The sequence below is a fragment of the Streptomyces sp. NPDC101225 genome, assembly GCF_044767585.1.
Classification (GTDB): domain Bacteria; phylum Actinomycetota; class Actinomycetes; order Streptomycetales; family Streptomycetaceae; genus Streptomyces.
The window spans coordinates 1-110892 of record NZ_JBIWOE010000026.1 but is presented as its reverse complement, the minus strand read 5'-3'; the positions used below and the strand labels follow the sequence as shown (position 1 = coordinate 110892).

Here is a 110892-nt window from a genome sequence, read left to right as displayed (position 1 = left end):
CTCGATGGCCTTGAGGTCATCGGGGTGGAAGGGCTTCTCGACGTCGAAGTCGTAGTAGAAGCCGTCCTTGACCGGCGGGCCGATGCCCAGCTTGGCCTCGGGGAACAGCTCCTGCACGGCCTGTGCCATGACGTGCGCCGTGGAGTGGCGCAGGATGGCCAGACCGTCCTCGGAGGAGATCTCGACCGGCTCCACGACCTCGCCCTCGGCCGGCGCGTACGCCAGGTCCTTGAGGTCACCGCCCACGCGCGCGGCGACGATCGAGCGCTCGCCGGCGAAGAGCTCGGCGGCCGTAGTGCCCGTCGTCACCACGCGCTCTTCCCGCTCGGAATCGCGTTGGATGATCACACGGACGTCTGACACCGGTCTCTCCTGACTGCAGGTGGGGTGCGGCGCCATACCAGGAGCGCGCGCAATAGGGGATCGTACCGACCCCGGCCCGCCGACCGCGAAACGGCCGCCTTCCGGGAAGATCCGGAGCGGCCCGGGATCAGCCGCAGTCCTCCCCGCCGCGGGCCTCCTCGAAGAAGTCGAGATTCTCCTGCAGCGACTTCAGCAGCCGGTCCCGCTCCGCCTCCTCCACCTGCACCGGTACGACCCCCGAAGCGCCGGTCAGCCTGCGGAAGCCGCCCCGGGACTCCAGCCGCCCGTGCAACCGCACCGGCAGCCCTACGAGGTGGGCGTGCCCGGCGATGCGGTAGTCCTCCTCGTCGAGGGTGATCCGGACGTGCGGGACCTCGGCTCCCGCGATCACGCGCAGCCGCACACTGCCCTCGCCGCGCGGCCCCGGCCTGCGCATCCGCACCACCGTGCCGGTGATCCGGACGGGCACGGACGGCTCCTCGCGCAGATAGCGGGCGCCGGCCTCGCGCAGCACGGGCAGGTCGCCGGGCGAGAACTCCACCGGCTCGACCCCCGCCACACAGTCCTGCGGCACACCGGCCGCCGGTGCCCACTGCACTCCGATCCTGGCGCCCTCGGCGCCGCTGACCAAGGCGATCAGCGCCTCGGTCAGCTCCCGGCTCACGCCCGCCGCGACGGCGCCGTCGAAGGCGTCCATGCCGCCGGTCGCACGCCGGTAGTCGACGGCCTCCCGGGCGGCGTACAGCGCCTGGTGCAGCCGTACGGCGAGGGGCCGTCCGGTGCCCACGGGCACGAAGGCGGTGAGCCGGCCGTCACCGGCGGCGGGCCCCACGAGGACGCTCTCCAGCAGGGCGGCGGCGCCGCGCCGGTGCCGGGCTCCGTGGTAGCCGGCACGCGCGCGGGTGGCGAGCGCGGCGGCGAGCAGCATCCGGCGGGCGGCGGTGCGCAGCTGCTCCGCCACGCTCCAGGGCGTGGCGTCGGCGGGGCCGGCCGGCGCGTCCCGCCACCAGCGGATCTCGTCGCTGGGCACGGTGAGGCCGACCAGCACCTCGCGGGCGGACGGCATGCCGCTGCGGCTCAGCGCGAGCAGCGCCTCGCCGAGCAGGTCGTCGCTGTCGGGGAAGGCGCGGCTCTCCGGCACGAGCAGGCTCGTGCCGGAGCCACCGGGGCCGGGCGGGGTCCAGCGGCCGTAGCGCCCGGCGGCACCGCCGCGGCGCTGCCAGCCGTGCCGCTGCAGCAGGGCGCCGAGCACGGCGGGGTCGACCCGGCCGGGCTCGGGCGTCCGGTGCCAGGCCGCACCGGCGGTGTCGTCGGGGTGCGACCTCACCGGCCGGAGGGGCTCCTCCAGGGGGCGGTGCGTCATGGTCTGCCTCCCGTCCCGACCCGCGTCATGATCTCGCACAGCGCACGGTCGTCGAAGATGCGCGCGGTCGATATCCGCACGGTGGTCCGGGTCCGGCCGGTGACCGGGTGCCCGGCGAGGTTGACCCAGTAGCAGCAGTGCCTGAGGTCGAGCCGGTCGTGGCTCGCCCTGAGCCAGTCGTCCTGGGCGCGCGGGACGAGCATCACCACCAGGATCTTGTGCACCGACACGGGCGTGCGCGCGAGTTTGCGCAGATGGTCGTTGTCGAGCGTGAAGGAGAAGAAGCGGCCCATCACGCGGGGCGGGGGCGCGGCGCCCTCGGCCGAGGGCGCCGGCGGAAGGCGGGCCGGCGGGTTCGGTGGCACCTGGTACGTGCACTTGAGCTGTACCTTGATGGTGACCTCGTCGTCGACGGTGTGCCCGGGGGAGCCGTGACTGACGTGCCAGTCGATGCCGTTGTCCGGGAACGGTTGCGACAGCGAGCAGCCGGCCGCCGCGGCGACCGCGTGCAGATAGCCCACCTGCAGTGTCTCCATGCACGCGGTGGTGGCGAGTGTGCCGCGAAGGGGGCCCGTGCGTTCGGGCAGCAGCCCGCCCCGCTCGGGCTGCGCTATCGCCATGACCAAACAGCCTTCCAAGCCAAGTGTTTCCCTGCTGCGGGCCGCTGAACTGCAAAGACCCGCACTCCTGTTGTGTCCTTCCGGCGTACGCCGCAAACAGCCCGGGTATCACCAAACAGGCAGAAGACGGGACGTCAGCTGCCGTGGGTGAACGAGGAGTTGTGCGGACATGACGTGCTGGTACGAGGGGCCTCTGGCCGCCTTCGACACGGAGACCACGGGCGTCGACGTCGAGACCGACCGGATCGTGTCGGCCGCCGTCGTCGTCCAGGACGCCCCGGGGTCCCGGCCCCGGGTGACCCGATGGCTGGTCAACCCGGGCATGCCGGTGCCGGAGGCGGCGACGGCGGTGCACGGGCTGACGGACGAGCACCTGGCGCGCAACGGCCGCTGGCCGGCGCCGGTGATGTACGAGATAGCGGAGGAGCTGGCCGAGCAGGCGGCGATGGCGCGCCCGCTGGTCGTGATGAACGCGCCCTTCGATCTCACGCTGCTGGACCGCGAGTTGCGCCGACATCGCGCCTCGTCACTGGACCGCTGGTTCGAGGCGTCGGCGCTGCGCGTGCTCGACCCGCGGGTCCTGGACAAGCACCTCGACCGCTACCGCAAGGGCCGCCGCACGCTGACCGACCTGTGCGCGCACTACGGCGTCGAACTGGAGGGCGCGCACGACGCGGCCGCCGACGCCCTGGCCGCCCTGGACGTCGTACGGGCGCTGGGGCGCCGGTTCGCCGCCCGCCTCGAACGCCTCTCCCCCGCCGAGCTGCACACCCTGCAGACGACATGGCACGCGGCCCAGGCACGCGGTCTTCAGGCGTGGTTCGCCAGGAGCGGCACGGAGGAGTTCGTCAACCCGGAGTGGCCGCTGCGGCCGGACCTGCCGGCGGCGGCATGACCGCTGCCGCCGCGCCGACCGGCACCGCGGCCCGGGGCGTGGAGGCGGAGCCCCCGCTCGGCGCGGCGAAGCGGCGCACAACACGACGAGAGCGACGCGGTCCGCACGTTCTGCGGACACACGTCGCTCTCGCGAACGTGGGCGATACTGGGTTCGAACCAGTGACCTCTTCGGTGTGAACGAAGCGCTCTCCCACTGAGCTAATCGCCCGGGAACGGACTGAACAATACAGGTCCCGGCGGGCTTGCATCAAACCGCTTCCAGGTGGGCGGCCAGCCCCCGCCGTCCCGCCCGCATCATCAGCCGGTGGTTGGCGCGGAACAACGGCCGCCCCGGCACGGCGAACCTCCTGAGCAGCGGCTTGCGCACGTCGACGGCCTGCTCGTAGCGGGCGAGGGTGCCGGCGCCGGCCGCGGTGACCGTCCAGCGGGCCCAGCCCTCGACGTCGCCCGTCATGGCGATCTCCAGGACACCGGCGCCGGGGTCGCGCCGCGTCTCCCGGGCGGTGAAGCGCAGGTCGTAGGGGAGCAGTGAGCGGATCCGGATGACCCCGGTGGTGTCGTCCAGCCGGGTCACCTCCCGCACCTGGGGCCACCAGCGGGGGTAGTCCTCGGCCCGCTCCAGCGCCTGGTAGACGGTGGCGGGCGCGACGGGCAGCGACCAGATACTGCGGAAGCGGTAGTGCGTCCAGTCCATGCAGGGAGTGTGCCCGTGCGCAGGGCGTTCCGCCCGGATCTGAGTACGTTCTGAGTACGCGGACTCATGTCGCGTGACGTGACGCGGACCACACTCACTGCCATGACGCATGTTCCGCCCCCGGCCGAGGAGTTGCGCCTCCTCGACGCCGAGCTGCGGCAACTGGACGCCCGCCGGGCCCAGTTGCTGCACCGCCGCGGCCGGCTGGTCGCCGCGCTCCGGGCCGTACCGGCCGCCCCCGCGCGCCCGGTACGGCAGGCCCCCCTCGGCCCGCCGCGGCCGGAGGCCACGGCGCCCGGCGTGCAGAACCTCCTCCTGCTGCTCGGCGGCGTGCTGCTCACCCTCGCGGCGACGGTCTTCACCCTGGTCAGCTGGGGGCACATGGGGATCGCGGGGCGGGCGCTGGTGCTCGGCGCGGTGACGGCGGCCGCGCTCGCGGCGCCGCTGCCGCTGCTGAGGCGCGGGCTGAGCTCGACCGCCGAGGCGGTGGCGGGCCTGGGGCCGGCGCTGACGGTGCTGGACGCGTACGCGGTGCGGCAGGTCGCCTTCACCGGGGCGGACACCGCGGCGTACACCGCGCTCGCCTCGGCGCTGCTGGCCGCGCTCTGGACGGCGTACGGCCTGCTCCCGCGCGTGTCGGGGCTGCGTCTGCCGCTTCCGGCGGCCCTGGCCGCGGCCCAACTCCCCCTGCTGTGCTGGGCGATCTCGGTCTCGGCGGGTGCCTACGCGATCACGGCCGCGCTGGTGCTGACGGCCGGGATCGACACCGTTGTGGCGCTCCGGGTGCCCGCCCGGTCGGTACGCGTCCCCGCCGTCGTCGGCGCGTACGGCATGGGCGGCTGGGGCGCACTGGCGGCCGGCTGGCTCTCCTGGGGAGCAGCCGGCCCGAGCGCCGCCGCCCGTGCGGCGGCGCTCCTCCTCCTGGCGGCGGCGATCGCGCTGGTCGCGGCCCGGCGGCTGCCGGACCCGGCGCTGCCGACGCTCAACGCCGCGGCGGGCTGGCTGCTGCTGGTCGCGGCGGTGGGCGGCGTGCTGCGGGCGACGCTGCCCGGAGGATGGACCGTACCGGGTTATCTGGCCTGTGGCGTCGCCCTGCTGGCGGTGCGGACACGGCTCCCCGGGGTCGTGCGGCACGGCGCCGTGCAGGCGTCGGGCACCGTGCAGGCGGCCGCGCTCGTGTGTGCGCTGCCGCTCCTCGCGGTGGCGCTGCTGGGTCCGCTGGGCCAGGTCGCCGATCCGTGGTCCGGCGCACCGTCCGGCGCGCGGGCCGCGGTGACCGTCCACACGCCGTGGCCGCCGTACCCGTGGCAGCTGCTGCTGGGCCCGGTGGTGGTCGCGGCGGTGGCGGCCTGCCTGGTGCGTGACGAGGCCCGGCTGCCCTGGGCGCGGACCGGCGCGGTCTGCCTCGTCTGGGCGACCGCCATGGCGGCGCCGGCCACCTTCCAGCTCCCCTACACGGCGGCTCTGCTGCTGCAGGGCGCGGCGACCGCCGCGGTCCTCGCGGCGGCGGCCCTCCGCCTGCTGCCGGCGGCCACCACCGCGCTCGCTCTCGGCGGCTCGGTCCCGCTCGTCCTGCTCTCCCTGCCCTCCGAGACGGCCACGCTCACCGTGCTGTCCGTCCTGACGGCAGCATGCGCGGCGGCCTCGGCACGAGCGCACCTGGCACCCTTCACCGTCCCCGCCTCGCTCGTGCACGGCACCGCGCTCGCCTGCGCGACGGGTGCGGCGACGGGCCGGCCCGCAGCGCAGACGGCACTGCTGGTCCTGGCCGTCCCGCTGGCCGCGGCCCTGGTCGCCCCCCGCCTGGACGGCCCCCACGCGCGCGTGGGGGCCGAAGTGACCGGCGCCGTCGCGGGGCTGCTCGCCATCGGCCTCGCGATCACCACCCCGCCGATGCTCGCCCTGGTGCTCGCCCTGTGCGGCGTGATCGCGGCCGGTACGGCGGTGCGCCCCGACCGGCGCTCCCTCGGGCATCCGGCCGCCGTCCTGTTCGTGCTGGCCGGCTGGGTCCGGCTGGCGTCCTGGGAGGTCGGCACGGTCGAGGCGTACACGCTCCCGGTCACCGTCCTGGCGCTGTGCGTCGGTGCCTGGCGCCGGCACCGCGATCCGCGGGTGCCGTCCTGGACGGCGTACGGCCCGGGGCTCGCCGCCACCCTGCTGCCCAGCCTGGTCGCGGCCTGGCACGACCCGCACGGGGCGCGCCCCCTGCTGCTGGGCGCGGCGGCCCTGCTGCTCACCCTGCTCGGCGCCCGGCACCGCCTGCGGGCACCCCTCGTGCTCGGCGGTTCGGTGCTGGTCCTGGACACCCTGCACGAACTCGCCCCGTATCTGGTCCAGATGACCGGCACACTCCCCCGCTGGGTACCTCCCGCCCTCGCCGGACTCCTGCTGCTCGCCCTCGGCGCGACGTACGAGCAGCGCATCCGGGACGTCCGACGGGTGCGGGAGGTCCTGGGGCGGATGAGCTGACGCACCCTCAGGGTTGCTCCTCCGGAACGGTGTCACGGCATCCTGTCGCCCAGCAGAGCCAGGTTCTCGATGGCGGCGAGGCCGTACAGCGCGGTGTCGTTGGACGACACCCACGCGGCCTCGTCACCCGCGACCAGGGTGAGCGGGCCGCTCAGCTTCTCCGTCGTCCACGGTGAGGACTCCTTGTAGCCGTCGGAGTCGTAGAACTTGGCCCAGGCGCGCCGGGCGAGCGTCTCGTCGCCGGTCCGCACGGCGGCGTACGCGTCGAGGCGCGAGTGGCCCTGGAAGAGCAGCAGGGTGCCGAAGTCGGACCCGTAACGCGCCGCCTGCTCGGCCTTGGTGGCGTTGAAGTAGCGGCAGTAGTCGAAGTACGCCTCGTCGAAGCCGGGCACGTCGACCAGGTCGATCAACTCGGCGCACAGCTCGTTGAGGCCGAAGACGGCCGAGAGGTGGGACACGGAGACCACGGGCTCGGCGGCGACGGCGAACTCTCCGGTGTCCAGGTCGTACAGCCCGCTGCCCTGCACGAAGCCGTTGGGCTGCGCGGCGATGCCCTTCATCGTCGACAGCACCCGCGCCCTGGCCTTCTCCCACTTCGGGCCCCTGCGCTCCCACTCGGTCAGCCAGGCCGACACCAGGCCGCTCCAGTCGGTGCCGAAGCCGATCGACAGGGCGTGCCGGTCCGGCGTGTAGGGATCGGTGCGCACCTTGCGCAGCGGGTCGAGGACCAGGAACGTCTCGTCCGAGTCGACGTTGGCGTGCATGAGGTCGCCGACCCGTTCGTCCGCGGTGAGGAAGTAGTAGTGGCGCCGGTAGGTGGTGTTGGCGATGCGCTGCTGCTTGGCGCTGTCGGCGAAGTGCTGCACGCCGTGCCGGGTGCCCAGACCCGCCCACTCGCCCAGGTGGTAGACGTCGACCTCGCCCGTGTGCCGGGTGAGCGCCTCGGCGAAGCGGAAGATGTCCGCACGTCCGGAGCGGAGGTAGGCGAACCAGAGCCAGAGGTCGGGCGACAGCTCGGAGTTGTCCCAGGCGTAGCCGCCGATGTCGTAGCGCCACTGGTGGCGCACGGTGTCGTAGGTGTGCATGAAGTCGCCGTAGTCCCAGAAGCCGTACCAACGGCGTTGCTCCACCTGGTCCTTGTAGTAGGTGAAGAGGAAGTCGAGGTGGTCCTCGATCTTCGCCTTCGCCGCGGTGGACCGGTCGGGCTCCGCGTAGAGCCCGGGCCCGAAGACCTCGGCCCCGATGAGCTGCCGGGGCGGCGCCGCGAGCTGCGGCAGCACCCGTACGGCCGCGATCTGGCGGGCGAGTTCCTCCGGGTCCGGCGTGGACTCGTTGGCCCAGAAGAGGAGTTCGGAGGTGCGGGCGATGCCGTAGGGCGTGCCGAAGGCCGGCTCGTAGTCCTCGTAGGTGATCTGGAGGCCTTCGAGCTGCTTCGCGTACGTGTCCTGCCCCATGCCGTCGTGGTAGAAGCGCAGGTCCATGGGCCGGGCCTCGGGCGACCAGAGCCAGAGGGTGACCTCGGCGGCGTCGGTGTGGGCGTCGCGGACGTCCAGCTGGGCCGGGTACTTCTCCCAGAAGTCCCGCAGGCCGAAGGAGAGTCCGCCGCTCACGCCGCCGACGTAGCCGAAGCCGGAGGCCCGGCGGCCGCCGCCGGCGCCGATCCAGCCGTATCCCTTCCCGGTGCGCTTGCGCAGGGTGAAGCCGTCGGCCGAGAGCTGGGAGAGGGTGTAGTCGCCCCACTTCGGGATGTACGGGAGCCGGGTCGTCACCCGCTGGTCCCAGGTGGACGGGTCGGGCAGCCGCCGCCCCGCGTACTGCGCCGCCTGCACGGCCGCGCCCGGGTCGCGGCGCAGGCCGGTGATGCCCTGGACGGCCTCGCGCAGCAGGCCGGTGCCCTCGCCGCCGATCCTGATGTGCCGGTCGTAGGCGGCGTCCCGCATCGGCACGGTGAAGCGGACGCCCAGCCCGCCGATGAAGTCGCCGCTCGCCCTGCCGGGCTCCTGCGTGCCGTCGTAGGTGATGGTGTGCACCATGCGGAAGGAGTCGGCGCCGGCGTAGAAGTACAGCCGGATCGAGAACGGCAGCCAACTCCGGTCGCCCTTGCGGTGCTTGCCGTCGATGCGGACCACGGCCCGGACCGGTCCGTCCTGCTCGACGGTGACCTCGCCGATCACCCCGTCGAAGCGCTCGCTGCGCACCGTGCCCTGGTCCTCGTCCTCGATCTCGGGCCGGCGGATCAGGACGAGCCGGCCGTTCCTGGCGATCTCCGCCGGACCGCGGGTGACCGACCTGATGAGCGTGGAGCCCTGCCTGCCGATCCTCGCGGTGATGACGCCGGTCGACACGTCGATGGTGCCGCCGCGCCGGTCGACGGTGACCTCGTGTTCGGGGGCGGCCGCGTCGCCGGTGGTCAGGGTGAGCTTGCCGGAGCCCGAACTCACGGCGTGCGCCGTCCATTTGAGGGAGCCGTCCGGCCAGTACGCGATCGGCCACGACTGCACGGGCACGGCCGTGCCGTCCGCGTCCGTCAGCGCGAAGGACCGGCCGGGCCGGTGGGCGCCCTTCGGCCAGGGGACCCCGACCGTGGAGCCGGGTGCGGCGCCCAGGCCGCCGTCCTCCAGCCAGTCCAGGGTCACGGGCTCGGCGGCCGCGGCCTCGGCTCCGGGCGCGGCCTGCGCGTCCTTGGCGGCCAGCGCGGGGCCGAACTGCGCGGCGGCTCCGGCGACGACGGCCGCCTTCAGAAGGGATCTGCGGGGGATGCGAGACATGAGAGCTCAGCCTTTCCTTTTTCTGCCGGAAGCAGTTCCGGGTCGGAGGTCAGGTGCATGACAGATAGGTCAGGGACATGACAGGTAGAACGCGGCGCGGGAGCGCCGGCCTGGTGCGAGGGGCGCCGGTGGTACGAGGGGCGCCGGCGGTCAGCGGCGCCGGTGGCGCTCCTCCACGGCGACGGCCGCCGCCGCGACGGCTCCCAGGACGGGGACCGCCAGCGGTGCGACGAGCAGGGCCGAGCAGGCGACCAGGGCCACTCCGCCGACGAGCAGGAAGGAGCCGGCGGGATCGAGAACGGTACGGCGGCCCGCCGCGGCGAGCAGCGCCGGCCAGCCGGCCCCCGGCTCCCAGGCCGCGGACGCCCGCAGCCCGGCCACCGCGAGACCGATCAGCGCGACCAGGCCGGCCGCCGCGGCGAGCGGTCCCCCGGGCAGCCCGGCGCGCACGGCCCGGACGTCGCACCAGGCCAGGCCCACCGCCGCCCACCCGGCCAGCCCGACGGCCCAGCCGCCCCGCGCGGCCGCCCGGACGTCCCGCGCGAACTCCCGCCAGCCGCCGCCCTGATGGGCGGTACGACGGCGCAGATGACGCGCCCCCGCGGCGAAGGCCGCCGGGACGGTCACCACGCCGAGCGAGGCGAGCGCGATCCACACCCCGGTGAGCAGACACTCGGCGAAGACGCCGAACCGCTCCGCGAACACCGACTGCCTCGGTGCCTTCACGCGTGCTCCGGCCATGGTGACCGCCTAGCCCTTCAGTCCGGAGGTCGCCATGCCGTCGATCAGATAGCGCTGGAAGGTCAGGAAGAACAGCAGGACGGGCAGCAGCGCGACCAGCGACATCGCGATGAGGCCGCCGTAGTTGGACGCGACGCCGTCGGAGTCGCGGAACATCATCATGCCGAGGGAGACGGTGTACTTGCCGGGCTCGTTGAGGTAGATCAGCGGGCCCATGAAGTCGTTCCAGGCGTTGATGAAGGTGAAGATGGCGCTGGTGATGAGTGCGGGCCGGCACAGCGGCAGCACGATCGACCAGTAGATCCTCAGGTGCCCGCAGCCGTCGAGGCGCGCCGCCTCGTCCAGCTCCCTGGGCAGGTTCCGCATGAACTGCACCATGAGGAAGACGAAGAAGGCCTCGGTGGCCAGGTACTTGCCGAGCAGCAGCGGTACGTAGGTGTTGATCAGCTCCAGCTTCTGGAACAGCACGTACTGCGGGATCAGCAGCACGTGGTACGGCAGCAGGAGCGTGCCGATCATCAGCGAGAACAGCAGGTTGCGGCCCACGAAGCGGATCTTGGCGAAGGCGTACGCGGTCAGCGAGCAGGAGACGAGGATGCCGACGACGGCGCCGCCCGCGTAGAGCAGCGAGTTCTGGAAGAAGGTCCGGATGGGGATGTCGGCGATCCCGTCGGCCAGGCCCCTGAAGTTCTCCAGGATCGGATGTGCGGGAAACAGCTGCAGGCTGTTGATGATGTCCTTGCTCGGCTTGAACGACGCGCCGATCACCCACACCACGGGATACAGGACGACCGCGAGCACCAGCAGCGAGCCGAGGTGCCACACGAGCGAGCCGGTCCGCCCACGGCTACGGGACAGGGGCCTGGTGGTGGTCGCGCTCATCGGGCGTCCTCCGCGTCGTTCTCGTAGTGCACCCACTTCTTCTGCGACCAGAACAGGACGGCGGTCACCAGGGCGACGGCGATCAGCAGCATCCAGGCCATCGCGGAGGCGAAGCCCATCTGGGCGTTCTTGAAGCCCTGCTGGTAGAGGTAGCAGGTGTAGACGAGCGTGGCGTCGGCCGGACCGCAGTACGTGTTGGAGACGACGTAGGCGGAACCGAAGATCTGGAACGAATGGATGGTCTCCAGCAGGACGTTGAAGAACAGCACCGGCGAGATCATCGGCAGCGTGACGCTCCAGAACTTGCGCAACGCCCCGGCACCGTCCAGCTCGGCGGCCTCGTACAGCTCCTTCGGCACCTGTTTCAGGCCCGCGAGGAAGATGACCATGGGGGCGCCGAACTGCCAGACGGTGAGCGCGACCAGGCAGTAGAGGATCCAGTCGGGGTTGCCGACCCAGCCGCCGGCATGGACGCCGAGGAGCGACATCGCGCGGTCGACGACGGCGTGGTCGGAGAAGAGCGACCGCCAGACGAAGGCGACGGAGACGCTCGCGCCGATGAGCGAGGGGGCGTAGAACGCGGCCCGGTAGAAGGCCTGCCCGCGCCGGCTCTGGGCGAGCAGCAGGGCGACCCCGAGGGCGAGCAGCAGCTTCAGCGGGGTGCCGATGATGACGTACTTGGCCGTCACCTCGACCGACTTCTGCCACCGCGGGTCGTCGAACATCCTGGTGAAGTTGTCGAGCCCGATCCACTTCGGGGTGCTGAAGAGGTTGTAGTCGGTGAACGCGAAGTAGAGCGAGGCGACCATGGGGCCCGCGGTCAGGAGCAGGAAGCCCGCGATCCACGGGGACATGAAGAGATAGCCGGCGAGGTTCTCCCGGCGCCCCCGCCGCCGGGAGGCGGCGGGGGCGCCGGAGCCGACGGCGCGGGTGGCGGGCGGTGAGTCCTTGACGAGCGTCATGGTGCTTCCCCATCGGTTCCGTCAGGTCCGGTCAGGCCTGGAAGGCGGCCTGCGACTCGTCGAAGAACTGCTTGACCGCATCGGAGGTCCTGGTCTTGCCCAGGCCCAGGTCGCCGCCGATGCGCAGGAAGGCGGCCTCGATGGTGTCGGCGCCGGAGGGATGCGGGGTGATCGTGCCGAGCACGCCGGCCTTGGCGGTGTCGCTCTCGTACTGCGCGATCTCCTTGTTCACCGGGTCCGTCGGCCTGAAGGCGTCGTACTGGTCGGTGGAGGCGAGGATGCCGCGGTCGTAGCCCATGATCCTGCCGACCTCGGGGTCGTGGACCATGAAGTCGATGAACTGGGCGACCTCCTTGGGATGCGAGGTGCGCGCGGAGGCGCTCAGCATCAGGGAGGCCAGGTACTGGCCGGTGTGCTTGCCGTCCATGGTCGGGATGGGCGCGAGACCGTACTCGCTGTCCCCCTCGGCGGAGTAGCGGACGGTGAAGTTGTCCCAGGTGAATTCCGACGCCCCGTGCCCGGCGGAGAGCGAGGACTTGGGGGTGTCCTGCGCGACGATCTTGGGATCGGTGACGAGCCCGGCCTTCACGCGGTTGTAGCCGTCCTGCCACCACTCCGTCAGATCGGCCTTGTCGAAACCGAGCCCGTCCTTGGTGTAGAACGCCTTTCCGTTCTGCCGCAGGTACAGGTCGTACAGGTACATGATGCTGAAGTAGCCCGTGTCCCCCGCCACCTTGGTCCTGTCGTGGATGGTCTTGAGCGCTTTGAAGTAGTCGTCCCAGGTCCAGCCGGTCGCGGGCTCGACGCCGGCCTTCCGGTAGAGCTTCTTGTCGATGACCAGCGCCATGGTGTTGGAACCGACGGGGACGCCGAGCTGCTTGCCGTCGACCTGCCCGACCTTGGTGACACCCGCGCGGAAGTTGCCGAGGCTCAGATGGCCAGCGTCGATCTGCGACCCGAGATCGAGCAGAACGCTTCTCCGGTCGTACTTCCTAAGGAAAGTGACGGCGTTTTGGAAAACGTCCGGGGGATTTCCGCCCGAGGCCTGCGTCTGGAACTTCTCCCAGAATGACGCGTAGTCCTGGAAGTCCGTCTTCACCTTGATCTTCGGGTACTTCTTCTCGAAGAGCGCGACCGTCCGGTTGATCTTCTTGGCCCGCTCGTCGGCACCCCACCACGAGTAACGGATCGTCACCGTCCCGTCGGCCGACGTGCCGCTGTTGCCCCCGCACCCGGTCGTCGCGGCCAGCCCCGCCGTGGCCACCGAGGCCCCGGCCGCCTTGAGGATCGTGCGCCTGTCGACATTCCTTCTGGTTCCCACGGTCGGGCCCTCCCCGGCGTCGTCGCCCCTGCATGAATCGTTTCAAGTAAGCGCTTGCTGGCACAAGGTACGGAGGGCCCAGGAGTGCGTCAATGATTCGGACAGGAATTTCTCGCGGCCCGCGCCGGCGCAGCGGCGGCACACCGGAGGAACGCACCACCGCACGAGGGGTGTTGCCGCAGGTGACGCCCACCTGTCCGATGGGCCGAACGTCAACTGGCGCCCCGGCCGAGGAGGTTGCCCGGCCGGAACCCACCGGGGCGGCCGGCGCGGGAAACCCGGCCCGGAAGCCGTGGACGGCGCTCTCCCACGCCGACGGCCCGCCTGCTGAAGCAGACGGGCCGTCGGTCCGGGTGGGCGATACTGGGTTCGAACCAGTGACCTCTTCGGTGTGAACGAAGCGCTCTCCCACTGAGCTAATCGCCCGGGCGCAGGTAGAAGATTACCCCATGTCAGGGGGTGCCCGTGACCGGCGGGAAGCCGCACTGCACGGCGCGCCCCCGGCCCCGCCGCTCACTGGTTCTCGATGTTCCAGGGCATCGCGAAGCCGAACTTGTAGAGGTAGATACCGGCCAGGACCCCCACGATCACGAGGCCGATCACCGTGAGCGTGAGGTTGCGGCGGCGCACCTTGGGGTCGAGGGCACGCTGGGCCGCCTCGGTCACCTTGCGCTTCGTCCAGCGCAGCACGAGCTGGGCCCAGACGAACTCGGTCGCCCAGATGGCCATGCCGGCGAAGATCACGACCCAGCCGGGTCCGGGCAGCGGGAGCATGACGACGCCGGCGGCCACCACCGCGAGGCCGATGACGAAGACACCGACCTGCCAGCTCAGATGCAGTGCGCGGCGCCGCTTGACGAACGCGGGCGCCTTGGAGCCGAGCCCCTCGTCGCCCGGCGCCGCTTCGGCCTTCGCGCCGTCCGCGTCCGTCTCGCCCGCACCCGCTTCTTCCACCACGGCGACCTCGCCCGGCCGACCCTCGATCCCGTCACTCCCCGTATTCATGCGGCCAAACTTTACCTTACTTTAAGCAACGAGAACCAGTCACCAGAATGGTCGTACGGCGCGAACGGACCCTCGGCCGGAAGAGTTACGTAAAGACACGCAAAACACTCAGAGGGGTTTACAACGGCACCGTAGGTGGCATGTCGATTTCGCCGACGTGCGAATCCCCGAGCGCACACTGAGCGAAAGGCCCTGGCGCTTATGAACACCACGGTCAGCTGCGAGCTGCACCTGCGCCTCGTTGTGTCGAGCGAGTCCTCCCTGCCTGTCCCCGCAGGCCTGCGGTACGACACGGCCGACCCCTACGCCGTGCACGCCACCTTCCACACCGGAGCCGAGGAGACCGTCGAGTGGGTGTTCGCCCGCGACCTCCTCGCGGAAGGCCTCCACCGGCCGACGGGCACCGGCGACGTCCGAGTCTGGCCGTCGCGCAGTCACGGTCAGGGCGTCGTGTGCATCGCCCTGAGCTCTCCGGAGGGCGAGGCACTGCTGGAAGCCCCGGCGCGGGCACTGGAGTCCTTCCTGAAGCGAACAGACGCCGCCGTGCCTCCCGGCACGGAACATCGGCATTTCGATCTCGATCAGGAGCTGTCGCACATCCTGGCGGAGAGCTAGGGGCGAGGCACTCGAAGCCGCCCGGCGCCGTCGACTCGGGGTGACGGCTCGGGCCCAGGACAACTGCATACGGTACGCATCAGCGCCGCCACCGCGGATCGAGTCGCGGGGCGGCGCCGGTGTGTGTACGGGGCAAGGGCCTGGGGTGAAGGCCCCCAGGGGCAGGACCCCGGTGGCACGACCGCCCGCAGCCGGGCCGGAAGCCACTAACATCGGCCAGCAGGAGACGGGCGTCCGCCCCACCCCCAGGCCAGGGAGCTGAACGTGCTGATCACCCACGACACGCGGTGCGCGCTGGACACCGTGGTGGATCTGGTGAACACCGCGCCGGAGGACGGCGCGGCACCGGACGCACTGCCGGACGTCGCGGCTCTCGAGGACTTCGTGCGAAACCACGACATCAGCGACGTCGGGACACTCTCGGAGTTCGACCTCTCGGCCGTGCGGAAGATCCGCGGCCGGTTCGCCGCGGTCTTCGCCGCGCCGGAGGCCCGTACCGCGGCCGGACTGATCAACGAGCTCGTCGCCGCCGCGGGCACCACGCCCCGGCTGACGGACCACGACGGCTACGACTGGCATGTGCACTACTTCGCGCCCGGCGCCTCCGTCGCCGACCACCTCGCGGCGGACTGCGGGATGGCGCTGGCCTTCTTCGTCGTGGCCGGTGAGGAGGAGCGGCTGCGCCGGTGCGAGGCTCCCGACTGCCGGCGCGCCTTCGTCGATCTCTCCCGCAACCGCTCGCGGCGGTACTGCGACAGCCGCACCTGCGGAAACCGGCTGCATGTGGCCGCCTACCGGGCGCGGCGCAAGGAGGCGGCCGGCTGACGGCCGGACCGGACGGAGCGCGACGTGGCCCCGGCGGGTGACGCCGGGGACCACGGGTACGGCTCACAGCAACAGCAGGTCGTGCAGCGCAGCCATGAGGAGCAGACACCCGATCACCGCTAGGAAGATCATCAGCGGTGGCTGGGAAAGGGCGAAAAGGCATCCGCGCGGCTCATCCTTCGGCGGCGCGGCATCGCTCTGTGTCGTGTCCAGCATCTCGCGGCGATGATGACGCAGACGACGGGCTCTGCGCGATCAACACGCAGGGATTGAACGGCAGTTCTCCGGATTGGTTGAAGTCGGGTACAGGTCGTGACCGCTTCGTCGCACAGCCTTGATCCACTGTGTCGTTTCAGTCGTCATGCGCAGGTCATATGCCGTGCTTCTTCAGGATGGCCTCGATGTCGCTGAAGTCGTCCGCGGCCTGGCCGCGGGGTGCGCTCTCGGGCTTGCCCGCCGCACGGGTGCCGGGGCCGAGGGAGGGCGCCGACGCCGTCGGGGCGACCGCATCGCGCTGCTGCGCGGCCCTGGCCTCCTTGCGCTCCTTGCGGGTGCCGCCGCGGCGGCGCTCCACCGCACGCGTGGTGGAGAACAGCAGCCAGGCGCCGCCGAGCACGCCGAACCCCGCCCAGGCCGTCGGGCTGAAGGCGGTGTCCGCCAGCCACTGCACGACACCGGTCATGACCAGGCCGAGAGGCACCAGCGCGTAGGCGGCGATGCGGGCGGCCGAGAGGAAGCGCTTGCGGTACGCCGTGACGGCCGCGATCCCCAGGCCGGCCGCGGCGACGGCGGAACAGACGGTTTCGGCAATCATCCGGTCCTCCAGGCAGGGCTCGGTCGGGCGGCTCGTCCCTTCCATCCTGCACCGACCGGCCCCCGTGGGGCCATGCTCCGGGCGGACATCAGGGACATCTCCGGGTCGGATCATCCGCAGGTGCCGGTCACGGGCACGTGCCCGGGGGCGGAACGGGGGCGCGGAGCAGGCGGCGGGGCCGGTCCGATGGGGCCGGCCGGGGGCGGGGCTGGAAGACTGTGACCATGAGCGACTCCTCCCCCGTGCCTCCCGCCGCGCCCGTGCTCGAGGTCTGGTGCGAACTCCAGTGCCCCGACTGCCGCAGCGCCCTCGAGGACCTGCGGGCCCTGCGCGCCCGCTACGGCGACCGGCTGGAGCTGCGGCTGCGGCACTTCCCGCTGGAGAAGCACAAGCACGCCTTCGCCGCCGCGCAGGCCGCCGAGGAGGCCTTCGAGCAGGGCAGGGGCTGGGACTACGTCGAGGCGGTGCTGGAGCGGGTCGAGGAGCTGGACCGTCTGGGCGAGCCCTTCCTGGTCGCGGCGGCCGCCGAACTCGGCCTCGACGCCGACGAGTTCGACACGGCGCTGATCGACGGCCGGCACATCCTGATCGTCGACGCCGACCAGGCCGAGGGCAAGGCGATCGGCGTGACCGGTACGCCGACGTACGTCATCGGCGGCGAGCGCCTGGACGGCGGCAGGAACCGGGCGGGGCTGCGCGAGCGCGTCGAGGAGATCGCGGACCGGCTGCTCGCCGAGAGTGCCTGAGCCTCGGGGCGGCTCGCCGCGTCAAAGCAGGTTCCGCTCGGAGCAGGTTCTTGTATCAGAGCAGGTTCTTGTAGAGGACGTGGCGTGTCGTCCGGTAGCCGAGTGATGCGTAGAGCCGCTCGGCCGGGGTGTTGCCGGCGAACACGTTGAGGCCGAGGACGCGCCGGCCCGCCTCGATCGCCTGCGCCTCCGCCAGGAGCATCAGCGTACGGCCGTGGCCGTGGCCGCGATGGGCGGCGTCGGCCTCCACGTCGTAGACGTAGGCCCTCTCCTCGGTCAGTGCCACCCACAGGGTGCCCACGCGCGTGCCCTCGTGCTCGAGCACGGTGAACCGCATGCCCTCGGTGCGGAGTCCCCGCGGCAGGAGGGTCGCGTGGCCGCGCCGCGCCATCTCGTGCGCGACGGCCTCGGGCACGTCCCGCTCGATCCACACGCGCGCGTACGCCTCGGTCTCCCGGGCGATCCACGTCCCGTACTCGGCCTCGGTCATGGGGCGGCCCCGGCTGCCGGCCGGCAGGCCGGGCGGGGTGTCGCCGAGCCGCTTCTCCATGCCGCGGTTGCGGTGGACGTACCCGAGCGCGCCGGCGAGCCGCAGCGCCGCGTCGGCGTCGGCGGGCACCAGCGCCTCGATCTGCCGGCACCCCCAGCCGCGCGCCACCTCCTCCGCGGCGAGCGCGGCCACCGTGCCCCGGCCCCGGCGGCGGTCCGCATCCTCGATGCGCAGATCGAGGATGCGGGCCACGGAGTCGCCGAACTGGGGCACGGTGGCGAGGCGGACGGTGCCGACGGGGCGGCTGTTCACGCACACCTGGTAGCGGCGCGAACGCGTGCCGTCGGTGGCGCGCTGGAGCGGCTCGGTCGGCCGCAGGGTCGTGGTCATCAGGGGTGTTCTACCCACCGCGCCCGCTCGTGTCAGCCCGTTTTCCCGGCCGCTCAGGGATCTTGGTCGTGCCCGGACATCTCGGCGAAGATCCGCACGGCCTTGGCGGTCACCGGACCCGGCGCACCGGGCAGTTCGCGGCCGTCCACGCGGTGCACGGCCTGGACGTCGCGCAGCGAGGAGGTGAGGAAGACCTCGTCGGCGCGCTCCAGCACGTCCAGCGGCAGGTCGGTCTCCTTCGCGCCGGTCCACTCGGCCACCAGCGCGCGCGTGATGCCGGCGAGGCAGCCGGAGGAGACCGGCGGGGTGTGGATCTCGCCGTCGAGCACCACGAAGACGTTGGAGCCGGTGCCCTCGCAGAGCCGCCCGACCGTGTTCGCGAACAGAGCCTCGGACGCGCCGTGTTCGTGGGCCCGCGCGAGGGCGACGACGTTCTCGGCGTACGACGTCGTCTTCAGGCCGGCCAGCGCGCCGCGTTCGTTGCGCGTCCACGGGACCGTGATCACCGCGGTGGAGTCGGGGCGACGGGTGGCCTCACCGAGGGCCACGACCAGCGTCGGTCCGTGCTCACCGCGGTCGGAGCCGAGGGGACCGTGGCCGCCGGTGTAGGTGATCCGCAGCCGGCCGAAGGCCGTCGGGACCGCCTCCAGGACGGCCGCGCAGGCCCGCCGGATCTCCTCGTGATCGGGGTCGGGCAGGCCCAGGCCGCGCGCGGAACGGGTCAGCCGGTCGAGGTGCCGGGTCAGCGCGAACGGCCTGCCGTCCACCGCCTTCACGGTCTCGAAGATGCCGTCGCCCACGGTGAGCCCGTGGTCGAAGACGGAGACGCGGGCGGTCTCGATGTCCTGCAGCCCGCCGTCGAGCCAGATCTTCACGTCGTGATTCCCTCTCCACTCACCGCGTACGCCCCCGACGCTACCGCGAGCAGCCGGGCCGCCTTCAGCTCGGTCTCGCGCCACTCGGCCTCGGGGTCGGAACCCCAGGTGATGCCCGCTCCGGTGCCGAAGCGCAGCACGCCCTGCGCGCGGTCGATCCAGAAGGTACGGATGCCGACGGCCAGCTCGGCGGTTCCCCGGTCGGCGTCGACCCAGCCGATGGCGCCGCAGTACGGGCCGCGCGGCGCGGTCTCCAGGGCGTCGATGATCCGCAGGGCGCTGGACTTGGGGGCGCCGGTGACCGAACCGGGCGGGAAGGCGGCGTCGAGCAGTTCCGGCCAGCCCGCGCCCTCGCGCAGCTCGCCGCGGACCGTGGAGACGAGGTGGACGAGCCCGGGATGCTTCTCCACGGCACACAGGTCCGGGACGGTGACGGAGCCGGTGGCGCAGATCCGCCCGATGTCGTTGCGGACCAGGTCCACGATCATCACGTTCTCGGCGTGGTCCTTGTCCAGCAGGTCGGCCTCGGTGCGCCCGGTGCCCTTGATCGGTCCGGACTCGACGACGCGGCCCGCGCGCCGGAGGAAGAGTTCGGGCGAGGCCGTCGCCGTCTCGACACCGTGCCGGGGCAGCCGGATCGTTCCTGCATAGGGCGCCGGGTTGCCGCGCGCCAGCACGGCGGTCAGGGCGTCCACGTCGGCGTCGGCGGCCACCGGCGCGGACAGCACCCGGCACAGGTTCGCCTGGTAGACCTCGCCGGCCGCGATGTGCTCGCGGATCCGGCGCACACCCGCCGTGTACGCCCCGCGGTCGAGCGAGGACGTCCAGTCAGCGACGGCCGGTCCGCGCCACCGCCCCGGCACCGGAGCGGGCACGGGCTCCTCCCGGACGTCCCCGAAGCGGGCGCAGGTCACCGCGCCCTCGAAGTCCGCCACGACGGCCCAGAAGCCGGTGGAGTCGAGGGCGGCGGGATCGCCGGTGACGTCGAGGAGCCCGGTGGCGACGCGGTCGCCGAAGCGGGCGAGAGGGGGCAGGTCGAGCACGGAGTCGAGTGTAGGGCGGGCGCCGTGAAGGTGACCCGGCCATGACCGTCCGGGGCCCCCGCCGCGTCCCTGAGCAGGTGCAGGGCAGCACGCTGCGTAAACGCGTTTTTGTACTGGCCCCGGAATCCGCTAGAGTTCACCACGTCGACGGGACGCGCGAGCGGACCGAAACGACAGGCGGACGTAGCTCAGTTGGTAGAGCGCAACCTTGCCAAGGTTGAGGTCGCGAGTTCGAGCCTCGTCGTCCGCTCGAAGGAACCGAGGGGATCTTCCCGAACCCCGCACTCCTGGTGGAGTGGCCGAGAGGCGAGGCAACGGCCTGCAAAGCCGTCTACACGGGTTCAAATCCCGTCTCCACCTCCAAGGACGATTAGCTCAGCGGGAGAGCGCTTCCCTGACACGGAAGAGGTCACTGGTTCAATCCCAGTATCGTCCACCGGATCTTCGGATCCCCCGCGCGATTAGCTCAGCGGGAGAGCGCTTCCCTGACACGGAAGAGGTCACTGGTTCAATCCCAGTATCGCGCACGCAGCACCCACGACCTGCTGGTCGCGGTCCCGCGGACGATTAGCTCAGCGGGAGAGCGCTTCCCTGACACGGAAGAGGTCACTGGTTCAATCCCAGTATCGTCCACACCAGGAAGCCCCCGGCCGTCTCGTACGGCCGGGGGCTTCTTCGTCGTCCGGCCGGTCAGCTGGAGAACAGCATGTGGCCGAAGCTCTTGCGCCGGTGGTGGCCGCCGTGGTGGCCGCCGTAGTGCCCACCGCCGTGGCCGCCGTGCGGGGCGCCCCAGGCGGGCGCGGGCGGGGCCGGGTACGCCTGCGGGACACCCGGGGGCGGCGGCGCGGGCGGGGCCCACTGGCCCTCCAGGCGGGTCAGCGCCTCCAGCTCGCCGTAGTCCAGGAAGATCCCCCGGCAACCGCTGCACTGCTCGATCTGAACGCCGTTGCGGTTGTACGTGTGCATCGGCGCATGGCACTTCGGACACTGCATGGTCGGCTCAACTCCTCGCCCGTCGGTCCCGCTTCGTGTCACGCCTGGACAGACTCCGTCCGGCTGCGGTCGGTTGCACCCTACGTCGCACGAGCCGGACTGAACTCCGGCGGAAGGGAGGCCATTCGGGCACATGCGTCGATCACGGACACCTCGACCTCGTCGAGGGGGCGCTCCTCCGTCACCGCCTTGGCGACGGCGCGGGCGGCCGTCTGCACGGTGAGGGCGCGGGCCGGGACGTCCAGGGCGGGCCAGGGGTCGCCGTCGGCGGGGACGGCCGGGCCGCCGGCCGCGCGGTAGGCGGCGAGGAAGCGGGCCCATGCCTCGGGCTCGAGAAGGCCGCAGGCGTACCAGGCCGCGGGGCGGGCCAGGTCCCAGGCGGGGACGCCGGTGCCGAGGTCGTCGACGTCGATGAGCAGCCAGGGGCCGTCGGGGGCGGGATGGCGCACCAGCTGGCCCAGATGGAGGTCGCCGTGGCAGAGGGTGGTGGCGTCCGGCGGGGCGGCCTCCCCGCGCGCCCAGGCGGGGAGCGCGGACCAGGCCCGCAGGACCGGGGGCGTGGCGGGGTGGGCGGGCGCGGCCGCCGTGAGCCGCGCGACGGCCCGGGCCGCCTTGGCGGGGCCCCGCATCGAGGGCAGGGCGACCGGGGCGGGGGTGCGGTGCAGACGGGCGAGCAGGGTGGCCGCGGGCTCCCAGGGTGCGGCGTCCGGGGTGTCCGGGTCGACGGGGGTGCCGTAGGGCCAGAACGTGACGAGGCGGCCGTGCGGGGCCGGCCCGACGGGGGCCGGGCCGAGCGGGGGCAGGAGGATGCCCGGGAGGCGGGTGGCGGCGGCGAGGCGGGGGGCGAGGTCGGCGAGCGCGGTGCCGGGGGCGTGGGCCTTGGCGACGGTGTCCGCGTGGCGGACGACGGTGGCGTCCGGGCGGTGGGCGAGCGTGGCCGCCGCGCAGGGGCAGGCGGTGGTGCGCGCGTGTGCCGCCGCCTCGGCCCGGGCGGCGAGGTCCGAGAGCAGGAGGGGTGTGGACACGGCGCTCCCTGGGGGCGGTACGGGGTCTCCCGCGAGGGTACGGCGAGGGGCGCGACGGGGACCGGGGGCCGACGCGGTGCGGACCCGCACGGACGGAGAACGGAGGCGGACACGGCAATGCCGGCGCAGCTCCCCAGCTGCGCCGGCATTTTTGCCGTCCGCCGCACCCCCGTCCCCACGGGGTTTCATGGGTGGATGTCCCCGCCCGGACCGCTCTTCCGGGCCTGGGGTCGCCGCTCAGCGCCCCAGCATCACGCCCACGGACGACGCCTGTGTGGCCACGGTCTCCCAGCCGTCGAAGACGAAGAAGAGCAGGGCCGCCAGGGGGAGGACCATGAGGGTCGCCACCAGCGGGTGGCGGCGGCCCGTGCGGCGGCGGAACGCGAAGCGCTCCTCGGTGCGGATCAGTGTCCGCGGTGCCGTGTGGGCCATGGTCCCTCTCCTGACCGATCTCGGTTGCCGTTGGCAGCGGCGGGTGTCTGACCTCGGGGGACGAGTGCTGCACCCGCCGCTTGACCTCAAATCTAGGCGTCCGGGCCCTGCCGCACGTCATGCCCTCGTACCGATTGCCGGGCCTCCCGGAGGATGAGCGGTGACCTGCTGCGTACTCCCCAGGGTGGAGACGTGGACCTAGGTCTCAGGGTCTTCCCGGAGGGGGCGCCCGGTGTGCCCCGCCTTTTCCGAGCTGTCCTCCCGGGGGATCGGCTGCTCGACCAGGGCAAGGACCCGGTTCGCCATGAATCGGGCCGTACGGACGACGGAGCCGCTGCGGGTGACTTCGCTCACTTCGACGACCCCTCGGCGGACCGCCGTCTCGACCCTGCGGCCCGCTCTGCTCGCCACCACCTCGTAGGTGCGGGTCGTGTCCCCCGCGTCCACCACTATCTCCACGCGATCACCCTTCACGGGCTCAATCCCCCTTCTTCGGTGGGCGGTTGGGATCATGACAGGGACAAAGTCCCCCAGTTCAGGCACTTCCTGACCACCCTTCAATTTTCGCACCCGGCACTGACAATCCGCCGGGCCGAGAGGGCGCGGCCTCTGCGCGCGGGCGGCCGTGGAAACGTAAGCTGTGGCACGTCACACGGACCGGGCAGCGGGGATGAACATGGCGATGATGCGCCTGAGGCGCGAGGACCCGCGCGTCGTCGGCTCGTTCAGGCTTCACAGGCGGCTCGGCGCGGGCGGGATGGGCGTCGTCTACCTGGGCTCCGACAAGAAGGGGCAGCGTGTCGCGCTGAAGGTCATCCGGCCGGATCTGGCGGAGGACCAGGAGTTCCGGTCGCGGTTCGCGCGTGAGGTCTCGGCGGCCCGGCGGATCAGGGGCGGATGCACGGCGCGGCTCGTCGCCGCCGATCTGGACGCGGACCGGCCGTGGTTCGCCACCCAGTACGTGCCCGGGCCCTCGCTGCACGACAAGGTGGCCGACGGGGGGCCGCTCGGCGCGGCCGACGTCGCGGCCGTGGGCGCCGCCCTGTCCGAAGGGCTCGTCGCGGTGCACGAGGCGGGGGTCGTGCACCGGGACCTGAAGCCGTCCAACATCCTGCTGTCCCCGAAGGGGCCGCGGATCATCGATTTCGGCATCGCCTGGGCCACCGGGGCCTCGACCCTCACGCATGTCGGTACGGCCGTCGGCTCGCCCGGCTTCCTCGCGCCGGAGCAGGTGCGCGGGGCCGCCGTCACGCCCGCCACGGACGTCTTCTCGCTCGGTGCGACGCTGGCGTACGCCGCCACGGCCGACTCGCCCTTCGGGCACGGCAGTTCCGAGGTGATGCTGTACCGCGTCGTCCACGAGGAGGCGCAGCTGCACGGCGTGCCGGACGCGCTGGCCCCGCTGCTGCGCGCCTGTCTCGCCAAGGACCCCGAGGAGCGGCCCAGCACGCTCCAGCTGTCGCTGCGGCTCAAGGAGATCGCCGCCCGCGAGACGCAGGGGCCGGCCGACCCGCGTCCGCCCGCGCCGCGCACCGGTGAGGCGGACCGGCCCACCGGGCGGCTCGCCGACACCTACCCGGAGCAGCAGCGCGAGCACCGCCGCCCGCCGGGTGCGCACGGCGGTCCGCCGTCCCGGGGCACGTCCACCGGTTCGCGCGGGCCCGTGTCCGCGCGCGGCGGGGCCGCCGCCCCGCGAGGCTCCGGCGCTCCGCGCGGCGGCCCGGCGTCCCAGCGCTCGGGCTCCCGGCCCACGCCCTCCTCGCGGAACACGAACCGGCAGACGACCGGCGGCCGGCCCGCGCCGCGCAGCGGGGCCGGCCGGCCGGGGCCGAGGACCACGGGGACGGGGCGGCGGCCGGCCAATCCGAGGCTGCTGCGGCAGCGGCTGTTCGTGTTCGTCGTCGTGACACTGCTCGTGGCGCTGGCCATCGCCGCCGCCCAGGGCTGCCAGGGGCCGTCCCGGGGACTCGGCGGTGAGCGCGGGGTCGTACGGCAGCAGCACCCTGTGCAGCGGGTGGGGCCGGGCGGCGCCGCGGCGGAGTAGCGGCACGGCGGGGCGGGGGCGCCGCGGGTGCGGCGGGACGCGCTCGGAGAACCGCCCTCGTCCCGGGCTGCTACGAGGTCTCGGGGCGGCCGGTGGCCACCGCGTAGAAGGCCACGGCGGCCGCCGCGCCCACGTTGAGGGAGTCCACGCCGTGGGACATCGGGATGCGGACCCATTCGTCGGCGGCGACCAGGGCCTGGGTGGACAGGCCGTCGCCCTCGGCACCCAGCATCAGCGCGACGCGGTCCATCCGGTGCGGGGCGGCCTCGTCGAGGGACTTCGCCTTCTCGTCCGGGGTGAGCGCGAGGAGCGAGAAGCCCGCCTCGCGGACCGACTCCAGGCTCCTGGGCCAGGAGTCGAGGCGGGCGTAGGGCACCGAGAAGACGGCACCCATCGAGACCTTGACGCTGCGGCGGTAGAGGGGGTCGGCGCAGTCCGGGGAGAGCAGGACCGCGTCCATGCCGAGGGCGGCGGCGGAGCGGAAGATCGCGCCGATGTTGGTGTGGTCGTTGACCGACTCCATGACCACGACCCGGCGGGTCGTCCGCAGGAGTTCGGCCGCCGTGGGCAGCGGCTTGCGCTGCATGGAGGCGAGCGCGCCGCGGTGCACGTGGTAGCCGGTGACCTGTTCGGCGAGCTCCGGGCTGACCGCGTACACCGGGGCCGGGAGCTCGTCGATGACGTCGCGCATGACGTCGACCCACTTCGCGGACAGCAGCATCGAGCGCATCTCGTACCCGGCGCCCTTGGCGCGGCGGATGACCTTCTCGCCCTCCGCGATGAACAGGCCCTCGGCGGGTTCGCGCTTGCGGCGCAACTCGACGTCGGTCAGGCCCGTGTAGTCACGCAGGCGCGGGTCGTCGGGATCCTCGACGGTGATGAGATCGGCCACAGGGTGATACTGCCTTGTCCTGGGTGTGGTGCCAACGGCTGGAACGGGGTTGGGTTACCCGGGGTTACCCAACGGGCCGCGGGCCCACGCCGACGACCTCGCCGATGACGATGACCGACGGGGCCTTCACCTCGTGGGTGCGCACCGCCTCGGCGATCGTGGCGAGCGTCGCGTCGACCCGGCGCTGCCCGGCCGTCGTGCCCTCCTGGACCGCGGCGACCGGGGTGTCGGGCGACTTGCCGTGCGCGACGAGGGTCTCGGCGACCTTCCCGATCGTGCCGACGCCCATGAGGATGACGAGGGTGCCGGTCAGCTTGGCGAGCGAGGGCCAGTCGACCAGGGAGCGCTCGTCGTCCGGGGCGATGTGCCCGCTGACCACCGTGAACTCGTGCGCCACGCCCCGGTGGGTGACCGGGATGCCGGCTGCGCCCGGCACCGAGATCGAGCTGGAGATGCCCGGGACGACGGTGCAGGGGATGCCGGCCTCGGCGAGGGCCTGGACCTCCTCCATCCCGCGGCCGTAGACGAACGGGTCGCCGCCCTTGAGCCGGACCACCGACTTGCCCTGCTTGGCGTGTTCTATCAGGGCGTTGTTGATGGCCTCCTGGGCCATGAACCGGCCGTACGGCAGCTTCGCCGCGTCGATGACCTCGACGCTCGCGGGCAGTTCGGCGAGCAGGTCGCGCGGGCCCAGGTGGTCGGTGATGACCACGTCGGCCTCGGCGAGCAGCCGGCGGCCGCGGACCGTGATCAGGTCCGGGTCGCCGGGGCCGCCGCCGACGAGGGCGACGCCCGGCGTGCGGGTGCGGAAGTGGGGGGCGACGAGGGTGCCGTCGTGCAGGCCCGCGACGACCGCGTCACGGACGGCGGCGGTGTGGCGGGGGTCGCGGCCGCGGGCGCGGCTGGTGAGGACGGCGATGGTGACGCCCTCGCTGGTGCCGGTGGCCGGGGTCCAGGCGGTGGCCGCGTCGGCGTCGTCGGAGCGCACGCACCAGACGCGGTTGCGCTCGGCCTCCGCCGAGGCGGCCGTGTTGGCCTCGTGGTCGCTGGTGGCGATCAGGGCGTACCAGGCGTCCGCCAGGTCGCCGTCGGCGTACGGGCGCCGCAGCCAGGTGAACTCGCCCGCGTCCGCCATCGCCTCGACCGACGGGGTGGCCTCGGGAGAGACGAGGAGGACCTCCGCGCCCGCTGCGATCAGGGCCGGGAGCCGGCGCTGGGCGACCTGGCCGCCGCCGAGGACGACCACCTTGCGGCCGGCGAGGCGGAGGCCTACGGGATAGGCGGGATGTTCGGCCATGAGGTGCGGCTCCTCGTCCTGGCTGGCAGTGCGATGGGCGCTACGGCGCTGGAGCAGCCCTGACGTGCGGATTTTAGAGGTGGGTTCAGCGTACGGCCGGGGCGGGGTGCACGCAGGGGTGCGTCTCCCGCCCCGGTCCGGACTACTTCTCGGTGACGCCCGCCGAGTCGAACGTCGCCACCTCGTGCATGGCGCGGGCCGTGCTCTGCACCAGCGGCAGGGCGAGCAGCGCGCCCGTGCCCTCGCCGAGGCGGAGGTCGAGGTCGACCAGCGGGCGCAGGCCCAGCCTGTTCAGCGCGGCCACATGACCGGGCTCGGCGCTGCGGTGCCCGGCGATGCAGGCCGCGAGGACCTCGGGGGCGATCGCCCGGGCGACCAGCGCGGCGGCGCCGGCGCTGACGCCGTCCAGGATCACCGGCGTACGCAGGGAGGCGCCGCCGAGGAGCAGGCCGACCATCGCGGCGTGCTCGAAGCCGCCGATCGCGGCGAGCACGCCGATGGGGTCGGCCGGGTCCGGCTGGTGGACCTCGATGGCACGGCGCACGACCTCGGTCTTGCGGGCCAGCGTCTCGTCGTTGATGCCGGTGCCGCGGCCGGTCACGTCGGCCGGGTCGGTGTCCGTGAACACCGAGATCAGCGCCGCGGACGCGGTGGTGTTGGCGATGCCCATCTCGCCCGTCAGCAGGGCCTTGTTGCCGGCCGCCACCAGGTCGCGGGCCGTCTCGATGCCCACCTCGATGGCCTGCTTGGCCTCCTCCCGGCTCATCGCCGGGCCGGTGGTCATGTCGGAGGTGCCCGCGCGGACCTTGCGGGGCAGCAGACCGGGGGTCGCGGGGAGGTCGGTCGCCACGCCCACGTCCACGACGCAGACCTCGGCGCCCACCTGACCGGCGAAGGCGTTGCAGACGGCGCCGCCGCCGAGGAAGTTGGCGACCATCTGGGCCGTCACCTCCTGCGGCCAGGGGGTGACGCCCTGGGCGTGCACACCGTGGTCGCCGGCGAAGATCGCGACGGCCGCGGGCTCCGGGATCGGCGGCGGGCACTGCCGCGAGAGCCCGGACAGCTGCGCGGAGATGATCTCCAGCATGCCGAGCGCGCCGGCCGGCTTGGTCATCCGCTTCTGCCGCTCCCAGGCCTCGCCGAGCGCCTTGGCGTCCAGCGGGCGGATCTGGGCGACGGTCTCGGCGAGCAGGTCGTGCGGCTCCTCGCCGGGCAGGGCACGGCGGCCGTACGTCTCCTCGTGCACGACCCACGACAGCGGGCGGCGCTTGGACCAGCCGGCCTGCATCAGCTCGGGCTCGTCCGGGAACTCGTCGACGTAGCCCACGCACAGGTAGGCGATGACCTCCAGGTGCTCGGGCAGGCCGAGGGAGCGGACCATCTCCCGCTCGTCGAAGAAGCTGACCCAGCCGACGCCCAGGCCCTCGGCGCGGGCGGCGAGCCAGAGGTTCTCCACGGCGAGCGCGGCGGAGTAGGGCGCCATCTGCGGCTGGGTGTGCCGGCCGAGGGTGTGGCGGCCGCCGCGCGTCGGGTCGGCGGTGACGACGATGTTCACCGGGGTGTCGAGGATCGCCTCGATCTTCAGTTCCTTGAACTGCTTCGCCCGGCCCTTGGGCAGGGACTTGGCGTACGCGTCCCGCTGGCGCATGGCCAGTTCGTGCATGCTGCGCCGGGTGTCGGCGGAGCGGATGACGACGAAGTCCCAGGGCTGGGAGTGGCCGACGGACGGGGCGGTGTGCGCGGCCTCCAGGACGCGCAGCAGCACCTCGTGCGGGATCGGGTCGCCGCGGAAGCCGTTGCGGATGTCGCGGCGCTCGCGCATGACCTTCAGCACGGCTTCGCGCTCGGCGTCCTCGTAGGCGGGTGCGGCCGGGCCGACGGGCTGCGGCGCCTCGGCCACGGCGGCCGTGCCCTCTTCCTCCTGGTCGGCGGCCCTGGTGTCCAGGTCCTCGGCGTTCTGGACGACGCCGGGGCCGGCCTCGCGCGGCGCCGGGACCACGGCGGCCGGCTCCTGGCCTTCCTCCACGGGGAGGGTCAGGGCGTGCGGCGGGGTCGGGGCGAGGTGCGGGGTGGTCGGCACGGAGCCGTCGACCGCCACGAACTGCCCGGTGGGCTCGGCCACGGCGGGCGCCTGAAGGGCGTCCGTACCGGCGCCGACGGCCTCGGTCTCCGCGGGGTGCGGCTGTTCGGCCGGGACTCCGGCGTCGGCCGGGGCGGTCGCCGCCGGGGGCGCGGCCAGGGCCTGGTCGAGCGCGGAGAGGGGCGGTGCGGCCGCGGGCGAGAGCACGTCCGCGTCCGGCACGGGCCGGGCCTGGTCCTCGGGCGCGGGCCCGGGCGCGGCGGTTGCGTCCACGGCCGGTGCGGCGGGCTGGTCGGCCGAAGGGGGCACCGCGGGGTTTGTGGAGGGGTCCGCGAGGTGGGCGGGCGCGGCCTGCTCGGCCTCCGCGGGCCATGCGGGCTCGGCCGGGACGGGCTCGGCGAGCGCGGGCGGGGCCGTGTCGAGGGGGGCGTCGGGGGCCGTCGCCTCCGGCCCCTGCGCGGCTTCGGGCAGGAGGGTGTGCGGCAGCGGGCAGGCCTCCGCCGCGGGGGCGTGCGGGAGCGGGGCGGTCTCGGGCGCAAGCGTCCCGAGAGCCTGCTCGTTCTCCGGCACCCCCGGCCGCGCGAACCGCGCGCCCGCGGGCGCCGCGGCGGCCGCGTCCGTCCCGGCGACCGGCGGGCCCGCCTCGGCGAGGGGAGCGCCGCCCTCGGGGTACGCCGCCTGCGGGACCTGACCGGTCTCGGGCGTCGGGAGGGGGCCGTGCGCGGGGGCGGCGTCCTGCGCGGGCGCGGCGTCGTGGGCCGGAACGGCCTCGGGTGCGGGTCCGGCACCCGGCGTGGCGGCGGCCGCGGGACGGGCGCCCGCCAGGTCCGGTGCGGCGTCGGGGGCGGGCACGGGGGCGACGCCCTGTTCCGCGCCGTCGGCGGCCTCCGCGGCCACGACGGGCTCGCCCGGGGCGGCGGACTCGCTCCCGGGCGGCTGGGCCGCGGCCTCGGCCGAGGGCGGCTGCCCGCCGTCCGCCGGGAACCCGGCGAACTCACCGGGAGCGACGTGCGCGTTCTCCGCGGGGATCACACCCGCGGCGAGGTGCCCGTCCTCGGCGGGCAGCCCACCGGGAGCGGCCTGCCCGCTCTCCGCGCCGGGCCCGCCGACGGCCACCGGTCCGCCCTCCGGGGGCGGTCCGCCCGGGGCCGTGCCCCCGCCGTCCGCCGGCACGTCGCCCGCGAGGGGCGGGCCGTCCTGACCGGTCTGCCCGCCCTCCAGGGCGGACACGCCCACCGGGATCTGCCCGGACTCGGCGGGGTATCCCAGGGCGGCGGCCTGCGGCGCCTGCGGGCCGTGGGCCACGCCCGCGGCAGGGGTCGCCTGCGGCTCCGGCACGCCCGCGTGGGCCGGTACGGCCTGCACGCCGTGGGCCAGTTCGGGCTCCGGTGCCTGCGCCGCCGGAACAACCGTTTCGCCGGCCGGTGCCTCCGTGCTCACCGGTACCTGCACCGCGGCCTGGGCCTGGGCGCCCCAGGGCGCTCCGCCCTGCGGGGCCGCCTCGCGCAACTGGGGCGCGTCGAAGTACTCGGGACCGGTCGTCGGCGGGCCGGACGACCGGCGCACGGGTGCGCCCGCGGGGCCGCGGTCGGCGAGGGAGCGGACCGGGCTGGCCGACGCGTCGGGGATCGGCGGGCCGAGGTGCAGCGGACGGCGCGCCGTGGGCGGCGCCGGGTTGGGCAGGCGGACGCCGTTCAGGTCCACCGAACCGCTGTCGCGGCCGCCCGCCTCGTGCGCCCCGGGCTCGTGCACCGTCTCCACGACCGGCTCCGGGGCGGGCGGGGCGACCTCGTTGCCCCACGGGCTCTGCGCGCCCGGCAGCAACAGCAGGTCGTCGTCCTCAGCTGTCGTCTCGGAGAGATAGGTGTACGCGCCGTGCGGGGGAACGCCCGGCTGCTCCACCGTGCCTGCGCTCTCCGGCAGTCCTTCGCCCGGGACCTGGCCGGTGTCGGTCATGCGTACCCCTCGCCCATCGGTTAGTGCTTCTCGGTCCAGCTCTTCGGGAACGGCGCACCGACCGCCCCCGTAGTGAAGAACGAGCGTCCGTGCCCAGCGGCACGAACGACCCGCCCGGAAAAGGCGACAAAGCCATTCAGTGGCATTGTCCCGGTCGTTCCGCCGTCACGACAGCTTGATCCGTGACGGTCCGCTGTGGACTGCGCCACGTTGCGCGTCCTCCGGTTCTGCCGTACCACACCCGCCCCAAAAGGGGCGCGTTTTCCGGACATTGGCGAACGAAAAGCGGGCCACCCGGTGCGGTGCAACGATCGGCCAGCCTACCGCGAGCGATACGACTACAGGATCACCGGTAGGGCAGAAAACAGGATCACTGGGACGGCGCCCGGTTCACGTTGTGCGCTCCGGCAGCACCCCGCCGAGCAGGAACGCCACGCTTCGCTCCTTCTCCGCCCAGGCGCGGGTGTCGAGTTCGACGGACTGCAGCAGCGCGCACTCCACCTGGTAGCCGTGCTCCGTCAGGTCCCGGCCGATCAGTTCGGCCTCGTCGCGGGTCGCGGCGTGGGTGACGATGCGCTGCGGACGGCGGTCGGCGACGGCGGAGACCACGGCCGCTCCCCCACCGCCGACGCGGACGACGTCGGGCTCGGGGAGGTTCTCCAGGACGTGCGGGGCGGCGCCCTGGACGACGTGGAGCTGGACCCCGAAGGCGCGCGCGTTGGACTCGGTGCGCTCGCAGGCCCGCGGGTCGCTGTCGACGGCGATGACGCCGGCGCCCGCCCGGGCGGCCTCCGTGGCGAAGGCGCCGCTGCCGCAGCCGATGTCCCACACGAGGTCGCCCACCCGCGGGCCGAGCCGGGCGAGTTGGGCCGCGCGCAGCGGTTCCAGTTCGCCTTCGCCCATGAGGCCGCCGTAGGACTCGGCGGACAGTGTCCAGCCGCGCGGCCCGGCGCCCGGGTCGCGGCCCGCGATCCAGCCGGGGCCGTCCGCGACGGGGGCGGTGCCGCCGACGACGATGACGACGTTCGGGTCGCGCCAGGTGTGGTCGGCGGCCTTGTCGGAGGTGACGACGGTGACCTGTTCGCGTTCGGTGCCGAGTTCCTCGCAGATCACGAAGGTGCGGTGCACGCCCTCCATGAGCAGGCCGAGTTCGGCGGGTCCGGCGCCCGGTGAGGTGAGGACGGCGACCTTGGTGTGGGCACGGCACACATTCACCGCGCGTCGCAGGGTGCGCCGGTGTGCGACCACCACCAGGGCGTCGTCCCAGGGCATCCCCGCGCGTGCGAAGGCCGCGGCCACGGAGGAGACGGCGGGGACCACTTCGACCTCGAGGCCGAACTCGGGTGCGCGCAGCGTCCGCACCACCCCGAAGAAGGCGGGGTCGCCGTCGGCCAGCACCACCGCGGTGCCGCGGTGGCCGGTGATCCGGCGGGCGGCGAGGGCGACGCTGCCGAGGCGGACGCGCTCGGCACCCGGCGGCACCTCGGGGAGCGCCAGATGATGGGCGGCGCCGGCCACCAGCGTGGCGGCGCCCAGAGCCGAGCGGGCGGCGGCGGTCAGCGGCGAGCCGTCCCAGCCGATCACCGTGACGCGGTCGGCCATGGTCGTCAGTCTCCAGGGGTTCTGCGCAGGTCGTCGGAGGCGGCCCGGGCGGGCTTGGTGAGGGTACCTGGTCCAGTGGGCAGGGACGTCCGGCGGTGCACCCGTCCCCTCGTGATCGGTCTTGGTTCAGTTCCAGTCGGGGAAAGCCGTGAAACCACCGGAGTCGGCCAGTTGCTCGCCGGCGCCGTCGAGGTCCTCGGGCAGCAGGCTCCAGACGATGTAGTCGGTGCGGACGTCGCTCCAGGTGCCGTCGTCGGCGCGCACGTGCGCTATGCAGGCGCCTCGCAGGACCCCTTCACTGATGCAGCCGATCTTCTGCGCGACCTGCTGCGAGGCGGTGTTGTCGGCCGCCGTGCGCAGCTCGATGCGCTCGAACTTCTGGTCGCCGAGCAGCCATTGGGCGGTGGCGAGCGCGGCCTCCGAGGCGTAGCCCTCACCGCGTGCCCAGGGGGCGACGATGTAGGACATCTCGGTGGACCGCACGTGCCAGTCGGTACGGGCGAGCCGGACGACACCGACCAGGCGCTGGGTGAGGAACTCGGCGACCGCGAGGTCGAGCCCGCGGCCCGCGACGCGCTCCGCGGGGGCGTGGTCGGTGATCCAGGACCGGGCCCGGTCCTCGGTGAAGGGCTGCGGGACGTCCGTCCAGGCCCCCACCTGCTCGTCGTTCATCATCGCGGCCAGTGCGGGCACGTCGTCCTCGTCAAGGGGACGCAGCACCAACCGCTCCGTGCTGATGGAGATGTTGGGGAAGGTGCTAGTCATGCGCCGCTCCGTAACCTTCGGAAACCTTCAGTGCCTGCTGAACTGCCCAGCATGCAGCATGAAACCACCGAACCGCACGACGGGGTCCACCCTTGGTGAGCGAGTGGACCCCGTGCGTGGCGATACGCCTCAGAAGGACGGGATGACCGATCCCTGGTACTTGTCCTCGATGAACTTCCTGACCTCGGGGGAGGTGAGGAGCGTGGCGAGCTTCTTCACCCGCGGGTCCTTCTCGTTGCCCTGCTTGACGGCGAGGAAGTTGCCGTAGGGGCTGTTCTTCGCGGACTCCAGGACGAGCGCGTCCTCGGCGGGCCTGATCCCGGCGGAGATGGCGTAGTTGCCGTTGACGACCGCGGCGTCCACGTCGTCCAGGGAGCGCGCGGTCTGGGCCGCCTCGACCTCCTTGAACTTCAGGTGCCTGGGGTTCTCGGCGATGTCCTGCGGGGTCGCTTCGGTGCCCGCGCCGGCCTTGAGCGTGACGAGGCCGTTCGCCGCGAGCAGTTTCAGGGCGCGCGCCTCGTTGACGGCGTCGTTCGGGACGGCGACCGTCGCGCCGCTCTTCAGCTCGTCGGCCTTCTCGACCTTGTGGGAGTAGAGACCGAGCGGCTCCAGGTGGACCGTGACGACGGGCACGATGTGGGTGCCGCGCTTCTTGTTGAAGTCGTCGAGGTACGGCTTGTTCTGGAAGTAGTTGGCGTCCACCGAGCCGTCCTCGGTCGCGGTGTTCGGGACGACGTAGTCCTGGAACTCCTTGACCTCCAGGTCGAGACCCGCCTTCTTCGCCAGGTTCTTCCTGACGAAGTCCAGGATCTCGGCGTGCGGGGTGGGGCTCGCGGCGACCACCAGCGGGCCGCTGTAGTCGGAGGAGCTCGCGGTGGATTCGGAGCCCGAGCCGCAGGCCGTGAGCCCGAGGGTGAGGGCTCCGGCGGCGAGGACGGCGGTGGTGAGCTTTGCGCTGTTACGCACGAAAAGTGCCTTTCCTGAAGGGTGGAGCGACCCCGCGGTTGGTGGTGCGGGGAGTCTGCGGGGGTGCCGGACGGGCCTACGCGACCTCGGTGACGTCGGCCGGGGCCTCGGCCTTCAGCAGGCGCAGCCGGGGCGCGGGGCCGGAGCGGCCGCCGCGGCGGTGCAGCGAACGGGCCGCGAAGTCGCCGGCGAACTGGATGAGCGAGATGACCACGGCGAGGATCGCCACGGTGATCCACATCAGCTCGGTCTCGAAGCGCTGGTAGCCGTAGCGGATGGCGATGTCGCCGAGGCCGCCCGCGCCGACCGTGCCGGCCATCGCGGAGTAGCCGATGAGGGCCACGATCGTGGTGGTGGTGCCGGCGATCAGCGAGGGCAGGGCCTCGGGCACCAGCACCTTGCGGACGATCGTCCAGGTGTTGCCGCCCATCGACTGCACGGCCTCGACCAGTCCGGCGTCCACTTCGCGGACAGCCGTCTCGACCAGGCGCGCGAAGAAGGGGATCGCGCCGATGGCGAGCGGCACGATGGCGGCCTCACGGCCGATGGTCGTCCCGGTGACCGAGCGCGTGAAGCCCATGAGCGCGACCATGAGGATGATGAAGGGCATCGAGCGGGCGATGTTGACGGTCTGCCCGATGACCTTGTTGGCGAGGACGTTCTGCAGCAGCCCGCCGCGGTCGGTCAGGACGAGCAGGATGCCGAGCGGGAGCCCGCCGACGACGGCGATCAGTGTGGACCAGCCGACCATGTAGAGGGTGTCCCAGCATGCCTGGGAGAGCAGCGGCCGCATCGCGGACCAATCGGTCCAGGTCACTTCGCGCCCTCCTGCACCGGCAGGGGCTTCTCGTCCGAAGCACCCACGACGTCGATCTGCAGGCCCTGTTCGCGCAGGAAGCCGATCGGCACGACGTTGTCCTCGTAGCGGCCGGGCAGTTCGATGCGCATCCGGCCGACCTGGAGTCCGCCGACGGTGTCGATGGCGGCGCCGAGGATCGATATGTCGATGTTGTAGGTGCGCGAGAGCTGCGAGACGACGGGCCGGGTCGCGGCGTCGCCCTGGAAGGTGACGTCGACGACCGTGCGGTCCGCGCCGGTGGCCTCGCCGCCGACCGGGAAGAGCGCACCGGCCAGTTCGGAGCCGGGGGTGGCGAGCAGTTCGCTCACGGTGCCGGACTCGACGATGCGGCCGTTCTCCATCAGCGCCGCCGAGTCGCAGATCGACTTCACGACGTCCATCTCGTGGGTGATGAGCAGGACGGTCAGGCCCAGCTGCCGGTTCAGGTCGCGCAGCAGCCGGAGGATCGAGCGGGTGGTCTCCGGGTCGAGGGCGCTGGTGGCCTCGTCGGAGAGCAGCACCCTGGGGTCGCCGGCCAGTGCGCGGGCGATGCCGACGCGCTGCTTCTGGCCGCCGGAGAGCTGGGCGGGGTAGGCCTTCGCCTTGTCGGCGAGGCCGACCAGGTCCAGCAGCTCCAGCGCCTTGCGCGAGCGCTCCCGGCCGGAGGTGCCGAGGATCTCCAGCGGCAGCTCGACGTTGTCCTGGACCGTGCGCGAGGCCAGCAGGTTGAAGTGCTGGAAGACCATGCCGATACGGCTGCGCGCCCGGCGCAGCTCCTTGCCGGCGCGGGGCCCGCGCCCCGCGAGGGCGGTGAGGTCCTGCCCCGCGACGGTCACCGTGCCGGCGGTGGGCCGCTCCAGCAGGTTGACGCAGCGGATGAGGGAGGACTTGCCGGCGCCGGACTGGCCGATGACGCCGTACACCTCGCCTTCGCGGACATGCAGATCGACGCCGTCGAGGGCGGTGACCTCACGGCCGTGCGAGGGGTGCGCCCGATAGATTTTCGTCAGGCCCGATGTGGTGATCACTGGGTGTTTCCGTCACTGTCGAGTACGCGGGCGTGGGTGTGCCCGGGTACGGAGAGAGGATGTGCGCGGGGCATCCGGGTCGCGTACGGCACACGGCCTGCGGACATGCCACGGCGGCTCGCTTCGGGGCGCGAGGCTCGGGGGGTTGGTGCGGGGGCCCTCTAGAAGGCGCACATTCGACACATGCAACGAGCACCGGGCGTCATGGTCGCCTCGGTCGCAAGGGTGCGGCAGCTCGTCGTGGTCATGCGATCAGTAAACCAGACCTACGGTCCTTACCGGCCGCCGCTGTCCGCATCGTGGACAGCGGCGGACACCCGTCAGCGGCGGACGGAGATCTCCACTCCCCCGTCGGTGACCAGGGCGGACAGGGCCGAGAGGTCCTCGACCACCAGATCGGCGTCCAGCTCGTGGGCCTGGTGCGTTGTGGCCAAGGCCACGGTGGTCATCCCGGCGGCCCGGCCGGCCGTGAGACCCGCCGGTGCGTCCTCGAGGACGACGCAGCGGGCCGGGTCGACGCCGAGGGCGCGGGCGGCGAGCAGGTAGGGCTCGGGGTCGGGCTTGCCGCGGGTGATGTCGTCGGCGGCGACCAGCATCTTGGGCAGGATGCCGACGGCGGCGAGCCGGGCCTCGGCCAGGCGCCGGGTGGCGGAGGTGACGACGGCCCAGCGGTCCGCGGGCAGCGAGTCCAGGAAGTCCCGGGTGCCGGGCAGCAGGTGGACGCCGTCGTTCGGCACGTCCTCCACCTCCAGCCGCTCGATGCGCGCGACGGCCTCCGGCACCACGTGGGCGGGCAGCAGGTCGGCGGCTATCTCCACGGCGGGCCGTCCGTGCAGCTCGACGCTGGCGAACTCCTCGGCGGTGATGCCGTACTCCCCGGCCCAGCGGGTCCAGCAGCGGTGGACGGAGGCGAGGGAGGAGACGAGGGTGCCGTCGTTGTCGAACAGGAGGGCCTGTGCGTGGATCTTCATGCTCCCGACCCTACGGTGCACGGCGGGGCCGACGGCGCCGGGCCTTTTGCGCCGTAATAAGGTCACGGCATGTTTGATGTCCTGACGCTGGTGACCGGCGTCGCCGCGCTGCTGCTCGCCGTCTGGTGCGGCTGGGCCGCCTACCGCGGCCAGCCGACGAAGGACTGGCACTTCATCGGCATGGCCGTGGTGTCGGTGCTGGCCCTGGTGCAGCTGGTGATCGGGATCGTGCAGCTGGCGCGGGGCGAGAAGCCGGACCAGGGCACGACGATCTTCGTGGCGTATCTGCTGGGGGCCTTCGCGTGCGTGCCGGCCGCGGGGTTCATGTCCCTGGCGGAGCGCACCCGTTGGGGCTCGGTGACGGTCGCCGCGGGCGGCGTGGTGCTGGCCGTGCTCGAGGTGCGGCTCTATGACATCTGGGGAGGCTGAGGTGGCCGTGACGGAGGAGAAGCACAAGCCGACCAGGACCCGCCTGATCAGCGGGCCGGGCCTGCTGCTGGTCTGGTTCTACGGTGTGATGGTCGTCGGAGCCGTGTCGCGCTCCGTCTACCAGATCGCGACCGAGTTCGACCGGGCGCCGCTCGCCTACTCGCTGTCCGCGGTCGCCGGCGTCGTCTACGGCTTCATCACCTACTCGCTGGTGCGCGGTGGCGATACGGCGCGCAGGGCGGCTCAGGTGTGCTGCGCCGCCGAGCTCGCGGGCGTGCTGATCGTCGGGACCTGGACGCTGGTCGAACCGTCGGCCTTCCCGGACGCGACGGTCTGGTCCGACTACGGCATGGGGTACGTCTTCATCCCCGTCCTGCTGCCGGTGTCGGCCCTGTACTGGCTGCGCAGGTCGCGCCTGCCGGTCACGCCGTAGCCGCGAACGTCCCCGCCGTCTTCTCCAGGACGATCATCGGTACCCCGTCGTTGCCCTGCGAGGTGCCCACCGCCTCGTAGCCGACCTTGCGGTACAGGCGCAGGTTGCCCTCGCTGCGATGACCGGTGTGCAGGCGGAACAGCTTCGCGCCGCGCTCCTGCGCGAGGGCCGACTCGGCCGCGCGCAGCAGCCGCGCGCCGATGCCGTGGCCCTGCAGGCGGGGGTGGACGCAGAGCTTGCCGATGGAGGCGGAGCCGTCCTCGGTGACCCGGCCGCGCACCGAGCCGACCACCTCCTCACCGAGCCGCGCGACGTAGACGCAGTCCGCGGACACCTCCTGGCGGAGCGAGTCGAGGCTCTGCACGAGCGGGTCGATGCGGTAGTTGCCGTACAGCGCCGCCTCACTCTGGAAGCACAGGTACTGGAGCTTGAAGATCTGCTCCGCATCCTGCTCGGTCGCCACCGAGATGGTCACGCTCATGCCCATGTGCGCACGCCTCCCGCTCACCTGATCGCCGGTCGTAAACACTCCTATCCCCGCGGTTCGCGCGTCGCAACCTCCGGTGCGAGCAATCGACGCAGACAACCCAGGCATCTGGAACGTTCCGGGCCGAGACTGCCCTGTGAGATACCCAACTCCCCCGCGATTTCCCGGTATGTCAGGTCCTTCGGGGACAGCAGCGCCTCCAGCAGCCGCGGGCAGCGGCCGGGCAGCCGGCGGACCGCCTCGCGCAGCGCCCGGTGGCGGGCGGCGGCGAGGGCCAGTTGCGCGGGATCGCGGTCGGGTTCGTCGGCGGGCTCCCTGTCGTACGGCCGCTCGAAGCGGGTCGTGCGCCGGGTTCGGCGGGCCTCGGAGCGGACGGCGCTGCGCAGCCAGCCGTGCGGGTCGCGCGGTGGGCCGTCCGCCTCCAGGTGCTCCAGGAGGCGGAGCCAGACCGCCTGTTCCAGGTCGCCCGGCTCGGCTCCCGAGGCGTGCGCCTCCGCGGAGGCCTCGGCGGAGAGCAGCGGGCGCAGGGTGGTGACGAGATCGTGCGTCATGTGCGACACGACGCGGCCGCCCGGGCAGGAGGTTGCCCGGGCGGCCGCCGAATCACCCCAACCGGGGTTCACGGCTCAGCCGTTGACGAAGTCCTCGCGGGCCAGCACAGCGGTGTCCGCGTTGTCGGTGAAGACGCCGTCGATGCCGGTCGCGAAGTACGTCCTGAAGGCGCCGAAGGCGTCCCCGTACCCGTCGGCGTCGCTGCCCTTGCGGAACTCCCTGGGCAGGAAGGGGTTCTCGTTGCGCATCGTGTACGGGTGCAGGATCAGGCCGACCTTGTGCGCGTCCGCGACGAGCGTGGTCCGCCGGCCGAGGCTGCCGTCGGCGTTCTTCGTGATGACGAGGTCCAGGGTCGGGCCGATGCCCTGGGCGTAACCCGCGATCTCCCGCAGGCCCTTGGGGGTGATCAGGTCCGCGACGGTGCGCGGGTCGCCCGTCTCGACGAAGTCCCAGGGGCGGCTGTCCGCGGAGGACAGCAGGACGACGAGCGGGTTGTCCACGAGCCTGTTCAGCCGCTGGATGCTGGTCGGCTCGAAGGACTGCAGGACGACCGGCGCGTTCCGCCTGTCCTTGCCGTGCTTGCGCAGCAGTTTGGCGACCCGCTCCTCCAGGCCCAGGCCCAGCTTGCGGAAGTAGGTGGGGTGCTTGGTCTCCGGGTAGATGAAGACCTGCTTGCCGCGCCTGCGGGTCTGCTCGTCCTGCCACTCCAGGACTTCCTCGAAGGTGGGGATCTCCCAGCGGCCGTCGTAGAGCGTGTTGTGCGGGCGGTTGGCCGGAATGCGCTCGATCGCGCGCAGCGTCTTCAGCTCGGCCAGCGTGAAGTCCTCGGTGAACCAGCCGGTGGTGGAGACGCCGTCCAGCACCTTGGTGGTCCTGCGGCCGGCGAACTCGGGGTGGTCGGCGACGTCCGTGGTGCCGCCGATCTCCGGCTCGTGCCGGCAGACCAGATGGCCGTCCCTGGTGGGGCACAGGTCGCCGGCCTCGACGATGTCCGCGCCGAGGTCGAGGGCGAGTTCGTAGGAGCCGAAGGTGTGCTCGGGGCGGTAGCCGGCGGTTCCGCGGTGACCGATGATCGTCGGTCTGGGCAGGCTCTTCAGTCCGCCGCCGGACCGGGCGGCGTCGGCCGCTCTCGCCGTGTCGGACAGGCCCAGTACGGCTCCGCCCGCGCCCAGTACCGCCGCGCCGAGGAGCGCGCGCCGCCCGGTGCCACCCGTCTGCTCGTCCTGCGATCCCATGACCGCCTCCCCTGAATCGTCGGTTGTGCCGATGCGCGCCGATGGTAGGGGCGTGGACATGACGCCAGGGGGACCGTGGCCGGAACACGCGGGTGCCCCGGGATGTCGCTCAAGGACCGGCGCGGGAACCCGCGCGAGAACCCGCGCGAGCGCCGGGGGGAGGCGCCCGACCTGGGCGTATGCGATCTCCGTCACATCATGACAGGCCGGTTACCGGCAGACACCGGGAGATCACCCCAGGTAAACGCGCATCAACAGTGCGTAAGACCTGGGTGAACCCGATGTGCAAGACACCGGGGACCGCGAGTATCGTCCTCACCTGCACAGACTCATACCGAATCCCTTGACACCGGAGGGCCCGTTGTCCCGCTTCGCGCTCATCAAGGCAGTGCTCGGACCGATCATGCGCCTGATGTTCCGCCCACAGGTGGAGGGCGCCGAGCGCATCCCTGGTGATGGTCCGGTCATCCTGGCCGGCAACCACGTGACGTTCATCGACTCGATGATCCTGCCCCTGGTCTGCGACCGTCAGGTCTTCTTCATCGGCAAGGACGAGTACGTCACCGGCAAGGGCCTCAAGGGCCGCCTGATGGCCTGGTTCTTCACCGGTGTCGGCATGATCCCGGTCGACCGCGACGGCGGCAAGGGCGGCGTCGCCGCGCTCATGACGGGGCGCCGCGTGCTGGACGAGGGCAAGGTCTTCGGGATCTACCCCGAGGGCACACGGTCGCCGGACGGACGGCTGTACCGGGGGCGCACCGGTATCGCGCGGTTGACGCTGATGACCGGTGCGCCGGTGGTGCCGTTCGCGATGATCGGAACGGACAAGATCCAGCCGGGAGGTTCCGGGATGCCCCGGCCCGCGAAGGTGACGGTGCGCTTCGGTGAGCCGATGGAGTTCTCCCGGTACGACGGGATGGACCGTGACCGCTACGTGCTGCGCGCCGTCACCGACTCCGTGATGACCGAGGTGATGCGGCTGTCCGGGCAGGAGTACGTGGACATGTACGCGACCAAGGCGAAGGCCGCGTAGCGGTCCTTCGTCGGGTGCGGGCCGGGTCGTCGGGTGCGGGCCGGCGGGGGCCGCTCGCGCGGTTCCCCGCGCCCCTGGTGCCGTGGCCGGCCAACCTTCCGTTCAGAACACTAGATCAGAACACTAGAGACGTTGCCCGCGGAGCAGGTACCAGGCCGCCGCTGCCGTCGCCAGCAGGACTGCCGCGCCTGCCCCCGACGCCACGGCCAGGCCGTCGACGAAGGCCTCCCGAGCCGACGTCAGCATGGCCTGGGCGGTGCCGGCCGGCATTCCGGCCGCCGCCTCCACCGCGCCGCCCAGTGACTCGCGCGCTCCGGCCGGGGTGCCCGCCGGGGCGGTGAAGCCTCGGTAGATGCCGGTGACGATCGTGCCGAGGAGCGCGATGCCCAGGGCGGCGCCCAGTTCGTAGGCCGTCTCCGACACGGCCGAGGCCGCGCCCGCCTGCTCCTTCGGTACGCAGGAGAGGATGACGTCGGCCGTCACCGTGAAGGAGAAGCCGGCGCCCACTCCCACGACCAGCAGGGCCGCGCCGAGCAGGGGGTAGCCCGTCGACGCGTCGATCAGCGTCAGGGAGGCCAGGGCCAGGCCCACCGCCGCCAGTCCGCCCGAGACCACCGCGCGGACCGAGAAGCGGCGCGCGGCACGGCCCGCGACGAGGCCCGCCGCCACCGCGCCCACGGCCGCGGGCAGTTCGGCCAGGCCCGCCTCGAACGGGCGCCTGCCCTGGACGAGCTGCAGATACTGGGACAGGAAGAACACCAGGCCCGACAGGCCGAGGATGGTCAGCAGGTCGGCCAGGACGGCGCCGCTGAAGCCGCGGTTGCGGAACAGCCGCATGTCCAGCAGAGGTGCGGACAGCGTGAGCTGGCGGCGGGCGAACCAGTACAGGGCCGCTCCGCCCAGCGCGCCCGCCCCCAGCGCGTCCCACGACAGACCGTGCGTGGCCGCCTCCTTGACCGCGTAGACGACGGCCATCATGCCGACCAGTGACAGCACGACGCTGATCAGGTCCCAGGGACCGGGGTTCGGGGTCTTCGACTCCGGCAGCAGCCTGCTGCCGACCAGGACCAGCACCACCATCACCGGCAGGTTGATCAGGAAGACCGAGCCCCACCAGAAGTGCTCCAGCAGGAAGCCGCCGGTGATCGGGCCGACGGCCGTGCCCGCGGAGGCCGTCGCGCCCCAGATGCCGACCGCGAGGCTGCGCTCGCGCGGGTCGTGGAAGAGGTTGCGGATCAGGGCGAGGGTGGCGGGCATGAGGGTCGCGCCCGCGACGCCGAGCAGGGCACGGGCCAGGATCATCAGCTCCGGTGTCGACGCGTAGGCGTTGAGGACCGATATCGCGCCGAACGCGGTGGCGCCGCCGAGCAGGATCCGCTTGCGGCCGATGCGGTCGCCGAGGCTGCCCATGGTGACGAGCAGTCCGGCGATGACGAAGGAGTAGACGTCGCCGATCCAGAGGAGCTGGGTGCCGGAGGGCCTCAGGTCCTCACTGATGTAGGGGGTCGCGAGACCGAGAACGGTCGCGTCGACGGCCACCAGCAGCACGGCGAGCACGAGGACGGACAGCGCGAGCCAGCGGCCCGGGCGCTTCACCGCCTCGGTCGTGGTCGCCCGCTGCAGGGTGCTGGTCATGATTCCTCTCTCCGTGCTGTGTGCTGTCGCAGTGCGCCGCCGAGCAGCAGCTCGACGATCATGTGGGTGAAGTCCTTGCGGGCCACCCGGCCTTCCGCCACCGCCCAGGCGCCGGAGCCCAGCAGGCCGTACAGCGCCTCGGTGAGCCAGGCCGGGCTGAGGTCGATGCGGAACTCTCCGGCCCTCTGGCCGCGCCGGAACAGGGCCGCGACGCGGTCGTCGATCCTGGTCCAGCCCTCGTTCTGCTCCTCGCCCTCGAACAGCTGGTTCTCGGTGTAGAGGAAGGCGAGGAGCGCGGCGGAGGGTTCGATCTCCTGGACCAGACGCCGCACGGCGTCGGCCGCCGGGCCTTCGTCCGGACGGGCCGCGTCCAGCGCCGCCTCGCACTCCGCGATGCCGAGCGACTCCAGCGCCCGTACGAGCGCGTCGCGGCCGGCGAAGTGGCGGTGCAGGGTGGCACGGCTGATCCCCGCGGCCTTCGCGACCTCGTCCATCGTCGCGGTGGACTTGCGGGTCAGCAGGGCTGCGGCGGTGCGCAGTACGTGGTCACGGTCGACGGCCATGAGACAAGCATAACCCAGATGAGACATTGATGTCTCACATCAGGCATGCACGTCTCACTGATGAGTGTTTTATGTCGTTTTCGGTACCCGGGGAGCGCCGCGCGCTCAGTTCCACGGAAGACCGGCGCGCTTCTCCCAGTACTCCTGCGGCTCCTCCACCAGCGCGGCCAGGACGGCCAGCTGCTCCTCGTCCAGGTCCACGACCGCCGCGTGCAGGTTGGAGGAGAGCTGGTTCGCCGTCGCCGCGCCCGACAGGACGACGCCGGCCCAGGGCTGGCGCAGGATCAGGGCGAGGGCCACGGCGTCGCAGCCGAGGGACGTCTGCGCGGCGACGGCCTTCAGCGCGTCGGGGGCGTGGGCGTCCGCGAGGCGGCCGTTGGCCATGCCCTCCTTGACGATCACCGTGAGCCCGGCGTCGTGCGCCTCGGCGAGGGCGGGCGCGGCCGAGGTCTCCAGGACGTTGTACGTCGACTGGACGGTACGGAAGAGGGGCTCGCCGTCGACCGTCACGGCGAGGGCCGCGCGGATGGCGTCCGCCTGGGCCGGGCCGCTGGTGGAGAAGCCGACGGTGGTGCCCTGGGCGGCCGCCTCCGCGAGCCTGGCGTGCAGTTCCTTGTCGGTGAGGGCCGGGCTGTCCGGGGTCACCGAGTGGATCTGGTAGAGGTCCAGCCGGTCGCCGAGCAATGCGGCGGTCTCGGCGCGCTGGCGCTCGTACGTCGCAAGGGTGTGGTCCTTGACCTCGTGCCGCTCGGCGTCCGTGGTCCAGCCCGCGGTGTAGGTGTAGCCCCACTTGCTGCCGACGACGATGTCGTCGAAGCTCGGGCGGGCGTTCAGCCAGTCGGCGAGGAACTCCTCCGAGCGGCCGTAGGAGCGGGCCGCGTCGAAGTAGCGGACGCCCTGCACGTAGGCGGCGTCGAGGAGTTCGTGGGTGCGGGCGCGCAGCGCCTCGACGCTGCGGTCCTCTCCGAGGTCTTCGGTGCGGCCCAGGTTGATGTAGCCGGGGCGGCCGATCGCGGCGAGACCGAGGCCGATGTGGCAGGTGGGGGTGGTCGCTGTGGCCAGTCGGGCGAAGGGCATCGCGGGCTCCGTCGGGTCGGGTCCGGTACGGCTTGCGACCAACGTACCCGCGATGACCATCCGTAATGGGCCGGGCGCCCAGGAGCGGGCGGCCCGGGGACGAGCGTGCGGCTCAGGCCCGCCTGGCCGCCGCCCAGGCGTGCTGCGCCGCCACGTCCGTCTTCACCTCTGCCAGCTGGATCGCGACCGCGCTCGGGGCCGTGCCGCCGCGGCCGTCGCGGGACGCCAGGGCGCCCGGGACGTCGAGGACCGTACGCACCTCGGGGGTGAGGTGGGCGGAGATCTTGGCGAACTGGCCGTCCGTGAGGTCGGCCAGCTCCTTGCCCTCGGCCTCGGCGGCCTTGACGCACTCCCCCGCGACCTCGTGCGCGACCCGGAAGGGCACGCCCTGCTTGACCAGCCACTCGGCGATGTCGGTGGCGAGGGAGAAGCCGGCCGGGGCCAGTTCCTCCATGCGCTCGCGGTGCACGGTGAGCGTCGCCATCATGCCGGTGAAGGCCGGGAGCAGCACCTCCAGCTGGTCGATGGAGTCGAAGACCGGCTCCTTGTCCTCCTGGAGGTCGCGGTTGTAGGCGAGCGGGAGCGCCTTGAGCGTGGCCATCAGGCCGGTCAGGTTGCCGATGAGGCGGCCCGACTTGCCCCGTGCCAGCTCCGCGATGTCCGGGTTCTTCTTCTGCGGCATGATCGACGAGCCGGTGGAGAAGGCGTCGTGCAGCGTCACGAAGGAGAACTCCTTCGTGTTCCAGATGATGACCTCCTCGGCGATCCGGGAGAGGTTCACGCCGATCATCGCGGTGACGAAGGCGAACTCGGCGGCGAAGTCGCGGGAGGCCGTGCCGTCGATGGAGTTCGGGGAGCTGCCGTGCTCGAAGCCGAGCTCCTCGGCGACCGCCTCCGGGTCCAGGCCGAGCGAGGAGCCCGCGAGGGCGCCGGAACCGTACGGCGACACCGCGGTGCGCTCGTCCCACTGGCGCAGGCGCTCGGCGTCCCGGGACAGGGACTGCACATGCGCGAGGACATGGTGGGCGAAGAGCACCGGCTGGGCGTGCTGGAGGTGGGTGCGGCCGGGCATCGCCACGTCCGGGTGGGCCTCGGCGAGGCCGATCAGGGCGTCCTGGAGCTCGGCGATCAGGCCGCCGACGGTGCGGGCGTGGTCGCGCAGATACATCCGGAAGAGGGTGGCCACCTGGTCGTTCCTGGACCGGCCCGCCCGCAGCTTGCCGCCGAGCTCGGGGCCGAGGCGCTCCAGCAGACCCCGCTCCAGCGCGGTGTGCACGTCCTCGTCGGCGATCGTGCCCACGAAGGAGCCGGCGGCGACGTCCGCCTCCAGCCGGTCGAGGCCCGCGATCATGCGCTGGAGCTCGTCCGCGGTGAGCAGGCCGGCCCGGTGCAGCACGCGCGCGTGGGCCCGGGAACCGGCGATGTCGTACGGCGCGAGCCGCCAGTCGAAGTGGACGGACGCGGACAGCTTCGCCAGGGCCTCGGCGGGACCGTCGGCGAAACGGCCGCCCCAGAGCCGGACGTCACCGCTGTTGCTGCTCACTTGCGTTGCTCCTAGGGAGGTCGGTCCGGTCGCGGACCGGAATGTCAGGCACGAGCCTCGGGCCACACCACGTCATACCGCATTCACTGCTCTGCATGAGTATGCAGAGTGATGCATGATTCGTCAATTCGGGGTCCGGTGCCATCCGATGCGGCGCGGCTTGAACGCGAGCAACCGCTTTCTCGTACCTCACGCAAGAACGCAGGCGCCGCGTTCGTACACACCGGCCACAGCAGTGACACCCCCGTCACTCCAGACCCGAGTGAGGCTCCGCATGTCCAGGGCACTTCCGAAGTACAAGAAGCGTCGCGTGGCGGTCATCGGCGGCGCCGCCGCGGTGGCGCTGTCCGGCGCGGTGATCGCCGGTACCGCTCTCGCCGGTACCCCGTCCAAGGGCGACGGGCCCGACGCCCGGACCCTGGCCGCGTCCCCCGGCACCATCACCTGCCCGGACGTCGCCTCGCGGCTGCCGGCGATCCCCGCCTCCGCGCAGGCCGAGGTCGACCGCAACCTCGCCCTGCTCGACACCCAGATCGACGAAGCCGACAAACGCCTCGCCGCCACCGTCGGCCAGGGCGGACCCGACTTCGTCCAGAACGCCATCCTCGGCCCCCTCGCCGACAAGCGGAAATCCACCGTCGACCGCATCGCCATCGCCATCGGCCGCACCGCCGACACACCCACCGGCCTCGACGCACTGGCCGCCTGCACGCTCGACACCGCGGGATCCGCCGCCGGTACGGGCGGGCAGGCGACCGCCGCACCGGGCGCGACGGCCACGGACGGCGCCGGCGGCGCGGCGGGCGGGACCGGGACCACCGGCGCCGGCACCATCAGCTGCCCGGACGTCGCCTCGCGGCTCCCGGCGATCCCCGCCTCCGCGCAGGCCGAGGTCGACCGCAACCTCGCCCTGCTCGACACCCAGATCGACGAAGCCGACAAACGCCTCGCCGCCACCGTCGGCCAGGGCGGACCCGACTTCGTCCAGAACGCCATCCTCGGCCCCCTCGCCGACAAGCGGAAATCCACCGTCGACCGCATCGCCATCGCCATCGGCCGCACCGCCGACACACCCACCGGCCTCGACGCACTGGCCGCCTGCACGCTCACGAAGTGACGTGACAGGTGCTGTGGCCGCCCCGATGCAGCGCCGGCCGGGGCGGCCACGGACGGCGGGCGCGGGCGGGACGACGTCCTTCCCCGGACCGGCGAAGGACCCCGCACGCGTCATCATGAAACGTGGGAAAAACTTACGAGAGCATCGACGGCAGGCTGCGGACCTTCATCGAGGAGCAGCCCCTCTTCTTCACCGCGACCGCGCCGCTGTCCGGCGACGGCACGCTCAACCTCTCCCCCAAGGGCCTCAAGGGCTCCTTCGCGGTGCTCGACGAGCGCACCGTGGCCTACCTGGACTTCGCCGGTTCCAACGCGGAGACCATCGCGCACCTGCGGGAGAACGGCCGCATCACGCTGATGTGGTGCGCCTTCCAGGGCCCGCCGAACATCGTGCGCGTGCACGGCCGCGGCGAGCCGGTCTTCCGTGACGACCCGCGGTTCGCGGAACTGCTCACCCGCTTCCCGGACATCGACGGCTTCCGCCACGGACTGCGCGCGATCATCGTCGTGACGGCCGAACTCGTCCGCGACACCTGCGGCTACGCGGTGCCCCTGATGACGTACGACGAGGACCGCGACCTGCACGGCAGGCGGTTCGCGCGCGAGGACGACGCCTCGCTCGACGCCTACTTCACCCGTAAGGAGCACATCGCCACCAGCCTGGACGGCCTGCCCGGGCTGCCGTTGCCGCTGCCTCCGTCTACGGTCTGAGCCATGCGAACCGCTCCGGCCACGGGCGCCCTGGTGGCCGCCTCCGTCCTGCTGCTCGGCGCCGCGCCGGCCGCTCCCGCCACGAGCCCGCCGCTGCCCGCGCGCATGGCCGACACCGGGGGCGGCACGCAGCTGATCACCGCCGTGGCGGCCGGGACGAACGCGACGACCGGCACGGTCACCTGGTGGGACCGGCGGGGCGGCCGCTGGGTGAAGGCCGGTTCGGCGGCCGCCCGGTTCGGGGCGAAGGGCCTGGCCGAGGGCGCGTCCCGGAAGCAGAACACCGGCACCACGCCCACCGGTCTGTACGACCTGCCCTTCGCCTTCGGCACCCAGGCCGCACCCGGCGGGACGCTCTACCCGTACCGCCGGGTGCACCAGGCGTCGTGGTGGTGCCAGGACAACGCCTCGCGCTCCTACAACCGCTGGACCGAGCCGCGCCCGGCCGACTGCCGGGCGTCCGAGTCGGAGCATCTGGCCGCGTACCCGACCCAGTACGCGTACGCGCTGGTCGTCGGCTTCAACTACCACTCCCGGGTGCGCGGCCGCGGGGCCGGGATCTTCCTGCACGTCGACGGGCGCGGGGCGACGGCCGGCTGTGTGTCCGTGCCGGCCGGCGCGATGCGGCACATCCTCACCTGGGCGCGGCCGGGCCGCGGCCCGCACATCGCGATCGGGACGACGGGCGGGCGTACGGCGATCACGCGGTACTGAGCCGCACGGTGAACGTGGTCGAACCCGGTCGGCTCTCCAGGCCGACGCTCCCGCCGTGCGCCTCCACCACGGCCGCCACGATCGACAGGCCGAGGCCGGCTCCGGCGCCGGGAGCGTCGGTGCGGCGGCGGTCGGCCCGGGTGAAGCGCTCGAAGACGCCGGGCCGGATGTCCTCGGGGACGCCCGGGCCGTCGTCGTGCACCGCGAGCACGGCCGTGAGGCCCTCGGTCTCCAGGGACACCGTGACCTTGGTGCCGGCCGGTGTGTGCACCCGCACGTTGGCCAGCAGGTTGGCCAGCACCTGGTGCAGGCGGTGCTCGTCGCCGGTGACGGTGACCGGCTCCTCCGGGAGTTCCAGGGTGAAGCGGTGGCCGGGGCCGGTGGCCCGGGCGTCCGTGACCGCGTCGAGAACCAGGCGGGTCAGGTCGACGGGACGGCGTTCGAGGGGACGGCCGGCGTCCAGGCGGGCCAGGAGCAGCAGGTCGTCGACCATGGATCCCATGCGGCCGGACTCGGCGGCGATGCGTTCCAGCGCGCGGGTGATCTGCGGCGGCACGGGGCCCGGGTGCAGCAGGGCGAGTTCCGCGTGCCCGCGCACCGTGGCGACGGGTGTGCGCAACTCGTGGCTGGCGTCGGCGGCGAAGCTGCGCAGCCGCTCCTCGCTCGCGTGCCGTTTGGTCAGCGCGTCCTCGACATGGCCCAGCATCCGGTTGAAGGCGCCGGCGACCCGGCCCACCTCGCCGCGCGGGTCGGACTCCGGCGCGCGCGGCGGCAGCGCCACCTCGCCGCTGGCCAGCGGGAGCTCGCTGACCCGGGTGGCGGTCGCCGCGACCCGGCTCAGCGGCCTGAGCGACCAGCGCACCCACAGCGCGCCCGCGACGCCGGTGAGCGTGAGGGCGGCGCCGAAGACGATCCCGGCGACCAGTTCGAGGCGGTGGACGGCGGCCTGCACGGGCTCCAGGGGCAGCCCGGTGAGCAGGACGTCGCCGTCCTTGCCCCCGGAGGCGATGACCCGGTAGTCCTCCAGGCCGGAGAGCTCGACGCTGTGGCCCTCGCCGTCGGCCGGGACGGCGACCAGCCGCTCCTGGTCGCGGGCGGAGAGGGTGACGTTCGCGACGCCGGAGCGGCGCACGACCGCCGCGTGGGTGACGGCGCCGTCGGCCACGCGGGCGCCGAAGGTCCCGGTGGCCTGTCTGCGGTCGTCGCCGTGCTCGTCGCCGTCGTGGTCGTCGGGCAGCCTGTCGGGGTGCTCCAGGCTCGCCGCGAACCGGGGCCCGGTCTGGGCCACCTGCTGGTCGAGGCGGCTGGTGAGGAAGCCGTTCAGCTCGAACACGGCGGCGAGACCGACGGCGGCGCAGCTGATCGCCAGCAGCACCACCAGACCGAAGGTGAGCCGGGCCCGCAGCGTGCGCGGGCGCGGCAGGCGCCCCAGCAGCGTCACGGGCTCACCGGCTTGAGGACGTACCCGGCCCCGCGCACCGTGTGGATCATCGGCTCCCGGCCCGCGTCCACCTTCTTGCGCAGATACGAGATGTACAGCTCGACCACGTGGGCCCGGCCGCCGAAGTCGTAGGACCACACCCGGTCGAGGATCTGCGTCTTGCTCATGACCCGGCGGGGGTTGCGCATCAGGAAGCGGAGCAGCTCGAACTCGGTCGGGGACAGCTCGATCAGGTCGCCCGCCCGGGTCACCTCGCGGGCCTCCTCGTCCATGACGAGGTCGCCCACGATCAGCCGGGGCCCCTCCTCCTGCTGCCGGGCCATGCCGGCGCGGCGCAGCAGTCCGCGGACCCGGGCGACGACCTCCTCCAGGCTGAAGGGCTTGGTGACGTAGTCGTCCCCGCCCGCGGTGATGCCCGCGATCCGGTCCTCCACCGCGTCCCGTGCGGTCAGGAACAGCACGCAGACGTCCGGTTTCACGGCGTGCAGGGAGCGCAGCACGGAGAAGCCGTCGGTGTCCGGGAGCATCACGTCGAGGACGACCGCGTCCGGCATCAGCTCCCTCGCCTCGGTGACGGCGGAGGCGCCGTCACCGGCCGAGTGCACCCGCCAGCCCTCGTAGCGCAGGGCGCCGGAGAGCACCTCGGCGAGGTCCGGGTCGTCGTCGACGACGAGGACGCGCAGCGGTGTGCCGTCGGGGCGGGTCAGGGCGGGTCGGCCGGAGCGGGTGGTGTTCATCGCCCTTCCAGCATCCCTCCTCGCGGCGGCGGCGGTCGACGGGCGACGCTCTGAGTTTCCTCTGAGTGCGCTCGCCCGGGTCCTGTTCAGAGGCGGCTGAGAGGTTGGCCCGGCACAGTTGCGTCCGGAACAGGCGAAAGGACGCACATATGACCACGGTGTACGAGCGGCGGGCGGCTCCGGCCGTGGCGCCGCCCGCGCGGCGCTCCCCCGCGGCCGCCGTACTGGCACTGCTGTGGGCCGGCGCGGCCGCCGTGGTCGCGCTGTGGTGGGCGGACACCGCGTCGGTGGTCGGCGCGGCCGGCTGGCTGACCGGGGCCGGGCGGATCGCCGGGCTGCTGTGCGGGTACGCCTGCGCGGTGCTGGTCGGCCTGATGGCGCGGGTGCCGCTGCTGGAGCGGCGCGTCGGCTCCGACCGGGTGGCCCGCTGGCACGCGATGGCCGGCCGCTACACGGTCTGCCTGCTGGTGGCGCACATCGTGCTGATCCTCCTCGGGTACGCCGCCCAGGACGGCTCCTCGCTCTGGCACGAGACGACCACCGTGGTCCTGGACTACCCGGACATGCTGAAGGCGACGTCCGGCACGCTGATCCTGTTCGCGGTCGGCATCACCTCGGCCCGCGCCGCGCGCCGCCGCATCAGCCACGAGTTCTGGTACTACGTCCACCTGCTCACCTACCTCGCCGTCTTCCTGGCCTTCTTCCACCAGCTGACCCTGGGCAACGAGTTCAACGGCCACACGGTCGCCACGGCCGCCTGGTACGCGCTGTACCTCGGTGTCGCGGCCCTGGTGCTGTGGTTCCGGGTGCTGGAGCCGGTGCGGCTGAACCTGCGGCACCGGCTGCGGGTCGACTCGGTGCACCGGGAGGCGCCGGGCGTGTTCTCGGTCGTCGTGCGGGGCCACAGGCTCGACGAACTCGACGTGCAGGCCGGGCAGTTCTTCCGCTGGCGGTTCTTCGGCGAGGGCCTGGGCTGGACGTCGACGCCCTACTCGCTGTCGGCGCCGCCCCGGCAGGACCTGCTGCGGATCACGGTCAAGGCGCTCGGCGACCACAGCGCGGCCGTCTCCCTGCTGCGGCCCGGCACGCGCGTGTGGGCGGAGGGCCCGTACGGCTCGCTGACCGCGGACCGGCAGACCGCGCCGAAGTCGCTGCTGATCGCGGGCGGCGTCGGCATCACCCCGCTGCGGGCCCTGTTCGAGACGCTGCCCGGCGAGGTCACCCTCCTCTACCGGGCGCGCACGGCCGAGGACCTGGCCCTGGGCGGGGAGCTGGAGGCCATCGCGCGCTGGCGCGGCGCCAAGGTGCTCTACGCCCTCAACGGAGCGGACGGCCGGCGCCCCAGCCTCACGCCCCGGTCGCTGCGCGCGACCTTCCCGGACCTGGCCGGGCACGACGTGTACATCTGCGGGCCGCACGGCTTCGCCCGCGAGCTGTACGAGGCGCTGCGCGCCGCCGGGGTCCCGGACCGCCGTATCCACCACGAGTCCTTCGAACTCTGAGAGCTGTGAGGCCGCAGAAGTGCACGCGTTGAAGAAGAACCGCCCGCTGCGCCGGATCGTGCTGGCGAGTGCCGCCACCGTCTCCGGGATGGTGCTGCTGCTGTCGCTGAAGCCGCACTCGACGCCGAACGTGGGCCTGGCGGTGCCCGCGCCGTCCAGCAGCTCCTCCGGGAGCACGTCCGGGGGCACCTCCGGGGGCGCCGTCACGGGCACGAAGAAGGTCACCGGCGACACGGTCCAGACCCGCTGGGGTCCCGTCCAGGTCCGCATCACGATCAAGAACGGGAAGCTCACCGACGTCACCGCCGTCAGCTATCCGACGGACAACCCCCGGGACCAGGAGATCAACAGCTTCGCCCTGCCGCGGCTGCGCAGCGAGGCCCTCCAGGCCCAGAGCGCGGACATCGACACCGTGTCGGGCGCCACCTACACGAGTGACGGTTACCGCCAGTCACTCCAGTCCGCACTGGACTCGGCACGCAGCTGAACGCACGAGCGCCGTGGCACGTATCTCAGGGCCAAGGGACCACGCCCACCCCCCTTGCCCCCGCCCCGGAGGAACAGTGACCACCACGCTCGCAGGCGGCCGCGCCGCCCGCCGCCAGACGATGCGCCGCATCCGCCCGCGCCGCTCCCCGGCGACCGTCCTGCTGCTGGCCGTAGGAGCCGGCGCGGCCGCTGTGCTGTGGCTGTGGTGGCACAACACGCCGTCCATCGCCGACCAGAACGGCAAGATCCTCAACGCGGGCCGGATCACCGGCCTGCTCGCGGGCTATCTGATGGCGCTCGTGGTGCTCCAGATGGCGCGCGTGCCCGCGCTGGAGCGGCGCGTCGGCTCCGACCGGGTGGCGCGCTGGCACGCGATGAGCGGCCGCTACACGCTCTGCCTCATCCTCGCGCACGTCTTCCTCACCATGTGGGGCTACGCGCTCCAGGCCGGCAAGTCGCTCGGCGACATCGTCCAGCAGACGATCGACTCCGTCGAACAGCTGCCGGACATGGGCAAGGCGGCCATCGGCATGGGCCTGTTCGTGGTCATCGGGCTCACCTCCGTCGCCCCCGTCCGCCGCCGGCTGCCCTACGACACCTGGTACCACGTCCACCTGCTGACGTACGCGGCGGTGTTCCTGACGTTCTGGCACCAGATCACCACCGGCAACGACTTCGCGGTCGAGCCGATGGCGAAGACCTTCTGGTACGCCCTCTACGGCGTCGTCACCGCGCTGGTGGTCTGGTACCGCGTCCTCACCCCGATCCGGCTCAACCTGCGCCACCGCATGCGGGTCGAGGCGGTCATCGAGGAGACGCCGGGCATCGTGTCGGTGCTGATCGGCGGGCGCAAGCTGCACCGGATGGGCGCCGAGGCGGGGCAGTTCTTCCGCTGGCGGTTCATGACGCCGGGCATGCGGTTCAGCTCCCACCCGTACTCGCTGTCCGCGGCGCCCCGCCCCGACGTGCTGCGCATCACCGTGAAGGCGATCGGCGACCACAGCGCGCGGTTGCGCGAGCTGCGGCCCGGCACCAAGGTGTGGGCCGAGGGCCCGTACGGCGCGATGACCGCCCAGCGGCGCAGTCGCGGCAAGGTGCTGCTGGTCGCGGGCGGGGTGGGCATCACGCCGATGCGGGCGCTGTTCGAGACGCTGCCCGGCGCGGCCGGCGACATCACGCTGCTCTACCGGGCCAACACCACGCAGGACCTGGCCCTTTGGGACGAGCTCGCCGCCATCGCCGACGACCGCGGCGCCCGCCTGATGTACGCGGTCAACAGCCCGGACGGCGAGCGCCCCGACATCTCGGCGGAGCGCCTGAAGCTGAAGCTGCCGGACATCGACGACCATGACGTCTTCATGTGCGGCCCGGCCGGGTTCGCCCAGTCCGTCTACGAAGCACTGCGCGGCGCGGGAGTGCCCGCCCGCCGCATCCATCACGAGTCGTTCGAGATGTGAGCGACGGGACTTCAGGAGCCTGAGAAGCGATGAGGAAGAGTCACCCCATCCGACGTGTCGTGCTCGCCACCGCGGCCACCGTGTCGGGCGTCGTACTGCTGCTGTCGCTGAAACCGGCGTCCGGCCCCGGCGCTCAGGCGGCCGGTGCGGCCCCGCAGCAGACCGCGGCGGCGCAGGAGTCGCCGCAGGGCGGTTCCGCGGCGGCCGGGTCCGGCACCGTCGACGGCAACGTGGTCACGACGCAGTACGGCGACGTCCAGGTCCGGCTGACCGTCAGCGGCGGCAGGATCACCAAGGCCGACGCCGTCCAGGCGCCCAAGGGCGGCACCAGCGACCAGAAGACCGCCCTGTCCGTGCCCAAGCTCAACCAGGAGGCGGTCGCCGCGCAGAGCGCGCAGATCGACTCGGTGTCCGGGGCGACGTACACGAGCACCGGGTACAAGAAGTCGCTGCAGTCCGCGATCGACAAGATGAAGGCGAGCGCCGGGGCGTCGAAGAGCGGGGGCTCGTCCGGCAGTTCGGGCAGCGGCTCCTCACAGGCCTCCGGCGGCTCCGCCCGGGCCAGGACCGTCACGGGCAAGGTCGTCCAGACCGACTACGGGCCGGTCCAGGTCCGGATCACCGTCAGCGACGGCAAGATCACCAAGGCCGACGCGGTGCAGGCGCCCAGTGGCGGCCTCAGCGACCAGAAGACGGCGGCGGCCGTGCCCAAGCTCAACCAGGAGGCGGTGGCGGCCGGCAGCGCGCGGATCGACGCGGTGTCGGGTGCCACGTACACCAGCACCGGCTACAAGCAGTCGCTCCAGTCGGCACTGGACCAGGCCGGTGGCTGAGACGGTGGCCGAATCGGCAGAAGCTCCCGCCGCGGTGCGTCACGCGGAGGAGGTCATGGGGACCGTCTTCTCCTTCGACGTCCGCGGCGGGGAACCCGGTGCGGTGCAGGCGGCGCTCGACGAGGCGGTCGCCGGACTGCACCGGGTCAACGAGGTGTTCAGCATGTACCGCGACGACAGCCAGCTCTCCCGCCTGTCACGGGGTGAACTGACCGTCGAGGACTGCGATCCCGAGGTCGCCGAGGTGCTGGAACTGGGCGCGGAGGCGGAGCGGGTGAGCGACGGCTGGTTCAGCATGCGCTACGAGGGGCGGCTGGATCCGACCGGCATCGTCAAGGGCTGGGCCGCCGAACACGCGGCGCGGCTCCTCGCGGCGACGCCTGGGGTGTGCGGGGTGAGCATGAACGGCGGCGGGGACGTCCAGCTGCTCGGCTCGCCCGAACCGCACCGGCCCTGGCGGGTCGGGGTGGCCGACCCGCTGCGCCCGGGCGGTCTCGCGGCGGTCGTGTCCGCGGCCGGCGTCGGCGAACTCGCGGTGGCCACGTCCGGCACCGCCGAGCGGGGCGCGCACATCGTGGACCCGCGCACGGGCCGCTCCGCGGTGACCGACCTGGTGGCGGTGACCGTGGTGGCCCCGGCGCTGACCTGGGCGGACTGCTGGGCGACGGCCGCGTTCGCCATGGGTTCCCGGGACGGGCTGCGCTGGCTGGAGTCCCTGCCGGACGTGGAGGCGCTGCTCATCACGGCGGGCGACGAGGTGCGCTGCACGGGAGGGCTGGCGGCCCGCCTGGGCTGAGACCTGCCGGGCGGACGGCCCGGCCGGGAGGAAACCCCCATGCGAGTCCGGGGCGCGCGGTGCGACCGCGCGCCCCGGACTCGTCGGCGTCAGTGGCCGTTCTGCGCGAGCCGCAGCAGGTGCTCCGCGAGCGCCTGGCCGCCGGTCGGCTCCCGGCTGATGAGCAGCAGGGTGTCGTCGCCCGCGATGGTGCCCAGGATGTCGTGCAGCTCCGCCTGGTCGATGGCCGACGCCAGGAACTGCGCGGCGCCGGGGGGCGTGCGCAGCACCACCAGGTTCGCCGAGGCCTCCGCGGAGATCAGCAGCTCCTGGGAGAGGCGCCGCATCCGCTCCTCCTTCGCCGACTCGCCGAGCGGGGCCCGCGGGGTGCGGAAGCCGCCCTCGCTGGGGACCGCGTAGATGAGGTCGCCGTCGTTGTTGCGGATCTTCACCGCGTTGAGCTCGTCCAGGTCCCGGGAGAGCGTCGCCTGGGTGACGGTCAGCCCGTCGTCGGCGAGCAGCTTCGCCAACTGGCTCTGGGAGCGCACCGGTTGCCGGTTGAGGATGTCCACGATCCGGCGGTGGCGTGCGGTGCGGGTCTGCGGCACGGCAGGCCCGGCGTGCTGTGCGTCGTCCTGCGCCTGGCTCATCGTCGTCTCATTCTCCGGATCCGTCCCCGTGTGCGTGGTCCAGGACGCCGGGGAGCACCCGGAGGAACGCGTCCACCTCGTCGTCGCCGAGGTTGAGCGGCGGCATCAGCCGTACGACGTCGGGCGCGGGCGCGTTCACCAGGATTCCGGCCTCCTGAGCCGCCTGGCGCACCTGGGGCGCGAGGGGCTCGGTGAGCACGATACCCAGGAGGAGGCCCGCTCCCCGGACATGGGAGATCAACGCGTGGCCCAGGGACTCGATCCCGTTCCGCAACGTCTCGCTCTGCCGCTTGACGTTCTCCAGCAGCCCCTCGTTCTCGATGGTGTCGAGCACGGCGAGTCCGGCGGCGCAGGCGACCGGGTTGCCGCCGAAGGTCGTGCCGTGGTGCCCGGGCCGCAGCAGTTCGGCCGCGCGGCCGAAGGCGACGGTGGCGCCGAGCGGCAGGCCGCCGCCGAGGCCCTTGGCGAGGGTGACGACGTCCGGCAGGACGCCCTCGTGCGCCTGGTACTCGAACCAGTGCCCGGTACGGCCGACGCCGGTCTGCACCTCGTCGAGGACGAGCAGCGCGCCGGTCGCGGCGGTGATCGCGCGGGCGGCCTTGAGGTAGCCGGGCGGTGGGGTGACGACGCCGATCTCGCCCTGCACCGGCTCCAGGACGACCAGCGCGGTCTGCTCGGTGACGGCGGCCGCCAGGGCCTGCGCGTCGCCGAACGGCACATGCGTGACCTCGCCCGGCAGCGGCAGGAACGGCTCCCGCTTGCCCTGCTGGCCGGTCATCGCGAGTGCGCCCATCGTGCGGCCGTGGAAGGCGTCCTGGGTGGCCACGACGTGCGTCCGCCCGGTGAGCCGGCCGATCTTGAAGGCGGCCTCGTTCGCCTCGGCGCCGGAGTTGCAGAAGAAGACCCGGCCCTCGCGGCCGAAGAGCTGGAGCAGCCGCTCGGCGAGCGTGATCGTCGGGTCGGCCATGAAGAAGTTGGAGATGTGGCCGAGGGAGGCGATCTGCGTGCTGACGGCCGCCACGATCGCCGGGTGGGCGTGGCCGAGCGCGTTGACGGCGATGCCGCCGACGAAGTCGAGGTACTCCTTGCCGTCGGCGTCCCACACCGTGGTGCCCGCGCCGCGTACGAGGGGCAGCAGGGGCGTGCCGTAGTTGTGCATGAGCGCGCCCTGCCACCGCTCGGTGAACTCCGTGTTCGTCGCCGTGCTCGTCATACGGCGTCCCCCTCCTGCTCGTCGGGCACGACCATCGTGCCGATGCCCTCGTCGGTGAAGATCTCCAGCAGGATCGAGTGCGGGACCCGGCCGTCGATGACGCGGGCGGTGTGGACGCCGCCGCGCACGGCGTGCAGGCAGCCCTCCATCTTCGGCACCATGCCGGAGCTGAGGTCCGGCAGCAGCTTCTCCAGCTGGGAGGCGGTGAGGCGGCTGATCACCTCGTCGCTGTTCGGCCAGTCCTCGTAAAGGCCCTCGACGTCCGTGAGGACCATGAGCGTCTCGGCGCCAAGAGCAGCAGCGAGTGCCGCAGCCGCCGTATCAGCATTGACGTTGTAGACATGTCCGTCGTCCTGACTGCGGGCGATGGAGGAGACGACCGGGATCCGGCCGTCGGCGAGCAGGGCCTCGATCGCGCCCGTGTCGATCTCGGTGATCTCGCCCACCCGCCCGATGTCGACCAACTCCCCGTCGATCTCGGGCTGGTGCTTGGTGGCGGTGATGGTGTGCGCGTCCTCGCCCGTCAGCCCCACGGCCAGCGGACCGTGTTCGTTGAGCAGGTTGACCAGCTCGCGCTGCACCTGCCCGGCCAGCACCATCCGTACGACGTCCATGGCGTCCTCGGTGGTGACCCGGAGACCGGCCTTGAACTCGCTGACGATGCCGTGCCTGTCGAGGGCGGCGCTGATCTGCGGGCCGCCGCCGTGCACGACGACCGGCCTGAGGCCGGCGTGGTGCAGGAAGACGACGTCCTGGGCGAACGCGGCCTTCAGGTCCTCGTCGACCATGGCGTTGCCGCCGAACTTGATGACGACCGTCCTGCCGTTGTGCTTGACCAGCCAGGGCAGCGCCTCGATGAGGATCTGGGCCTTGGGGAGCGCGGTGTGCTTTCGCGTGGCGGTCATGAGGAGTAGGCGCTGTTCTCGTGGACGTAGTCGGCGGTGAGGTCGTTGGTCCAGATCGTGGCGGTCTCGGACCCGGCGGCGAGGTCGGCGACGATGTGCACCTCGCGGTAGCGCATGTCGACCTTCTCGCGGTCCTCGCCGACGCCGCCGTTCTTGCAGACCCAGACGCCGTTGATGGCGACGTTCAGCCGGTCCGGCTCGAAGGCGGCTCGCGTCGTGCCGATCGCCGAGAGGACACGCCCCCAGTTGGGGTCCTCGCCGTGGATCGCGCACTTGAGGAGGTTGTTGCGGGCGATGGAGCGGCCCACCTCGACGGCGTCGTCCTCGCTCGCGGCGCCCACGACCTCGACCTTGATGTCCTTGCTGGCGCCCTCGGCGTCCCGGATCAGCTGCTGTCCGAGGTCGTCGCAGACCTGGCGCACCGCCTCCGCGAACTCCGCCTGGTCCGGGGTGACTTCGGAGGCGCCGGAGGCGAGCAGCAGCACGGTGTCGTTGGTGGACATGCAGCCGTCGGAGTCGACGCGGTCGAAGGTCGTGCGCGTCGCGGCCCGCAGCGCCCCGTCGAGTACGTCGCCGTCGAGCGCGGCGTCGGTGGTGAGGACGACCAGCATGGTGGCGAGGCCGGGGGCGAGCATGCCCGCGCCCTTGGCCATGCCGCCGACGGTCCAGCCGTCCCTCGTGACGACGGACGTCTTGTGGACGGTGTCGGTGGTCTTGATGGCGATGGCGGCCTTCTCGCCGCCGTGCTCGGAGAGCTGGGCCGCGGCCGTCTCGACACCCGGGAGCAGCTTGTCCATCGGGAGCAGTACGCCGATGAGGCCGGTGGAGCAGACGGCGACCTCGACGGCGCCGCGTCCGAGCACCTCGGCCGCCTTCTCCGCGGTGGCGTGCGTGTCCTGGAAGCCCTTGGGGCCCGTACAGGCGTTGGCGCCACCGGAGTTGAGGACGACCGCGGAGACCTGACCGCTCCGGAGGACCTGCTCGGACCAGAGCACCGGAGCGGCCTTCACACGGTTGGAGGTGAAGACGCCGGCGGCGGCGCGGCGGGGCCCGGTGTTGACCACGAGGGCCAGGTCCGGGTTGCCGTTCTCCTTGATCCCGGCGGCGATGCCCGCGGCCGTGAATCCCTTAGCTGCCGTCACGCTCACGGCGCAACTCCGATCGTGGTCAGCCCGGTGGACTCGTCGAGCCCGAGGGCGAGGTTCATGCTCTGGACGGCACCGCCCGCGGTGCCCTTGGTGAGGTTGTCGAGGGCGCTGATCGCGATGATGCGGTCCGCCGCCTCGTCGTGGGCGACCTGCACCTGAACGGCGTTGGAACCGTGGACGGACGCCGTGGCGGGCCACCGGCCCTCGGGCAGCAGGTGGACGAAGGGCTCGTCGGCGTAGGCCTTCTCGTAGGCGGCGCGGACGGACTCGGCGCTCACGCCCGCGACGGCCGGGGCGCTGCAGGTGGCGAGGATGCCGCGGGACATCGGCGCGAGGGTGGGCGTGAAGGAGACGGTGACGCGCTCGCCGGCCACCGCACTGAGGTTCTGGATCATCTCGGGCGTGTGCCGGTGGCCGCCGCCGACGCCGTACGGCGTCATCGAGCCGATGACCTCGCTGCCGAGCAGGTGCGGCTTGGGCGCCTTGCCCGCGCCTGAGGTGCCGGAGGCGGCGACGATCACGGCCTCGCTGCGCGCGAGCCCGGCGGCGTAGGCCGGGAAGAGCGCGAGGGTGGCGGCGGTCGGGTAGCAGCCGGGTACCGCGATGCGCCTGGACCCGGTGAGCCGGGCGCGGGCACCCGGCAGTTCGGGGAGGCCGTACGGCCAGGTCCCGGCGTGCGCGGAGCCGTAGAACCGCTCCCAGTCGGCCGCGTCCTCGAGCCGGAAGTCGGCGCCCATGTCGACCACGAGCACGTCCGGGCCGAGCCGCTCGGCCACGGCGGCGGACTGGCCGTGGGGCAGGGCGAGGAAGACGACGTCGTGCCCGGCGAGCACCTCGTCGGTGGTCTCCCCGAGGACCCGGTCGGCCAGTGGCAGCAGGTGCGGCTGCAGCGCGCCGAGCCGCTGACCCGCGTTGGAGTTGCCGGTCAGGGCCCCGATCTCGGTCTCCGGGTGCGCCAGGAGCAGACGCAGGAGCTCTCCGCCCGCGTAACCGCTCGCTCCGGCCACTGCCACACGTACCGTCATGTCACCCTCCTCTGGACGGCATGACTATACGTTTCGCTGCACGTTTATGCAATCCGAGTCCGGTCGGCCTTCGGGAGCATGATCCGGCGGGACACGACGAACGTCACCGGGATCGCCCCCAGGGAGGCGGGCAGAGGGGCCCAGCGGCTGCCGAGGTGCAGCAGGTCGACCAGGACGTAGACGCCCGCCGTCGTGACGAGGAAATTCACCGCGTTGGTCAGCGGGAAAAGCAGGAATTTCCGCAGTGTCGGGCGGGTGCGGTAGGTGAATCGCGCATTGAGGAAAAACGAACCGGTCAGGCTGATCGCGGTCGCCAGAATATGGGCGAGGAGATAAGGGATTCGGGTGAGCAGCGGAAGGTAGGCGCAGTAATACGTGGCGGTGTTGACGACACCGATCACGGCGAAGGTGAACATCTGCCTGTTCGTCTGCCCGGCCCTCACCGGATGAGGTCCTTCGCCCGGTCCACGTTGGTCGCCTTCACCAGGAAGTGCGGGCGGCGTTTGACCTCGTAGTAGATGCGGCCGGTGTACTCCCCGATGACGCCGAGCATGATCATCTGCACTCCGGCGACTCCGGTGACGGCGGTGATGATCGTGACGTAGCCGGGGGTCTGCACCCCGTTGACGAGCGCGGCGCCGACGATCCACGCCGTGTAGAGGCCGGCGATCGTCAGCAGGACCGTGCCGAGGTGCAGGGCGGCGCGCAACGGCCGGTTGTTGAAGGAGAGCAGTCCGTCGATCCCGTAGTTGAGCAGGCTCCTCAGGCTCCAGGAGCTGCGGCCGGCCCCGCGGGCGGCGTTCTCGTACTCGAAGGTGGTGCTCGGGAAGCCGACCCAGGCGAACAGCCCCTTGGAGAAGCGGTTGTACTCGCTGAGGTCCACGACCGCGTCCACCACGCGGCGCGAGAGCATCCTGAAGTCGCCCACGCCGTCGACCAGTTCGACGTCGACCAGGCGGTTGACGAGCCGGTAGTAGAGGCGGGCGGTGAGGGTGCGGGTCATCCGGTCGCCGGTCCTGGTGCGGCGCGCGATGACCTGGTCGTGGCCCTCCTCGCGCAACTCCACCATGCGCACGATGAGTTCGGGCGGATGCTGCAGGTCGCAGTCCATGACGACCACGGAGTCGCCGGAGGCGTGGCGCAGCCCGGCCAGCAGGGCCGCCTCCTTGCCGAAGTTGCGGCTGAAGGAGACGTACCGCACGCGCGCGTCCCGCCCGGCGAGCCGCTCGAGGGCCGCGAGCGTACGGTCGCGGCTGCCGTCGTCGACGTACACGAACTCCATGTCGTGCCCCAGCGGCAGCAGTCGGTCCGCGATCTGCTGGACCTGGCCGTGGAAGAGCTCGATGACGTCTTCCTCGTCGTAGCAGGGTGCGACGATCGATATGAGCATGGATTTCTCCCCCAGGGACGCGGTCACCGAGCGCCGGTCACGGGCTCGCGCGGTCGGGTGGTCGTGGTGGGCGGCGATGCGGCGGGGCGCCGCCGGCGGACGGCGGCGAGGACGCCGAGCAGCGCCAGGGTCAGCAGCGCGGCGGCCGCGACGGCCGTGCCGAGCCGCAGCCCGGGCGGGTGGAAGGTGCAGATGACAGTGGTGGCCGGGCCGTCGACGGGCACGGCGATCAGGCCGTGGTACTCCCCCGCCGGCCGGGCGTCCGCCTCGCCCGCGGCGCAGCGCCAGCCGGCGATGCGCGGGGCCGCGACGACGGCGACGCCCCTGCTGCCACGGGGCAGTTCGGCTCTGACGGAGTCGCCCGAGACGGTGACCCGGGTGGCTCCGGTGGCCATGAGGCGGACGACGGCGCTGTGCAGCCGGGCGGTGTCCAGGCAGCCGACCGCGCCGTCCGGGACGGTGCCGGTGGCCTTCGGAGTCAGGTCGATGTGCACCCGCCCCGAGGCCGGGACCGTGCCGAGCCGCTGCATGCCGGCGATCTTGGTGACACGGGCGTCCGACCGGAACCGCCCGGTGGGGCCGCCGCCGGCGAGCCGCGCGGTGCCCCAGAAGTGCGGCGCCCACAGGTACACCTCGCTGCCGGCCGGGCAGCCGGCGGTGACGGCCGGCAGCCGCGCGCTGCCGGGGTCCGGCACCCCCACGAGCAGCCCGGGGTGGCGGGGGTCGCGGCTCGGCGGCAGGCCCTTGCCGGTCCGCACGGTGATGCGGGGGACGGTGTAGACGCGGGCGCCGAGCAGGAGTTCCTGGTTGCGGTACGGCGAGGGGCCCCAGCCGGTGGCGGACGCGCCCGAGGGGTGCACCGTGACCAGCGGCGGCACGTCCTGCCGCGACACCGTGAGCCCGCCGCCGTCCCGCTCGGACCAGGTCTGGTGCGGGTCCGGCGGGGAGTGCACCCGTGCACCGACGGAGAAGATCGCGTCGGTGACGGCGTTGTCGAGGCTCTGCACACTGCGGCCGCGGGAACTCCAGCCGCCGCCGAGGGCGGTGAGCGTACGGCTGAGGACGTCCGAGGTGAGGCTGCTGTAGTACTGGGCGCCCTGGCCGCCGACGCTCAGCGGGTCGTTGGCGACGGTCTGTTCGCGGCCCGGGTCGGTGCGGTAGCGGGGCCAGCCGTCGGCCCGCGCGATCGCCTCCGCCTGGGCCTGCTGACGTGCGCCCCAGGGGGCGTAGTCGTCCATGTGGCCGAGCCGCAGCCGGGTGGCGACGGCGGAGGTGGCCGTCGCCTCGCCGAACTGCCCGCCGAAGAGCAGCGCCAGGGCGGATCCGGCCGCCACGACGCGGCGTCCGCCGTCCGCGCGGGGGCCTGTGCCGGTGCGCCGGCCGGCGTCCGTGTACCGCAGCAGGGCCAGCCCGCCGAACGCCCCGGCGATCGCGAGCAGGAACACCGCCCAGGTCACGGGGTGCACGAGGGCGCTGCGGCTCGCGACGGCGGTGATCAGCGCCAGCAGCCCGCCCGCCGCGCCCAGGGCCCGCGCGTCGGGCGGTCCGTACGACAGCGTGTGCCAGGCGGCGACCACCAGCAGCGCGCAGAGCACGAAGGCCTCGCGGTAGGCGCTGCCCTGCGGGGTGGCGAAGGCGTGCCAGACCAGCTGGGTCGGTGCCCACTGGAGCGACAGCGCGACCGCGACGGTCAGCAGCGTCCACCCGGCGCGCACCCGGCGCGGCACCCTGCGGTGGAAGGGCAGCGCGAGGGCCAGGACGAGCGCCGCGGTCCCGGCGTAGACGGCCGGGCTGCTGAAGCTGTACGTCGTCGGCAGCAGCCGGGCCAGCAGGTCCTCGGCCGGCACCGGCCGGAAGCGCACCTGCCGGCCGGGGTAGGCGTGTGCGGTGCCGAAGTACACGACGGCCGGCAGCGGGGCGGCGAGGCCGACGCCGAGCAGGACGGTGCCGGCGGCGCGGCCCGCGGCCGCCGCCCGCCGCCGAAGCACGGGTTCGGCGAGCCACAGCCTGAGCAGCAGCACCGCACCGGCGGCGAGCGTGGCCATGTAGGCGGTGTAGAAGTTGGCGATCCAGACGAGGGCGACCACCCCGACGCCGAGCAGGGGGCGCCGGCCCTGCCGCGTCCACTCCGCGACCAGGCACAGCAGCGGCAGCGCGATCAGGCCGTCGAGCCACATCGGGTTGTACGAGCCGACCGCGACGCTCCAGCCGCACAGGGCGTACGAGGCGCCGAGCAGCCCCGCTCCCCACCAGGGCCCGCGGCGCAGGCTCAGCAGCAGCCAGGCCGCCGCGGCGCCCGCGCACGCCGTCTTCAGCACGGTGACCACGTACACCGCGAGGTCGATCCCGTCCCGCGGGAAGACCCCGACGAGCAGCGCGAACGGGCTGCTCAGATACGTGCCGAGGTCCGGCAGGAAGCCGGCGCCGTAGCCGGACTGCCAGTTGAGGAAGAGGCCGCCGTCGGCCCGTCCGTGCAGCAGGTCCCAGAGGTGGGCGTGGAACGGCACGTACTGGTTGCCGAGGTCGTTGACGCTGCGTGTGCCGGGGCCGAACGGATAGCTGCGGGCGGCCGTGTCGGCGACGCAGAGCGCGGTGACGGTGATGACGGCCGCGAGCAGTGCGGCGGCCTTCCTCGGTGCGAAATGGTCACTCGAAACGGCCGCGGACAGGCTCGGGCGTTTCATTGCTCGTCACTCCCCGCGGTTTATCGATTCGACCGTTCAGACGGCGCGGCATTCGGATTGGTTGTGCCGACCATGAAAAGTGGTGGCGACAATTCCGAATACGGGCGGGGATTTTCGGTGGAGTGAACGGAAGGGAAACAGGACTTTCCCGGTGTGTAGTTTTAGCGTGAATTTCGGGCCCGCCCGGGTCGGCGCCCGGAGTAGGGTCGGCGGCATGCATACGCCGGACAAGTGGTGGCCCGTGCCGGACGTCCTCGCCCACCTGGCCGGGCCGTGGCATGTCGAGCGGACGGTACGGGATCTGTCGAGCGGCGCCGAGGGGCACTTCGAGGGGACGACGGTCTTCGGCCCGCTCGCGGACGGCGGACTGCTGCACGAGGAGTCCGGCACGTTCACCTGGCAGGGCGTCGCCCGCCCCGCCGAGCGCACCCTGCGCTTCCTGCCGGGCGGTTCACCGGGGACGGCGGTCGTGCGCTTCGCCGACGGCCGGCCGTTCCACGACCTGGACCTGACCTCCGGCCGGTATGTCGCGGACCATCCGTGCGCGGCGGACTTCTACCGCGGCGAGTTCACGGTCCGGGACGCGGATCACTGGCGGACGGTGTGGCGGGTGGGCGGGCCGGCGAAGGATCTCGTCCTGGCCACCGAGTACGTGCGGGAATGTTCAGACACCCCTAGGCGCGGGACGACTGGGTCGAGTGGGCGTCGAAGCGCAGGTTCCAGCGGCCGGCGTGACCGGTGACCGTGGTGGTCGACAGGGGGCGGACGTCGAGGTTCCAGTAGGTGGAGGGCGGGGCCTTCAGGGCGTAGACGAGGGCCGCGCGGATCACGGAGGGCTCGGCCACGGCGACGATACGGCCGCCGTCCTCGAACGGGCGGGTGTCGAGCCAGTTGCCGACGCGGGAGATGAAGGTCAGCAGCGACTCGCCGCCGTGCGGGACGGCCCTCGGGTCGGCGAGCCAGGCGTCGACGGCCTCGGGCTCGCGGGCCATCGCCTCGCCGAGCGTGAGACCGCACCAGCGGCCCATGTCGCAGTCGCGCAGCGCGAGCTGCACCAGGGGGGCGTAGCCGAGGGCGTCGCCGGTCGCGCGGCTGCGCGGCGTCGGTGAGCAGTAGCGCAGATCGGCCGCCGCCAGCGGGATCAGGTCGGGGGCGGCGCGCTGCACCTCGCCCCAGCCGGCCTGGTCGAGGGGGCGGTCGTCCTGGAAGTGCTCGGCGAGCAGCGGGGAGCTGCGCGCGGCGGCGACGAACGTGGCCCTGAGGTGCATGGGCCGATGGTGTGTCGCAGAGGTGCGCAGGTCAAGGGCGCGCGGTCACGAGTCACCCACGGTGGCCGAAGCCTTACTTCAGGGTCAGGACCTGGCGGACAAGTGACGCAATCCGGCCGCTCAGAACACCAGCGCCATCCAATGGTCGGGCCGCGCCAGTCCGCGGAACCCGAGCTTCTCGTACACGCCGTGGGCGTCGTGCGTGGCGAGCAGGACGCGCCGCAGGCCGTACGGCTCCAGATGATCGCGTACGGCGCCCACCAGGGCCGTCCCGATGTTCTTGCCCCGCACGCAACGGCCGACGTAGACGTCGCACAGCCAGGCGAAGGTCGCACGGTCGGTGACGACCCGGGCATACGCCACCTGATCGCCCGAAATCATGTCGTACACGCCGAAGTTCAGCGATCCGGCCACCGCCCGCTCCTGCTTCTCCCGCGGCCGCCCCCGTGCCCAGTAGGCGTCGGTCGACAGCCACCGGTGCACCCGGTCGACGTCGATCCGCCCGGTGTCGGCCGAGATCTCGTACCCCTCAGGAAGCTTCACCGCGTCGCTCATGGCGGGAGGCTCGCAGGTGCGGGGACGGGCCGTCGAGCGGTTTTCCCGTTCCGCGGCCCGCCGGGGTCACGCGCGGCGCGGCGCGCGCACCTCCTCGAACGCCGTCCGCAGCCGGCGAACCCCCTCCGTGATCTCTCCGGCCCCCGCGACCGCCGCGAAGCTCAACCGCACGTGTGCGGCCGGGGGTTCGGCACTGAAGTAGGGGCGGCCTGGGGTGAGGGCGACGCCCGCGCGCAGGGCGGCGGAGGTGAGGGCGAGTTCGTCGGTGCCGTCGGGGAGGCGCAGCCACAGGTGGTAGCCGCCCGACGGGATGTGCGGGAGGGCCAGTTCGGGCAGCCGCAGGCGCAGAGCCGCCGTCATCGTGTCCCGGCGGGTCTTCAACTCGGCCGAGATGAAGCGGAGATGACGGGGCCAGGCCGGGGAGCCGACGAGTTCCACGGCCGCTTCCTGCAGCGGCCGGGGCACGAAGAAGGTGTCGACGATCTGGATGGCGCGCAGCCGTTCCAGCACCGGCCCGCGGGCGGCGAGCGCGCTCACCCGGAAGCTGGGCGAGGTCGCCTTGGTCAGGGAGCCGACGTGGACCACGACGCCGTCGGGGTCGTCGGCCGCCAGCGGGCTCGGCAGCGGGCCGGCGTCCTCGTGCACGAGCCGCCGTACGAAGTCGTCCTCGACGACGAACGCCCCGGCCGCGCGGGCGATGCGCAGCACCTCGGCGCGGCGGTCCGCGGCGAGGACCGCGCCCGTCGGGTTCTGGAACAGGGGCTGGCAGACGAAGACCCGGGCGCCGGTGGCACGGAACGCGTCGGCGAGCAGGGACGGTCTGACGCCGTCCTGGTCCACCGGGACGGGGACCGGGCGCAGACCGGCCGAGCGCGCGATCGCCAGCATGCCCGGATAGGTCGGGGACTCGACGAGCACCGGGGCGCCCGGCGGGGCCAGGGCGCGCAGGGCCGTGGTCAGGGCCGACTGACCGCCCGCGGCGATCAGCACCTCGGCCGCGGTGACACCGCCGCCGATGCCGCGCGCGAACCACTCCCGCAGCTCCGGCAGCCCCTCCAGCGGCGGCCGTCCCCAGGCACCGGGACGGCGGCCCGCCCGGGCCAGCGCCGCCGCCAGCGCCCGCTCCGGCTGCAGGGACGGGTGCAGGTAGCCGCCGTTGAACTCGACGACCCCGGGCGGCGGCGCGGCGAGCGACACGACCACGCCGGACGCGTCGACCGTGCGCGGTACGAGGTCGGCGGCCCCGTCCGCGCTCAGGGCCACCTCCTGCCAGGAGGTGTCACCGGCCGCGGCGCCCCTGTCCCGCGGCTCGGCACGGAACGCGCCCGCGCCCGGCCGGGTCACCACCAGTCCCTCGGCGGCCAGCCGGGCCAGGGCCCGCGAGACGGTCACCGGGCTGACCCGGAACCGCTCGACGAGGGAACGACTCGACGGGAGCTTTCCACCGGGAGAGTAGCGGTCAAGCTCCCCTCGCAGCTCATCCGCCAGCTCACCGACGCTGCTACGCTGTTGCATGAGAGCACAGAATAGCGCTACCGCCTCGGAGCGGATAGCGGTGACGGCCCCGCCGGAGGCGCCGGCCGTCGGCGGCACGCTCCAGGCCGTCCTCGGTGTGACCGCCTTCTCCCTCACCTTCCCCGCCACCGCCTGGGGGCTCGAAGGCTTCGGGCCCTGGTCGCTGGTGGCCGTCCGCAGTGTGCTGGCCGCGCTCATCGCGGGCGCCTGTCTGCTCGCCGCACGGGTGCGGTTGCCGGGCCGGCGCCACTGGGCCCCGCTCGCGGTCGTCGCCGCCGGGGTCGTGGCCGGCTTCCCGTTGCTCACCACGCTCGCGCTCGAGACCTCCTCCACCGCGCACGCGGCCGTCGTGGTGGGACTGCTCCCGCTCACGACCGCCCTGTTCTCCGCCCTGCGCACGGGCCACCGGCCCTCGCGCACCTTCTGGACGGCGGCCCTCGCGGGCGCGGCCGCGGTCGTCGCCTTCACGGTGCAGCAGAGCGGCGGCGCGCTGACCACCGCCGACCTCTTCCTGTTCGCCGCGCTGCTGGTGTGCGCGGCCGGCTACACCGAGGGCGGCCGGCTGGCCCGGGCCATGCCGGGCTGGCAGGTCATCGGCTGGGCCCTGGTCCTGTGCCTGCCGCTGAGCGTGCCGGCCGCGGCGCTCGCCCTGTCGTACGAGCCCGTGCGGCTGACCGCGCACAGCGTGACCGGAGTGCTCTGGGTCGCGGCGGGCTCGCAGTTCCTCGGCCTGGTCGTCTGGTACCGGGGCATGGCGGCGATCGGCATCCCCCGGGCCAGCCAGTTGCAGTTGGCGCAGCCGCTGCTCACACTGGTGTGGTCCGTGCTGCTGGGCGAGCATCTGACGGCCGCCGCACCGCTGACGGCCGCGGCGGTCCTCGTGTGCATCGCCGTCACCCAGCGGGCGCGGGGCTGAGCGGCGCGCACGCGCCGGTCCCAACCCGGGGCCCGCGCCGTAGACTCGGCCACGGACCGCTGCTCCCGCACATCGGTGAGGAGGCCCTTCACATGCAGGCAACCGTGGGCGACCAGCTTGTCCAGCACGGCAGGGTGGTCGGACAGCACGACAAGGTCGGCGAGATCGTCGAAGTCCTGGGACCGGAGGGCACTCCGCCGTTCCGCGTCCGCTTCGAGGACGGGCACGTGGGCGTGTGCTCCCCCGGCCCCGACACCGAGATCCGGCACAAGGAGACGCAGCAGTAGATCAGCGCGGGGGCCTCGCCGGCCGGCGGTAGTGGTCGGCGACCACCCGTGCCATCGCCCCGGCACGGTCCGCCGCCACGTCCCGGGCGGCGAAGTAGACGTGTCCGCGCACCTGCGGGTGGCGCCGCGCCAGGGCGAGATGCCGGGAGAGCTCCGCGGGGTCCTGCCAGGCCGCACCCTGCGCCGGGTCGCCGGCCCGGTACAGCGCCTCCCCCACGTAGAGCCGGGTGCCGGTGCCGCGCGCGACCTCCGCCCACCAGGGCACGAGCGTGGCGTAGTCGGCGGCGGCGAACCCGATGTTCCAGTAGACCTGCGGGCAGATGTAGTCGATCCAGTGCTCGCGCACCCATCTGCGGGTGTCCGCGTGCAGGTCGTCGTAGGTCTGCACGCCCGCCCGGGTGTCCGAGCCGAGCGGGTCGGTCGCGGCGTTGCGCCACACCGCGAAGGGGCTGACGCCGAACCGCGTGCCGGGCCGGGTCCGCCTGATGCGTGCGGCCATCTCCAGCACCAGCCGGTCGACGTTGTCGCGGCGCCAGGCCGCCTTGCCGGAGAAGCCGCCGCCGTGGCTGTCGTAGGCCGCGTCGTCGTCGAAGACCTGGCCGGCCACCGGGTACGGATAGAAGTAGTCGTCGAAGTGCACGGCGTCGACGGGGTACTTGCGGACGGCGTCGAGCATCGCGTCCTGGACGAAGGCGCGCACCTCCGGCAGCCCCGGGTTGTAGTAGAGCTTCCCGCCGTAGGGCACCACCCAGTCGGGGCGCAGGCGCGCCGGGTGGGTGGGGGCGAGCCTCGTCAGGTCCGTGTGGGTGGCGACGCGGTAGGGGTTGAACCAGGCGTGCAGTTCCAGACCGCGGTCGTGCGCCTCCCGGACGGCCGTCTCCAGCGGGTTCCAGCCGGGGTCCCGGCCCTGGGTCCCGGTGAGGAACGCCGACCAGGGCTCGTAGGGCGAGGGCCACAGCGCGTCCGCCGCCGGACGCACCTGGAACATCACGGCGTTGAGGCGGTTGCGCACCGCCAGGTCGAGCAGCCCGGCCAGCTCCGCACGCTGCTCGGCCGGGGTCAGTCCCGGGCGGGAGGGCCAGTCCCGGTTGGCCACGGTGGCCACCCACATCCCCCGCATCTCGGCTGCCGCGTCGCGGCGCCGCGGCGCCGCGGTCCCGTCCGGCGCCCCCGCCAGGGTGGCGAGCGCGGCCAGCGTGAACGCCCTGCGCGAGACTCGGCCCATCGTCGGGGCACCCCCATACAGTAAGGATCCGCACGGTCACGGATGGTTTCCGCGGCCCAGGATGCCCGTACCCGGACGATCGATCATCGATACTTGGGAGTAACGTGCACGATCGGAGCAGGGGCCGAACCAGCGGAGACCTGCCGCCCACCCGTAGATCAGCGAAGGGAACGATGTGACTGACATCCCGGCGGGAGACATTGCGCGCGTCGGAGTTGTGGGCTGCGGCCAGATGGGAGCCGGCATCGCCGAGGTGTGCGCCCGTTCCGGACTGGAGGTCAAGGTCGCCGAGACCACCGGCGAAGCCCTGGAGATCGGCCGCACCCGGCTGTACAACTCCCTGGGCAAGGCGGCCGAGCGCGGCAAGATCACCGAGGAGGAGCTGGACGCCACGCAGGCGCTGCTCAGCTTCACCACCGACCTCGGCGAGTTCGCCGACCGGGACCTGGTGATCGAGGCCGTGGTCGAGAACGAGCAGGTCAAGACGGAGATCTTCCAGGTCCTCGATCAGGTCGTGACCCGGCCCGACGCGATCCTGGCCTCCAACACCTCCTCGATCCCCCTGGCCAAGCTCGCGGTCGCCACCTCGCGCCCCGACCAGGTCGTCGGCATCCACTTCTTCAACCCGGCGCCCGTGCAGAAGCTGGTGGAGCTGATCCCGGCGCTCACCACCTCCGAGGACACCCTCGGCCGCGCCCAGCTGTTCACCGAGAAGGTGCTCGGCAAGCACGCCATCCGGGCCCAGGACCGCTCCGGCTTCGTGGTCAACGCCCTGCTGATCCCCTACCTCCTGTCCGCGATCCGGATGTTCGAGTCGGGCATCGCCAGCCGCGAGGACATCGACAACGGCATGGAGCTCGGCTGCGCCCACCCGATGGGCCCGCTGAAGCTGTCCGACCTGATCGGGCTGGACACGGTCGCGTCCGTCGCGTACTCGATGTACGAGGAGTACAAGGAGCCGCTGTACGCCGCTCCCCCGCTGCTCCAGCGCATGGTCGACGCGGGCCGGCTCGGCCGGAAGTCCGGCTCGGGGTTCTACAGCTACCGCTGACGCCCGCGCCCCGGCCCGCCGCACCCTGCGCGTTCCAGGGTGGCGGCTACACAGTGCGACGAACGCGGGCCCGGCACCTTTCGAGGTGCCGGGCCCGCGCCATTCACACACCGTGTGCGCCGCGGGCCCGCATATGCCGTTCGCACACGCTCCCCTCCCGTCCACCAGGCGAGTTGACTCCTCATGCGCATGCAAGGGATGTGCCGACTACGGAAAGGAGCGGACCCGTGACCGCCGACCCCGAGCATCCCGTGGTCCAAGGAGAACTCGCAGAGTTACGCCGCCGCCTCGACGTCGCCTACGCACGCGTCGAGGGAGGACTCGCTCTGCTCAACCACCGGACCGAGGAGACCGACAAGGAGATGGACGACCTGAGCGCACGGATCATCGTGCTGGAGCACGCCCGCTGGCCGCTGCCCGCGATTGCGGCCCTGACCGCCGTGGGCGCGCTCGTGGCGACGATATGGCAGGCCCTGGGCCACTGACACCGGACCAGGACGCGGGAGGATCGGGGCCGGCCCGGACGGACCTGCCTCACCCGTCCACAACCTGCCGGGGCGGAACACCTAGGCGTCCTGCCCGAGCCTGAGGTGGTGCAGGTACAGTAACGCGGCCGCCATGTTGGCGGCCGGGACCTCTCCGCGGGCGATCATGTCGGGGACGAGCTTGAGGGGGACCCATTCCCGGCGGTCCGACTCGAAGTCGTCCACGGGATGCCCGACGTATGCGCCCTCGTCGGCCCAGTAGATGTGGTGCCGGGCGTCGGTGAGGCCGTTGGACGGCTCCACGCTCATGAGGTGCTGCAGAGGTCCCGGCCGCCAGCCGGTCTCCTCCTCGAGTTCCCTGGCGGCCGCGGCGGCGATGTCCTCGCCGTCCTCGACCACACCGGCCGCGAGTTCCCACCCCCAGCTGTCGGTGATGAAGCGGTGGCGCCACAGGAGGAGGACTTCGTTGGCCTCGTTCACCACCGTCGCCACGGCCACGGGCCGCAGCCGTATCAGAAAGTGATCGAGATGCCGGCCGTCCGGCAGCTCGACGTCCGCGAGATTCACGTCGAACCAGCGGTTCGCGTACACGGTTTGTTCGTTCTGTTTCGTCCACTGCACGGTTCTGCCACCTTCCGTCGAGTAAGTGGCAATATCGCAGCAGGGACTGTGGTTCGGCGGTGCCGGGAAACCGGTCTACAGCGGTACGCGCAGTGCGCCGTCGATGAGTTCGGCCGCCTCCGAGGTACCCGCGCAGCCGCTGCGCACCAGGTGTTCACGTACCGCCCGGAGTCTGTCGCGCAGTCGCTGGGACTCCATTCCGCGCGCCTGTTCGGCCATCTGCACCGCGGTGGCCACGGCTTTGTCGGCGTTGCCCCGGCGCAGTTCGATCGTGCTGAGCATGGCGAGCCGGTGCACCCGGCCCCGGTCGTGCGCCGGATTGTCGACGGCGGCCGCCGCGTGCTCCCCCGCGGCCACGAGTTCGCCGAGGCTGAGCAGCGCCTCCGCCACCTGGACGTTGACCAACCCCGGTTGCACATAGCCGGTCTCGTCGGGCTCGTACCCGCGCCGGATACGTTCTGCGGCCTGTTCGGCCCGCCGGATGCAGGACAGCGCGGTCGTGCCGTCGCCCAGGTGCGCGTACGCCTTGGCCTGCATCGCGTAGAGGTCGCAGGCGAGGGCCGGGGTGATGTGCTTGCCCGCGGCCCGCAGCGCGGCCTCCGCGAAGGCGACGGCCTGCCGGTACTCCCGCATGAACAGGGACTGGTTGACCAGCAGCGCGATCACATACGCCCCCAGTCCCCGGTCGCCGCTGGCCTTGGCCAGCCGCAGCGCCTGGTGGAAGTAGCGCTGGGCGAGACCGTGCGCGTCGGAGTCGTAGGCGCAGATCCCCGCGATCGCCACCAACCCGCCCGTCGCCCGGTGCAGTTGACGCCCCGTGGCGTCGGTGTAGCTGCCGCGCAGCAGCGGGGCGGCCTCGGCGTTGAGGAAGCCGACGATCCTGGTGCGGGTCGCGATGCCGCCGGCCTTGCGGTACATCTGCTCGTAGTGGGTGCGGGCGGCGCGCAGCATCTCCAGGTCGGCGGGGGTGACCCGGTGCCGGCCGCCGCGCGAGACGTCGACGTCCTCGGGCGGGTTCTCCCACTCCCACACGGGCATGACCGCGGGCGTGCCGGTCACCGCGGGCGCGCCCAGCAGATGCGGGCGCTGCTGCTCGTCGGAGCGCCACAGCGCGGTCGCCCGTTCGACGAAGCCGGAGAGGGAGGTGCCGTGCGGCGCCGACGGTTCACCGGGGACGCCGAGGCCGATGTCGTCGAGGGTGACGGGGCGGTGCAGCCGGCCCGCGAGGACCTCGCAGATCAGGTCGGGCACCTGACCGCGCGGCCGCTGCCCCTTCAGCCACCGTGCCACGGCGGTGTGTTCGTAACGCAGCGCGAGACCCCGCGCCCGCCCCGCCTGATTGACGTGTGCTGCCAGCCCCGCATGCGAGATCCCGGCCTCGTCCAGGATCGCGTCGAGCAGAGTGTTGGGCTGCATGGGTGCCCCCCGGGTGGCTCGGTGCCCGTCAGACTAGTGCGAGCGGCTTCACACGGGGTGTGAACGGAGTGCTCGAATCCGCAGTGTGCGCGCGCTGTCGCGGAGAGTTTCCAGCCGGTTGACTGAAATGCCTCGCAAAGAGGCCGGCCGGGCCGCCGGCTCCCCCTCGTACAGTGCGGTGGCCCGTTCTCGCGCCGTCCGCCCAGCTGCCTGCCCGACACTCCGTGGCGGGGCGGACGGCCTGCCGGCGGCCGGGCCACGTGGCCGAGCGCCATGGCGTCAGGGGCGCGTGGTCGGCTGCGGGTGCGTCGAGGCTGTTCGCGCAGTTCCCCGCGCCCCCACCGCCAGCTGCGGTCGGCGGTCGTTCGCCAGCGCGAGCAGGGCGACGTCGTCCGCCGGAGCTCCCGCCGTGTGGCGGAGCAGTGCGGTGAAGACCGATCCGAGGACCGCCTGGGGGACGGTCACGGGGGTGTCGCGCACATGTCGGGCCAGGACCTCGCCCAGCGGAAAGAACCGGCCACGGCCGTCCCTGGCGTCCTCCACGCCGTCCGTGTGGAGGAGCAGGGTCTCGCCGGGCAGCAGACGGCCGCAGTGCCGCACGTCCAGTTCGGGCGGGAGCGGGAATGGTCCGAGCGGAGGGAGGGGATCCGCTCGGACCATGGGCTCCGCCCGTCCCTCGCCGAGCAGATGGGGCCAGGGGTGCCCGCAGTTGAGAAGGCGCATCTCTCCGTCGGGCCCGATCTCCAGCAGCAGTACGGTGACGAACTCCTCGGCGACCGGGTGGTCCGGCTCCGCTCCGGCCGAGGGGTGCTCGCTGCGCGCCCGCTCGCGCAGATGCCGGGCCAGGGCGCGCTCCAGCCGCCTCAGCACGGAGCCGAGTTCGGGCTCGTCGTGCACCGCCTCGCGGAAGCTGCCCAGGACGGCGGCGACCGTGCTGACGGCGGCGAGGCCGTGTCCGCGCACGTCGCCCATCACGACCCGCACACCGTGCTCGGTCGCGATGGCCTCGTACAGGTCTCCGCCGATGGCCGCACCGCGGTCGGCGGAGACCTGGGCGGCGGCGACGCTGAGCCCCGCGATCCGCGGCGGCAGCGGTCTCAGCAGCGCGCTCTGCGCGACGCCCGCGACCCGGCGGGCCTCCTTCAGTTCCCGCAGCAGCGCGTGCCGGACGTGCAGGATCAGTCCCGTTCCGACGGCGAAGAAGACGGCGCTGGTGACGACCCGTGCGCCCAGACCGTTCTGCTGGGCCAGCGGACAGGCCAGTTTGTACGAGATCGCCATGGCGCCCCATACGGTGGGCAGCCCCAGCGCGAGCACCCGGCGCAGCGGCCGCCTCCCCGCGCCGCGGCGAACCCCGGGCTTGATGCGGATCATGCCGATTGGCCCCCCAAATAGGCCCCGACAGCACAGACGGACCGGCCCCTAGAGACCGGTCCGATTCTGTCCACCGCATGGCCTGACAGGGCCAGATCATCCGAGATTGTCACCCGAATGAGTGAGCACCCACAGGCCACTCGCATTTATGCAGGTGAGGGGCATATTCACCGGGTAACTGCGGCGTCTTGAGGGGCTAGCCCCGGAGCACAGCTCCCGTCCGTTCGCCCGCGAGGGCGACCGCCGCGTCCCGAGCGGCGGAGGCCTCCTCCACGGTCAGCGTCCGGTCCCCCGCGCGAAAACGCAGCGCGTACGCCAGCGACTTGCGGCCCGCGCCGAGCTGCTCGTCGTTCTCGTAGACGTCGAACAGCCGGATGCCTTCGAGGAGTTCGCCCGCGCCCTCGCGCAGCGCGGCCTCCACGCCGTGGTGCGGCACGGCCTTGTCGACGACCAGGGCGACGTCCTGCGTGGCCACGGGGAACGTGGAGATGCCGGGCGCCTGCGGGGTGTCGTTGCCGACCGCCTCCAGCACGTCCAGGTCGATCTCCATCGCGCAGGTGCGCGCCGGCAGGCCGAGCGCCTTGATCACGCGCGGGTGCAGCTCGCCGGCGTGGCCGACGACCTTGTCCGCACCGTCCGCGACGACCACCAGCTCGGCCGTGCGGCCCGGGTGCCAGGGGCCGTACTGCCCGCTGCGCACGGTCAGTTCGGCGCCGGCCTCACGGGCCACGGCCCGCGCGGCCTCGACGGCGTCCGCCCAGTCCGCCGGACGGCCCTTGCCCCACCAGCCGGCCTGCTCGCGGGCGCCGGCCAGGACGACGGCGGCGTGGCGCGGCTGCTCGGGCAGCGCGGCGTCGAGTTCGGCGATCTCCTCGTCGGTGGGCCGCCGGTCGACCGGCAGGGCCGCGGCGACCTGCTGCTCCTCGCGCGGCCGGAAGACCAGGCCGGTCTCGAAGAGGGCCAGGTCGTGCGAGCCGCGGCCGTCGTTGCGGCGCAGCGCGCCGAACAGGCCCGGCAGCAGCGACGTACGGAGCGCGGGCTCCTCGTCGTTGAGCGGGTTGGTCAGCTTCACCGCGCGGCGCGCCGGGTCGTCGGCCTCCAGCAGCAGCTGGTCGAAGACCTGCTCGCCGATGAACGGGTAGTTCGGCGCCTCGACGTAGCCCGCCCCGGCCAGCGCGCGGCCGATGCGGCGGTGCAGACGCTGACGGTGCGTCAGACCGCGGCCGGACGGCGGCTTGGGCAGGGTGGAGGGCAGGTTCTCGTAGCCCTCCAGGCGGATGACCTCCTCGGCGAGGTCGTTGATCTCCAGCAGGTCGGGCCGCCAGGACGGCACGGTGACGATCAGCTCGTCCTGCCCGTAGACGTCACAGCCGATCTCCTGAAGCCGCCGTACGACGGTCTCGCGGCCGTAGTCGACGCCCGCCACCTGGTCCGGGTGGTCGGCCGCGACGGTGATGGTGTGCGGCGCGGACGGCGCGACGACCTCGGTGACACCGGCCTCGGCGCTGCCGCCGGCGAGCAGCACCAGCAGGTCGACCGTGCGCTGCGCGGCGGCGGCCGCGGCCTGCGGGTCGACCCCGCGCTCGAAGCGGCGGGACGCCTCGGAGGACAGCTTGTGACGGCGGGCCGTGCGCGCGATCGACACCGCGTCGAAGTGCGCGGCCTCGATCACCACGTCGCTGGTGGCGTTCTCGGTGTCGTCGTGATCGGCGATCTCCGTGTCGGCGCCGCCCATGACACCGGCGAGGCCGATGGGACCGCGCTCGTCGGTGATCACCAGGTCCTCGGCGTCGAGCTCGCGCTCGGTGCCGTCGAGGGTGACGAGCTTCTCGCCGGGCTCGGCACGGCGGACGCCGATGGTGCCCTCGACCAGGGAGCGGTCGTAGGCGTGCAGCGGCTGGCCGAGCTCCATCATCACGTAGTTGGTGACGTCGACGGCGAGCGAGATCGGGCGCATGCCGACCTTCTGCAGCCGGCGCCGGAGCCAGATCGGGGAGCGCGCCTCGGGGCTGAGGCCGGTCACCGTGCGGGCGGTGAAGCGGTCGCAGCCCGCGGGGTCGGAGACCCGCACCGGGTAGCCGAAGGCGTTCGGGCCGGGCACGTCGATCAGCGCCGGGTCGCGCAGCGGCAGGCCGTAGGCGATGGCGGTCTCGCGGGCGACGCCGCGGATGGACAGGCAGTCGCCGCGGTTGGCGGTGACGGCGATGTCCAGGACCTCGTCGACCAGCTCCAGCAGCTCGACGGCGTCCTTGCCGACCTCGGTCTCCGGCGGCAGCACGATGATGCCCTTGCTGCCGTCGTCGCCCATGCCCAGCTCGTCGCTGGAGCAGATCATGCCGTGCGACGTCTTGCCGTACGTCTTGCGCGCGGAGATCGAGAAGCCGCCCGGCAGGGTGGCGCCGGGCAGGACCACGACGACCTTGTCGCCGACGGCGAAGTTGCGGGCGCCGCAGACGATCTCCTGGGGCTCACCGGTGCCTCCCCCAGAGCCGAACGCCTGGGAGGTGCCCCCAGCCTGGCCGACGTCGACGGTGCAGAAGCGGATCGGCTTCTTGAAGCCCTCCAGCTCCTCGATGGTCAGCACCTGGCCGACGACCAGCGGGCCCTTGAGGTCGGCGCCGAGGTGCTCGACGGTCTCCACCTCGAGCCCGGCCGCCACGAGCTTGTCCTGGACGTCACGGCCGGTTTCCGTCGCCGGCAGGTCGACGTACTCCCGCAGCCAAGAAAGCGGGACCCGCATCAGATCTCCATCCCGAACGGCCGGGTGAACCGGACGTCACCCTCGACCATGTCTCGCATGTCTTCGACGTTGTGGCGGAACATCAGCATCCGCTCGATGCCGAACCCGAAGGCGAAGCCGCTGTACTTCTCCGGGTCGACGCCGCAGGCCGTGAGCACCCGCGGGTTGACCATGCCGCAGCCGCCGAGCTCGATCCAGCCCTCGCTGGAGCAGGTGCGGCAGGGCCGGTCGGGGTTGCCGACGGACTCGCCCCGGCAGACGTAGCAGACCATGTCCATCTCGGCGGACGGCTCGGTGAAGGGGAAGAAGTTCGGCCGCAGCCGGGTCTTCATGCCCTCGCCGAACAGCGACTGGACCATGTGGTCGAGGGTGCCCTTGAGGTCGGCCATGGTCAGGCCCTCGTCCACGGCGAGCAGCTCGACCTGGTGGAAGACGGGCGTGTGCGTGGCGTCGAGCTCGTCGGTGCGGTACACCCGGCCGGGGCAGATCACGTAGACCGGCAGCTCACGGCTCAGCAGCGAGCGGATCTGGACCGGCGAGGTGTGGGTGCGCAGCACGACACCGGACTCGGTGCCGTCCTCGGGGCCCTGCACGAAGAACGTGTCGTGCTCGCCGCGGGCCGGGTGGTCCGGGCCGATGTTCAGGGCGTCGAAGTTGAACCACTCGGCCTCGATCTCGGGGCCTTCGGCGACCTCGTAGCCCATGGCCACGAAGACGTCCTCGATGCGCTCAGAGAGCGTGGTCAGGGGGTGGCGGGCGCCGGCCGGCACGCGGTCGTAGGGCAGCGTGACGTCCACCGCCTCCTCGACCAGCACGCGCGCGTCGCGCTCGGCCTCCAGCTCGGCCTGGCGGGCCCCGAGCGCCTTGTTCACCGCGCCGCGGGCCTGGCCGACCAGCTTGCCGGCGGCGGCCTTGGCGTGCGGGGGCAGCGCGCCGATCTCGCGGTTGGCGAGGGCCAGCGGCGAGGTGCCGCCGGTGTGGGCGACCTTGGCCTCCTGGAGCGCGTCGAGGGAGTCCGCGGCGGCGAAGGCGGCGAGCGCCTCGTCCCGCATGCGCTCGATCTCTTCCGGTTTCAACGCCTCGACCTCGACCGGGTCGTACGACTTATTCGGTGCCGACATCTCTTCCCGTGCTTCCGATTGGCTGGCTGACGTGCCCCGTCCCGACCTGGAGACGCCTCGTCTCCGGTGGCGGACGCAAAGGTGCCAAGGGCCGAGTCTAACGGGGTCGGAGTATGCGAATGCGCCCGTGGGCCGCTAGGCGAGATACGCCGGCGCCGCCACGGGCAACGTAAATCGGAACTCGGCTCCGCCCCCGGGGGCGCGGCCGACCGTGATGGTGCCGCCGTGGGCCTCGACGATGCCCTTGACGATGTAGAGCCCGAGGCCCGTGCCGCCGCGTTTGCTGCCCCGCCAGAAGCGGGTGAAGACGCGGTTCATGGATTCCTCCGGGATGCCGGGCCCCTCGTCGCTCACCGTGACCGACGTGCCGGCGTCCTCCCCCTCGCGCGGGGACGCCGTGGCCGTGATGTCGATCGTGACGGTTCCCTCGCCGTGCCGCACGGCATTTTCCAGCAGGTTGCTGAGCACCTGGTCGACCTTGTCGGGGTCGGCCCACAGCGCGGGCAGCGGCTGCTCCAGGCGCAGCAGGAAGCGGTCGGCGGGCTGGCCGGCGGCGACGTAGGCCTGGATGTGGCGTCCGACGGCCGCGCCGATGTCGACCGGCTGGCGCCTGACCTCCAGCCGCCCCGAGTCGATCCGCGAGATGTCGAGCAGCTCCGCGATCAGCCGGGTGACCCGGTCGGCGTCGGCGTCGACGGTCTCCAGCATCAGCCGCTTCTGGTCGTCGGTGAAGCGTTCCCACTTGGCGAGGAGCGTGGCGGTGAACCCCTTGACGGAGGTGAGGGGCGAGCGCAGCTCGTGGGCCACCGTCGCTATCAGCTCGGCATGGCTGCGCTCGGTGCGGCGGCGGGCCTCGGTGTCGCGCAGGGAGACCACGACGCGGCGGACCGGGCCGGTGGGCTCGCCGCGGACGTACCGGGCCGAGACGAGGACCTCCCGGCCCCCGGGGAGCAGCAGGTTCCGCTCGGGCTGGCGGACCCGGATGGCGAGGCCGCCGTAGGGGTCGGTCAGCTGCCACCAGCGGCGCCCCTCGATGTCCTCCAGCGGCAGCGCCTTCTCCAGCCGCTGCCCGAGGACGTGCGCGGCGGGGGCGGCGGTGATGCGCTCGGCCGCGGCGTTGAAGCAGATGACGCGGCCGTGCTCGTCGGCGACGACGAGGCCGTCGGGCAGCTCGTCGGGATCGATGCCGAGCCCGGCGAGGTCGCCGTGCCGGGGCGCGGGCGTGCGACGCGCGTCGCGTGCCCTGCTCGTGCCGACACTCATCCCCGTACCCCACCTCTCAGACGGCGCAGGTGGCCCCTCGGGCTGGTCACCCTACTAGCTCGTGGTGACGGAGCGGCACCCTCCGGAGGCGCGCTGTGCACGGGCCGACGCATAGAGACATACGGCGGCCGCGGTGGCGAGGTTCAGACTCTCGGCCTTCCCGTGGATCGGGACGCGCACCACGGCGTCCGCGAGTGCGCGGGTCTCCTCCGGGAGCCCCCACGCCTCGTTGCCGAACACCCAGGCGGTCGGCCCGCCCATGGTGCCCTGGTCGAGCTCGTCGTCGAGGTCGTCGGTCCCGGCGCCGTCCGCGGCGAGGATCCGGACGCCGACGCCCTTGAGCCCGGCGACCGCCTCCTGCACGGGGACGCCGACGGCGACCGGCAGATGGAACAGGGAGCCCACCGAGGCCCGTACGGCCTTGGGGTTGTAGAGATCGACGGAGGCGTCGGTCAGGACGACGGCCTCGGCCCCGGCGGCGTCGGCGCACCGGAGCACGGTCCCGGCGTTCCCGGGGTCGCGCACGTGCGCCAGTACGGCGACCAGCCGGGGCCGGGCGGCGAGGATCCGTGCGAACGGCGCGTCCAGGAACCGGCAGATCCCGACGAGCCCCTGCGGGGTGACGGTCGTCGAGATGTCGGCGACGACCTGCTCGGAGGCGAGGTGGACGCGGGCCCCGGCGGCACGGGCCTCGCCGACGATGTCGGCGTGGCGCTCCGCGGCCTCGACGGTGGTGAACAGCTCCACGAGCGTGTCCCGGTGCCCGGCCGCCTCCCGCACCGCCTGCGGCCCCTCCGCGAGGAACAGCCGCTCCTTGCTCCGGAAGTTCCTCCTGGCCAGCCGACGGGCGGCGGAGACGCGGGGGGAACGGGGGGAGATCAGCTCGGGGGTGGCGGAGGGCATGCGGTTCACCTTCGGCAGCTCAGGAAACAGCGGACCCGCAGGCTTCCTCAGCCTGCGGGTCCCTCATGTCACGTCGGCTCTGGGCCGGGATCGGCGTCAGGCCGCCTTCGGGGCGTTGACGTCGGCGGGCAGCGCCTTCTGGGCGACCTCGACCAGCGCGGCGAACGCGGTGGCGTCGTTGACGGCCAGCTCGGCGAGGATCTTGCGGTCGACCTCGACGTTGGCGGCCTTCAGGCCCTGGATGAAGCGGTTGTACGTGATGCCGTTGGCGCGGGCAGCGGCGTTGATGCGCTGGATCCACAGCTGGCGGAAGTCACCCTTGCGCTTCTTGCGGTCGTTGTAGTTGTAGACCAGCGAGTGGGTGACCTGCTCCTTGGCCTTGCGGTACAGGCGCGAACGCTGACCGCGGTAGCCGGATGCCTGCTCGAGGATCGCCCGGCGCTTCTTGTGGGCGTTGACTGCCCGCTTGACGCGTGCCACTTGTTAACTCCTTGTAGCGGGGCCGCGGGGGGACTCACACGGCCCGGAAACGATTGGGTCCCGGTCCAGACGTACGGCGCTCACTGCGGGCGCCGCCGACGTCACTTGCCGAGAAGCTTCTTGATCTTCTTGGCGTCGCCCGGGGCCATCTCGGCGTTGCCGGTGAGGCGGCGCGTCAGGCGCGACGACTTGTGCTCGAGCAGGTGGCGCTTGCCGGCGCGCTCACGGAGCACCTTGCCGGAGCCGGTGACCTTGAAGCGCTTGCTGGCACCGCTGTGCGACTTGTTCTTCGGCATGGCGCCGTTATCTCCTCGTCGGTGGCGTTCCGGTGCCCGGTCACAGAAACCGGGCACGGTGGAACGTCGCTCTTGTATCGGTTACGTCCTGGGGACTCGCGTCCCCGGGGGTCACGCTTCGGCAGGAGCCTCGGCAGTGTCCGTCGCGGTCTCGGCGTCCGCGGCGTTCTGCGACTTGCCGGGGTTGGCCTTCGCTTCGGCCTTGCGGGCCTCCTGCGCCTGGCGGGCCTCGGCCATCGCCTCGGTCTTCTTCTTGTGCGGACCGAGAACCATGATCATGTTGCGGCCGTCCTGCTTCGGGTTCGACTCCACGAAGCCGAGGTCCTGGACGTCCTCCGCCAGCCGCTGCAGCAGTCGGTAGCCCAGCTCGGGCCGGGACTGCTCGCGACCACGGAACATGATCGTGATCTTGACCTTGTCGCCCTGCTTGAGGAACCGGACGACGTGACCCTTCTTGGTGTCATAGTCGTGCGGGTCGATCTTCGGCCGGAGCTTCATCTCCTTGATGACCGTGTGCGCCTGGTTCTTGCGCGCCTCACGGGCCTTCATGGCCGACTCGTACTTGAACTTCCCGTAGTCCATGAGCTTGCACACGGGCGGACGGGCGTTCGCCGCCACCTCGACGAGGTCGAGGTCGTACTCCTGGGCAAGCTCCAGTGCCTTCGCGAGCGGGACGATGCCCACCTGCTCGCCACTGGGACCGACGAGTCGCACCTCGGGAACGCGAATCCGGTCGTTGATGCGGGGCTCGGCGCTGATGGATCCTCCTCGGTTAGCACCACACGGCGGTCTGGCGGACAGCCGCGTATGTCTTGTTTCGACAGACCTAACCGCACCGAAGCAGAAAAAATGCCCCGGACGATCACAGGCGGGACTCCGAGCACTACCGGAGCACCGCCGCGATGCCGCGGGGCGCACTTTCGGACGACTCCATCGTCCGTACGGAACGATGGTGGTCGCCTGACCGGGGTGACCCGCCGTCCCGGGGGACGGTCAGGTGGGAGATCGGAGCCTCCACTTGTGGGCCGGGCCGCGCGCTGTCGCGCCCGTCCGGCCGGTCGTCACACAAGGTTAGCAGCAACCCGGGGGTGGTGCGAACCGGCGTGCACCGGGCCCTATCGTGTGGGACATGAGTGACACCCCTCCTGAGTCCCCCGCCGACTTCGACGCCATGGCCCGTGACATCGCCGAGGTCCCCGCGGTCGAGGTGATCGTGACGGTCGCCGTCAACCTGATGAGCGCCGCCGCGGTGAAGCTCGGCCTGACCGAGGAGGGCGACAAGTACAAGGACCTGGACGAGGCGCGCAAGCTGGTCACCGCCCTCGCCGGGCTGCTGGAGGCGTCCGCGACCGAGATCAGCTCCTTCCACGCGGCCCCGCTGCGCGACGGCCTGAAGTCGCTCCAGCTGGCCTTCCGCGAGGCTTCGCTCGTGGCGGACGAGCCGGGCCAGGGGCCGGGCGAGAAGTACACCGGGCCGATCTACGGGTAGTGCCGCGGCCCGGGAAGGTCCGCCGGAGGGCCCGCGGCGCCGCGCCGGGCGTCGCCGGGCAGGGGGGACTTCCGCCGGCCGTCCTCGGTGATCACCGTACGTACAAGGGCTCGCCCGGCGGCGTCGCCCCGGCCGGCAGCAGTGCCAGGTCGAGGCCGCGCACCAGGCGGGCCCTCAGCGTCGCGTCGGCGGCCAGCCGCCCGGCGACCGCGCGGGCGGCCTCGTCGGGTGCGGCGGAGGCGTCGAGGACGAGGGCGAGGGTGCCGTCGGCCCGGCCGGGCCCGAGGTGGGCGCGCAGGACCGACGGCTCGGCCCGGACGGCGGCGCGGACCGCCTCCCGGACCGCGGGGTCGGCGAGCGGGTCGGTGGTCGTACGGCCCTCGGCGAGGGCGAGCAGCGCGGGTCCGGTCAGCTCGAACGGCACCGGCCCGGCCAGGTCCAGGACCACCGTGTCCGCCTTCTCGTGCGCCGCGGCCCGCAGGGCCTGGTGCAGCGGTACGGCGACGGGCCGGGCCGCCGGGTCCCAGCGGGCCAGCGCGTCGGTGGAGGTGAAGGCCGGCAGCGCGGTCCGGGACCCGGCCTTCAGGGTCGGCACGGCCATGTCGCTGGTCTTCTCGCGGCGCAGCCCGTTCTCGTCCTCCTCGGCCTCGCCCAGGACGGCCACCACGGGGACGAGGAGCCGGGCGCCCTTCAGCGCCCGGAGGACGGGGGCCACGGCGGTGCGGTCCTCGGCCCAGGCGGCGAGCGCCGCGCTCAGCGCGGGGTCGGCGGAGCCGTCGTCGTCCGAGAAGCCGGGGTCGGGAATGTTCTTGTTCGCCACGGTCACCGACCCTATAGGGGAGATGCTGCTGGGCTTGTGCGGCCCCGGAAACCGGTCGTTCACGGCCTTCACCGCTTTCTCAGAATCCGCTGACACACATCTAACGTCCGTCTAACGGCACGCACAGTCGGCGCCCCGAGCATCGCGGGCATGGAGTCCTCCAGAGCCCGCAGAGGCCGCCGCTCGCGCCCGCCCAGGACCCGGTCCCTGCTCCACGTCGCCCTCGCCGCCCTGACCGTGGTGGGCGGTACGGCCGCCGGGACGGTGTACGTGAAGGCCCAGGCGCACTCGGGCGCGGGCCCCGTATCGTCGTCGGCGACGGCGTCGGCCTCCCCCTCGGCCACGGCGGACGGGGAGGAATCCGTGGAATCCGTGACACAGGCGGCGGTCGACCACGACGCGCTGCTGAGCACCGCCATGGCGTCGGTGCCCGTCGAGGACGGCGCGGACGTGGCGGTGGCGGTGCTGGACCTCGGGTCCGGCGCGAGCGCCTCCTACGGGGACGGCGCCTTCGACACGGCGAGCATCGTCAAGGTCGACATCCTGGCGACGCTGCTGCTGCAGGCGCAGGACGCGGACCGGCATCTCACGGCGGCCGAGAAGGCGTACGCCACCGCGATGATCGAGAACAGCGACAACGACTCGGCGTCGGCGCTGTGGCGGACCATCGGCGGGGCGGACGGGCTCGACGCCGCCAACGAGCGGCTCGGGCTCACGGGCACCGAGGGGGGCGACGGCATGCTGTGGGGGCTGACCCAGACCACGGCCGCCGATCAACTCACGCTGCTGCGCCAGGTGTTCGGGGACGACTCGGAGCTGAGCGAGACCTCGCGGGCGTATCTGCAGGGGCTGATGGGGCAGATCGCCGCCGACCAGCACTGGGGTGTCTCGGCCGCGGCCGACGGCTCGCGGTGGGCGCTGAAGAACGGCTGGCTGGCCCGCAGCACGACGGGCCTGTGGGACATCAACAGCATCGGGCGCGTGACGGCCGACGGGAGCGACTGCCTGGTGGCCGTGCTGTCGAACGGCAACTCGACGAAGGCGAAGGGGATCTCGCTGGTCGAGGCGGCGGCCGAGGCGGCGGTCGGGGCGCTGGCCGCCGGCGGCTGACTACCTGCCCTCGTAGCGGCTGCGGCGGCCGCGCCACATGACCACGGCCATCACGAGCAGGACCCCGCCGAGGCTGCCGGCGAGCGGGGCGGCCCAACCGCTGGTGTCGTCGCCCGGCTCGGCGATGTCCGGGCCCGGGCCGAAGTACTTCTCGCCGTACGACGCGGCCCGGAGGCCCTCCGGCTCGAGGCGGCCGGCGGCCTTGATGGCGGCGGCCGGGTCGATCATGCCGAAGCCGCGGGAGTCGTCACGGCCGCCCGAGGGGGCGTTGCGGGCGGTGTCCTCCAGGAGCTGCTTGATCTGGGCGGGGGTGAGCCCGGGGTGCGCGGCCTTGATGAGGGCGACGGCGCCGGAGACGAAGGCCGAGGCCGCGCTGGTGCCCCACCCCTCGTAGTACTTGTGGTCCGGGTCGGCGATGACGATGTCGACGCCGGGGGCGCTGACCGTAGCGTACCAGCGGCGGGTGGAGAAGGAGGCGCGGGTGCCGAAGCGGTCCACGGCGGTCGCGGCGATGACGCCCGGATAGGCCGCCGGGTAGGAGACGTGGTCGCCCTTCTCGCCGCCGTTGCCGGCCGAGGCGACCACGGCGACGCCCTTCTCGAGGGCGTACTGGACGGCCTCGTCCTCGGCGGGTTCGGGGTGGGCGGAGGCGGAGTCGTCGCCGAGGGAGAGGTTGATGACGTCGGCGCCGTGGTCGGCGGCCCAGCGGATGCCTTCGGCGAGGGCGTTGCCGCGGGTGCCGCGCGCCTTGGTGCGGGCCGGGTCGCCGTCCTCGAGGATCACGCGGACGGGGAGGATCTTCGCCTCGGGGGCGACGCCCATGACGCCGTCGCCGTCGCCGGGACCGTGGCCGTGCCCGGCGATGATCCCGGCCATGGCCGTCCCGTGCCGGGCCCAGGCCCGGTCGCCCCGCTTCGCCCCGAAGCCGATCATGTCCTTCGCGGCCAGGACGTTGCCCGCGAGGTCGGGGTGGTCCGCCTCGACGCCGGTGTCGAGGACGGCGACCGTGATGCCCTTGCCCTCGGTGGTCCGCCACGCCTGCCGGGTGTGCAGGGCGTCGAGGGCCCACTGCTGGGCGCGTATGCCGTCGGCGTGCGCGACCGCGGGCGGGACGAGCGCGAGGGAGGCGGCGAGGAGGAGGCTCAGCGTGCCGAGACGGCGCTTCGCCCCCGCCCCGTCCCTCGGTGCGGTACGGCGCTTCACGAGGGCTTCTCCGTGGGCGAGGTGACGTCTTTGCGCAGGGAGCGCTCGATGCGGTCGGCGAGCCCCTGGGCCTCGTTGCCGAGGCCGGCCTGGGCGGGGGCCGAGGTGGCTCCGGACTGCGTGGCCTGCTCGGCCGGGACCGGCGTGTCGACGCTGCGGCCGTCGGCCCAGCCCGAGACCGCGTAGACGACGACGGGGGCGTCGGTGAGCACGGAGACGGTCCAGGAGGCGCGCTGCTCGGGGCCGAAGCGGGCGGCGGCGGTGCCCTTCTCGGCGTAGGGGCGGGGCATGAGGTCGGTGCGGGTGCCGAGCCCCTCGTTCCGGAAGCGCCTGGCGAAGGCGTCCATGGAGGCGGCGTCGGCCTTGGTGAACACCAGGCCGACGGTGGTGACGAAGCTCTGGGTGGCGTCGGTGTAGGTGGCGCGCAGCAGCCGCCGGCAGCCCAGGGGGGCGAGGGCCTTGCTCAGGAGTGGGTCGAAGGCGTTCTTGCAGCCGCTGTCCGGTGCGACGGCGACGCGTGTCCAGGTGCGGTCGGCGCCGCCGGGGCCGGCGCCCGTGCCCTGCACGGTCGGCGGGAACAGCCGGTCCACGGGCACGCTGTGCCAGAGGGTCCCGGCCGTGGCGTAGGTGTCCTGCGTGCCGCCTTCGCCGCCCCCGCCGACCAGCCAACTGCCGGTCACGGCACCGCCGATGAGGCCGAGTCCGAGCACGAGGCAGACGCCGGCGGCGGCCGTGCGCGGCCGCACCCGCACCCCGAGCGGACGCGGCCGGGCCTGCTCGTCGTACCCCTCGGGCTGCCCGAACGACACGACGGGCCGGGCCGGGCCCGGCGTCCGGCCGGGCGTGCCGGGTGCGCTCCAGGACAGTGCGGGGTCGGGTCCCACGGTGTCCGGTGCGGGGGCCGGCGGGGACGGTACGGGCGGGGCCTCCGCGGGAGGTGGGCGCAGGCGCCCGGTGGACTCCTGGGTGCTCTCCACGGGGGCGCTCGTGCGCTGCGGCGCGACCGTGGGGCGGTGGGCCGGGCGGGGCGGCACGGTCGCGGCGGGCGCGTCCGGGCCGGTGCCCTCGCGCCGCCGTGCACGCCGCTCCGCACCGGGCTCCTCGCGCCCGGCCGCCGGCGGGGCGTCCGGGAAGCGTGCCGACGCCTGCGGCGGGGGCGGGGGCGGGGGCGGGCCGACGGGCGCCCGCAGACTCGGGAAGCGCGGCCCGCGCTCAGGTGCGCGGGTTCCCGGCGTACGGATGTCGGAACCGCTGGCGTCCGGGGTGCGGGTGTCCCGGGCGGGGGCGTCCTGGGTGCGGGCGTCGCGGGCGTTGGTGTCCCGGGCGCCGGTGTCCGGGGGGCGGGCGTCGCGAACGCGGGTGTCCCGGGCGTTGGGGTCCGGGGTGCGGGGGTCCCGAGCGCCGGTAGCCCGAGCGCGGGCGTCCCGAGCGCCGGTGGCCGGAGTGCGGGCGTCCCGAGCGCCGGTGGCCCGAGCGCGGGCGTCCCGAGCACCAGTATCCGGAGTGCGGGTGTCCCGGGCGCCGATGTCCGGCGTGCGGGCGTCCCGAGTGCGGGCGTCCCAAGCGCCGGTGGCCCGAGCGTTGGCGTCTCGAGCACCGGTATCCGGAGTGCGGGTGTCCCGGGCGCCGATGTCCGGAGTGCGGGCGTCCCGGGCGCCGATGTCCGGCGTGCGGGCGTCCCTAGCGTTGGTGTCCCGAGCGCCGGTGGCCGGGGTGCTGGTGGCCGGGGGGCGGGTGGGGTTCTGGGAGCGCTCCGTGTCACGGTCCGGGGCGGGTCCGGTGCCCGGCCGCTCCGCCGGGACCTCCTCCTCGGCAGGGCCGGCGGAGCCGCGGCGGGCGAACGCGTCGAACGGTTCGGAGGTGCGCCACGGGGACCAGACGCCGTCGGACCCGGTGGTGCCGGACCCGGTGGTGCCGTCCTCGGTGGGCGCGGGTTCGGGGGCCGCCGGGTCCGGGCCGGCCGCCGGGGGCCTGGACGGACGTGGGGGGATGGAGGCGTGCTGCGCTTCCGTGCTCATGCACCCCCCGTTTCCTCGCGCCCGGACCGACTACCTGTACGCGGGCCGCCGTCCGTGCGCTCAACCGGCCGACGCCGGGTTTCGGTCCGTCCCGGGGCACGCATACCCGTACGAACGCTGTGGCATCCCCGAGCGCGGTGTGCGGCCGACGTCGCCCCGCCGTACGTGCGCGTCACTCTACGGGCTGCCCCTGCCGGAACGGGAACCGGTCCACGAGCCCGGGGCATCTGCCCGGAACGTCCCCCTACCCTGCGGTAATCCTGTCTGGCAGGCTGCGTTCATGACTGCGCGCGCCGCCGACCGGGCCCGTTACGACCGGGCCACCGCCCATCTGGACGCCCCGCTCGCCATCGTGGACCTGGACGCCTTCGACGCCAACGCGGACGATCTCGTCCGCCGCGCCGCCGGCAAGCCGATCCGCGTCGCGAGCAAGTCCGTACGCTGCCGGGCCCTGCTGGAGCGGGTCCTGGACAGGGACGGGTTCGCCGGCGTCATGGCCTTCACCCTCGCCGAGTCCCTGTGGCTGGCGCGCAGCGGGTTCGACGACATCCTGCTCGCCTACCCCTCCGCGGACCGCGCCTCCTACGCGGAGCTCGCCGCCGACCCCAAGCTCGCCGCCGCCGTGACCGTGATGGTCGACGACCCCGAGCAGCTGCGCCTCATCGACGAGGCACGCGACGGCGGCCGTGAGGTCATCCGCGTCTGCCTGGAGCTGGACACCTCGCTCAGGCTGTTCGGGGGCCGCGTGCGCGTCGGCGCGCGCCGTTCCCCGCTGCACTCCCCCGCCCAGGTCGCCGACATGGCCCGCGCCGTGGCCCGGCGCCCCGGCTTCAAGGTCGTGGGGATCATGGCCTACGAGGGCCATGTCGCGGGCGTCGGCGACTCCGTCGCCGGGCAGCCGCTGCGCTCGCGCGCCGTCCGGCTGATGCAGGCCACCGCCCGCCGGGAGCTGGCCGAGCGGCGCGGCGCGGTGGTGCGCGCGGTGCGGGCCGTCGTGCCCGACCTGGAGTTCGTCAACGGCGGCGGCACCGGCAGCGTGCAGCACACCGCCGCGGAGGACGCGGTCACCGAGATCGGCGCCGGCTCCGGGCTGTACGTGCCGCGGCTGTTCGACAACTACACCTCCTTCACCGGGCGTCCGGCCGCCCTGTTCGCCCTGCCCGTCGTGCGCCGGCCGGGCGTCGGCGTGGTGACGGTGCTGGGCGGCGGCTATCCCGCCTCCGGTGCGGCCGGACCCGACCGTCTGCCGGTCCCGCACCTGCCCGAGGGGCTGCGCTACGACCCCCAGGAGGGGCCCGGCGAGGTGCAGACGCCGCTGCTCGGCTCCCCCGCGGACGACCTGCTGATCGGTGACAAGGTGTGGTTCCGGCACGCCAAGGCCGGCGAGCTGTGCGAACGGTTCGACGTGCTGCATCTCGTCGCGGGCGAGACCGTGACGGCGACCGTCCCGACGTATCGCGGCGAGGGTCACACCTTCCTGTGAGGGTGCGGCGCGGCCCGGCCGGTCACGTCGTCGGGCCGATGCTGCTGCCTACCCCGCCGCCGGTCGCCGCGTCACCGATCGGGCGGATGCCCCTGGCGATCCGGTCCATGTCGGCGACCGGCGGACCGGCCTCGCCCGCGTCGAAGACGAACCGCACGATCACCGGCGCCTCGGTGCCGACGGTGGAGGGGAAGGCGAGGGACTCGACGAAGCCGCCGGGCCCCTTGGCCGTCGTGACGCGCCAGCGCACGAAGTATCCGGCCCGGCCCGCCACCGCGATCTGGCCGGACTTGACCTGGCGGTGGGACTCGATGCCGCCGAAGGGCCGGCGGCCGACCAGGTCGCGGTCGTAGGCGGCGTCGGCGGCGTCCGCGATGTCCTGCCGGGCGAGCGCCCGCGGGGAGGTCTGGTCGCTCTGGCTCACCGTGCGCGAGATGACGAGGCCGTGCCGGCACACGCCGGAGTCGCCGGGGCAGTCGTAGGTCCCGTCGGTGGTCATGACGACGTCGTCCTCGGCGACGTATCGCGGCCTGACCCACCCGTCGAGCAGTGGCAGGGTGATGCCGTTGAGCTGGTCGGTGACGACGGACGGGTCGTCGGCGGAGGGCCCGGAGGCGGACGGCGACGGTGAGGCGCCGCCGCGGGTCGGCCCGGCGCCGGAGCCGACGGGGTTCGGCGCGGTCCGCACGTCCGGGCCGTCCCCGTCCCCGCTCCCGCCGAGGAAGACCGCGCCCGTGACGATCGCCGCGACGAGCACGGCGCCGGCCGCGACCAGTGCCACGGCCTTCGCCCGGCCGGAACCGCCCGGGGCAGGCTGCCGCACGGGCACGGTGTCCGGGCTGCGGTGCTCGGTCCAGGCGGTGCCGTCCCACCAGCGCTGCTGGTGGGGGGCCGACGGGTCGGGGTACCAGCCGGGCGGGGGCGACATGCTCATCCCGGCACTCTAGGACGCGGCCTGACGCTCCGTACACGGCGCCCGTCCGGGGCGGTGCGCCCCGGCGGCAGCTTCTACAGCGGTGTGACGTAGGCGCCCGAGATGCCGCCGTCCACCAGGAAGTCGGTGGCGTTCACGAAGGACGAGTCGTCGCTGGCCAGGAAGGCGACCGCCGCGGCGATCTCCGTGGCCTCCGCGAACCGGCCGACCGGGATGTGCACCAGGCGGCGGGCGGCCCGCTCCGGGTCCTTGGCGAACAGCTCCTGCAGCAGGGGGGTGTTGACCGGTCCCGGGCAGAGCGCGTTCACCCGGATGCCCTCGCGGGCGAACTGCACGCCCAGTTCGCGGGACATGGCGAGGACGCCGCCCTTGGACGCGGTGTACGAGATCTGGGACGTGGCCGCCCCCATCCTCGCCACGAAGGACGCCGTGTTGATGATGGAACCCCTGCCCTGCCGGCGCATGTAGGGGATGGCGGCCTTGCAGCACAGGTAGACGGAGGTGAGGTTGACCTCCTGGACCCGCTTCCAGGCCTCCAGGCCGGTCTCCAGGATGGAGTCGTCGTCGGGCGGCGAGATGCCCGCGTTGTTGAAGGCGACGTCGACGCTGCCGTACGTGTCGAAGGCGGTCCGGAACAGGGCCTCGACCTGGTCGGCGTCGGTGACGTCGACCTTCACGAAGATCCCGCCCACCTCCTCGGCCGCCGCCTTGCCGCGGACCTCGTCGACGTCGCCGCAGACGACGTGGGCGCCCTCGGAGGCGAGCCGGCGGGCGGTGGCGAGCCCGATGCCGCTGCCGGCTCCGGTGATGACGGCGGTACGGCCGACCAGGCGTCGGCAGACAGGGGTGTCGGTCACTGTGCGGGGCCTTCCGTGCTGATGAAGACGTTCTTGGTCTCGGTGAAGGCGGTCAGCGCGTCCGGGCCGAGCTCGCGCCCGAGGCCGGACTGCTTGAGGCCGCCGAAGGGGGTCCAGTAGCGGACGCTGGAGTGGGAGTTGACGGAGAGGTTGCCGGCCCGGACCGCATGGGAGACGCGCAGCGCACGGCCCAGGTCGCGGGTCCACAGCGAGCCGGCCAGGCCGTAGGGGGTGTCGTTGGCGAGCCGGATCGCGTCGGCCTCGTCGGTGAAGGGGAGGAGGACGGCGACCGGGCCGAAGATCTCCTCGCGGGCCGCGCCGGAGTCGGGCCGCTCGCCGGTGAGGACGGTCGGCGGGAACCAGAAGCCGGGCCCGTCGGGGGCGCCGCCGCGCAGGGCCGGGGCGCCGTCCGGCACGAACGACCGTACGCGGTCCAGCTGCTGACGGCTGATCAGCGGCCCCATCTGCGTCTTCTCCTCGGCGGGGTCGCCCACCACGATGCCGGCCAGCGCGTCGGCGAGCAGCTCGCGGACCTCGTCGTACACGGACTCCTGCACCAGGATCCGGGTGCGTGCGCAGCAGTCCTGGCCGGAGTTGTCCAGGAAGGAGAAGGGGTCGACGGCCGGGCCGAGGTCGGCGTCGGCGAAGACGATGTTGGGGCTCTTGCCGCCGAGTTCGAGGGTGACCGGCTTGACCAGGCGGGCGCACCGCTCCATGACCTCGCGGCCGGTGCGGGTGGAGCCGGTGAACACGATCTTCGCCACGTCGGGGTGGTCGACGAGAGCGCGTCCGGCGACGCCGCCGTGGCCGGGCAGCACCTGGAACAGATGCTCCGGCAGGCCCGCCTCCAGGGCGAGTTCGGCCAGGCGCAGGGCGGTCAGCGGGGTGGTCTCGGCGGGTTTGAGGACGACCGCGTTGCCCGCGGCGAGGGCAGGGAAGGAGCCCCAGGCGGCGATGGGCATCGGGAAGTTCCAGGGGGCGATGACGCCGACCACGCCGAGCGGTTCCTGGAAGGTGACGTTCCAGCCGCCGGGCGCGGGGATCTGCCGGCCGAGGAGGCGTTCGGCGCCGCCCGCGGAGTACAGCAGCAGGTCGCGGGCGTTGCCGGCCTCCCAGCGTGCGTTGCCGAGGAGGTGGCCCGCCTCGCGGACCTCCAGCCGCGCGAGGTCCTCCACCTGGGCGTCGACGACGTCGGCGAAGCGGCGCAGCAGGCGCGCCCGGTCGGCGGGCGGCAGGGCGGCCCACCGCCGCTGTGCGCGGCCGGCGCGGACGACGGCCGTGTCCACGTCGGCCGGGGTGGCGGCGGGGACGGTGGCGACGACCTCCTCGGTGGCGGGGTTGAGGACGCGGAGCTCGTGTTCGCGCTCGTGCTCGTGGGACAACGGGGAACCTCTCACATGCGTTCGAAGGAGCGGCGCAGCTCCCAGTCGGTCACGGCGGCGTCGTAGGCCTCGAGCTCGACCCGCGCCATGTTGCGGTAGTGCGCGACGACCTCGTCGCCGAAGGCGGCCCGGGCGATCGGGCTGTTCTCCCAGAGGTCCGCGGCCTCCCGCAGGGTGGTCGGGACGTGCTCGTACTCGGCGGTGTACGCGTTGCCCGGGCAGGCCTCGGGCAGCCGCAGCTTCTGCTCGATGCCGTGCAGCCCGGCCGCGACCAGCCCGGCGACGGCCAGGTGCGGGTTGACGTCGCCGCCCGGCAGCCGGTTCTCGAAGCGCAGGGACCGGCCGTGGCCGACGACGCGGAGGGCGCAGGTGCGGTTGTCGTGGCCCCAGGCGACGGCGGTCGGGGCGAAGGAGCCCGGCTGGAACCGCTTGTAGGAGTTGATGTTGGGGGCGTAGAGCAGGGAGAAGTCCCGCAGGGCGGCGAGCTGTCCGGCGAGGAAGTGCCGCATGACGTCCGACATGCCGTCCTCCCCCTCACCGGGCATGACGTTGTTGCCGGCCGCGTCCGCGAGCGAGAGGTGGATGTGGCAGGAGTTGCCCTCGCGCTCGTTGTACTTGGCCATGAAGGTGATCGACACGCCCTCCTGGGCGGCGATCTCCTTGGCGCCGGTCTTGTAGATCGCGTGCTGGTCGCAGGTGCGCAGGGCTTCGTCGTAGCGGAAGGCGATCTCGTGCTGGCCGGGGTTGCACTCGCCCTTGGCGGACTCGACGGTGAGGCCGGCGCCCGCCATCTCGTTCCGGATGCGGCGCAGCAGGGGCTCGATCCGGCCGGTGCCGAGGACCGAGTAGTCGATGTTGTACTGGTTGGCCGGCGTCAGCCCTCGGTAGCCCGCCTCCCAGGCCTGTTCGTAGGTGTCCTTGAAGACGATGAACTCCAGCTCGGTGCCGACCTGGGCGGTGAGGCCGTGTTCGGCGAGGCGGTCGAGCTGGCGGCGCAGGATCTGGCGCGGGGCGGCGACGACGGGCGAGCCGTCGTTCCAGGCGAGGTCGGCGATCAGCATGGCCGTGCCGGCGTTCCAGGGCACGCGCCGCAGGGTGCTGAGGTCCGGATGCATGGCGAAGTCGCCGTAGCCGCGGTCCCAGGAGGACATGGCGTAGCCGTCGACGGTGTTCATCTCGGTGTCGACGGCGAGGAGGTAGTTGCAGCCCTCGGTGCCGTGGTGCAGGACCTCGTCGAGGAAGAAGCGGGCGGCGAACCGCTTGCCCTGGAGGCGCCCTTGCATGTCGGGGAAGGCCAGGACGACAGTGTCGATCTCTCCGCCGGCGACGAGGGCGTGCAACTCCTCGACGCCGAGCGGAGGTGTGCGGTCTGCCACGGGAGATCTCCTTCGGCTGCTGCCCTTTTTCCACCGGGCCGGAAGCCATAAGGTATGCCGGAGAACCATTGCTTGGGAAGGGGGTGCGGCGGGATGTCGGCGGATCCGGACGGGGACCCGGAGGACCGGTTGACGCCGGTGCTGCGGCCGGTGCGGGCGGGCAACGGCTTCGAGGAGGCGCTGGAGCAGATCCTCCAGGTCGTACGGCTGGGCCTGGTGCCGGGGGGCGAGCGGCTGCCGGCCGAGCGGGAGCTCGCGGAGCGGCTCGGCATCAGCCGCGTCACGCTGCGCGAGGTGCTCAGGGTGCTGCAGGACCAGGGTCTGGTGGAGGCGCGGCGCGGGCGCTACGGCGGAACGTTCGTGCTCCCGCGCCCGGACGCGGGCGGCGAGGACGAGCTGCGGCGCCGGGTCGCCGAGGTCGACATCGAGGACGTGCTGCGCTTCCGGGAGGTCCTGGAGGTCGGCGCGGCGGGGCTGTGCGCGACGCACGGCCTGGGCAAGGAGCAGGCGGACCGCCTGCGGGAGGCACTGGACCGCACCGGCGACGCGCCGCTCGCCGACTACCGCAGGCTGGACACCCTGCTCCACCTCACCCTCGCGGAGCTGTGCGGGTCGCCGACGCTGACCGCGCAGTACGCGGCCGTGCGGGCCACGGTGAACGACCTGCTCGACTGCATCCCGCTCCTCGTCCGCAACCTGGAGCACTCGCAGCGCCAGCACGTCGCGCTGGTGGAGGCGGTGCTGGACCGGGACGCGGAGGGGGCGCGGGAGATCATGCGGGAGCACTGCGCGGGGACGGCGGCCCTGCTCAGGGGTTTCCTGGCCTGAGCCACGGCCGCGCGATCAAAGGTATGGATCGGATCCATTGCTGCGGCGGGAGGACGTATGGCAGGCGGGCCGCTGATCGGCATCAGCACGTATCTGGAGGCCGGGGTGCGCTGGGGCGTGTGGGAGCTGGAGGCCGCGCTGCTGCCGGCCGGCTACCCGCGGCTCGTGCAACGGGCGGGCGGGGTGGCGGTGATGCTGCCGCCGGACGAGGGCGCGCGGGCCGCGGACGTGGTGGGCCGGCTGGACGGTCTGGTGATCGCGGGCGGGCCGGACGTCGAGCCGGCCCGCTACGGCGCCGGGCGCGACCCCCGCACCGGGCCGCCGGCCCGTGCCCGGGACGCCTGGGAACTGGCGCTGATCGATGCCGCGCTGGCCGCACGCGTGCCGCTGCTGGGCATCTGCCGGGGCATGCAGCTGCTGAACGTGGCCCTCGGCGGCACCCTCGTGCAGCACCTCGACGGTCACGCGGAGGTCGTGGGCGTCTTCGGCCATCACCCGGTCAAGCCGGTGCCGGGCACGCGCTACGCCGCCGCCGTGCCGGAGGAGACGTCCGTCCCGACCTACCACCATCAGGCGGTCGACCGCCTCGGCACCGGGCTCGTGCCGTCGGCCCACGCGGCGGACGGCACGGTGGAGGCGGTCGAGCTGCCGGCGGCCGACGGCTGGGTGCTGGGGGTCCAGTGGCATCCCGAGATGGGCGAGGACCTGCGGGTCGTGCGCGGGTTGGTGGAGGCGGCGCGGACCACACGCCAGGCACCGGTCACGCGGCCCTTCGGCGACAGGGGCTAGGTGTGTCGACCCGCAGGGTTGTTCACGCGGCTGACGGGTGGCCGGCCACAGCGCTGGGGCGGGTTGCGAAAGTCCCGCCTGCCCGGCGGGCGGACGACGCTGCTTTCGAAACACGCCCTAGCCGCGCGTCAGGGAGAGCAGGTCCCTCGCCGGGCCCGCCGGCCGGTGCCCCGTGGGCCACACCGCCCGCAGGTCGCGGGCGAGCGCGATGCCCTCCACCGGCACCGGCACCAGCCGCCGCATCGCCAGCTCCTCCCGTACGGCCAGTTCGCTCAGCACCGCGGGGCCCGCCCCGCTCACGGCGGCCGCCTTCACCGCGGTCGTCGAGGAGAGCTCGATCAGGGGGCGCGCCAGTCCGCCCAGGGCCGCGTCCAGGACCTGCCGGGTCCCGGAGCCCTTCTCCCGGAGGATCAGCGGGGTCGCGGCCAGTTCGGCGGCGGCCAGCGGCTTTCGCCGCCGGGCCCACGCATGGGCGGGCCCCGTCACCACGATGAGGCGGTCGCGGGCGATGACCGCGGAGTCGAGGCCGTGCGGCACGTCGACGCCCTCCACGAAGCCGAGATCCGCCTCGCCCGACAGCAACTGCTCGGCGACCGCGGCCGAGTTGCCGGCGAGCAGGGAGACCGCCGTGTCGGGGCGCTGGGCGCGCAGCGCCAGCAGCCAGCCGGGCAGCAGATACTCGGCGATCGTCATGCTCGCCGCCACCCGCAGCCGCGAGTCGCGCCGGTCCCGCAGCGCCTGCGCCCCCGCGTCGAACGCCTCCGCCGCCTCCACGATCCGCCGCGCCCAGTCCGTGACCAGCGCGCCGGCGCCGGTGAGCCGGGAGCCCCGCGGCGACCGGTCGACGAGGGCCACGCCGAGCTGCCGCTCCATCGACCGGATCCGGCTGCTGGCCGCGGGCTGCGTGATGCCCAGCTCGCGCGCCGCCCCGCCGAGGCTGCCGACCCGCGCCACCGCCAGCAGCAGCTCCAGCGCGCCCAGGTCCGGCACCCGGTGCGCCAGCGAGCCCCGCGTCTCCCCTTCGCTCATAAACCCAGCTTATGCCCTGATAGAACAGCACTCCCTGGTCGGCCGTCCCGGACGACGGGACCGTGGAGTCATGGTCACCGCAGCCCAGCACCTTCCGCACGCCACCCCCCGTGCCCCTCGTGTCCCCCGCGCCACGGCCGTCCGCCATCTCGGACCCAACTGGTACGCCGCCGTCATGGGCACCGCCATCGTCGGCACCGCGGGAGCGGCCCTCCCCCTGCACGTCCCCGGCCTGCGCACCGCCTGCGCCGCCATGTGGGCGCTCTCGCTCGCACTTCTGCTCACCGTGCTCGCCGCCCGCGCGCTGCACTGGAGGTACCACCGCGACCAGGCCCGCGCCCATCTCCTCGACCCGGCGGCGGCGCCGTTCTACGGCTGCCTGTCCATGGGGCTGCTGGCCGTCGGCGCCGGCGCCATGGTCGTCGGCCGGGACTGGATCGGCCTGCGGGGCGCCGTCGCCCTCGACGGCGTGCTGTTCACCGCCGGGACGGTGATCGGGCTGGCGGCCGCCGTCGCGGTGCCGTACCTGATGGCCGTACGGCACCGGATCGAGCCCGGGCAGGCGTCTCCGGTGTGGCTGCTGCCGGTGGTCGCACCCATGGTGTCCGCCGCGGTCGGGCCGCTGCTCGTGCCGCATCTGCCGCCGGGGCAGCCCCGGGCGACGCTGCTCCTCGCCTGCTTCGCGATGTTCGGGCTGAGTCTGCTCGCGACCCTGGTGATGCTGCCGGTGATCTTCGCCCGGCTGATCACCGGCGGTCCGCTGCCGCTCGCGCTGACCCCGGCCCTGTTCCTGGTGCTGGGCCCGCTCGGCCAGTCCACGACCGCGGTGGGCAAGTTCGCGGACGCCGCCCCCGGTGCCGTGCCGGCGCCCTACCGCGAAGGATTCGGCGTCCTCGCCGTCCTCTACGGCGTGCCCGTCATGGGCTTCGCGCTGCTGTGGCTCGCGTTCGCCGCCGCGTACGTGGTGCGGGCGCGCCGCCACGGCATGGGCTTCTCGATGACGTGGTGGGCGTTCACCTTCCCCGTGGGGACGTGCGTCACCGGCGCCGAGTCCCTCGCCGGCCGCACCGGCCTCCTCGGCTACGACTGGCTCGCGGTCGGGCTGTACGTGCTGCTCGTCGCCGCGTGGGGCACCGCCGCCCTGTACACGGCCCGCGGCCTGGTCAGCGGCGAGCTGCTCGCAGCGCCTGGCCGAGCACCCGTGGAGCCTCGGCCAACGACGGCCCGTACCACGTGAGATGACGTCCGCTGACCAGGGCGCACCGCAGCCCCGGGAACGCCTCCGGGCCGTCCCCGGCGGTGAAGCGGTAGGGCTCGTCCGGCAGTACGACGACGTCCGGCGCCGCCGCCCGCAACTCCTCGGCGGGGACGCGGGGATAGCGGTCGGGGTGGCGGGCGTGGAGGTGGTCGACGCCGAGGCGGGAGAGGACGTCGCCGGCGAACGTGTCCCGGCCCAGCACCATCCAGGGGCGGCGCCAGATCGGCACCACGGCCGTCGTACGCCGCCGCGGGCGGGGCAGTTCGGACCAGGCGCTCTCCGCCTCGTCCAGCCAGCGCGGCCGGGAGGCCGCCCCGCACGCCCGCAGCACCCGCTCCAGCTCCGCGAACGCCTGCGGTACGGCGCGCACCTCGGTCACCAGCACCTCGGTGCCCGCCGCGCGCAGGGCCGCCAGGTCGGGCTCGCGGTTCTCCTCCTCGTTCGCGACCACCAGGTCGGGGGCGAGGGCGAGGACGCGGTCGAGCTTCGGGTTCTTGGTGCCGCCGACGCGTGCCACGTCGAGGTCCACGGGGTGGGTGCACCAGTCCGTCGCGCCGACGAGGGCGCCGGGCACCGAGACCGCCACCGCCTCCGTCAGCGAGGGGACGAGGGAGACGACACGCACCGGCACTACCGCGACCGGTTCTGGACCGCCTCGACGTGCTCGGCCACCGCGACGACGATCACGCGGGTGTCCGACACCGTCGCCCGCCACCGGTGGCGCACGCCGCCCGTCAGATAGAGCGTGTCGCCGCGGCCGAGCCGGTAGGCACGCCCCTCCGCCTCGATCTCCACGGCGCCGTCGGCGACGTACAGCAACTGGTCGTTGCGGTACTGAAATTCGCGGCCCGCGTCATGGTCGCCGGTGAACTCCGAGGCGTGCATCTGGTGATGACCCCGCACCAGGGAGCGCTGCCGCGGCTCCGCGGCCGGCTCGCACGCCTCGCCGCGCACCACGTCGACGCTGCACGCCGGGTCGGCGGCGGCCAGGAGTTCGACGGCGGTGGTGCGCAGGGCGTCGGCGACCTTCTCCAGGGAGGCTCTGCTGGGGCGGGCGCGGTCGTTCTCGACCTGGCTCAGGAACGGGATCGACAGGCCGCTGCGCTCGGCCACGACGGCGAGAGTGAGCTGCAGCGCCCGGCGCCGTCGCCGTACGGCCGCGCCCACGCGCAAGGGCTGTTCTTTGTGGTCGCCCATCGCTCCGGCTCCCTCCTTCGCTCGTCGGTCCCTGCGCCTCTGCTGGGTTCTCTGCACCTTACGCAGGTTCGGCAAACCGTTTCACGTGCCCGTCACATACTCGTAAACACAGCATGCGGTCAATTCGCCAATTGCCGAAGGCCGATGAGCACTCCCGACCGGCCCCGCGCGGATTCCTCCTTCGGGACGACGCCGCTGTTCAGGAGGGCCGACCCGCCGTTTCGGACGTCGGCCGAGGCGGTGGCGGCACACCCGCGGTCCGGACACCGGATCCGCGGCCGGCCGATCCGCCGCACGATGAAATCGAGGGGCGCGCGGCGACCTCCTCCGCGACTCCCCCCGGCTCCGCCGAACGGCGCCGGGCGGAAATTCCCTTTTCCGTTTCAATGCGCCGGGGCTCGTATGTGTTCCCGGCGACCGTCCCGTCTCGCGGGCCCGCGATCAGGCCCGTGATCAGGGATTTGCGCGGAACAGGGTGAAGTCCCGCGCCGCGGAGGGAAGTTGGCGCCGGCCCGCACGGCCGGCCGGTCGGCGGCCGTCCGGTTGGACGGCGCGGGCGGGCGGCGGGAACGCGTCCGGGGCGCCTTCGGCACCGCGCCGCGAGGGCGCGGAGCCGTCGGCGCCCCGGACAGGTGGGCGGTGAGGCTCGGGTGAAGAGGTGGCGCTATGTGGTTGGCCGGATCCTTTTCGTACCCGGGGTCACTGCGCTGTCATCCGGCCGACCACCTCGGGGTGCTTGTCGGCCCACGCGGCCACCGCCTGCTCCTCGTGGCCCTGACCCTGCTGGTTGATCGCGCTCTCCAGACTGCCGAGCTCGTCCTCGCTCATATGGAAGCCCTTGATCCACTTGGTGAGCTGCGGGTACTGCTCGGTGAACTTCTTGTTGGTGATGGTGCGGATCGTGTTGCCCTCGCCGAAGAGCTTCTTGTCGTCCTTCAGCTTGGTGAGGTCGTAGCGGCTGTAGGCCCAGTGCGGGGACCACAGCACGACGGCCACGGGCTTCTTCCGCGCGTAGTCGCGCTTGAGCTCGGCCAGCATCGCCGGCGTGGAGCCGTCGACGACCTTGTACTCCTTGTCGAGGCCGTAGCCGGGCAGGACCTTCGTCTTCAGGATGTTCATCTCGCCGGTGCCCGGCTCGATACCGATGATCTTCCCGCCGAAGGTGCTCGCCTTGCCCTTGAGGTCCTCGTAGGACTTCACGCCCTTGACGTAGGAGGGCACGGCGACTTCCAGCGAGGTCGGCTGATACCAGGTACCCAGGTCCTTGAGACTGTCCTTGGTCTTGTCCCAGTAGTTCTTCTGGGCATACGGCAGCCAGGCGTCGAAGTTGACGTCCAGGTCCCCGGAGGCGAGGCCGGTGTAGACCGGGCCGACGTCCATCTGCTTGAGGTTCAGCTTGTAGCCGCGCCGCTCCAGGACGTTCTTCCAGAGGTAGGTGACGGCGATGTCCTCGTCCCAGGCGAACCAGGCCACGTTCAGCGGGCGCTTGGCCTCGGCGGGCGACTCGGCGGTCTTCTGCACGGGTGCGAGCTTGTCGACCACGCCGGGGTTCTTCTTCAGCCAGGCGCGGACCGCGTCCTGCTGCTTGCCCTTGCCCGCCTTGTTGATCTCGGCCTCGAGCCCGGTGAGCTCCTTCTCGCTCATCTTGAAGTTCTTCAGCCACTTGCCGACGACGGGGTCGTCGTCCGCGAAGCCCTTGCGCGCGACCGTGTGCACGCCGTCGCCCTGGCCCCAGGCGCCCTTGGGGTCCTTCAGCTTCTTCAGGTCGTAGTCGCTGTACGCCCAGTGCGGCGACCAGAGCGTGACGACGATCGGTTCCTTCTTGCTGTAGGCGCGCTTGAGCTCGGCCAGCATCGCCGGCGTGGAGCTGTCGACGACCTTGTACTCCTTGTCGAGGCCGTAGTCCTTGAGCACCTTGCTCTTGAGCAGGGACATCATTCCGGCGCTGGGCTCGATGCCGGTGATCTTCCCGCCGAACTCGGCGGCCTTGCCCTTCAGGTCCGCCAGCGAGTCGACGTCCTTCATGTACGACGGGACGGTCAGCTCCAGCGAGGTCTGGCCGTACCAGGCCCCGAGGTCGTCGAGGTCCTTGCCGTACTTCTTCCAGTACTGCTCGTGCGTCGTCGGGAGCCAGGCGTCGGTCTGGAAGTCGACGGTGCCCTGGGCGACGGCGGTGTAGAGCGGTCCGGCCTCGAACTGCTTGGCGTCCACCTGGTAGCCCCGCTCCTCGAGGATCTCCTTCCAGAGGAAGGTGGAGGCGACGCCCTCGTCCCAGGGGATGTAGCCGATGCTGATCTTCTTGCCCTGGCCCACGTTCCCGCCGTCGGCCACGGCACTGCCGTTGCCGTTGCCGCCGAAGACGCCCATGCCGCCCGCGACGAGCGCGAGGACGACGACGCCGACCACGGCGATCTGCGGGCTCGGCCGGTACGACCACAGCCGCAGGCCGTGCGCGGCGCGCGCCTTGGCGGCGGCGCGGCGGCCCAGCGGGGAGACATGGGTGCCGAGGGCGCCGGTCATGCGGTCGAGGTAGATGGCGAGGATCACGATGGCGACACCGGCCTCGGAGCCGAGGCCGACGTCGAGCTGGCCGATGGCCGCGTTGACGTCGCCACCGAGACCGCCGGTGCCGACCATGCCGGCGATCGCGGCCATGGACAGGCCGAGCATGATCACCTGGTTGACGCCGGCCATGACGGTGGGCAGCGCGAGCGGCAGCTGGACGCGCAGCAGCGTGTCGCGGGGCGAGGTGCCGAACGCCTCGGCGGCCTCGACCAGTTCCCCGTCGACCTGGCGGATGCCCAGCTCCGTCATGCGCACGCCGGGAGCGAGCGCGAAGATCAGGGTGGCCACGATGCCCGCGGGGGCGCCGGTGCCGAAGAACAGGATCGCCGGGATGAGGTAGATCATCGCGGGCATCGTCTGCATGAAGTCGAGGACCGGCCGGACCACACCGCTGACCCGGTCGGAGCGCGCGGCCCAGATGCCCACGGGCACCGAGATCACCAGCGCGATGACGGTGGCGACGAGCACCAGCGACAGGGTCATCATCGCGTGCTCCCACAGTTCGAGGGAGTCGATGAAGGCGAATCCCGCGAAGGTGAGGACACCGGCGAGCGTGCCGCGCAGCCAGAAGGCGACCACGGCGAAGATGCCCGCGAGCAGCAGTGGCTCGGGGGCCTGGAGGACGGAGTTGATGCCGTCGTAGAAGCCGGTGAAGACGGTCTTGAGGAAGTCGAAGAGCCACGACATGTGGCCGAGCAGCCAGTCGACCGTGTCGTTGACCCAGCTGCCGAGCGGGATCCTAGGCATGGGTCACCTCCGCGTCGCCGATGAAGCCGACCAGGCGCTGCTGTGGGACCACTCCGAGGAGCTTCCGCTTCTCGTCCACGACGGCCACCGGGTGCGTCAGCCGGGCGCTGATCGCGCAGAGCTCGGTGAACGGCGTGTCCGGGCTCACGGTCCGGCAGCCGCTGCCGCTCTCGCAGCCGCAGTCGGCCTCGTCGCCGCGCACCTCGGTGTCCATCACCGCGGAGGCGGTCAGCACACGGGAGCGGTCGACGTCCTTGGTGAAGGAGGCCACGTAGTCGTCGGCGGGCCGGATGAGGATGTCCTCGGCCGAGCCGATCTGGACGATCTCGCCGTCGCGCATGACGGCGATGCGGTCGCCCAGGCGCATGGCCTCGTTGAGGTCGTGGGTGATGAAGACGATCGTCTTCTTCAGGCTCTGCTGGAGCTGGAGCAGCTGGTCCTGCATGTCGCGCCGGATCAGCGGGTCGAGCGCGCTGAACGACTCGTCCATCAGCAGCAGGTCGGCGTCCGTGGCGAGGGCCCGGGCGAGACCGACACGCTGCTGCATTCCGCCGGAGAGCTCGTCGGGCCAGGACTTCTCCCAGCCGGCCAGACCGCACAGGGCCAGCGCCTCGCCGGCGCGCTTCTCGCGCTCGGCGCGGGGCACGCCCTGCACGGCAAGGCCGTACGCCGCGTTCTCGAGCACGCTGCGGTGCGGGAACAGCGCGAAGTGCTGGAAGACCATGCTGATCTTGTGCGCACGCACCTCGCGCAGCTCGCGGTCGCCGAGCGCGGTCAGGTCCTGGCCGTCGAAGCGGACGCGTCCGTCGGTCGGTTCCAGCAGGCCGTTGAGCATGCGCAGCAGCGTGGACTTGCCGGACCCGGACAGGCCCATGACCACGAATATCTGGCCCGGTTCCACCGTGAAGGAGGCGTCGATCACGGCGGCAGTCGTGCCGTCGGCACGCAATTCCTCGCGGTCGGCACCCTGCCGGAGCCGCTCGACCGCCTTGACTGGTTGTCTGCCGAACACCTTGTAGAGATGTTCGGCCTCAAGCCTGGATGACACGCGTACCTCTTGACTCGACGACGGGAACAGGGGAGACGACACGGCGAACCGGTTGAAGGCGCAACCGCCATCACTCCGGGGCGGCGCCTGCCCAGAGTGGTCCAGCCCAAACCGGCAGTGGCCCGCTTCACAGGGAGTGCGCGGGCGTCGTGCGGCCTCGGCGGCGGGCCGCTGTCGGTGCCGTACGGCATGATGCGAGACGTGACCGGACGACTGATGCTCCTCGACACCGCCTCGCTGTACTTCCGCGCCTACTTCGGCGTCCCGGAGTCCGTGAAGGCCCCGGACGGCACACCGGTGAACGCGGTGCGCGGGCTGCTGGAATTCATCGACCGCCTGGTCAAGGACCACCGGCCCGACCACCTCGTGGCCTGCATGGACGCCGACTGGCGCCCCCAGTGGCGGGTCGACCTGATCCCCTCGTACAAGGCGCACCGCGTCGCCGAGGAGCGCGCGGCGGGACCGGACGAGGAGGAGGTGCCCGACACGCTCTCCCCGCAGGTCCCCGTCATCGAGGACGTCCTGGACGCGCTCGGCATCGCGCGCGTGGGCGTGGAGCCGTACGAGGCGGACGACGTGATCGGCACGTTCACCGCGCGGGCGAAGGGCCCGGTCGACATCGTCACCGGCGACCGCGATCTGTACCAGCTGGTGGACGACGCGCGCGGGGTGCGCGTGCTCTATCCGCTCAAGGGCGTCGGCACGCTCCAGCTCACCGACGAGGCGTGGCTGCGCGAGAAGTACGGGGTCGACGGCAGGGGGTACGCGGATCTGGCGCTGCTGCGCGGCGATCCGAGCGACGGGCTGCCGGGCGTGCCCGGCATCGGCGAGAAGACGGCGGCGAAGCTGCTCGCCGAGTTCGGGGACCTGGCCGGGATCATGGCCGCGGTCGAGGACCCGAAGTCGAAGCTCACACCGTCGCAGCGCAAGCGGCTCGACGCGTCGCGGCCCTACGTCGCGGTCGCGCCGAAGGTCGTCGAGGTCGCCGGCGACGTCCCGCTGCCGGACGTCGACACGGCACTGCCGCACGTCCCGCGCGACCGGGCGGCACTGGACGCGCTGGCCGCGCGGTGGGGGCTCGGCGGGTCGCTGCAGCGCCTGCTGACCACGCTCGGCGCGTGAACGATGTCCCTGTTCCCCGAATGGTCGGGACGCATGACGTGCCGACGGCGGGAGAGATGCTAGCTTAGGTAAGCCTAAGCATGGGAATGTGGGAGGTCGCCATGGCAGAACGTCCGGCTCGAGCGCCACGGAGGGCGCAGTATGCGCAGGTCGTCCGCACCGAGCGGCTGACCCCGCACATGCAGCGCGTGGTCCTCGGCGGCGAGGGGCTGGCCGGTTTCACGGCCGACACCTGCACCGACCACTACGTGAAGCTGCTGTTCCCGCCGGCCGCGGGGGTGACCTACCCGGAGCCCTTCGACCTGGAGCGCATCCGTGCGGACCTGCCGCGCGAGCAGTGGCCGGTGACACGGACGTACACCGTGCGCGCCTGGGACCCGGAGTCCCGCGAGCTGACGCTGGACTTCGTCATCCACGGCGACGAGGGCCTGGCCGGCCCCTGGGCGGCGCGGGTCCGGCCCGGCGAGACCGTGCACTTCATGGGCCCCGGCGGCGCCTACGCCCCGGACCTGAGCGCGGACTGGCATCTGCTGGCCGGTGACGAGAGCGCGCTGCCCGCCATCGCCCGCTCCCTGGAGTCGCTGCCCGACGGCGTGACGGTCCACGCCTTCGTGGAGGTCTCCGGCCCCGAGGAGGAGCAGAAGATCGACTCCGGCGTGGAGGTCGTCTGGCTGCACCGCGGCGAGCGTCCGGTGGGCGAGCTGCTCAGTGAGACGGTACGGGCGCTGGAGTTCCCCGAGGGCCGCATGCACGCGTTCGTGCACGGTGAGGCGCACTTCGTGAAGGAGCTGCGCCGGCTGCTGCGCCTCGAACTGCAGATCCCGCGCGAGGACCTGTCGATCTCCGGCTACTGGCGCCTCGGCCACAACGAGGACGGCTGGCAGGCCTCCAAGCGGGAGTGGAACGCGCGTATCGAGCGGGAGCAGGAGACCTCCGCACCGGCCGCGTGATCCCGCGCCGGCCGTACGAGCCGGTCGCCCGCCGCCCCGGGCGGTCGCCCGCCGTGCGAGACGTCCCGAAGGGGCGGCACCCGTGGAGGTGCCGCCCCTTCGCCGTGCTCACACCTTCCGCTGGTACGACCGGAACGTACGGATCGACAGCCACACCGCGGCCACCGCGAGCGCCAGCAGCGCCCCGCCCCGGCTGCACACGTCGCCCCAGTCCGGGTCCTCCGACAGCGCCGAACGGCCCGCCACCATCGCCCAGTTGAGCGGGTTGAAGTCGGCGATGTGCCGCATCCAGCCCGGCATCTGGGACGGCGCCATGAAGGCACTCGACAGGAACGTCAGCGGCAGCAGCAGGAAGGTGTTGATGCCGATGATCGACTCCCGCTCCTGCACCAGCATGCCGAGCGCGTTGGACAGCGCCCCGAAGATCGTGCCGAGCAGCACGGAGGCGACGACCAGCACCGCGACCCCGGCGGCGCCGCCCGGGTAGTCCGCGCCGCCCGCCAGGGCGAGCAGCACGATGACGACCGACTGGAAGGCGGTGATCAGGCCGTTGTTGACGACGTTGCCGTTCATCAGCGCGGCCCGGCTGACCGGCGTGGTCAGGAAGCGGTTGAGCGTGCCGCGCTGGATCTCCTCCAACGTGCCCATGCCGGCCCACATGTTGGAGCTGAGCGCGCTCATCACGACCACGCCCGGGACCAGGTAGTCGAGATACGTGGTGGTCCCGAAGCCGCCCAGCTCGACCACCTTCTTGAAGAGGTTGCCGAACAGGAACAGCCAGATCACCGGCTGGATCAGGGTGATGATCGCGTACGCCGGCTGCCGGGTGAACACCATGAGCTGACGCTGGGTCATGTACCAGGTCTGGGAGACGGCCGCGCTCACTGCGCACCTCCGGCGAGGACGAGGTGGCCGGTGGCCTCGGCATCCGCCTCGGAGTAGCGGCGGCCGGCGTAGCGGAGGTAGACGTCGTCCAGGGAGGGCCGGGCGACGGTCGCGGCGGCGACCCCGACACCGGCCCGCTCCAGGGCGCCGAGCAGCGCGGGCACGGCCGCCGCCCCGTCGTCGGCGCGGACGCTCACCCGGCGCCCGTCGACCAGCACCTCGTGCAGGCCGGACAGCCGGCCGATGGCGCCCTTGAGGAGCGTGCGGCCGGCCTCGCCGACCACTTCCCGCAGCTCCAGATGGACGGCGTCGCCCCGCAGTTCGCCCTTCAGGGCGTCCGGCGTGCCCTCGACGACGACGCGCCCGCGGTCGACGATGGCGATGCGTTCGGCGAGCCGGTCGGCTTCGTCGAGATAGTGCGTGGTGAGCAGGATGGTCAGTCCCTCCTCGCCCGCCAGCCGGTCGATCTCGTCCCACATCGCGGTACGGGCCTCGGGGTCCAGACCGGTGGTGGGCTCGTCGAGGAAGAGCACCTCGGGCCGGTGCACCAGGCCCAGGGCGACGTCCAGGCGGCGTCGCATGCCGCCGGAGTAGCCCTTGACCGGACGCTTCGCGGCGTCGGCGAGGCCGAAGCGGTCGAGCAGCTCGGCCACCCGCCCGCTCAGCGCCGCGCCCTTCAATCCGTAGAGCCTGCCCTGGAGTTGGAGGTTCTCGCGGCCCGTGGCGACCGGGTCGGCGCCGGAGCTCTGGGCGACCACGCCGATCGCGCGGCGCACCCGGTCGGGGTGGCGCAGCACATCGTGCCCCGCAACGGTCGCGGTGCCCGAGTCGGGCTCGGCGAGCGTGGTGAGGATCTTGACGGTGGTCGACTTGCCGGCGCCGTTAGGCCCGAGGAGCCCGAAGACGGTGCCCGGTTCGACGGTGACGTCCATGCCGCGCAGGGCGGTGACGTCACCGGCGTAGGTCTTGATCAGCTGGCGCGCCTCCACAGCGGGCGCACGGGTGGTACTCATGACGACAGCTCTCCTGATGAGCGGATGGCAGCTGATCCGTCCGCGCCGGGAGCGCCGGGCTATCCTGGGTGTGCCGCACCTCGGTCGCCCGGAGCCGCCGCACGGCGGATCCAGCTCGGGGTTCGCGACCCCGGCCATGCTGCTGCAACAGCCCGGCCGGGGTCCTTCTCGTTATCTGAACTCCGGTGGCAGCTCCCCCGTTTCATGGAAGTGGCGCCACCCGTCGACGCCGGGCAGGGTGCCCTTCTCGATCTCCTCGAGGAAACCGCGGACCCACCGCGCCTGCGCCTCGACCATGTGCAACTGGTACTCGACCTCCACGAGGAAGAGCCGCGGCAGCGTCTCGCACAGCTTCTCCAGCGCCGCGCGACCGCTCGCCACCTCCACCTCCAGATTCTGCAGGCGCTCCTCCAGCAGCCGCACCACCTCGTCGGGAGGCAGGGCGCCGACCAGGGACAGCGCGGTCTCGAAGATCGGGAACTCCTTGGCGGGGACGGCCAGCAGATCGGACAGCCAGTCGGCCATCTCCTCCCGCCCCTCCTCGGTGAGTCCGTAGACCGTGCGCTCGGGGCGGTTGCCCTGCCGCTCGACGTCGGCGACCTCGACGAAGCCGTGCTTCTGGAGGTTCTGCACGACCGTGTAGAGCGAGCCGTAGTTGATCTTCGTGCTGACGTCCTTGCCCTGGCGGCGCAGCGTCTGCGCGATCTCGTACGGATGCATCGGCTTCTGCCAGAGCGTGACCATCACGGCCAGCGCCAGCGGATTGCTGAGCTTGCGGCGCTTCATCGCCATGACCATCACCCCATCCCGAATATCCGTGGCCGAACATATCGCGACCCGGAACGGCTCGTCAATACACACGATGTATCGCGTTTTCGAGTGCAGAGCAAGCGCGTGAGGACTTGGGCCCGCCGCGGACATGGCGGCGTGACGCACAGGAAACAGCGCGTCCCTAATTTCTGTCGCCCGACAGGAATTCCGTGCCCACGGGACCTCCTGCCGTGCCCACTGGAATCCGCGCCGAAGGCAGGTGCCGCCGTGACGACAACCGCTCCCTCCGACCTACGCCCCGATCCGGCCCGGCCGCCGGGCGACGGCTCACTCGCCGAGTTCGGCTACCGCCAGGAACTGCATCGCAGCCTGGGCCGCTACGCCTCCTTCGCGGCCGGGTTCTCCTTCATCTCCGTGCTGACCACGGTCTTCCAGTTCTTCGCCTTCGGGTACGCCTTCGGCGGCCCCGTCTTCTTCTGGACCTGGCCGGTGGTGCTGGTCGGGCAGCTGGCGGTGGCGGCCTGCTTCGCGGAGCTGGCCGCCCGCTATCCGCTCTCGGGCGCCATCTACCAGTGGTCCTCGCGCCTCGCGGGCCTCACCTTCGGCTGGTTCGCGGGCTGGATCATGGTGATCGGGCAGATCGTGGTGGTCGCGGCGGCGGCGCTGGCGCTGCAGACCGTGCTGCCGGCGATCTGGCCGGGTTTCCAGCTGGTCGGCGGCGACCCGGCTCCCACCTCGCCCGACGGCGCGGCGAACGCGGCGGTGCTGGGCGTGATCCTGCTGGTGCTGACCACCTTGGTGAACATGCTGGACAACCGGGTGATGTCCGTGGTCAACCGCGTCGGTGTCACCGCCGAGATCATCGGCGCGATCCTGATCGTCGTCCTGCTGCTGACCCACTCACGGCGCTCCCCCGGCATCACCTTCCACACCCAGGGCGCCGCGGGTCCGGGCCTGCTGGGGGCGCTGCTGGTGGGGTCGTTCACGGCGGCGTACGTGATGATCGGCTTCGACAGCGCGGGCGAGATGAGCGAGGAGACGCACCATCCGCGCCGCACCGCGCCCCGCACGATCCTCACCGCGCTGGGTGCGGCGGGCCTGCTCGGCGGCCTGGTCGTCCTCGGCGGTCTGCTCGCCGCGCCCAGCCTGACCGACGGGCACCTGGGCGTCGACGGCCTCAGCTACGTGCTGACCAGCAGCCTCGGCGACGGCGTCGGCAAGCTCCTGCTCGCGGACGTGGTGGTGGCGATCGCGGTGGCGACGCTGGCGATCCAGACGGCGGCCTGCCGGATGCTGTTCTCCATGGCCCGCGACGGCCAACTGCCCTTCTCCGCACGGCTCGCGCACGTCAACCCGCGCACCGGGATGCCTGCCGCACCGGCCCTGGTCGTCGGCGTCCTCGCGGCGGCCCTGCTGCTGCTCGACTTCGCCTCCCCGGACGCCTTCCTGGCCATCGGCACCACCTGCATCGTGCTGCTGTACCTGGCGTACGCGATGGTCACCGGCCCGCTCCTGATCCGGCGGCTGCGCGGCACGCTCGCGGTCGAGGGCACCGACGAGAGGGGCGGCACACTCTTCTCCCTCGGCCGCTGGGGCGTCCCGGTCAACGCCTTCGCCCTCCTCTACGGCCTCCTCATGGCCCTTGACCTGGCCTGGCCCCGGGCACAGGTGTACGACCCGGCGGGCGGGCACTGGTACTTCCAGTGGTTCACCGTGCTGTTCCTCGCGGCGACCCTCACGATCGGCGCCGGATACCGGACCGTACGGAAGCACAGGACGCCCCGAGGCGCCGTACCGGAAGAGGCGGTTCAGGAGTCCGGGGTGCGGGTCGGCCGGGGGGTGGGGCGCGGTACTAGGTCCAACGCCGTGTAGTTAGCGCTGGGTGTCCGGTGTCAAGTTGTGCGGGTGGTCTGGATGTCGATGCTGATGGTGGCTTTGTAGCTGGTTCTGTCG

The 110892-nt window shown here is 72.7% G+C and carries 103 protein-coding genes, 7 tRNA genes and 2 pseudogenes (1 of these 112 only partly in view); 36 read left to right on the top strand and 76 right to left on the bottom strand.

From position 1 onward, the window contains the following. From thrS to ACIRPX_RS30405, 3 genes are all read right to left on the bottom strand, one after another. Window positions 1-363, bottom strand: partial view of a threonine--tRNA ligase gene (thrS, locus tag ACIRPX_RS30415; RefSeq protein ID WP_404201170.1) — the 5' portion only. The gene continues 1614 nt to the left of window position 1, outside the view; the window shows 363 of its 1977 coding nt (coding positions 1-363); it begins with the start codon at window positions 361-363; the stop codon falls past the left edge of the window. Between the two features lie 127 nt (window positions 364-490). Further along, a complete protein-coding gene (locus tag ACIRPX_RS30410; RefSeq protein WP_404201168.1) occupies window positions 491-1726 on the bottom strand; it encodes a hypothetical protein in 1236 nt (411 codons plus the stop codon). Next, window positions 1723-2346: a DUF4365 domain-containing protein gene (locus tag ACIRPX_RS30405; RefSeq protein WP_404201166.1), complete on the bottom strand. Its 624-nt coding sequence runs from the start codon at window positions 2344-2346 to the stop codon at window positions 1723-1725. Before ACIRPX_RS30405 ends, ACIRPX_RS30410 begins: the two co-directional genes overlap by 4 nt. A gap of 169 nt (window positions 2347-2515) precedes the next feature. Here ACIRPX_RS30405 and ACIRPX_RS30400 point away from each other — a divergent pair, with 169 nt between their 5' ends. Then, window positions 2516-3241, top strand: a complete 726-nt coding sequence (locus ACIRPX_RS30400; protein WP_404201164.1) for a 3'-5' exonuclease — start codon at window positions 2516-2518, stop codon at window positions 3239-3241. A 138-nt stretch (window positions 3242-3379) separates the two neighbouring features. Here the strand turns inward: ACIRPX_RS30400 and ACIRPX_RS30395 are convergent. Next, a tRNA-Val gene (locus tag ACIRPX_RS30395) sits at window positions 3380-3451 on the bottom strand. 39 nt (window positions 3452-3490) lie between these two features. Further along, window positions 3491-3937 (bottom strand): SRPBCC family protein, encoded by a 447-nt coding sequence (locus tag ACIRPX_RS30390; RefSeq protein ID WP_404201162.1) that lies wholly within the window; start codon window positions 3935-3937, stop codon window positions 3491-3493. A gap of 66 nt (window positions 3938-4003) precedes the next feature. On the opposite strand from ACIRPX_RS30390, the gene ACIRPX_RS30385 reads away from it, so the two are divergent. Continuing rightward, the gene (locus ACIRPX_RS30385; protein ID WP_404201160.1) at window positions 4004-6406 is read left to right on the top strand and encodes an SCO7613 C-terminal domain-containing membrane protein; all 2403 of its coding nucleotides are present in this window, start codon (window positions 4004-4006) and stop codon (window positions 6404-6406) included. A gap of 32 nt (window positions 6407-6438) precedes the next feature. Here the strand turns inward: ACIRPX_RS30385 and ACIRPX_RS30380 are convergent, their stop codons facing one another. From ACIRPX_RS30380 to ACIRPX_RS30350, 7 genes are all read right to left on the bottom strand, one after another. Then, entirely contained in the window at window positions 6439-9174 is a 2736-nt protein-coding gene (locus ACIRPX_RS30380; protein ID WP_404201158.1) for a Tat pathway signal sequence domain protein, read from the bottom strand. 150 nt (window positions 9175-9324) lie between these two features. Further along, a complete protein-coding gene (locus tag ACIRPX_RS30375; RefSeq protein WP_404201157.1) occupies window positions 9325-9915 on the bottom strand; it encodes a hypothetical protein in 591 nt (196 codons plus the stop codon). Between the two features lie 9 nt (window positions 9916-9924). Continuing rightward, a complete protein-coding gene (locus ACIRPX_RS30370) occupies window positions 9925-10797 on the bottom strand; it encodes a carbohydrate ABC transporter permease (protein WP_404201155.1) in 873 nt (290 codons plus the stop codon). Further along, window positions 10794-11759, bottom strand: a complete 966-nt coding sequence (locus tag ACIRPX_RS30365) for a carbohydrate ABC transporter permease (RefSeq protein ID WP_404201153.1) — start codon at window positions 11757-11759, stop codon at window positions 10794-10796. The genes ACIRPX_RS30370 and ACIRPX_RS30365 overlap by 4 nt, the downstream gene beginning before the upstream one ends. A 31-nt stretch (window positions 11760-11790) precedes the next feature. Next, window positions 11791-13080, bottom strand: coding sequence for an ABC transporter substrate-binding protein (locus ACIRPX_RS30360; protein WP_404201151.1), 1290 nt, complete (start codon window positions 13078-13080; stop codon window positions 11791-11793). A 354-nt stretch (window positions 13081-13434) separates the two neighbouring features. Beyond that, window positions 13435-13506, bottom strand: a tRNA-Val gene (locus tag ACIRPX_RS30355). 87 nt (window positions 13507-13593) lie between these two features. Then, entirely contained in the window at window positions 13594-14085 is a 492-nt protein-coding gene (locus ACIRPX_RS30350; protein ID WP_404201149.1) for a TIGR02611 family protein, read from the bottom strand. Between the two features lie 201 nt (window positions 14086-14286). Between ACIRPX_RS30350 and ACIRPX_RS30345 the strand changes: the two genes are divergently transcribed. Together ACIRPX_RS30345 and ACIRPX_RS30340 are read left to right on the top strand one after the other, a co-directional pair. After that, window positions 14287-14700 (top strand): SsgA family sporulation/cell division regulator, encoded by a 414-nt coding sequence (locus ACIRPX_RS30345; RefSeq protein WP_004002642.1) that lies wholly within the window; start codon window positions 14287-14289, stop codon window positions 14698-14700. Between the two features lie 264 nt (window positions 14701-14964). After that, on the top strand, window positions 14965-15525 hold the full coding sequence (locus ACIRPX_RS30340) for a CGNR zinc finger domain-containing protein (RefSeq protein WP_404201147.1): 561 nt from the start codon (window positions 14965-14967) through the stop codon (window positions 15523-15525). A gap of 63 nt (window positions 15526-15588) precedes the next feature. On the opposite strand, the gene ACIRPX_RS30335 is transcribed toward ACIRPX_RS30340, so the two are convergent. After that, window positions 15589-15741: a hypothetical protein gene (locus ACIRPX_RS30335; RefSeq protein ID WP_164932292.1), complete on the bottom strand. Its 153-nt coding sequence runs from the start codon at window positions 15739-15741 to the stop codon at window positions 15589-15591. A gap of 154 nt (window positions 15742-15895) precedes the next feature. Further along, window positions 15896-16339 (bottom strand): hypothetical protein, encoded by a 444-nt coding sequence (locus tag ACIRPX_RS30330; RefSeq protein ID WP_404201145.1) that lies wholly within the window; start codon window positions 16337-16339, stop codon window positions 15896-15898. A gap of 224 nt (window positions 16340-16563) precedes the next feature. On the opposite strand from ACIRPX_RS30330, the gene ACIRPX_RS30325 reads away from it, so the two are divergent. Further along, window positions 16564-17085 (top strand): DsbA family protein, encoded by a 522-nt coding sequence (locus tag ACIRPX_RS30325; RefSeq protein ID WP_404201143.1) that lies wholly within the window; start codon window positions 16564-16566, stop codon window positions 17083-17085. Between the two features lie 55 nt (window positions 17086-17140). Here ACIRPX_RS30325 and ACIRPX_RS30320 read toward each other — a convergent pair whose 3' ends face one another. Genes ACIRPX_RS30320 through ACIRPX_RS30310 form a run of 3 tightly spaced genes read right to left on the bottom strand, consistent with a single transcriptional unit; the run spans window position 17141 to window position 19883 of the window. Then, window positions 17141-17965, bottom strand: coding sequence for a GNAT family N-acetyltransferase (locus tag ACIRPX_RS30320; RefSeq protein WP_404201141.1), 825 nt, complete (start codon window positions 17963-17965; stop codon window positions 17141-17143). Between the two features lie 53 nt (window positions 17966-18018). Further along, entirely contained in the window at window positions 18019-18840 is an 822-nt protein-coding gene (locus ACIRPX_RS30315) for an aminotransferase class IV (RefSeq protein ID WP_404201139.1), read from the bottom strand. Continuing rightward, window positions 18837-19883, bottom strand: coding sequence for a chorismate-binding protein (locus tag ACIRPX_RS30310; protein ID WP_404201137.1), 1047 nt, complete (start codon window positions 19881-19883; stop codon window positions 18837-18839). Before ACIRPX_RS30310 ends, ACIRPX_RS30315 begins: the two co-directional genes overlap by 4 nt. A gap of 177 nt (window positions 19884-20060) precedes the next feature. On the opposite strand from ACIRPX_RS30310, the gene ACIRPX_RS30305 reads away from it, so the two are divergent. The 5 genes from ACIRPX_RS30305 to ACIRPX_RS30285 all read left to right on the top strand — a co-directional run bounded on the left by ACIRPX_RS30305 (window position 20061) and on the right by ACIRPX_RS30285 (window position 20516). Next, window positions 20061-20133: transfer RNA gene (locus ACIRPX_RS30305), tRNA-Gly, on the top strand. 39 nt (window positions 20134-20172) lie between these two features. Further along, window positions 20173-20246: transfer RNA gene (locus tag ACIRPX_RS30300), tRNA-Cys, on the top strand. Window position 20247: 1 nt separating this feature from the next. Next, window positions 20248-20319 (top strand) — tRNA-Val (locus ACIRPX_RS30295). 19 nt (window positions 20320-20338) lie between these two features. After that, window positions 20339-20410 (top strand) — tRNA-Val (locus ACIRPX_RS30290). Window positions 20411-20444: 34 nt separating this feature from the next. Beyond that, window positions 20445-20516: transfer RNA gene (locus ACIRPX_RS30285), tRNA-Val, on the top strand. Window positions 20517-20573: 57 nt separating this feature from the next. Here ACIRPX_RS30285 and ACIRPX_RS30280 read toward each other — a convergent pair. From ACIRPX_RS30280 to ACIRPX_RS30265, 4 genes are all read right to left on the bottom strand, one after another. Beyond that, a complete protein-coding gene (locus tag ACIRPX_RS30280) occupies window positions 20574-20876 on the bottom strand; it encodes a zf-TFIIB domain-containing protein (protein WP_404201135.1) in 303 nt (100 codons plus the stop codon). 80 nt (window positions 20877-20956) lie between these two features. After that, window positions 20957-21901, bottom strand: coding sequence for a phosphotransferase (locus tag ACIRPX_RS30275; RefSeq protein ID WP_404201133.1), 945 nt, complete (start codon window positions 21899-21901; stop codon window positions 20957-20959). 237 nt (window positions 21902-22138) lie between these two features. After that, window positions 22139-22333, bottom strand: coding sequence for a hypothetical protein (locus ACIRPX_RS30270; protein WP_384265034.1), 195 nt, complete (start codon window positions 22331-22333; stop codon window positions 22139-22141). A 198-nt stretch (window positions 22334-22531) separates the two neighbouring features. After that, window positions 22532-22807, bottom strand: a complete 276-nt coding sequence (locus ACIRPX_RS30265; RefSeq protein WP_123963928.1) for a hypothetical protein — start codon at window positions 22805-22807, stop codon at window positions 22532-22534. 196 nt (window positions 22808-23003) lie between these two features. Between ACIRPX_RS30265 and ACIRPX_RS30260 the strand changes: the two genes are divergently transcribed. Beyond that, entirely contained in the window at window positions 23004-24377 is a 1374-nt protein-coding gene (locus ACIRPX_RS30260) for a protein kinase (RefSeq protein WP_404201214.1), read from the top strand. Window positions 24378-24447: 70 nt separating this feature from the next. On the opposite strand, the gene ACIRPX_RS30255 is transcribed toward ACIRPX_RS30260, so the two are convergent. The 9 genes from ACIRPX_RS30255 to ACIRPX_RS30215 all read right to left on the bottom strand — a co-directional run bounded on the left by ACIRPX_RS30255 (window position 24448) and on the right by ACIRPX_RS30215 (window position 36772). Then, window positions 24448-25269 (bottom strand): TrmH family RNA methyltransferase, encoded by an 822-nt coding sequence (locus ACIRPX_RS30255; RefSeq protein WP_404201130.1) that lies wholly within the window; start codon window positions 25267-25269, stop codon window positions 24448-24450. Between the two features lie 64 nt (window positions 25270-25333). Then, the gene (cobA, locus tag ACIRPX_RS30250) at window positions 25334-26566 is read right to left on the bottom strand and encodes a uroporphyrinogen-III C-methyltransferase (protein ID WP_404201128.1); all 1233 of its coding nucleotides are present in this window, start codon (window positions 26564-26566) and stop codon (window positions 25334-25336) included. A gap of 142 nt (window positions 26567-26708) precedes the next feature. After that, window positions 26709-30602, bottom strand: a complete 3894-nt coding sequence (cobT, locus tag ACIRPX_RS30245; RefSeq protein WP_404201126.1) for a nicotinate-nucleotide--dimethylbenzimidazole phosphoribosyltransferase — start codon at window positions 30600-30602, stop codon at window positions 26709-26711. Between the two features lie 390 nt (window positions 30603-30992). Continuing rightward, the gene (gene cbiE / locus ACIRPX_RS30240) at window positions 30993-32204 is read right to left on the bottom strand and encodes a precorrin-6y C5,15-methyltransferase (decarboxylating) subunit CbiE (protein WP_404201124.1); all 1212 of its coding nucleotides are present in this window, start codon (window positions 32202-32204) and stop codon (window positions 30993-30995) included. Window positions 32205-32330: 126 nt separating this feature from the next. Further along, complete coding sequence (locus tag ACIRPX_RS30235) at window positions 32331-32969, bottom strand: GNAT family N-acetyltransferase (protein WP_404201122.1); 639 nt, start codon at window positions 32967-32969, stop codon at window positions 32331-32333. A gap of 129 nt (window positions 32970-33098) precedes the next feature. Further along, complete coding sequence (locus ACIRPX_RS30230) at window positions 33099-33935, bottom strand: MetQ/NlpA family ABC transporter substrate-binding protein (RefSeq protein ID WP_404201120.1); 837 nt, start codon at window positions 33933-33935, stop codon at window positions 33099-33101. Window positions 33936-34011: 76 nt separating this feature from the next. Continuing rightward, a complete protein-coding gene (locus ACIRPX_RS30225) occupies window positions 34012-34728 on the bottom strand; it encodes a methionine ABC transporter permease (RefSeq protein ID WP_404201212.1) in 717 nt (238 codons plus the stop codon). A gap of 20 nt (window positions 34729-34748) precedes the next feature. After that, complete coding sequence (locus ACIRPX_RS30220; protein WP_404201118.1) at window positions 34749-35801, bottom strand: methionine ABC transporter ATP-binding protein; 1053 nt, start codon at window positions 35799-35801, stop codon at window positions 34749-34751. Between the two features lie 320 nt (window positions 35802-36121). Beyond that, on the bottom strand, window positions 36122-36772 hold the full coding sequence (locus ACIRPX_RS30215) for an HAD family hydrolase (protein ID WP_404201116.1): 651 nt from the start codon (window positions 36770-36772) through the stop codon (window positions 36122-36124). A 69-nt stretch (window positions 36773-36841) separates the two neighbouring features. On the opposite strand from ACIRPX_RS30215, the gene ACIRPX_RS30210 reads away from it, so the two are divergent. Both ACIRPX_RS30210 and ACIRPX_RS30205 read left to right on the top strand, forming a co-directional pair. Further along, window positions 36842-37201, top strand: a complete 360-nt coding sequence (locus tag ACIRPX_RS30210) for a hypothetical protein (protein ID WP_404201114.1) — start codon at window positions 36842-36844, stop codon at window positions 37199-37201. Continuing rightward, complete coding sequence (locus ACIRPX_RS30205) at window positions 37182-37634, top strand: hypothetical protein (RefSeq protein ID WP_404201112.1); 453 nt, start codon at window positions 37182-37184, stop codon at window positions 37632-37634. Before ACIRPX_RS30210 ends, ACIRPX_RS30205 begins: the two co-directional genes overlap by 20 nt. Here the strand turns inward: ACIRPX_RS30205 and ACIRPX_RS30200 are convergent. The 3 genes from ACIRPX_RS30200 to ACIRPX_RS30190 all read right to left on the bottom strand — a co-directional run bounded on the left by ACIRPX_RS30200 (window position 37624) and on the right by ACIRPX_RS30190 (window position 39908). After that, on the bottom strand, window positions 37624-38121 hold the full coding sequence (locus ACIRPX_RS30200) for a GNAT family N-acetyltransferase (protein WP_404201110.1): 498 nt from the start codon (window positions 38119-38121) through the stop codon (window positions 37624-37626). The genes ACIRPX_RS30205 and ACIRPX_RS30200 overlap by 11 nt on opposite strands. A 44-nt stretch (window positions 38122-38165) precedes the next feature. Continuing rightward, entirely contained in the window at window positions 38166-38672 is a 507-nt protein-coding gene (locus ACIRPX_RS30195; protein ID WP_404201108.1) for a sigma-70 family RNA polymerase sigma factor, read from the bottom strand. Window positions 38673-38747: 75 nt separating this feature from the next. Then, a complete protein-coding gene (locus ACIRPX_RS30190; RefSeq protein ID WP_404201106.1) occupies window positions 38748-39908 on the bottom strand; it encodes a glycerophosphodiester phosphodiesterase in 1161 nt (386 codons plus the stop codon). Between the two features lie 343 nt (window positions 39909-40251). Here ACIRPX_RS30190 and ACIRPX_RS30185 point away from each other — a divergent pair, with 343 nt between their 5' ends. Further along, window positions 40252-40941, top strand: coding sequence for a lysophospholipid acyltransferase family protein (locus ACIRPX_RS30185; protein WP_404201104.1), 690 nt, complete (start codon window positions 40252-40254; stop codon window positions 40939-40941). A gap of 123 nt (window positions 40942-41064) precedes the next feature. Here the strand turns inward: ACIRPX_RS30185 and ACIRPX_RS30180 are convergent, their stop codons facing one another. From ACIRPX_RS30180 to argH, 4 genes are all read right to left on the bottom strand, one after another. Next, the gene (locus ACIRPX_RS30180; RefSeq protein WP_404201102.1) at window positions 41065-42576 is read right to left on the bottom strand and encodes an MFS transporter; all 1512 of its coding nucleotides are present in this window, start codon (window positions 42574-42576) and stop codon (window positions 41065-41067) included. After that, window positions 42573-43139 carry a TetR/AcrR family transcriptional regulator gene (locus ACIRPX_RS30175; RefSeq protein ID WP_404201100.1) on the bottom strand — a complete coding sequence of 189 codons (567 nt, stop codon included), beginning with the start codon at window positions 43137-43139 and terminating at the stop codon, window positions 42573-42575. The genes ACIRPX_RS30180 and ACIRPX_RS30175 overlap by 4 nt, the downstream gene beginning before the upstream one ends. Window positions 43140-43244: 105 nt before the next feature. Further along, complete coding sequence (locus ACIRPX_RS30170; RefSeq protein ID WP_404201098.1) at window positions 43245-44216, bottom strand: aldo/keto reductase; 972 nt, start codon at window positions 44214-44216, stop codon at window positions 43245-43247. Window positions 44217-44328: 112 nt separating this feature from the next. Further along, on the bottom strand, window positions 44329-45759 hold the full coding sequence (gene argH / locus ACIRPX_RS30165; protein ID WP_404201096.1) for an argininosuccinate lyase: 1431 nt from the start codon (window positions 45757-45759) through the stop codon (window positions 44329-44331). 274 nt (window positions 45760-46033) lie between these two features. Between argH and ACIRPX_RS30160 the strand changes: the two genes are divergently transcribed. The 3 genes from ACIRPX_RS30160 (at window position 46034) to ACIRPX_RS30150 (ending at window position 48300) form a co-directional block, all read left to right on the top strand. Next, window positions 46034-46876 carry a hypothetical protein gene (locus tag ACIRPX_RS30160; RefSeq protein ID WP_404201094.1) on the top strand — a complete coding sequence of 281 codons (843 nt, stop codon included), beginning with the start codon at window positions 46034-46036 and terminating at the stop codon, window positions 46874-46876. A 122-nt stretch (window positions 46877-46998) separates the two neighbouring features. Next, entirely contained in the window at window positions 46999-47586 is a 588-nt protein-coding gene (locus ACIRPX_RS30155) for a pyridoxamine 5'-phosphate oxidase family protein (protein ID WP_404201092.1), read from the top strand. Between the two features lie 3 nt (window positions 47587-47589). Further along, on the top strand, window positions 47590-48300 hold the full coding sequence (locus ACIRPX_RS30150) for a L,D-transpeptidase (protein ID WP_404201090.1): 711 nt from the start codon (window positions 47590-47592) through the stop codon (window positions 48298-48300). On the opposite strand, the gene ACIRPX_RS30145 is transcribed toward ACIRPX_RS30150, so the two are convergent. Both ACIRPX_RS30145 and ACIRPX_RS30140 read right to left on the bottom strand, forming a co-directional pair. Next, window positions 48287-49741, bottom strand: coding sequence for a sensor histidine kinase (locus tag ACIRPX_RS30145; protein ID WP_404201088.1), 1455 nt, complete (start codon window positions 49739-49741; stop codon window positions 48287-48289). The two genes, ACIRPX_RS30150 and ACIRPX_RS30145, sit on opposite strands and share 14 nt — an antisense overlap. Further along, the gene (locus tag ACIRPX_RS30140) at window positions 49738-50478 is read right to left on the bottom strand and encodes a response regulator transcription factor (protein WP_404201086.1); all 741 of its coding nucleotides are present in this window, start codon (window positions 50476-50478) and stop codon (window positions 49738-49740) included. The genes ACIRPX_RS30145 and ACIRPX_RS30140 overlap by 4 nt, the downstream gene beginning before the upstream one ends. 149 nt (window positions 50479-50627) lie before the next feature. Between ACIRPX_RS30140 and ACIRPX_RS30135 the strand changes: the two genes are divergently transcribed. From ACIRPX_RS30135 to ACIRPX_RS30115, 5 genes are all read left to right on the top strand, one after another. After that, window positions 50628-51980: a ferric reductase-like transmembrane domain-containing protein gene (locus ACIRPX_RS30135; RefSeq protein ID WP_404201084.1), complete on the top strand. Its 1353-nt coding sequence runs from the start codon at window positions 50628-50630 to the stop codon at window positions 51978-51980. A 19-nt stretch (window positions 51981-51999) separates the two neighbouring features. Continuing rightward, the gene (locus ACIRPX_RS30130) at window positions 52000-52467 is read left to right on the top strand and encodes an FMN-binding protein (protein ID WP_404201082.1); all 468 of its coding nucleotides are present in this window, start codon (window positions 52000-52002) and stop codon (window positions 52465-52467) included. A 76-nt stretch (window positions 52468-52543) separates the two neighbouring features. Then, window positions 52544-53926 (top strand): ferric reductase-like transmembrane domain-containing protein, encoded by a 1383-nt coding sequence (locus ACIRPX_RS30125; RefSeq protein WP_404201080.1) that lies wholly within the window; start codon window positions 52544-52546, stop codon window positions 53924-53926. 29 nt (window positions 53927-53955) lie between these two features. Next, a complete protein-coding gene (locus tag ACIRPX_RS30120; RefSeq protein ID WP_404201078.1) occupies window positions 53956-54759 on the top strand; it encodes an FMN-binding protein in 804 nt (267 codons plus the stop codon). A gap of 55 nt (window positions 54760-54814) precedes the next feature. Then, a complete protein-coding gene (locus ACIRPX_RS30115; RefSeq protein WP_404201076.1) occupies window positions 54815-55555 on the top strand; it encodes an FAD:protein FMN transferase in 741 nt (246 codons plus the stop codon). 89 nt (window positions 55556-55644) lie between these two features. On the opposite strand, the gene ACIRPX_RS30110 is transcribed toward ACIRPX_RS30115, so the two are convergent. The 8 genes from ACIRPX_RS30110 to ACIRPX_RS30075 are packed head-to-tail and all read right to left on the bottom strand — an operon-like array spanning window position 55645 to window position 64549. Next, window positions 55645-56184 carry an arginine repressor gene (locus tag ACIRPX_RS30110; RefSeq protein WP_208779647.1) on the bottom strand — a complete coding sequence of 180 codons (540 nt, stop codon included), beginning with the start codon at window positions 56182-56184 and terminating at the stop codon, window positions 55645-55647. A 7-nt stretch (window positions 56185-56191) separates the two neighbouring features. After that, complete coding sequence (locus tag ACIRPX_RS30105; protein WP_404201074.1) at window positions 56192-57397, bottom strand: acetylornithine transaminase; 1206 nt, start codon at window positions 57395-57397, stop codon at window positions 56192-56194. Further along, entirely contained in the window at window positions 57394-58302 is a 909-nt protein-coding gene (gene argB / locus ACIRPX_RS30100; protein WP_404201072.1) for an acetylglutamate kinase, read from the bottom strand. The genes ACIRPX_RS30105 and argB overlap by 4 nt, the downstream gene beginning before the upstream one ends. Next, window positions 58299-59450, bottom strand: a complete 1152-nt coding sequence (gene argJ / locus ACIRPX_RS30095; protein ID WP_404201070.1) for a bifunctional glutamate N-acetyltransferase/amino-acid acetyltransferase ArgJ — start codon at window positions 59448-59450, stop codon at window positions 58299-58301. The genes argB and argJ overlap by 4 nt, the downstream gene beginning before the upstream one ends. After that, entirely contained in the window at window positions 59447-60475 is a 1029-nt protein-coding gene (argC, locus tag ACIRPX_RS30090; RefSeq protein WP_404201068.1) for an N-acetyl-gamma-glutamyl-phosphate reductase, read from the bottom strand. The genes argJ and argC overlap by 4 nt, the downstream gene beginning before the upstream one ends. 44 nt (window positions 60476-60519) lie before the next feature. Next, complete coding sequence (locus tag ACIRPX_RS30085; protein ID WP_404201066.1) at window positions 60520-60891, bottom strand: GtrA family protein; 372 nt, start codon at window positions 60889-60891, stop codon at window positions 60520-60522. Between the two features lie 23 nt (window positions 60892-60914). Further along, entirely contained in the window at window positions 60915-61865 is a 951-nt protein-coding gene (locus ACIRPX_RS30080) for a glycosyltransferase family 2 protein (protein ID WP_404201064.1), read from the bottom strand. A 23-nt stretch (window positions 61866-61888) separates the two neighbouring features. Next, the gene (locus ACIRPX_RS30075; protein WP_404201062.1) at window positions 61889-64549 is read right to left on the bottom strand and encodes a YfhO family protein; all 2661 of its coding nucleotides are present in this window, start codon (window positions 64547-64549) and stop codon (window positions 61889-61891) included. A 214-nt stretch (window positions 64550-64763) separates the two neighbouring features. Between ACIRPX_RS30075 and ACIRPX_RS30070 the strand changes: the two are divergent. After that, a pseudogene (locus ACIRPX_RS30070) lies at window positions 64764-65210 on the top strand (DUF6314 family protein); the annotation flags it as partial. A gap of 13 nt (window positions 65211-65223) precedes the next feature. Here ACIRPX_RS30070 and ACIRPX_RS30065 read toward each other — a convergent pair. The 3 genes from ACIRPX_RS30065 to ACIRPX_RS30055 form a co-directional block, all read right to left on the bottom strand. Then, window positions 65224-65817 (bottom strand): histidine phosphatase family protein, encoded by a 594-nt coding sequence (locus ACIRPX_RS30065; protein WP_404201060.1) that lies wholly within the window; start codon window positions 65815-65817, stop codon window positions 65224-65226. Between the two features lie 120 nt (window positions 65818-65937). Further along, window positions 65938-66372, bottom strand: coding sequence for a GNAT family N-acetyltransferase (locus ACIRPX_RS30060; RefSeq protein ID WP_404201058.1), 435 nt, complete (start codon window positions 66370-66372; stop codon window positions 65938-65940). Between the two features lie 66 nt (window positions 66373-66438). Beyond that, window positions 66439-67887: a PLP-dependent aminotransferase family protein gene (locus ACIRPX_RS30055; RefSeq protein ID WP_404201056.1), complete on the bottom strand. Its 1449-nt coding sequence runs from the start codon at window positions 67885-67887 to the stop codon at window positions 66439-66441. Here ACIRPX_RS30055 and ACIRPX_RS30050 point away from each other — a divergent pair. Beyond that, complete coding sequence (locus tag ACIRPX_RS30050) at window positions 67886-68803, top strand: DMT family transporter (protein WP_404201054.1); 918 nt, start codon at window positions 67886-67888, stop codon at window positions 68801-68803. The genes ACIRPX_RS30055 and ACIRPX_RS30050 overlap by 2 nt on opposite strands. A 92-nt stretch (window positions 68804-68895) precedes the next feature. Next, entirely contained in the window at window positions 68896-69090 is a 195-nt protein-coding gene (locus tag ACIRPX_RS30045; protein ID WP_384253410.1) for a DUF1918 domain-containing protein, read from the top strand. A gap of 1 nt (window position 69091) precedes the next feature. Here ACIRPX_RS30045 and ACIRPX_RS30040 read toward each other — a convergent pair whose 3' ends face one another. Further along, window positions 69092-70315: a glycoside hydrolase family 10 protein gene (locus tag ACIRPX_RS30040; RefSeq protein ID WP_404201052.1), complete on the bottom strand. Its 1224-nt coding sequence runs from the start codon at window positions 70313-70315 to the stop codon at window positions 69092-69094. A 175-nt stretch (window positions 70316-70490) separates the two neighbouring features. Here ACIRPX_RS30040 and ACIRPX_RS30035 point away from each other — a divergent pair, with 175 nt between their 5' ends. Next, window positions 70491-71366, top strand: a complete 876-nt coding sequence (locus ACIRPX_RS30035; protein ID WP_404201050.1) for a 3-hydroxybutyryl-CoA dehydrogenase — start codon at window positions 70491-70493, stop codon at window positions 71364-71366. A 227-nt stretch (window positions 71367-71593) separates the two neighbouring features. After that, window positions 71594-71851: a hypothetical protein gene (locus ACIRPX_RS30030; RefSeq protein ID WP_404201048.1), complete on the top strand. Its 258-nt coding sequence runs from the start codon at window positions 71594-71596 to the stop codon at window positions 71849-71851. Between the two features lie 81 nt (window positions 71852-71932). Here the strand turns inward: ACIRPX_RS30030 and ACIRPX_RS30025 are convergent, their stop codons facing one another. From ACIRPX_RS30025 to infC, 10 genes and pseudogenes are all read right to left on the bottom strand, one after another. After that, window positions 71933-72472 (bottom strand): NUDIX hydrolase, encoded by a 540-nt coding sequence (locus ACIRPX_RS30025; RefSeq protein WP_404201046.1) that lies wholly within the window; start codon window positions 72470-72472, stop codon window positions 71933-71935. 75 nt (window positions 72473-72547) lie between these two features. Beyond that, on the bottom strand, window positions 72548-73888 hold the full coding sequence (locus ACIRPX_RS30020) for a transcriptional regulator (RefSeq protein WP_404201044.1): 1341 nt from the start codon (window positions 73886-73888) through the stop codon (window positions 72548-72550). Between the two features lie 279 nt (window positions 73889-74167). Further along, on the bottom strand, window positions 74168-75262 hold the full coding sequence (locus ACIRPX_RS30015; protein WP_404201042.1) for a PP2C family protein-serine/threonine phosphatase: 1095 nt from the start codon (window positions 75260-75262) through the stop codon (window positions 74168-74170). Window positions 75263-75458: 196 nt separating this feature from the next. Next, window positions 75459-78002 (bottom strand): phenylalanine--tRNA ligase subunit beta, encoded by a 2544-nt coding sequence (gene pheT, locus ACIRPX_RS30010; protein ID WP_404201040.1) that lies wholly within the window; start codon window positions 78000-78002, stop codon window positions 75459-75461. Then, window positions 78002-79123 carry a phenylalanine--tRNA ligase subunit alpha gene (pheS, locus tag ACIRPX_RS30005; protein WP_404201038.1) on the bottom strand — a complete coding sequence of 374 codons (1122 nt, stop codon included), beginning with the start codon at window positions 79121-79123 and terminating at the stop codon, window positions 78002-78004. The genes pheT and pheS overlap by 1 nt, the downstream gene beginning before the upstream one ends. Before the next feature lie 135 nt (window positions 79124-79258). Beyond that, on the bottom strand, window positions 79259-80386 hold the full coding sequence (locus ACIRPX_RS30000; RefSeq protein ID WP_404201036.1) for an ATP-binding protein: 1128 nt from the start codon (window positions 80384-80386) through the stop codon (window positions 79259-79261). Between the two features lie 54 nt (window positions 80387-80440). Next, complete coding sequence (locus ACIRPX_RS29995; protein WP_404201034.1) at window positions 80441-81289, bottom strand: TrmH family RNA methyltransferase; 849 nt, start codon at window positions 81287-81289, stop codon at window positions 80441-80443. A 96-nt stretch (window positions 81290-81385) separates the two neighbouring features. After that, entirely contained in the window at window positions 81386-81769 is a 384-nt protein-coding gene (gene rplT, locus ACIRPX_RS29990; protein WP_004933571.1) for a 50S ribosomal protein L20, read from the bottom strand. A gap of 101 nt (window positions 81770-81870) precedes the next feature. Then, complete coding sequence (gene rpmI, locus ACIRPX_RS29985; protein ID WP_007829094.1) at window positions 81871-82065, bottom strand: 50S ribosomal protein L35; 195 nt, start codon at window positions 82063-82065, stop codon at window positions 81871-81873. 111 nt (window positions 82066-82176) lie between these two features. Next, a pseudogene (gene infC / locus ACIRPX_RS29980) lies at window positions 82177-82849 on the bottom strand (translation initiation factor IF-3). A gap of 345 nt (window positions 82850-83194) precedes the next feature. Here infC and ACIRPX_RS29975 point away from each other — a divergent pair. Continuing rightward, window positions 83195-83554, top strand: coding sequence for a DUF1844 domain-containing protein (locus tag ACIRPX_RS29975; RefSeq protein ID WP_404201032.1), 360 nt, complete (start codon window positions 83195-83197; stop codon window positions 83552-83554). A gap of 91 nt (window positions 83555-83645) precedes the next feature. On the opposite strand, the gene ACIRPX_RS29970 is transcribed toward ACIRPX_RS29975, so the two are convergent. Then, window positions 83646-84374, bottom strand: a complete 729-nt coding sequence (locus ACIRPX_RS29970; protein ID WP_404201030.1) for an SseB family protein — start codon at window positions 84372-84374, stop codon at window positions 83646-83648. Window positions 84375-84524: 150 nt separating this feature from the next. Between ACIRPX_RS29970 and ACIRPX_RS29965 the strand changes: the two genes are divergently transcribed. Next, window positions 84525-85484, top strand: a complete 960-nt coding sequence (locus ACIRPX_RS29965; protein WP_404201028.1) for a serine hydrolase — start codon at window positions 84525-84527, stop codon at window positions 85482-85484. Here ACIRPX_RS29965 and mycP read toward each other — a convergent pair whose 3' ends face one another. Both mycP and ACIRPX_RS29955 read right to left on the bottom strand, forming a co-directional pair. Then, window positions 85485-86687 (bottom strand): type VII secretion-associated serine protease mycosin, encoded by a 1203-nt coding sequence (mycP, locus tag ACIRPX_RS29960; protein ID WP_404201026.1) that lies wholly within the window; start codon window positions 86685-86687, stop codon window positions 85485-85487. Further along, window positions 86684-88705: a hypothetical protein gene (locus ACIRPX_RS29955; RefSeq protein WP_404201024.1), complete on the bottom strand. Its 2022-nt coding sequence runs from the start codon at window positions 88703-88705 to the stop codon at window positions 86684-86686. The genes mycP and ACIRPX_RS29955 overlap by 4 nt, the downstream gene beginning before the upstream one ends. A gap of 280 nt (window positions 88706-88985) precedes the next feature. On the opposite strand from ACIRPX_RS29955, the gene ACIRPX_RS29950 reads away from it, so the two are divergent. Further along, window positions 88986-90188: an amino acid deaminase/aldolase gene (locus ACIRPX_RS29950; protein WP_404201022.1), complete on the top strand. Its 1203-nt coding sequence runs from the start codon at window positions 88986-88988 to the stop codon at window positions 90186-90188. Window positions 90189-90210: 22 nt separating this feature from the next. Here the strand turns inward: ACIRPX_RS29950 and ACIRPX_RS29945 are convergent, their stop codons facing one another. The 4 genes from ACIRPX_RS29945 to ACIRPX_RS29930 form a co-directional block, all read right to left on the bottom strand. After that, entirely contained in the window at window positions 90211-91116 is a 906-nt protein-coding gene (locus tag ACIRPX_RS29945; RefSeq protein ID WP_404201210.1) for a DUF2510 domain-containing protein, read from the bottom strand. An 80-nt stretch (window positions 91117-91196) separates the two neighbouring features. Then, window positions 91197-91979 (bottom strand): 3-oxoacyl-ACP reductase, encoded by a 783-nt coding sequence (locus ACIRPX_RS29940; protein ID WP_404201020.1) that lies wholly within the window; start codon window positions 91977-91979, stop codon window positions 91197-91199. Continuing rightward, entirely contained in the window at window positions 91976-93361 is a 1386-nt protein-coding gene (locus ACIRPX_RS29935) for an aldehyde dehydrogenase family protein (RefSeq protein WP_404201018.1), read from the bottom strand. Before ACIRPX_RS29935 ends, ACIRPX_RS29940 begins: the two co-directional genes overlap by 4 nt. Before the next feature lie 11 nt (window positions 93362-93372). Then, on the bottom strand, window positions 93373-94737 hold the full coding sequence (locus tag ACIRPX_RS29930) for a glutamine synthetase family protein (protein ID WP_404201016.1): 1365 nt from the start codon (window positions 94735-94737) through the stop codon (window positions 93373-93375). A 93-nt stretch (window positions 94738-94830) separates the two neighbouring features. Between ACIRPX_RS29930 and ACIRPX_RS29925 the strand changes: the two genes are divergently transcribed. Together ACIRPX_RS29925 and ACIRPX_RS29920 are read left to right on the top strand one after the other, a co-directional pair. Further along, window positions 94831-95565, top strand: a complete 735-nt coding sequence (locus ACIRPX_RS29925; protein ID WP_404201014.1) for a FadR/GntR family transcriptional regulator — start codon at window positions 94831-94833, stop codon at window positions 95563-95565. Between the two features lie 57 nt (window positions 95566-95622). Further along, window positions 95623-96354: a gamma-glutamyl-gamma-aminobutyrate hydrolase family protein gene (locus ACIRPX_RS29920; RefSeq protein ID WP_404201012.1), complete on the top strand. Its 732-nt coding sequence runs from the start codon at window positions 95623-95625 to the stop codon at window positions 96352-96354. Window positions 96355-96471: 117 nt separating this feature from the next. Here the strand turns inward: ACIRPX_RS29920 and ACIRPX_RS29915 are convergent, their stop codons facing one another. After that, the gene (locus tag ACIRPX_RS29915) at window positions 96472-97383 is read right to left on the bottom strand and encodes a LysR family transcriptional regulator (protein WP_404201010.1); all 912 of its coding nucleotides are present in this window, start codon (window positions 97381-97383) and stop codon (window positions 96472-96474) included. A 70-nt stretch (window positions 97384-97453) separates the two neighbouring features. Here ACIRPX_RS29915 and ACIRPX_RS29910 point away from each other — a divergent pair, with 70 nt between their 5' ends. Further along, window positions 97454-98620, top strand: a complete 1167-nt coding sequence (locus ACIRPX_RS29910; RefSeq protein ID WP_404201008.1) for a TDT family transporter — start codon at window positions 97454-97456, stop codon at window positions 98618-98620. Here ACIRPX_RS29910 and ACIRPX_RS29905 read toward each other — a convergent pair. The 4 genes from ACIRPX_RS29905 to ACIRPX_RS29890 all read right to left on the bottom strand — a co-directional run bounded on the left by ACIRPX_RS29905 (window position 98547) and on the right by ACIRPX_RS29890 (window position 104198). Further along, window positions 98547-99266, bottom strand: a complete 720-nt coding sequence (locus ACIRPX_RS29905) for a helical backbone metal receptor (RefSeq protein WP_404201006.1) — start codon at window positions 99264-99266, stop codon at window positions 98547-98549. The genes ACIRPX_RS29910 and ACIRPX_RS29905 overlap by 74 nt on opposite strands. A 5-nt stretch (window positions 99267-99271) precedes the next feature. Continuing rightward, window positions 99272-99838 carry a helix-turn-helix domain-containing protein gene (locus ACIRPX_RS29900; RefSeq protein WP_404201004.1) on the bottom strand — a complete coding sequence of 189 codons (567 nt, stop codon included), beginning with the start codon at window positions 99836-99838 and terminating at the stop codon, window positions 99272-99274. A gap of 699 nt (window positions 99839-100537) precedes the next feature. Next, window positions 100538-103150: an ABC transporter permease/substrate binding protein gene (locus ACIRPX_RS29895; RefSeq protein WP_404201002.1), complete on the bottom strand. Its 2613-nt coding sequence runs from the start codon at window positions 103148-103150 to the stop codon at window positions 100538-100540. Beyond that, window positions 103143-104198 (bottom strand): glycine betaine/L-proline ABC transporter ATP-binding protein, encoded by a 1056-nt coding sequence (locus tag ACIRPX_RS29890; RefSeq protein WP_404201000.1) that lies wholly within the window; start codon window positions 104196-104198, stop codon window positions 103143-103145. The genes ACIRPX_RS29895 and ACIRPX_RS29890 overlap by 8 nt, the downstream gene beginning before the upstream one ends. Before the next feature lie 192 nt (window positions 104199-104390). Between ACIRPX_RS29890 and ACIRPX_RS29885 the strand changes: the two genes are divergently transcribed. Beyond that, window positions 104391-105320 carry a 5'-3' exonuclease H3TH domain-containing protein gene (locus tag ACIRPX_RS29885; protein ID WP_404201208.1) on the top strand — a complete coding sequence of 310 codons (930 nt, stop codon included), beginning with the start codon at window positions 104391-104393 and terminating at the stop codon, window positions 105318-105320. A 101-nt stretch (window positions 105321-105421) separates the two neighbouring features. Further along, window positions 105422-106270, top strand: a complete 849-nt coding sequence (locus ACIRPX_RS29880; RefSeq protein ID WP_404200998.1) for a siderophore-interacting protein — start codon at window positions 105422-105424, stop codon at window positions 106268-106270. Window positions 106271-106378: 108 nt separating this feature from the next. Here the strand turns inward: ACIRPX_RS29880 and ACIRPX_RS29875 are convergent, their stop codons facing one another. From ACIRPX_RS29875 to ACIRPX_RS29865, 3 genes are all read right to left on the bottom strand, one after another. Beyond that, window positions 106379-107155 carry an ABC transporter permease gene (locus ACIRPX_RS29875; protein WP_404200996.1) on the bottom strand — a complete coding sequence of 259 codons (777 nt, stop codon included), beginning with the start codon at window positions 107153-107155 and terminating at the stop codon, window positions 106379-106381. After that, entirely contained in the window at window positions 107152-108168 is a 1017-nt protein-coding gene (locus tag ACIRPX_RS29870; protein WP_404200994.1) for an ATP-binding cassette domain-containing protein, read from the bottom strand. The genes ACIRPX_RS29875 and ACIRPX_RS29870 overlap by 4 nt, the downstream gene beginning before the upstream one ends. Window positions 108169-108339: 171 nt before the next feature. Continuing rightward, entirely contained in the window at window positions 108340-108960 is a 621-nt protein-coding gene (locus ACIRPX_RS29865) for a PadR family transcriptional regulator (RefSeq protein ID WP_404200992.1), read from the bottom strand. A gap of 246 nt (window positions 108961-109206) precedes the next feature. Between ACIRPX_RS29865 and ACIRPX_RS29860 the strand changes: the two genes are divergently transcribed. After that, the gene (locus ACIRPX_RS29860; protein WP_404200990.1) at window positions 109207-110811 is read left to right on the top strand and encodes an amino acid permease; all 1605 of its coding nucleotides are present in this window, start codon (window positions 109207-109209) and stop codon (window positions 110809-110811) included. The last annotated feature ends 81 nt before the right edge of the window (window positions 110812-110892 follow it).

Excerpts from the sequence above, each read along its gene's own strand:
- ACIRPX_RS30410 (WP_404201168.1), bottom strand. The coding sequence starts at position 1,726 with ATGACGCACCGCCCCCTGGAGGAGCCCCTCCGGCCGGTGAGGTCGCAC.
- ACIRPX_RS30405 (WP_404201166.1), bottom strand. The coding sequence starts at position 2,346 with ATGGCGATAGCGCAGCCCGAGCGGGGCGGGCTGCTGCCCGAACGCACG.
- ACIRPX_RS30400 (WP_404201164.1), top strand. The coding sequence starts at position 2,516 with ATGACGTGCTGGTACGAGGGGCCTCTGGCCGCCTTCGACACGGAGACC.
- ACIRPX_RS30390 (WP_404201162.1), bottom strand. The coding sequence starts at position 3,937 with ATGGACTGGACGCACTACCGCTTCCGCAGTATCTGGTCGCTGCCCGTC.
- ACIRPX_RS30385 (WP_404201160.1), top strand. The coding sequence starts at position 4,004 with ATGTCGCGTGACGTGACGCGGACCACACTCACTGCCATGACGCATGTT.
- ACIRPX_RS30380 (WP_404201158.1), bottom strand. The coding sequence starts at position 9,174 with ATGTCTCGCATCCCCCGCAGATCCCTTCTGAAGGCGGCCGTCGTCGCC.
- ACIRPX_RS30375 (WP_404201157.1), bottom strand. The coding sequence starts at position 9,915 with ATGGCCGGAGCACGCGTGAAGGCACCGAGGCAGTCGGTGTTCGCGGAG.
- ACIRPX_RS30370 (WP_404201155.1), bottom strand. The coding sequence starts at position 10,797 with ATGAGCGCGACCACCACCAGGCCCCTGTCCCGTAGCCGTGGGCGGACC.
- ACIRPX_RS30365 (WP_404201153.1), bottom strand. The coding sequence starts at position 11,759 with ATGACGCTCGTCAAGGACTCACCGCCCGCCACCCGCGCCGTCGGCTCC.
- ACIRPX_RS30350 (WP_404201149.1), bottom strand. The coding sequence starts at position 14,085 with ATGAATACGGGGAGTGACGGGATCGAGGGTCGGCCGGGCGAGGTCGCC.
- ACIRPX_RS30345 (WP_004002642.1), top strand. The coding sequence starts at position 14,287 with ATGAACACCACGGTCAGCTGCGAGCTGCACCTGCGCCTCGTTGTGTCG.
- ACIRPX_RS30335 (WP_164932292.1), bottom strand. The coding sequence starts at position 15,741 with ATGCTGGACACGACACAGAGCGATGCCGCGCCGCCGAAGGATGAGCCG.
- ACIRPX_RS30330 (WP_404201145.1), bottom strand. The coding sequence starts at position 16,339 with ATGATTGCCGAAACCGTCTGTTCCGCCGTCGCCGCGGCCGGCCTGGGG.
- ACIRPX_RS30325 (WP_404201143.1), top strand. The coding sequence starts at position 16,564 with ATGAGCGACTCCTCCCCCGTGCCTCCCGCCGCGCCCGTGCTCGAGGTC.
- ACIRPX_RS30320 (WP_404201141.1), bottom strand. The coding sequence starts at position 17,965 with ATGACCACGACCCTGCGGCCGACCGAGCCGCTCCAGCGCGCCACCGAC.
- ACIRPX_RS30280 (WP_404201135.1), bottom strand. The coding sequence starts at position 20,876 with ATGCAGTGTCCGAAGTGCCATGCGCCGATGCACACGTACAACCGCAAC.
- ACIRPX_RS30270 (WP_384265034.1), bottom strand. The coding sequence starts at position 22,333 with ATGGCCCACACGGCACCGCGGACACTGATCCGCACCGAGGAGCGCTTC.
- ACIRPX_RS30260 (WP_404201214.1), top strand. The coding sequence starts at position 23,004 with ATGAACATGGCGATGATGCGCCTGAGGCGCGAGGACCCGCGCGTCGTC.
- cobA (WP_404201128.1), bottom strand. The coding sequence starts at position 26,566 with ATGGCCGAACATCCCGCCTATCCCGTAGGCCTCCGCCTCGCCGGCCGC.
- cobT (WP_404201126.1), bottom strand. The coding sequence starts at position 30,602 with ATGACCGACACCGGCCAGGTCCCGGGCGAAGGACTGCCGGAGAGCGCA.
- cbiE (WP_404201124.1), bottom strand. The coding sequence starts at position 32,204 with ATGGCCGACCGCGTCACGGTGATCGGCTGGGACGGCTCGCCGCTGACC.
- ACIRPX_RS30235 (WP_404201122.1), bottom strand. The coding sequence starts at position 32,969 with ATGACTAGCACCTTCCCCAACATCTCCATCAGCACGGAGCGGTTGGTG.
- ACIRPX_RS30225 (WP_404201212.1), bottom strand. The coding sequence starts at position 34,728 with ATGCGGCCGCTGCTCTCCCAGGCATGCTGGGACACCCTCTACATGGTC.
- ACIRPX_RS30215 (WP_404201116.1), bottom strand. The coding sequence starts at position 36,772 with ATGAAGATCCACGCACAGGCCCTCCTGTTCGACAACGACGGCACCCTC.
- ACIRPX_RS30210 (WP_404201114.1), top strand. The coding sequence starts at position 36,842 with ATGTTTGATGTCCTGACGCTGGTGACCGGCGTCGCCGCGCTGCTGCTC.
- ACIRPX_RS30205 (WP_404201112.1), top strand. The coding sequence starts at position 37,182 with ATGACATCTGGGGAGGCTGAGGTGGCCGTGACGGAGGAGAAGCACAAG.
- ACIRPX_RS30200 (WP_404201110.1), bottom strand. The coding sequence starts at position 38,121 with ATGGGCATGAGCGTGACCATCTCGGTGGCGACCGAGCAGGATGCGGAG.
- ACIRPX_RS30195 (WP_404201108.1), bottom strand. The coding sequence starts at position 38,672 with ATGACGCACGATCTCGTCACCACCCTGCGCCCGCTGCTCTCCGCCGAG.
- ACIRPX_RS30190 (WP_404201106.1), bottom strand. The coding sequence starts at position 39,908 with ATGGGATCGCAGGACGAGCAGACGGGTGGCACCGGGCGGCGCGCGCTC.
- ACIRPX_RS30180 (WP_404201102.1), bottom strand. The coding sequence starts at position 42,576 with ATGACCAGCACCCTGCAGCGGGCGACCACGACCGAGGCGGTGAAGCGC.
- ACIRPX_RS30175 (WP_404201100.1), bottom strand. The coding sequence starts at position 43,139 with ATGGCCGTCGACCGTGACCACGTACTGCGCACCGCCGCAGCCCTGCTG.
- ACIRPX_RS30170 (WP_404201098.1), bottom strand. The coding sequence starts at position 44,216 with ATGCCCTTCGCCCGACTGGCCACAGCGACCACCCCCACCTGCCACATC.
- ACIRPX_RS30160 (WP_404201094.1), top strand. The coding sequence starts at position 46,034 with ATGTCCAGGGCACTTCCGAAGTACAAGAAGCGTCGCGTGGCGGTCATC.
- ACIRPX_RS30150 (WP_404201090.1), top strand. The coding sequence starts at position 47,590 with ATGCGAACCGCTCCGGCCACGGGCGCCCTGGTGGCCGCCTCCGTCCTG.
- ACIRPX_RS30140 (WP_404201086.1), bottom strand. The coding sequence starts at position 50,478 with ATGAACACCACCCGCTCCGGCCGACCCGCCCTGACCCGCCCCGACGGC.
- ACIRPX_RS30135 (WP_404201084.1), top strand. The coding sequence starts at position 50,628 with ATGACCACGGTGTACGAGCGGCGGGCGGCTCCGGCCGTGGCGCCGCCC.
- ACIRPX_RS30120 (WP_404201078.1), top strand. The coding sequence starts at position 53,956 with ATGAGGAAGAGTCACCCCATCCGACGTGTCGTGCTCGCCACCGCGGCC.
- ACIRPX_RS30115 (WP_404201076.1), top strand. The coding sequence starts at position 54,815 with ATGGGGACCGTCTTCTCCTTCGACGTCCGCGGCGGGGAACCCGGTGCG.
- ACIRPX_RS30110 (WP_208779647.1), bottom strand. The coding sequence starts at position 56,184 with ATGAGCCAGGCGCAGGACGACGCACAGCACGCCGGGCCTGCCGTGCCG.
- ACIRPX_RS30105 (WP_404201074.1), bottom strand. The coding sequence starts at position 57,397 with ATGACGAGCACGGCGACGAACACGGAGTTCACCGAGCGGTGGCAGGGC.
- argB (WP_404201072.1), bottom strand. The coding sequence starts at position 58,302 with ATGACCGCCACGCGAAAGCACACCGCGCTCCCCAAGGCCCAGATCCTC.
- argC (WP_404201068.1), bottom strand. The coding sequence starts at position 60,475 with ATGACGGTACGTGTGGCAGTGGCCGGAGCGAGCGGTTACGCGGGCGGA.
- ACIRPX_RS30085 (WP_404201066.1), bottom strand. The coding sequence starts at position 60,891 with ATGTTCACCTTCGCCGTGATCGGTGTCGTCAACACCGCCACGTATTAC.
- ACIRPX_RS30080 (WP_404201064.1), bottom strand. The coding sequence starts at position 61,865 with ATGCTCATATCGATCGTCGCACCCTGCTACGACGAGGAAGACGTCATC.
- ACIRPX_RS30075 (WP_404201062.1), bottom strand. The coding sequence starts at position 64,549 with ATGAAACGCCCGAGCCTGTCCGCGGCCGTTTCGAGTGACCATTTCGCA.
- ACIRPX_RS30065 (WP_404201060.1), bottom strand. The coding sequence starts at position 65,817 with ATGCACCTCAGGGCCACGTTCGTCGCCGCCGCGCGCAGCTCCCCGCTG.
- ACIRPX_RS30060 (WP_404201058.1), bottom strand. The coding sequence starts at position 66,372 with ATGAGCGACGCGGTGAAGCTTCCTGAGGGGTACGAGATCTCGGCCGAC.
- ACIRPX_RS30050 (WP_404201054.1), top strand. The coding sequence starts at position 67,886 with ATGAGAGCACAGAATAGCGCTACCGCCTCGGAGCGGATAGCGGTGACG.
- ACIRPX_RS30055 (WP_404201056.1), bottom strand. The coding sequence starts at position 67,887 with ATGCAACAGCGTAGCAGCGTCGGTGAGCTGGCGGATGAGCTGCGAGGG.
- ACIRPX_RS30045 (WP_384253410.1), top strand. The coding sequence starts at position 68,896 with ATGCAGGCAACCGTGGGCGACCAGCTTGTCCAGCACGGCAGGGTGGTC.
- ACIRPX_RS30040 (WP_404201052.1), bottom strand. The coding sequence starts at position 70,315 with ATGGGCCGAGTCTCGCGCAGGGCGTTCACGCTGGCCGCGCTCGCCACC.
- ACIRPX_RS30020 (WP_404201044.1), bottom strand. The coding sequence starts at position 73,888 with ATGCAGCCCAACACTCTGCTCGACGCGATCCTGGACGAGGCCGGGATC.
- ACIRPX_RS30015 (WP_404201042.1), bottom strand. The coding sequence starts at position 75,262 with ATGATCCGCATCAAGCCCGGGGTTCGCCGCGGCGCGGGGAGGCGGCCG.
- pheT (WP_404201040.1), bottom strand. The coding sequence starts at position 78,002 with ATGCGGGTCCCGCTTTCTTGGCTGCGGGAGTACGTCGACCTGCCGGCG.
- pheS (WP_404201038.1), bottom strand. The coding sequence starts at position 79,123 with ATGTCGGCACCGAATAAGTCGTACGACCCGGTCGAGGTCGAGGCGTTG.
- ACIRPX_RS30000 (WP_404201036.1), bottom strand. The coding sequence starts at position 80,386 with ATGAGTGTCGGCACGAGCAGGGCACGCGACGCGCGTCGCACGCCCGCG.
- ACIRPX_RS29995 (WP_404201034.1), bottom strand. The coding sequence starts at position 81,289 with ATGCCCTCCGCCACCCCCGAGCTGATCTCCCCCCGTTCCCCCCGCGTC.
- rpmI (WP_007829094.1), bottom strand. The coding sequence starts at position 82,065 with ATGCCGAAGAACAAGTCGCACAGCGGTGCCAGCAAGCGCTTCAAGGTC.
- ACIRPX_RS29975 (WP_404201032.1), top strand. The coding sequence starts at position 83,195 with ATGAGTGACACCCCTCCTGAGTCCCCCGCCGACTTCGACGCCATGGCC.
- ACIRPX_RS29965 (WP_404201028.1), top strand. The coding sequence starts at position 84,525 with ATGGAGTCCTCCAGAGCCCGCAGAGGCCGCCGCTCGCGCCCGCCCAGG.
- ACIRPX_RS29955 (WP_404201024.1), bottom strand. The coding sequence starts at position 88,705 with ATGAGCACGGAAGCGCAGCACGCCTCCATCCCCCCACGTCCGTCCAGG.
- ACIRPX_RS29950 (WP_404201022.1), top strand. The coding sequence starts at position 88,986 with ATGACTGCGCGCGCCGCCGACCGGGCCCGTTACGACCGGGCCACCGCC.
- ACIRPX_RS29945 (WP_404201210.1), bottom strand. The coding sequence starts at position 91,116 with ATGTCGCCCCCGCCCGGCTGGTACCCCGACCCGTCGGCCCCCCACCAG.
- ACIRPX_RS29925 (WP_404201014.1), top strand. The coding sequence starts at position 94,831 with ATGTCGGCGGATCCGGACGGGGACCCGGAGGACCGGTTGACGCCGGTG.
- ACIRPX_RS29920 (WP_404201012.1), top strand. The coding sequence starts at position 95,623 with ATGGCAGGCGGGCCGCTGATCGGCATCAGCACGTATCTGGAGGCCGGG.
- ACIRPX_RS29915 (WP_404201010.1), bottom strand. The coding sequence starts at position 97,383 with ATGAGCGAAGGGGAGACGCGGGGCTCGCTGGCGCACCGGGTGCCGGAC.
- ACIRPX_RS29910 (WP_404201008.1), top strand. The coding sequence starts at position 97,454 with ATGGTCACCGCAGCCCAGCACCTTCCGCACGCCACCCCCCGTGCCCCT.
- ACIRPX_RS29900 (WP_404201004.1), bottom strand. The coding sequence starts at position 99,838 with ATGGGCGACCACAAAGAACAGCCCTTGCGCGTGGGCGCGGCCGTACGG.
- ACIRPX_RS29895 (WP_404201002.1), bottom strand. The coding sequence starts at position 103,150 with ATGCCTAGGATCCCGCTCGGCAGCTGGGTCAACGACACGGTCGACTGG.
- ACIRPX_RS29885 (WP_404201208.1), top strand. The coding sequence starts at position 104,391 with ATGCGAGACGTGACCGGACGACTGATGCTCCTCGACACCGCCTCGCTG.
- ACIRPX_RS29880 (WP_404200998.1), top strand. The coding sequence starts at position 105,422 with ATGGCAGAACGTCCGGCTCGAGCGCCACGGAGGGCGCAGTATGCGCAG.
- ACIRPX_RS29870 (WP_404200994.1), bottom strand. The coding sequence starts at position 108,168 with ATGAGTACCACCCGTGCGCCCGCTGTGGAGGCGCGCCAGCTGATCAAG.
- ACIRPX_RS29865 (WP_404200992.1), bottom strand. The coding sequence starts at position 108,960 with ATGGCGATGAAGCGCCGCAAGCTCAGCAATCCGCTGGCGCTGGCCGTG.